Origin of the sequence: Bacillus sp. KS1 (assembly GCF_020075515.1) — a bacterium.
Classification (GTDB): Bacteria; Bacillota; Bacilli; order Bacillales; family Bacillaceae; genus Bacillus; species Bacillus velezensis.
The window spans coordinates 225,344-340,260 of record NZ_JACAWW010000017.1 but is presented as its reverse complement, the minus strand read 5'-3'; the positions used below and the strand labels follow the sequence as shown (position 1 = coordinate 340,260).

Genomic DNA, 114,917 nt, shown 5'->3' with positions numbered 1-114,917 from the left:
GCAACGCGTCTGCCGTATTCAGGATCAGCCTTGTAGAAGTGGCCGATCTGGCGCAGCTTAATTTCTTCTTTTTCCACAGGTTTCATCGCACTGACGATATTGGCGACAAGGCGCGCGCGCTCTTCCTCGCTCATCAGGCGGTACAGGTCGCCGGCTTGTGTGTAATGATCATGATGATTATAGCTTACACTGTCAGCGAAACCTGATACAGGGTATGCCGCCTGTTTATCTTCAGGTGACTCTTTCGGGCCGCCGAAGCTGTTAGGCTCGTAATAGACGGAGCGGCCGCCGTTATCATCAAAACGCATTTGTCCGTCACGCTGATAATTTTTCACTTCATTGCGGGAACGGTTGATCGGCAGCGCCTGATGGTTCGCGCCGACACGGTAGCGATGCGCGTCATGGTATGCGAACAATCGGCCTTGAAGCATTTTGTCAGGTGAGACGTCGACGCCGGGCACTAATGTGCCGGGAGAGAACGTCGCCTGTTCTACTTCCGCAAAGTAATTTTCCGGATTGCGGTTCAGAACCATGCGGCCGACTTCGATCAGCGGATAGTCTTTTTGAGACCATACTTTTGTGACGTCAAACGGATCAAAACGATATGTGTTTGCATCTTCTAACGGCATGATTTGAACATATAATTTCCATGCGGGGAAATCGCCGTTTTCAATCGCATTGAACAAATCTTCCGTATGGTAATCGGGATTTTCGCCGGCGATTTTTGCGGCTGTATTAACATCAAGGCTTTTCACGCCTTGCTCTGTTTTAAAGTGATATTTAATCCAGACGCCTTCGCCTTTATCATTTGTCCATTTAAATGTATGGCTTCCGAATCCGTGCATATGGCGAAGAGTCGCCGGAATGCCCCGGTCTGACATCAGAATGGTTACCTGGTGCAGGGATTCGGGTGACAAAGACCAGAAATCCCAAACGGCCGTCGGATTTTTCAGATGTGTTCTCGGATCTCTTTTTTGTGTATGGATAAAGTCAGGGAACTTGATGGCATCGCGGATGAAGAACACGGGTGTATTGTTTCCGACGATGTCGTAGTTTCCTTCTTCTGTATAAAATTTAACGGCAAATCCGCGCGGGTCGCGCACTGTGTCACTAGAGCCCAGTTCGCCCGCAACGGTTGAGAAACGGATGAAAAGCGGCGTGCGTTTACCGACTTCTGACAGAAATGCAGCTTTCGTATATTTTGTAACGTCATTTGTGACTTCAAAATAACCGTGTGCGCCCGCGCCTTTTGCGTGAACGACACGCTCCGGAACGCGTTCTCTGTTAAAGTGCGCCAATTTCTCAAGCAGATGGACGTCTTGTATTAAAGCAGGACCGCGATCGCCGGCCGTCATTGAGTTTTGGTTATCTCCGACAGGAGCGCCCCAGCTGGTTGTCAATTTATTTGAACTCATGTGATCACCTCTTTAAATTTATAAGAACATAATATCACCTATCAGTAAAAAGTCAATATTATTTTATAATGATTATAAAATAATTATTTTTATTATCGAAAAGAAGGTATGGGTTTAAAAACCCACTTAACTGACGGGAATAATGGGTTTAATATGAGAAAAAATAGAAACCGCTGACTTGGACACAAGAGGCTCTTATTCTTCACTGGATAAGGGTCTTTTTTTATTGTCAGGCGGTAAGGGAGGCGGCGATTGTATGCTTTTCAGGCAGCATTTTAAACCTGTCGATATTCACGGTCATCTGCCGTACAGCCTTAATTTCGGCAAAAACGATAAGACATTTTCCGATTATAACCGGGAGCGGTCGGAAAGAATGAATCTCACTTGGGATTTTCCTGATCCGCATGATGTTGATGGCGATGACGGCGAAATCGCTTTGATGACAAGATGGGAGAAAGAATTAGATAAGTACGGCATTGACGTGCTGAATTTTTTAACAGCAGAGAGCAATGACCGGATGGCGGCGTTTATTCAAGCCAATCCCGCGAGGTTTACCGGATTTGCATATCATACTTTGGAACAAAAGGATGCGTATGAGGAGCTGAAAAGAGCGGTTGAAGAGCTCGGTCTGAAAGGATATAAACTGTTCGGGCCGCTGACAGACATCGAGTTTCATGATCCGTCGCTGAAAAAGCTGTGGACGTATCTGGCTGACAAAAGACTGCCTGTATTAATTCACTTCGGACTTTTAGAGAGAGCGGGGGGCATTGTCAGCCATCGCAACATCAACCCGCTCTCCATCTATCGCGTCGCGAGAGAGTTTGCTGATATACCGTTCATCATTCCGCATTTCGGCGCCGGATATTATCAGGAACTGCTGCAGCTGTGCTGGAGCTGCCCGAATGTGTATATTGACACGTCCGGCTCAAATCAGTGGATGAGGTGGATGCCGTACCCGCTTGATTTGGAAATTCTGTTTCGAAAGACATCTGAATTAATCGGTGCTGAACGGATCATCTTCGGGACGGATTCGAACGGATTTCCGAGAGGATATGTATACAGATATCTTCAGGAGCAGGTGAGGACCTGCCGGGAAATCAATATGCGGGAAGAAGATATAGAAAACATTTTCGGCAACAACGCGCGGACATTATTGAAAATCGCCCGGAAAGAAAAGGAAGTAAATACGTGATACAGCCGATGCGCTCTTTGGCAGGTTTATGCCGGAAGGCGCATTTTTAATTCATACAAAAAACAGTTGACAAGTCGGAATAATTTGAATTAACATGATATTCAAATTTAAAAACAAACGGGTTGCCGATCGGACCGCCGAAGGCTCCCATCTCTGCAAGCAATCGGAGATGGGGGCCTTTTTGTTTTTCGATCGCATGCGGCAGAAAGAGAGGGGAAGACAGATGGCTGTAACCATCAGCATACAAGAAAAAGCTTTTGAGCATGAAGGCCGGAAAACGCCGGTGCTGAATGATATTGAGCTGTCAATTGCATCGGGAGAATTTTTGACTTTAATCGGACCGAGCGGATGCGGCAAAAGCACGCTTTTAAAATTGATTGCCGGTCTTGATACCGATTATAAAGGCTCTGTCGCAATAAACGGCCGCAATGTGTCGGGACCGGGCATCCGGCAGGGATTTATCTTTCAGGAGCACCGGCTGTTTCCCTGGCTGACGGTAAAACAAAACATCGCTGCCGATCTCAATATGAACGACCCGGCCGTTCGGAAAAAAGTGGATGATCTGATTGAGGTTGTCAGGCTGCAGGGAGCGGAGAACGCTTATCCGCGCGAATTATCCGGCGGCATGTCGCAGCGGGTTGCCATCGCCAGAGCCCTTTTGCGTGAGCCGGAGGTGCTGCTTTTAGATGAACCGTTCGGGGCGCTTGACGCTTTTACGAGAAAACATTTGCAGGATGTGCTGCTTGATATATGGCGCGAGAAAAAAACGACGATGATTCTTGTCACGCATGATATTGATGAATCCGTCTATTTAGGCGATAAGCTGGCGATCCTCAGGGCAAAGCCCGGCCGGCTGCACAGCCTGATGCCGATTCAGCTTCCGCATCCGCGCAATCGGACGTCAGCGGATTTTCAGGCCGTCCGGCAGAAGGTGCTTTCTGAATTTGAGAAAACGGAAGACCTCCGGTTTGCGGATGGGTCCGGAATATAGAAGGGACGAAGCGAAGTGAAAAAAATCATCATTCTTTTAGCCGCAGCAGTCATGATGTCAGCCGGATGCAGTGCCGACGGGACAGGAGGGAGCGGGGAAACGGTGAAAGAAATCCGGATCGGCATCCAGCAGAGTTTAAGCCCGCTTCTCATTGCCAAGGAAAAAGGCTGGTTTGAAGAGGCCTTCAAAAAAGACGGAATAAAAGTAAAATGGGTCGAATTCCAAAGCGGTCCTCCGCAATTTGAAGGTCTTGCCGCCGATAAGCTTGATTTTTCCCAGGTCGGCAATTCACCGGTCATTTCCGGTCAGGCGGCGGGAATTGATTTTAAAGAGATCGGGCTGTCTCAGGACGGGTTAAAGGCAAACGGCATTCTCGTAAACAAGGGCAGCGGGATTCAGAGCCTGAAAGAATTGAAAGGTAAAAAAATCGCCGTAGCCAAAGGCAGCAGCGGCTTTGATTTTCTCTATAAAGCTTTAGATAAAGCGGGGCTTTCCGCCGATGACGTCACCATCATCCAGCTTCAGCCCGATGAGGCGGTTTCCGCTTTTGAAAACAAATCAGTTGACGCATGGTCCATTTGGGAGCCGTATTTGTCGATTGAAACGCTGCAGCACGGGGCGGAAATATTGGCGAACGGAGAAAGCACAGATTTATATTCTCCCGGTTTCACATTAGTCAGAACGGGATTTTCCAAAGAACACCCGGATGAGGTTGTCCGTTTTCTGAAAGTGTTCAATAAAGCAGTTACATGGCAAAAGGAACACAAAGATAAAGCCGTCTCCTTATATGCGAAAATCAAACATCTTGATCCGAAAGTCGTCAGAAACGTGCTTAACAATACTGAGCCTCTCAATGAACCGATCGATGATGATATTGTCAAAGCCCAGCAGGAAACCGCTGATTTTCAATATCGAACAAAAGCGATTCATAAGAAAATTCATGTAAAAGACGTTGTCGACAATTCATTTATTAAAAAAGCGCTTGAAACGGGGGATGGCAAGTAATGAAAGCAGAAGCATCAACGGCTGCCGGCGCAATAAGCCAATCAGAAAAGAAAGCTCTGGCAAGATCCCGGAAGTATTCATACCAATGGGTGAAGGGGGTTGTACTCCCGACTGCGGTCATCGCAGTATGGCAGTTTATCGCAAGTCTGGGCATCGTCTCGGCCGCGGTGCTCCCGTCGCCTGTCGTCATCTTGCAGACGTTTCAGGAACTTCTTCTTTCAGGTGAGCTTTGGGGTCATTTAGAGATCAGTTTATACCGGGCGGCTGCCGGATTTCTGCTTGGCGCGGGCCTCGGACTTGTTTTCGGGCTGCTGGTCGGTTTTTCAAAGCGGACGGAAGCATACCTTGATCCGTCTCTGCAAATGCTCAGAACGGTTCCGCACTTGGCCGTGACTCCTCTGTTCATTTTGTGGTTCGGATTTGATGAGACATCCAAAATTCTGCTGATCGCATTGGGGGCTTTTTTTCCCGTATACATTAATACGTTTCTCGGAATCCGCAGTGTGGACGCGAAGCTGTTTGACGTCGCGCGGGTGCTGGAATTTAATTGGTATCAGCAGATGACGAAATTAATTCTTCCGGCATCTCTCCCGAATATCCTGCTCGGCATCAGGCTCTCCCTAGGCATTGCGTGGCTCGGTCTCGTGGTGGCGGAACTGATGGGATCGAGCGAGGGCGTCGGTTATATGATTATGGATGCCAGACAATTTTCACAGACAAATAAGGTGTTTGTCGGCATTATCATTTTTGCGGCTGTCGGCAAGCTGACAGATGCATTGGTCAGAATGCTCGAACGGAAACTATTAAAATGGCGGAACAGTTATGAAGGGTAACCTATTAAAAAAGGAGAGATTCATATGGAGATTCTTTGGTTTATTCCGACGCATGGTGACGGCCGGTATTTAGGGACGCAAACGGGAGGGAGAACGGCGGATCATCTTTATTTTAAGCAAGTGGCACAGGCGGCGGACAGACTCGGGTATACGGGGGTTCTGCTGCCGACGGGGAGATCATGCGAAGACCCGTGGCTGACGGCTGCCGCTTTAGCGGGGGAAACGAGTGACTTGAAATTTTTAGTGGCGGTCCGTCCGGGACTGATGCAGCCGTCTGTCGCCGCGAGAATGGCGTCGACAATGGACCGGCTGTCAGACGGCCGTTTGCTCGTAAATGTCGTAGCGGGCGGAGATCCTTATGAACTGGCGGGAGACGGTATGTTTATCAGCCACGATGAACGTTATAAGGCGACTGAAGAATTTTTAACCGTCTGGCGCGGACTCATGCGGGGCGAAACGGTAACATATGAAGGGGACCATATCAAGGTGGAAAACAGCAACCTCCTGTTTCCGCCAAAACAGTCTCCGCATCCGCCATTATATTTCGGCGGTTCATCACAGGCGGGAATTGAGGCTGCTGCGAAACATACAGATGTCTATTTAACATGGGGAGAGCCGCCGGAGCAGGTAAAAGAAAAGATTGAAACCGTTAAAAAACAGGCTGCGAAGGAAGGAAGGACGATGCGTTTTGGCATCAGACTTCACGTGATTGTCAGGGAGACTGAGGAAGAGGCATGGGAAGCGGCTGAACGATTAATCAGTCATTTAGACGAAGAGACAATTGCGAAAGCGCAGGCTGCGCTCCGGCGCGCTGATTCATCGGGACAAAAACGGATGGCCGATCTTCATAACGGTGACCGCTCGAAGCTTGAGATCAGCCCGAATCTCTGGGCCGGCATCGGACTGGTCAGAGGCGGAGCGGGCACGGCGCTTGTCGGTGATCCGCAGACTGTCGCTGATCGAATTTTAGAGTATCAGGCACTCGGCATTGAGTCGTTTATCTTTTCAGGCTATCCGCATCTGGAAGAAGCTTATTATCTGGCTGAACTCGTGTTTCCGCTTCTGCCGTTTCAGAATGAGCGGACTAAAAAGCTTGAGCGCAGATTGGGTGAAGCAATGGGAAACGACCATTTTGCAAGAGGAAATAAAGCGACAGTCTGATGACGTCGCAAGGCGGATAATTGACGGCGGGCGCTTTCTGCGGTTTCATTTCCGGGGAAATGCCGGCAGTGAAGGCGGGTATTCACCCGCCTTTTTAAGCGCTTAGCTTGCACGATACTCATATGGATGATATGATACAAAACGTAATTATTACGATTTGTTAGGAGTGCTGAAATGGCAAAAAAATCAAAAGTGATCAAAGAGCTCAAGCGGCAGAAGCTTGTTGAACGATATGCGGACATCCGAAGAGAATTAAAGGCAAAAGGAGACTGGGAAGCGTTGAGCAAACTGCCGCGTGATTCTGCTCCGGCCAGGCTTCATAACCGCTGTACGGTGACGGGGCGGCCCCGCGGATATATGAGAAAATTTAAACTGTCCAGAATCGCATTCAGGGAGCTGGCCCATAAAGGCCGGATTCCCGGGGTGAAAAAAGCGAGCTGGTAATGTAAAAAACTCCGGATCTGTCATGAACCGGAGTTTTTGCCGTGCTTATGAAAAGTGAAAACATAAGCCAAATGCTGAATCATCATCAGAATGAAAATCAAAAGAATCGGAAAAAAAGGTAGATGCGGCTGAATCAGCGGATAAAACAAAAGCAGAACGGCTGCGGCCGGCAATGAGAAGTAAACGGCGATATACGAGGAACGGCAAGCTTTAGCCGTCATCATTCGTTCTCTTTCATCCTGTTCCTCAAATTCATCGGGTACAAGCCTGTGCTTTTTGCCGTTTCGTTTTTTCTTTTCGGCATAGATATACAATGCGGCACAAACGGTAAACAGCAGAAACGGAGTGATATTCAGCTCAAATGAACCGCTCCCCTCCGTTTGGAAAAACTGAGCGATCCGCGGCGCCGCTTCCATAAAGGAAATAAGCGTCCAGCAGGCCAATCCGTAGAGTGCAAGGTGAAAACACGCTTTTCTTTTCAAACTCATTTTTTCTCCTCCTCCAGCCAGAAAACTTCCTCCATCGGCAGGGAGAAAGCCCGGCAGATGTTAAGCGCCAATAAAAGTGAAGGCACATAATCTCCTTTTTCAATCGCTGCAATCGTCTGTCTGGTGGCTCCAGCTTCTTTTCCGAGCGTTTCCTGAGAATAGCCGAATCTGGCTCTCAGCTCTTTTACTTTATTTTTCATCATCAGGCGTACCTCAAGTTTTCTTCTTTTTCATATTGTATGAGATTCTTAACAAAATGTAAACCCAACTTAACATATGGACAAAAAAAGAATTTTTTTCGACAAATTTTTTAACATTCCCTTGACGAAAAAAAAATAAACATGTAACATTAGAAACATCAAATCGCTACTAACAAAAAAGAACTTTGATGCGGGTGTAGTTTAGTGGTAAAACCTCAGCCTTCCAAGCTGATGTCGTGAGTTCGATTCTCATCACCCGCTCCATACATACGTTATTAACGCAGTGTTTCGTTTCTCTGATAAACGAAGTATTGCGTTTTTTTATGTGAAAAAAGACACGAAAGGCGTGTCTTTTTATGAAAGCCAAGAGACGGTATGCGTGCCTCCGTGAATTTGTTCAAACATTTTTGTTAAGGATGATAGCAGCTCATCCGCCGCGTCGGCATGAAATGAAGGCGGGAAAAAGATCAGCTGCAGCATTTTCTTTGTGCCGGTTGTTACAGGGCGGGTGTTGATATGTCCGGTGAAGTCGCCGAAAACGCCGTCCGGGCCGGAGAAGGACAGTACGCTTTCTTTTTCTCCGATCGTAATTGAAATCGGTTCATCTATTTCTGCGGAATCATACGCCATGATAGGCAATGAATATTTCAAGGAGAAAAAAAGTATGGTATCATGGGCTGAATTCACACTTTCAATGAATTGTTCCCGGGAAATATCGCCGAGCATAAGCTCCATCGGCGTTTTTTGTCCTGAAAAGGCGGGACTGAGCTGTTCCATCAAACGCGCCCACTCTCTTACAAAAGGCTGCTCATCTATACCGCCGTCAGCATAATCAAAGTAAAGAGATTCTTGAAATAAACGGAGGCGGCCTTTCAGCATTTGCGGAGCAGGCCCGACTTCGATCTGTTCATATAAGACGGCTGCCGCTTTGATCCCCGGCACCCGTTCAGCAATAAGTGGATCTAAACTGATGTTCAAGTGTGTTCACTCCATTTCGGGATGATAAAACTCTATTATACCTGTGCGGGAGCCTGATCACAAAGAAAGGAGGCTGTGCAAAAAATGAATATTCATAAACTGAAAGAGGAATTAATCGAATACGCCAAAAGCATCGGAGTCGACAAAATCGGGTTTACGACGGCTGATACGTTCGACAGTCTGCGGGACCGGCTGATTCTTCAGGAATCACTCGGCTATTTATCCGGTTTTGAAGAGCCGGATATTGAAAAACGGGTCACTCCGTCTTTGCTTCTCCCGAAAGCCAAATCGATTGTCGCCATCGCCCTTGCTTATCCTTCCAAAATGAAAGATGCGCCGAGGAGCACGAGGGACGGGCGGCGCGGCATTTTTTGCAGAGCTTCCTGGGGGAAGGATTATCATGACGTGCTGCGCGAAAAGCTTGATCTGCTGGAGAATTTTCTCCAAAGCAAACATGAGGATATCCGCACAAAGTCAATGGTGGATACAGGGGAATTGTCTGACAGGGCCGTGGCTGAACGGGCGGGAATCGGCTTCAGCGCCAAAAACTGCATGATCACCACGCCTGAATACGGTTCTTACGTCTATCTGGCTGAAATGATCACCAATCTGCCCTTTGAACCGGATGTGCCGATTGAAGATATGTGCGGTACGTGCACAAAATGTTTAGACGCGTGTCCGACCGGCGCACTCGTCAATCCCGGACAGCTTAACGCCCAGCGCTGTATTTCGTTCCTGACCCAGACAAAGGGATTTTTGCCGGATGAGTTCCGCACGAAAATCGGAAACCGTCTGTATGGCTGTGACACGTGCCAGACGGTCTGTCCGATTAATAAGGGGAAAGATTTTCATCTTCATCCGCAGATGGAGCCTGATCCGGAGATCGCAAAGCCGCTGTTAAAGCCGCTTTTGACCATAAGCAACCGTGAATTCAAAGAAAAATTCGGACATGTATCGGGATCATGGCGCGGCAAGAAGCCGATTCAGCGGAATGCCATTTTAGCATTGGCCCACTTCAAAGATGCCTCGTCTCTTCCGGAATTAACGGCCTTGATGCACCAAGATCCGCGTCCCGTCATCAGGGGTACGGCCGCCTGGGCCATCGGGAAAATCGGTGACCCTGATTATGCGGGGGAATTAGAAAAAGCGCTTCAAAAGGAGCAGGATGAGGAAGCCATACGGGAAATCGAAAAGGGACTGGAGCTGTTATCGGTTTCTGATAAGACTAAAACCGGCCGGTCCTGACATATGTATAGAGAAAAAGCACTTGGCCGGAGTTCAAGTGTTTTTTCTTTATAAAACAGTATGGTGGGTGGAGCGCTTGAAGCATATTATTGAAGATTTAGCGGAGGCCCGGCTTCATTATTTAATAAACGGAACCGAGATGAGGCACAATGGGCAGCCCGGCGATCTTGAGGTCCTGACGAGAAAAAAAGAGCTTTTTGAAAAACGGAAAGTTGACATCGTGAAAGCGAAGGCAAAAGCCGTCATTGTCAAAAGCAGCCTTGAGGACGACGGCACGTTATGCGTCATGTACACGATTCATTTCGAATATTTGTGCAAGGAGCATGACGGACACCTTTACTTAGAAGAGCAGATTGAGGAACGGACTGCATTTCTCTATGATCAGCTGTTGATTAAAGACCGGGAAGTAAAGAAAAAACCGGCGGGATTTTCTGACGGAAACAGCGTAATTGAATATGAGCGGAGTGAACGGGAAGATTTCGGGCGGGCGTTTCAATACGACCGTCTGGCTGCCGTGCAGTACGCGGAGAAGTTTTGGAATAAACGAAATCCCGCTTATAAAAATTTCAGCGATAATTGCACCAATTTTATTTCCCAATGTTTACATGCCGGAAAAGCACCGATGCGGGGGCATCCGAACAGAGGCTCAGGCTGGTGGATGAAGGCAAGCTCGTGGAGCTACAGCTGGACGGTCGCGCATTCGATGAAGATGTATCTGGCCCAATCCAAGGCCGGGCTTCGCGCGGTGCAGGTGTCAAGAGCTGAAGAACTGATGCCCGGAGATATCATTTGCTATGATTTTGAAGGAGACGGCCGTTTTAATCATACGACGATCGTGGTCGCGAAAGATAAAAGCAATATGCCGCTTGTCAATGCCCAAACGTATGACAGCAGAATGAGATATTGGTCATATGAGGATTCAACGGCGTATACTCCTTCCATCAGATATGCGTTTTTTCATATTACGGATGATACGACAAAAGAGTAATTAATGATATAATGGTGGGCGGAATAAAAAACAGAGGTGAACATCGTGGCATTACATGTCGTTTTATATCAACCCGAAATCCCGGCCAATACGGGAAATATCGCACGTACTTGTGCGGCAACAGACACAACGCTTCATTTGATCCGCCCGCTCGGATTCTCAACCGATGATAAAATGCTGAAGCGCGCCGGACTCGATTATTGGGAGTTCGTCAACGTCGTATATCATGATTCATTGGAAGAGTTATTTGAGGCATATGAGAACGGAAAGTTTTTCTTCATTACAAAATTCGGCCAAAAGCCGCACACATCATTTGATTACTCAAATACGGAGGAAGACTTTTTCTTCGTATTCGGCAGAGAAACGAGCGGACTTCCGAAAGAATTGATCGAAAACAATATGGACCGCTGCCTGCGTCTGCCGATGACCGAGCATGTGAGATCATTAAACCTGTCCAACACGGCCGCGATTCTTGTATATGAAGCGCTGCGCCAGCAAAATTACAGAGATTTGACGTGAGAAAAAACGCCCGCATCCGGGCGTTTTTTTTATTGAATAAAAAGGACGGACAGCAGCGGTTCACGGCATTTTTATATTTCCAGGCTTAACAACGTAACAGTGTTATGTTACAATACATTCATCGAAGGAGCTGGATTCATGGAGGAACAACTGATTTCTAAAAAAGAATTGCTGGAAGAAACATCAATTTCATACGGGCAGCTGTACCGCTGGAAACGGAAAAATTTAATCCCTGAAGAATGGTTTATCCGAAAATCAACATTTACAGGCCAGGAAACATTTTTTCCGAGAGCGGAAATATTAAAACGCATCTCAAAAATACAGAAAATGAAAGAAAATCTGTCTTTGGATGAAATGAGAGAAATGCTGTCTCCGCAAATGACTGATGTCAATATAACGTCTGCGGAACTGCTTCAAAAGGGACTGATTTCAAAAGCCGCGCTGCAAGTTTATGGCGAAGACGGCGTGACATTCACGTCCCGCGCGCTGCTGTCTTTATATGTGCTTGAAGGGCTTTTGCAATCGGGCAATATCAGCCTTGAGGAAGGAAAATTGGCGGCAGGGGTGCTGAAAACGTATGAGGCTTCCGAGCTGAAAGCAAATACGGAGCTTGTCATGCTCCGAAAGCTTGGCGTAACGACGTGCTTCATCGCAGACGCGGAATATATTTTATTTGAACCGACTGTCAAAGTGGTTGAACGGGTGGCGCTTGCTGCGGCATCGGAAGAATTAAAAACGAAATGGATGCAGGAGGACCATCAATGGAAGTAACAGATAAATTAATCATCAACGGTTCAGGAAGTTCAAAAGGAGGCCGTTTTCATACAGTGGAGATCAACGGAAGCGGCACGGTGTCAGGTGATGTGGAGTGCGCGAGCTTTTTGTTTAACGGCAGCGGAAAAACAGACGGACATGTCAAGACGCAAACGCTGACGATCAGCGGTTCGGGGAAAATTTCCGGCAGTGCCGAAGCTGAATCCATCCGTATCAACGGAACGGGTGTCATTAAAGGTGATGTCAAAACGGAGCGGCTGAACGTCGCGGGATTTTCATCTTTCGGCGGCGGTGTGAAAGCTGATGATATTTTCATATCCGGGAAAGCCGGGATTGAAGGCGATTGCGAGACAGAGACGTTCCGTTCGGAAGGCAAATGCAAGATCGGCGGCCTGCTGAATGCCGATGAAGTCAGTATTAAGCTGGCGGCGGGAGAAAGCCATGTGAAAGAGATCGGCTGCCGTCATTTGAAAGTGATGAGCAGAAAGAGCGTGCTCACGCGTTTTAAGCTGATGCCGGCCCCGGTGCTGACAGCGGAGCTGATTGAAGGTGACATCATTGAATTGGCGGACACGAACGCGAAGACAGTCCGCGGAAATCATGTGCAGATCGGCGCAGGCTGCACCATTGGGACTGTGGAATACAGCGGCGATTTTACATGTGATCCTTCCGCTTTGGTTAACAAAGTCGTGAAACGATAGGAGGAGCTGCGATGGAAACGACAAAAAAATTGAGTCATTTAAAAATGTACGGAGCCGGACACGCCTCCGGCGGGTCCTACCAAAATGTAAGCATTAAAGGGGAAGGAACTGTCGGCGAAGGACTTCAAAGCGAACGCTGCCGGATATTCGGTACGGGACTTTTTCTCGGAGATGCCGAGATCAACAGGCTGAAAATTTTCGGAGAGCATGAAGTTGCAGGAGATTTATCAGCACGTTCAGCAAATGTGATGGGCACATTGAAAGTCGGCGGCTCCATGCGTTTCGCCACGATGAGGCTGAAAGGACTTGCTGAAATTGGCGGCGGGGCCGCGGGAGAGCAGTGTCATATAAAAGGAAGTCTCACAGTCGGCGGCGATTGCGAGACGGAGCTGCTTCATGTAACAGGATGTATCAATGTGGCGGGGTTGTTAAACGCGGGGGACTTAAACATCCATTTGCGTTATGACCGAAGCAGCGTGAAAGAAATCGGCGGCACATCGATCACCGTCAGACGGAAACCCGGTTTTCTTAAACGGAAAGCCGGCGCGCTTTCTGCTGAATTGATCGAAGGAGACGCAATTTACCTCGAATACACGGAAGCGGACATCGTCAGAGGAAAGCATGTGGAAATCGGCCCGGGCTGCAAAATCGGAAAAATCGAGTATCAAACAAGCTGCAAATCTCATGAAAAATCAACTGTCCAAGAACATATTCAAATATGAAACATTGTTATGTTGTACAGGAAAGGGTGCTCTTTATGAAGAGCACCCTTTTGCCGTTATTTGTTTTCAGGTTTGCTGTCGTAACCCGCCGTAAAAATGGATACTAAAAAAGTGAGAATGACCCCAAGTAAAATGATCGTTTTCATCATTTCTCCTCCTCTTTGCTTTTCCATTTGATGTCCGAGTCTGGATGAAACTGTATTCTTTCATTATGAACGGTGCACCGGACCCTTGTCAATGACGGCCTTATAACGTCTTTATTTTTAAGAAACGAAAAGCATGTATTATCACGTCACCGCATAGATTGTAACAAAGTACCTTATTTCTAGTGCATTAACCATGATAGAGGAGGTTCTTATGGATATATTAAAGAAAATTGAAAAGTACAGAGAGGAAGAGCAGCGTCTCAAATGGGAAGGGACGTTCGCTGATTATTTGGAGATCATAAAAGAAAATCCATTGGTCGCGCAGTCTGCTCATTCTCGCGTTTTTAATATGATAAAAGACAGCGGAATCGAGGAGGATGACGGTAAAAAGACATACAGCTTTTTCTCGCGGGAGCTGTTCGGCCTTGAGGAATCTCTGGAACGGCTCGTGGAGGAATACTTTCACCCGGCTGCCAAGCGGCTCGATGTAAGAAAACGGATTTTACTATTGATGGGACCCGTCAGCGGCGGAAAGTCAACTCTTGTCACCATGCTGAAAAAAGGGCTTGAAGCCTACTCATTGACAGACAACGGCGCTGTTTACGCCATTAAAGGCTGCCCGATGCATGAAGATCCTCTCCATCTCATTCCCCATCATCTGCGCGACGACTTCTACAGAGAATACGGCATCAGAATTGAGGGCAGCCTTTCTCCGCTTAATGTCATGCGGCTTGAAGAAGAATACGGCGGCAGAATTGAGGATGTTAAAGTTGAACGTATATTCTTCTCGGAGGATAAACGTACCGGAATCGGAACCTTCAGCCCGTCTGATCCGAAATCACAGGATATCGCCGATTTGACGGGGAGCATTGATTTTTCGACGATTGCCGAATACGGTTCGGAATCAGATCCGCGCGCTTATCGGTTTGACGGTGAATTAAATAAAGCGAACCGCGGAATGATGGAATTTCAGGAAATGCTGAAATGCGATGAAAAATTTCTGTGGCACCTTCTGTCACTCACGCAGGAAGGGAATTTCAAAGCCGGACGGTTTGCGCTCATCTCAGCCGACGAATTGGTTGTTGCGCATACGAACGAAACGGAGTACCGCTCGTTTATTGCCAATAAGAAAAACGAAGCCCTTCACTCCAGGATCATCGTGATGCCTGTTCCTTATAATTTAAAGGTGTCAGAGGAAGAACGGATTTATGAAAAAATGATTTCTGAAAGTGATGTTTCTGACGTACACATCGCCCCCCATACATTAAAAGTGGCTGCGATGTTTTCTATTTTGACCCGGCTGAAGGAACCGAACCGCTCTGATATTGATCTCGTCAAAAAAATGAGGCTCTATGACGGAGAAAGCGTTGAAGGTTACAATTCCGTTGATCTGGAGGATATGAAGAAGGAATTCCATGATGAAGGAATGAGCGGAATCGACCCGCGCTATGTCATCAACCGCATTTCCTCAACGATTATCAGAAAAAATATGGAATCCATCAATTCGCTTGACGTGCTGCGTTCCTTAAAAGAAGGACTCGACCAGCATCCGTCCATCTCCGCCGAGGACAAAGAGCGGTATATGAATTTTATTTCCGCCGCCAGGAAAGAGTACGATGACATCGCCAAAAAGGAAGTGCAGAAGGCGTTCGTTTATTCATATGAAGAATCCGCGAAAACTCTCATGGACAATTATTTAGATAATGTGGAAGCGTACTGCAATAAAAATAAGCTTCGCGATCCGCTGACGGGTGAAGAAATGAATCCTGACGAAAAACTGATGAGATCCATTGAAGAGCAGATCGGCATTTCAGAAAACGCCAAAAAAGCGTTCCGCGAAGAAATCTTAATCCGCATATCCGCCTATGCAAGAAAAGGAAAACGCTTTGACTATAATTCGCACGAAAGACTCCGCGAAGCGATTCAGAAAAAGCTGTTCGCAGACTTAAAAGATGTAGTGAAAATTACGACCTCCACCAAAACGCCGGATGAACAGCAGCTTAAAAAGGTCAATGAGGTAGTGGCAAGGTTAATAGATGAACACGGCTATAATTCGACTAGCGCTAATGAACTGCTGAAGTATGTCGGAAGCTTGTTAAACCGCTGATATTTGATTTCATTGAGAGGCCCGTCTGTAAAAGGACGGGTTCTTTTGTCTGTTTTTCGCAATTGTTTGTCAATTGGAGAGTCCGGCCGGCATAAGATAAAAATAAATCTTTTCGCCGGACTTGTTTCATAAACAGGACCAAGCCGGAATACACATGTAAAACGACCATAACGGTTAAGGAGGGGAATTCATGTCCCGTAATGACAGCGGAAATTTTTTGATTTCAGAGGAAGACTGGTCCCTCCATCGCAAAGGCTTTGACGACCAGCAGCGCCACCAAAAGAAAGTGCAGGAAGCGATAAAAAACAACCTTCCGGACCTTGTCACTGAGGAAAGCATTATTATGTCCAACGGAAAAGATGTTGTGAAAATCCCGATTCGTTCGCTTGATGAATATAAAATCCGTTATAACTATGATAAAAATAAACATGTCGGCCAAGGCGACGGCGACAGCGAAGTCGGCGATATCGTCGCAAGAGACGGCGCAGATAAAAAGCAGGGTGCCGGAAAAGGCCAGGGAGCAGGCGATCAGGCAGGCGAGGATTATTATGAAGCGGAAGTTTCATTGATGGATCTGGAAGAAGCGCTGTTTCAGGAATTAGAACTGCCGAATCTGCAGCAAAAGGAAAGGGACAATATCGTCCATACCGATATCGAGTTCAATGATATCCGGAAAACCGGGCTGACAGGGAATATCGATAAGAAAAGGACGATGCTGTCGGCCTATAAACGAAACGCCATGACAGGCAAGCCGTCGTTTTACCCTATTTATCCGGAAGATCTGAAATACAAAACATGGAATGATGTGACGAAGCCGGAATCGAAAGCTGTCGTTTTAGCCATGATGGATACAAGCGGTTCGATGGGCGTATGGGAAAAGTATATGGCGAGGAGCTTCTTTTTTTGGATGACACGATTTTTACGGACAAAGTATGAAACGGTTGATATCGAATTTATCGCCCACCATACGGAAGCGAAGGTTGTGTCGGAAGAAGATTTTTTCTCGAAAGGCGAGAGCGGAGGCACCATCTGTTCCTCCGTTTACCGGAAGTCTCTTGAATTAATTGATGAAAAATATGACCCCGCCCGCTACAACATCTATCCGTTTCATTTTTCAGACGGAGATAACCTGACTTCGGATAACGCCCGGTGCGTAAAGCTCGTCAATGACATCATGAAAAAATCGAATCTGTTCTGTTACGGTGAGGTCAATCAATATAACAGGCATTCCACCCTCATGTCCGCCTATAAAAATGTCAAAGATGATAAATTTAAATACTACATCCTGAAACAGAAATCGGACGTATTTCAAGCGCTGAAAAGCTTTTTTAAAAATGAGGAAGCCGGTATAAGCAAAGCATCGTATTAAATATAAAGCCGAGTGAAGAATCGTGCGGCCGCGGTTCTTCACCCGGCTTTTTTAAATTAAAAATAAAGAGAAAAAACGGCATAAAAAAAATCCTTAAAAAATGAAACTTTTCTCTTTACAAATCTTCTTTCATTTATTAATATTTTATCTTGTGAACTATTATTAAGGGAATGAGGTGAAAATACGGTGATTGAATCAGAGCTCGCTTTGCTCAGTTTTGAACAACTGTTTGATACTTCCAGATCGATTTACAAAAAGCAGAAAATGATTCTGGAGACAGTGCTTGAACCATTTGATATTACAGTGCTGCAGTATCTGCTGATGTTCAAAATACATAAGAGCAAAAGCACGCAGCTTTCAAGGCTGGCTTTGTCGCTTGATCTGAAACCGGCGTCTGTCACGAGAATGACCGATATTCTGTATAAGCGCCGCCTAATGGTTCGGAGCGACTATCACGACGACCGGCGTGTTGTTATGATTCAGTTAACCGAAGAGGGGGAAGAACTTCTAAAGAAAGCTGCTGTTCAATATGCCGAAAAAGCGGCGGTCTTATACCGGCAGCTCAATACCGCTGAACTGCAGTACCTGCGCAAGCTTGCGGAAAGTTTAACGAAGCTTGCAAACGGCTGTGCAGTGAAAAACGGAAAATAAAAAAATCCCCACATATTTTTATCATCATTCCACAAAATGATAGAGGAAGAAACGAAAGGAGAAAACAAAATGAACAGAGGACGTTTAATTCTGACCAACATTATCGGTTTGATTGTTGTTCTTGCAATTATAGGCGGAGGTGCTTACTACTATTATCAAAGCACACACTATGTAAAAACCGATGAAGCAAAAGTTGCCGGCGACATGGCGGCTATCACAGCTCCTGCTGCGGGTAAAGTAACTGACTGGAATCTTGATGAGGGGAAAGAAGTAAGCAAAAACGACGTTGTTGCAAAAATCAAAGGACAGCAAAATGCTGACGTAAAAGCCATCATGGATGGAACAATCGTGAAAAACGAAGTGAAAAACGGCCAAATGGTGCAAGCCGGTACGACAATTGCCCAAGAAATTGACATGAAACACCTTTACATCACTGCAAACATTAAAGAAACAGACATTAGAGACATTGAAGTAGGAAACAAAGTAGACGTAATTGTTGACGGCGACCCTAATACAACATTTGACGGAACAGTAGAAGAAATCGGTTATGCGACAAATTCAACATTTGATATGCTGCCTTCTTCAAACTCAAGCGGCAACTACACAAAAGTAACGCAAAAAGTTCCTGTTAAAATTTCACTCAGCAACCCATCTGACAAGGTGCTTCCTGGTATGAACGCATCTGTAAAAATCTCTGAATAATACAGATCAGTCATCAAACCATGAAGGGAGGTTGTCTTAGGTGGCTAAATCAGATAATCAAGTAAAAAGTCCTAAAACATTGCTTATTGTGCTTATGGCCGGGTTATTCCTGGCGATCTTGAACCAAACGCTTCTTAACGTGGCGATGCCGCACTTAATGACCGAGTTCGGTGTGAGTGCGACGACGATTCAGTGGCTTACGACCGGATACATGCTGGTCAACGGTGTTTTGATTCCGTTATCTGCGTTCTTAATTACCCGGTTCGGACAGAGAAGCCTCTTTCTCGTAGCCATGTTCTGTTTTACAGCGGGAACGTTAGTCTGCGGAATTGCGCCTAACTTCTCAACCATGCTGATCGGCCGGTTAATTCAGGCGGTCGGCGGCGGTATCCTGCAGCCGCTGGTCATGACAACCATTCTGCTTATCTTCCCGCCTGAAAGCAGGGGGAAAGGAATGGGGATTTTCGGTCTTGCGATGATGTTTGCTCCGGCGGTCGGACCGACTCTTTCCGGCTGGATCATCGAGCATTACACATGGCGCATTATGTTCTACGGCCTTGTTCCGATCGGGGCAATCGTTATTATCATAGCGTTCTTCCTCTTTAAGAACTTGGTGGAACCGCAAAAAATCAAACTCGACAGCTTGGGTGCGATTCTATCCATTGTCGGATTTGCCTCATTGCTTTACGGAGTCAGTGAAGCGGGCAGCGACGGCTGGGGAGATCCGATCGTGCTGTCTACCGTCATCGTCGGTGTCATCGCGATTGCCGCGTTTGTCATTCAGCAATTGCGCTCTGAAAAACCGATGCTCGACTTCCGGGTATTTAAATATGATATTTTCTCACTTTCCAGTGTGATTAACATCATTATTACCGTTGCGCTTTACACAGGAATGTTCCTGCTTCCGATTTACCTGCAGAACTTAGTCGGCTTTACGGCGCTGCAATCGGGTCTCTTGCTATTGCCGGGCGCGATTGTCATGCTGATCATGTCGCCGATTTCCGGTATTCTGTTTGACAAAATCGGTCCGAGACCGCTTGCGATTATCGGGCTGGTCATCACGGTCGCAACGACATTTCAGTATACAAAATTGACAATTGACACACCTTACACGCACATTATGCTTGTCTATGCCATCCGCGCATTCGGTATGTCACTGTTAATGATGCCTGTTATGACAGCCGGAATGAACCAGCTTCCGGCACGATTGAACAGCCACGGCACGGCGATGAGCAACACGCTCCGCCAGATCAGCGGTTCAATCGGAACAAGTTTGATCACAACGATTTATACGAACCGTACGACAATGCACTATTCGCAGATTGCGGATAAAACGAGCACGGCTGATCCAAGCTTCATGCAGTCGTTCCAAAGCGCGGTTTCGAATTTAATGGTCAACATGAACATGTCGCTTGATGCGGCGAAACAAACCGTTTATTCTTATCTCTACAAAACAGCTTCACTTAATTCCAACGTTATGGGGATTAATGACGCGTTTATGTGGGCGACGATCTTTGCGGTTATCGGCGTAGTCCTGAGCCTGTTCTTGCGTGACGTACGGAAAGACAAACAGCGGGCGAAGAAAAAAGAGGAGCTGTCATTGCTTCCTGCCCCTAAAGAAGTGAAGGAATCTTAATCATCTGAATGGGAGGTTTCCTGAATGAAAATTTACGTAGTGTACGATAGTGAAGGCGAACATACAAAACACCTTGCTGAAGCCATTGCCGAAGGAGCACGAGAAAACGCTGAGGCTGAAGTCCTGATCGACCATGTCGATCAAGCAGACATCCGCAAGCTGAAAGACATGGATGCCATTATCTGGGGATGTCCGGGACACTTTGGCACCATCAGTTCAGGCTTAAAAGCGTGGATCGACAGACTCGGCTATCTGTGGGCTGAAGGCGAGCTGATTGATAAAGTCGGCGCCGTATTCTGTACGACGGCGACAACACATGGCGGATTAGAAATGACAATGCACAATCTGATCACTCCTATGTTTCACCAAGGCATGATTGTTGTCGGACTTCCCGGCAACGTTCCTGAAAACGCGCTGTACGGCTCTTACTACGGCGCGGGCGTCACATGCCCGGTTGACAGCGATGTGCTGATGACGGAAGAAGGCCTTCAATTAGGCCGTGCGCTTGGCAGACGTGTCAGCCAAGTCACAGGTAATCTAACTGCCGGACGACAGTAAGGAGAGGGTTATATGGCCATTATTATAGCGGTTATTGCTGCTGTCATTGTGATTGCACTTCTTATCACATTCAATGTCCGCAGCACTTCTGCAGGACAGGATGTCAAAGAAGAAAAGAGAGAAGCGATCGGCACTACAGCCGAACAGCCGGAAAAGCATGATCCGGCCGAGGAGCGCTCAGCCGAGCATGCTCCCGTCGTTGTAAAATCTGAATCTCCCCGTGAGAAAAAGAATACAATGGGCGATGATGTGTACCGTCAGGCGCTTCAGAAGTTTAAGACTTCTGAGACGGATCAGGAACCAAACGATCCTGATAGCGGCGGCAAAATGCAGGATAGCAGCTATCGTGATGCGCTGCTCTCCTTAAAAAACAAAAAGAAGTAATTGAAAAGGCAAATCTGCGTAATAGCGGATTTGTCTTTTTTTATTGAAGATATTGTAATACATGATGATCTAGTGTACTATGTTACTCATACACTTGATCCGAATGGAGAGAGCAAGAATGACATCGTTTTTAGGTTTGCTGAAAAAAGATGCGAAGGTTTCATGGATTTGGCTCGCGGTGTGGCTTTGCGGCATGATTTGCTGGGCGTTTGCAGCCCACGTCATCGCTGTCCGTCAGAAAGAACCGCTCGTCATTTTCGGCTTTTTTGCGGCAATGGGGTTTTTTCAATTTCTTGTAGCGCCGCTTTTTATGTATTATCACCTTCATAAAGAAGGAAAAAACCAGCTGTGGCTTTACAATCCGAATGGGGGATTTTATCTGCTGGCTTCCAAACTGACGGCCTCACTGCTGTATCAGTTGATCGGGCAGCTGGCGCTGACCGGCTACGGCATTTGGATGTACCGGATGCTTTCTGCAAAAGGAGCGCTGGAACACACCATTCCCCTGGCCGGCACATTAACCGGACTGAATGCTTACCTGCTGATCAGTTCAGCGTACTTATCTGTGATCGTGGCCGTATTTTGGACTGTTTTTCACTCATTAAAACATGTTCCCGTCCTCCGTTGGGTGATCTGCATCGTGCTTGCGTTTGTCTGGACCTATATTGACGATAAAATCATTACGCCTTTCACTTCATCTCAACATGATTTATGGCCGGTAAAAGTGTATGCGAATTTTGATTTTCATTATACAAAATTGACTGGATGGACGATGGAGCTGAAAGCCGTCCACATTTCGCTTTTCAGTTTCCTGGCAGTGATCGTGCTTGCGGCGCTCTGTCTCGCGCTGGCCTCTATGCTGCTGAATCGAAAGGTTGAGGTGTAATGATGGAGAATGAATTTCAGTCATCCAAGCCGATTTATCTGCAGATTGCCGATCGTGTATATTACCGGCTGATCCGAAGTGAGCTTTCACCGGGGGACAAACTGCCGTCCGTAAGGGAGATGGCCGTACAGATGAAAGTGAACCCGAACACGATACAAAGAACGTACAGTGAAATGGAAAGGCTGGGGATCGTGGAGACGAGAAGAGGACAGGGAACCTTTATAGCGGAAAGATCCGATCTGAAAGCGGAGCTGAAAGACAGGCTGACAAAAGACGTTTTCAAACGCTTTATTCAGGAAATGGCGGAGCTGGGGTTATCTCCTGAGGAAATGCTCGACGGGATCAAACGATATGCGGAGGAAGCAAACGATGAAGCTTGATTTTGAACGCGTAACAAAAAAATACGGCCGCAGGCTCGCGGTCAGCGATGTATCATTTTCATTGTCTCCGGGTAAAATCTACGGAATTTTAGGGCCGAACGGAAGCGGTAAATCAACAACGCTTAAAATGCTTGCCGGGCTTGCGTTCCCGACATCGGGCGCCGTCCGGATGGGAGGCTGCGCAGTAAGCAGGAACATGCTGTTTCGTACAGCATATTTAACCGAACATGATATGTTTTCCGCCCGGACGACCGTCGGTGATATGCTCACATTTTATCATTCGCAATTCCCGGATTTTCAGCTGGAAAAAGCACATAACCTATTAACGGAAATGAATCTTTCAGCGAAGCAGAAGATAAAAGAGCTGTCCAAAGGCAGCCGGGGCAGGCTGAAAATCGTTTTGGCCCTGTCGAGAAAAGCATCCGTCATTCTGCTGGATGAGCCGTTTTCAGGTCTTGATCCGGCGGTCAGAGAGTCGATTGTCAACAGTCTCGTATCTTATATTGATTTTGACAGTCAGATCGTCGTCATCGCCACACATGAGATCGGCGAGATTGAGACGCTGTTAGACGAAGTGATGGTTTTCATAAAAGGGGAAATCGCTGAACGGCGCGAGGTCGAAGAAATTCGGGAACAGGAAGGAATGTCCGTGCTGCAATGGTACAGAAGCGTCATGCAGGCGCACGAAATAGAAGGGGGATTCTAATTGGAAACGGTATTAGAACTGCAACAGGTAAAGAAAACGATAAAAGGACGAACGATTATTCATGATCTGAGCTTCTCCGTCCGGGCGGGCGAAGTGTTTGGATTTTTAGGGCCGAACGGAGCGGGGAAAACCACTACGATCAGAATGATGGTCGGATTAATGAAACTGTCTCAGGGAGACATCGTAATCTGCGGAGAATCCATTACGAAAAACTATGCAAAAGCGGTCAGGCACGTCGGAGCCATCGTGGAAAACCCGGAGCTGTACAAATTCCTGAGCGGCTATAAAAATTTACAGCAGTACGCAAGGATGGTAAAAGGCGTTACGAAAGAAAAAATAGATGAGGTCATCGAGCTCGTCGGGTTGCAGGATAGAATACATGACAAAGTAAAAACCTACTCTCTCGGAATGAGACAGCGTCTCGGCCTCGCCCAAAGCCTGCTGCATAATCCTAAAGTGCTGATTCTGGATGAACCGACAAACGGCCTTGATCCCGCGGGCATCAGGGAAATCAGGGACCATCTGAAAAAGCTGACACGTGAAAAAGGAATGGCTGTCATCGTCTCAAGCCACCTTCTGTCAGAAATGGAGCTAATGTGCGACCGAATCGGCATTTTGCAAAAAGGGGAGCTTGTCGATATTCAAAAAGTAAGGGATGAAGGAAAAGAGGATAAAGATACATACTTCTTCCATATTGAACAAAGAGAAGAGGCTCTTGCCGTTCTGAGTCAGTTTGACTGTGTGAAGAAGACAGACGGCATTGAAATCAAGCTGTCAAAACAGGAAGTGCCTGATGTGATATCACTGCTCGTCCGTGAAAACATCCGCTTATATGAAGTGAAAATCATGACAAAATCTTTGGAAGACCGTTTCTTGGAGATTACCGGCGGGACGAAAGAGGAGGTTCAATATGTTTAAGCTGATCTATAATGAATGGATAAAAATTTTCAGCCGCGTCGGCACGTGGGCTATGATTGTAATTTTAGGCGTTTCGATGATCGGTTTTGCGCTTCTGTCAAACCATTTCACCTCCAGCGAAGCCAATCCGAATTGGAAACAGGAGCTTCAGGCCGAAAACAAAGAAATGAAACAGCAGATGAAGGAAACCGGAAACCAGACGCTCATTGATAACCTGAAACAGAATGTCGCGATAAATCAATACCGTATGGATCATAACATCCCCGAGGATACAGGGTACACAGTGTGGTCATACGTAGCTGATTCTTCGATGATGACTGTTTTGACCGGGCTGTTTACGATTATCATTGCCGCAGGCATCGTGGCGAATGAGTTCAACTGGGGGACGATCAAGCTGCTGGCTATCCGTCCGCTCAGCCGTTTTCAGATTTTGCTATCTAAATATATGACGGTGCTGCTGTTCGGACTGCTGATGCTTGTGATTTTATTTGCCGGCTCCGCTCTGCTGGGATTGGTCTTTTTCGGTACAGGCGGAGATACTGCGGCTGATGTTCATCTCGTATACAAAGACGGCCATGTTTTTGAGCAAAATATCATCGCTTTCCTCGCTAAAACATATGTCTATGAATCTGTCTCCGCTTTTATGCTTGCGACGATGGCGTTTATGCTGTCTGCGGTATTCCGGAACAGCTCATTAGCGGTCGGATTTTCTATTTTTCTATTGGTTATGGGGAACACGGCGACGGTATTTCTTGCTGCGAAATTTGAATGGACCAAATATATTTTATTTGCGAACACGGATTTGTCGCAATATATGAACGGGACTCCTTTAGTTGAGGGGATGACGATGACATTTTCGGTTGTGATGCTTGTGATTTACTTCGTTATTTTTCTAGCGCTTGCATTCGGCGTCTTTTTAAAACGCGATATTGCCACCTGATATAAAAAAGCTGTTTTGCCTTTGCAAAACAGCTTTTCGTTTTAGATGAAAAAAACCTGCCGGCGTACACCGGCAGGTTTTTTAAACAATTTATGCTTTTGTTACGTTAGCAGCTTGTGGTCCGCGGTTTCCTTCAACGATTTCGAAAGAAACAGATTGGCCTTCTTCTAAAGTTTTGAAGCCTTCGCCTTGAATAGCAGAGAAGTGAACGAATACATCGTCTTGACCTTCTACTTCGATGAATCCGAATCCTTTTTCAGAGTTGAACCATTTTACTTTACCTTCTAACATGAAATTTCCTCCTAAAGCGACATAACGCTTAAATTCACTATTCTTGCTCTAAAACAAACTTCCAAGACGAAAACTCTTACAAAACTTTCTTCTTAAAGATAGTTCGAACAAAAATAATTACCTTTACTCTACCAGTAATTCGAAGAAAAAACAACTGCTAAATGTAACTTTTTTCGAAATAACATGTTTTAAGAGGAGAACGCTCTGATACGGAAATCTGATTTGAGACTAGAACAGCCCATTTTCAGCTGATAAAAACAGCTTTACAGCCTCTTAAGGAAGCAATTGACAACCCTTTTTTAAATCGGTATTGTATGTAATCATGAGCCCGAATATCATGGTGCAGCCTCTGTACATAAAAATAGATAGGGAGTAGGTCAACTTGAACCTGCGGCTTATAAACAGTCTGTTTCTTTTCATTTTGATCATATCACTTACTTCATGCCATTATCCTGACGGGAACCGGAGAATTACTATCGGAATCAATGAATCTGATCAATCGATCTGGGAGTTTGTCGCGAAAAAAGCCGGTGAGGAAGGATTGCAGCTTTCTTTGGTAACGTTTTCGGATTATGCCGAGGCCGATTTGGCGCTTGCCGGCGGGGATCTCGACGCCAATGCGTTTCAATCCGTTTCTTATTTTCAATCTTTGCCGCCTCATGTGAAAAAGAAGCTGGCTCCTTTAGGAACGACATATGCGGCATCGCTGGGGGTGTATTCCAAGCAACATAAACGGCTGAAGGATATACCGGACGGAGCGGTCATTGCCGTGCCTGGTGAAGCGGCGGACTTCGGAAGGGCGCTTTTTCTCATGCAGGAGGCCGGACTGATGACATTGAAAAAGGGATTCACCGGTACGGGTTCAACTGATATGATCAAGGACAACCCGAAGCATCTGACCTTAAAAACGGAAACAAAAAAGAACGCATATCAGGCGGCGGAACATGCTGACGCAGCAGTTCTCAGTCAAAGCGAGGCGAAAAAAGCAGGATTTCATGCGGAGAAGGACGCGCTGATCCGATCGGCGCAAATGAAGGAAGCGTATATTCATCTGATCGCCGTCAGGGCTGAGGATAAAGATGATGAACGGATGCAAAAACTCCTGTCTTTGTATCAATCAGATGATACCGCGGCGTTTATTGAAAAAGAATATGAGGGCAGCCTGATTCCTGTTTTCCTGAAAGGCGGCTTTCTCACTGAAAAGAAAGAATGATTTCCTCTTCGGGCGATCATTCTTTTTTTTCAGTGCTGCACACTTGATTGCGCCCTGATGTTTTCGCTTTGTACAGCATCCGGTCCGCGATCAGGGGCAATGTCTGAGGATCCGATGTATTTGTCGGATAATGCGCGATGCCGAGGGAAACGGTCACGGGAATTGTATCTCCGCTCGTCAGCAGAATCGGGTTCGCGTCAATCGTGTGCCTGATTTCTTCTGCGAGGTGAAGCCCTTTTGTATACGTGCAATTGGGCATAAGCACGGCAAATTCTTCGCCGCCGATGCGGGCTGACGGGTCAGAACTGCTGAGTAAGAACCTCAGACGCGTCCCCAGTTCTTTCAGTACTCGATCCCCTTCATAATGGCCGTATTGATCATTGATCTGCTTAAAGTGATCAATATCCAAATAAATAAGCGCGAGCTGAGACGAGGGGGATTGAGACGCCCGATCGTACAGAACGCGCGAGACTTCCTCGAATTTTCTCTTATTAAAAATCCCCGTCAGAAAATCATAATTCGCTTGAAACTTGTATTGCTTGAACAAAAGGCGGGCATCGGCTTCGTGTTTGATGATATACAGCGACAGCATTCCGCCCAAGGTGGAAATAAGCCAATAATAAACGAGGGCCCCGGCAGGCTGTTCAGGCATAAGAAACAGCAGCGTCAGGGTGAAAATAACATTTGAAAAAAGCAGCATAACGAACGCCATTTTGTGATCCGGCTTTTTTCCTCTGAGGACGGCCGCAGAAAGTATCGCAATAACCCCGACGGCGGCGATGGAAAAAATGGCGCTTGTATTGAAATTGATCAGGATACGGCCTGCGACGATAATCGCAAAGGCGGCTGCCGTAGACACCCAGCCTCCGTAAAGAGCGGCGATGATAATGGGGATATTTCTGAGATCAATGATGGAATCGGAGTAAGAAAAGCCGAAAGCAATCAGAAAAACCCCTAAAAGCCCGCAGACCGTCCCCTTCAGTAATTGAAAGATCAGACGGTCTTCTTTATACGAAAGCGACTCTTTAAAAAGAAGGGTGAAGAGATAATTAAATGTAATTAAAATCGTTAAATTAAGAAACAGTTCCTTCAGCATAACAATCACCCTTATATAAGTTACTAGAGAAAGGGTGGAAAGAAAAGAGAAAAGTCTATAAAAATACATATTTTGTCAATTCTTACTTGACCGATCGGAATTCATATAATATAGTGTTAAAGGATAATGAGCAAGGGAGTGTTTACCTGTTTTGGAGAATTTATTTATAGTCTTACATGTTTTCATTATGCTTTTGCTTATAGCAGGTCTGTTTGTCATGCAAAAGAAACACGTTTCCTTTTCTAAACGTGTCTTTACCGCGCTCGGACTAGGCATTGTATTCGGTTTTGCACTGCAATTGATTTACGGGCCGGCTTCACATATCGTGACACAAACGGCCGATTGGTTTAATATTGCCGGCGGCGGTTATGTCAAATTGCTTCAGATGATCGTCATGCCGCTAGTCTTTATTTCTATTCTCGGCGCATTTACGAAGCTGAAACTGACCCATAACATCGGGAAAATCAGCGGACTGATCATCGGAATTTTGATCGCTACGACAGCAATTGCTGCGGCAGTCGGAATTGCTTCGGCGCTATCCTTTGATCTGAAAGCCGTTCATATCGACCAGGGAAGCACCGAGTTATCAAGAGGCCAGGAGCTGCAGCAAAAATCTGAGGATATGACGGCCAAAACGCTGCCTCAGCAAATCGTTGAGCTTCTGCCGGGAAATCCGTTTCTTGATTTCACGGGGGCCAGACCGACTTCCACCATCGGAGTCGTTATTTTCGCCGCTTTCCTCGGCATCGCTTTTCTGGGCGTGAAACGGAAACAGCCGGAGCACGCTGCGACTTTCAGCGGAATTGTCGATGCGGTATACGCGATTATTATGCGCGTCGTGACATTAATTTTAAGACTGACGCCTTACGGGGTATTGGCGATTATGACAAAGACGATCGCGACAAGCGACATCGACAGCATTGCGAAACTGGGGATGTTTGTGATCGCTTCATACGCCGCGCTTATCGTCATGTTTATCATTCACTTGCTGCTGATTACGTTCAGCGGTTTAAATCCGATCACATACGTGAAAAAAGCATTTCCTGTCATGGTGTTTGCGTTTACGTCCCGCTCAAGCGCAGGGGCTTTGCCGCTCAATATTAAAACACAAAAAAGCATGGGCGTCCCGGAAGGAATTGCGAACTTCGCCGGTTCATTCGGCTTATCGATCGGTCAAAACGGCTGTGCCGGCATTTACCCCGCGATGCTCGCGATGATGATTGCGCCGACAGTAGGGCAAAACCCGTTTGAACCGGGATTTATCATCTCCGTCATCGCCATCGTGGCAATCAGTTCATTCGGTGTAGCAGGCGTGGGAGGCGGCGCGACATTTGCGGCTCTGCTCGTCCTATCCGCTTTGAACATGCCTGTCGCGCTTGCCGGGCTGCTCATTTCAATTGAGCCGTTAATTGACATGGGGCGCACCGCCTTAAATGTCAGCGGCAGTATGACCGCAGGGCTGTTAACAAGTAAAATGACGAAGGAAAACGATACCGCGGTGTACAATGATTCCTCAATCGTCATTGAAGCTGAAGAAGCTTAACAAAAAAGCAGATCAATGGTTCATTCTCTTACAGAAAAATATGAGATAGAGCGCTAAAACGAAAAAATCCTTCATCGTTGAACGAATGAAGGATTTTTTCGTTTCTAATGATTTCCGGGTTCAATTTCTTCCAGCATATTCATCACGGTGCTGTCATTTAAAACATTCACCGCGCTTTCTTCGAAGTGAATCGGCTCGGTATAGTGAGGCTTCTGCGAAGTTTCTTTACTTCGGCTGCGGTCTGCCTGTCCGTCCGTATGGGATGAGCCGGAGTGATTGCGGGAAGTCTGCTCATGCTGCCTTCCGCCGGATTCCCCGCCGAACGCCTGTTTGATCAGCTCGGCAGGCTGCGTGGAGCCGGTTTGTGAATGCCGGGCTTTGTCCGTGTGCTGCTGTCCGCCGGATTCCCCGCCGAAAGCCTGTTTGATCAGCTCGGCAGGCTGCAATGAGCCGGTTTGTGAATGCCGGGCTTTGTCTGTGTGCTGCTGTCCGCCGGATTCCCCGCCGAACGCCTGTTGAATCAGGTCAGCAGGCTGCATGGAGTGTGTACCATCTTTATGCTGCATTCGGCCTAAAACCATTCCGGAGATTTTCCGGCGGATTTCGGGTGATAAAGCTGCAATCAGAATCGATGATCCGATCAGCAGCGCTGTCGGGCTGACGCCGCTTTTTTTTCTGAACAAGTTAAATCCCTCCTCATTCAATTGATTACGCTTACCTTTCCCTTTCCTTCTGATATTTATCCAAACCGCTCAGAATGCAAACGGCGTGCATAAATCCCGCCGAATAGAAAAACCTATACGTAAAGTGAGAAAGGAGGAATTCACATGATAAAAAAGCAAGCAGTTATCTCTGCCCTTCTTCTGCCGATGCTGATTACCGCAGGGTGCAGTATGGGGAACCAGGGAGAAGGAAAACGAAATGACAACCGCACCCAGAATGTAAATTACCGCAACACGCCTAACGACGGTGCGACAAATATGAATACAGTGAACCGTCATAACCAAAACACCGATCACAATGACAATCGTAACCTGAGAGTGGCTGATAAAGCCGCTGACAAGGTGACTGATTTAAAAGAGGTTAAAAATGCGACTGTGATCGTTGCCGGAAACAGCGCTTATGTAGCCGTTGTTTTGACAAACGGACAAAAAGGCGCCATCGCCAACCATTTGAAAAATAAGATTACCGATAAGGTGAAATCAGCCGATAAACATGTCCGGACTGTATATGTATCAGCGAACCCGGACTTCGTTGAACGCATGCAAGGCTACGGAAAACGGATCCAAAACGGACATCCTGTATCCGGTCTGTTTGATGAATTCGGTCAAATGGTGCAGCGTGTATTCCCAAACCCCAATAAATAAATGAATGGAAAAGCCGCATTTGCTGCGGCTTTTTTATTTTATCTGTCGTCACGACCCAGCGCTCCTGAGCATAAAGTAAAGAATGAGATGAAAATTAAAGGATCGGGGAGGGGAGCTTGTTTGCGTGACGGCATGGGGAAACGGGCGGCATTCACTCTGATCCTGTGCGGAGTCCTTGTCATATTGGCTGTCAGTTCAGCCGTTTCAGTAAGTATGATGTACGTCCTGTCAGGCCAAAACAGCCGCTCTGTTCCGACGAAGGAACAAGTGACTGAACACATGAATAAAGAAATTTACAAACATACAGCGATTTACTATACGGCGGATGAAAAACCGCTCTTGGATCTGACCAAGCTTACGCTGGACCACGCAAAGCGTATCAATCAAATCATTGTCGGCTATAAAGGTGCAGCGCCACTTGAACTCATTTTCTTTTCGGATGAAGCTGAAATGGAGCAATATTCAGGATTGAAAAATGTAGTCGGTTTTTATTCAGAACAGGAGCAGATGATGGGGCTTTTGCCTGAAGAGAAAAAACAGCTTTTGAAAAAAGATGAGCTGGCCGTTTTCATGTATAAGCAATTGATTATACATGAATACACACACTACGCGTTTCATCAAAAAACGCGGCAATTGGGGACGGATACGTCTGTATTTCCGCTTTGGTTTCATGAGGGGCTGAGCGAGTGGGTCGCGCATTATGATGTAGTCATTGATCCGATTGCATTTTCCGTCGTGCCGTTTGATCAATTAACGACCGACCGAAAATGGCAGAAATCGCGTATGGAATATGAAACAGATGTCTATTTGCAAAGCTTCTATATGATAAAGGACTTAACCGAAACATTCGGAGAAGGCATTATCTTAACCATTATCAACAAAACCGCCGAAACACAGGATTTTGAAAAAGGCTTTGAAGCGGCTACGAAAGAAAGCCTGAAACGATTTGAACATGATTTCACAAAAGCATATGAAAAAAAGAAAACGGCATTGGAGAGTCAGGTTTCCAACGCCGTTTTTTAATCAATGGAGGTTTTGCTGCTGCTGTCCCATTTGTCCTTTAATCGGAGGCATTTGCGGCTGTCCCTGGGCCGGTGCAAATGAATTCAGCATGGTCTGCATATCTTGTGCATTGAGCTGAGGAACCTGATAATAACCGTGTTTATTTTGGTATAAGAAGATTTCAAACGCCATTTCGACATATTGCTGAATTTGGGCGGAGAGCACTCTTCTTGTGACGGGATTGGTCATTTCAAGCGAGCTCATCGTCAAGAGAGAAGCTTGAGCTTTAATCAGTCCGAGCATATGGCCGCTGATCCCGAGATCTTTGACATCATTTAATGATTGATTCGGTTTTTTCGGCTGAGTCGGTTTTATACCGTAGACGGCCTGGTTCTGTTCCTCCATCATATATGTCGACGTTTCCTGAGAAGGCTTTTGGCCGGTCTTAAAGCATTCTGCCGTCAGATTATAGAGTCCGAGAATGAATTGATACTGGCGGTCAAGGATGTCGGCCAGCTGCTGATCCTGTATAAACTGTCTGAGCATCATAAATTGATCCAAAACACCGACTGTTCCGGCCAGCACTTCATGCATATCGAAAAGCTCATGTCCTCCGTGATTCACTTGCGGTGAACCCGGGATCCCCTGATTTACTGGCGGCTGCTGCTGATTCTGCTGCTGTTCCACTGGTTGTTTTCCTCCTTCATGTCAAATCATCATTAAGATGTGAAAAAAGCCGATCCGTTATACATCAAGACCTGTTTCGTTATGTGGGGATTATTTACTATTTTGCGCCAGTGAAGACAATCTTTACAAAAAAGTGATGTGATTTTTAAGAAAATAAGCTAACGTATTTCTTAGAAGACAGGGGGGAAATGAATGAAGAAAATAAGGGGTATTCGTCTTTCGTGCTGTCTGCTGACGGTTTGTTTTATGATGTTCAGCGTGAAAGATGCGGAAGCAATCGGACAAGCAGGATCACTGAATGAAGCTGGAACGGATAAAGCGTATAAAGAACGGCAGACTGAAGACTCCGGCCGTGTCCCGCTCAGAATCATCAGCATGAATGATCTGCACGGAAAAATTGATCAGCAATATGAGCTTGACCTTAACGGAGACGGTAAACCGGATGGCACTTTCGGGCGAATGGACTACGCCGCAGCGTACATTAAAAAGGCGAAAGCCGAGAAAGAACACGCCCTCGTGGTACATGCGGGCGATATGATCGGGGGCAGCTCTCCCGTGTCAGCCCTTTTTCAGGATGAACCGACAGTAGAACTGATGGAAGACATCGGTTTTGATGTCGGAACTGTCGGCAATCACGAATTCGATGAAGGAACGAATGAGCTTAAACGGATCATCAATGGAGGAGATCATCCGGACGGTAAGGGGACAAGCGGTTATGACGGCCAAAATTTCCCGCTCGTCTGCGCCAACTGTAAACTGAAGTCAGGGGAGTCCTTTCTGCCGCCGTATGAAATTAAATACATTTCCGGAATTCCGGTCGCATTTATCGGGGTTGTAACCAGATCGGCGGCAGGCATGGTCATCCCGGACGGAATTAAAAATATTACGTTTACGGATGAGGTAAAGGCTGTCAATGACGCCGCCGCTGACCTGAAGAAAAAAGGAATTAAAGCAATCGCCGTGCTCGCCCATATGTCTGCTGAACAAAATGGCTCAGCCATCACGGGAGAATCCGCAAAGCTTGCAAGCGGAACAGACTCAGAGATTGATGTGATTTTCGCCGCGCACAATCATAAAGTCGTTAACGGAGAAATCGACGGCAAGCTGATCGTGCAGGCATTTGAATACGGAAAAGCAATCGGAATCGCCGATCTTGAACTTGATAAAGAGTCGAAGGATATCGTGAAAAAATCAGCGGAAATCCAATATATCGATCAAAGTAAAATCAAGCCTGACCCGGCTGCGGCAGGCATATTAAGCAAATATGAAGAGAAAGTGAAACCGATTATCAGCGAAACGATCGGGGAAGCGGCCCATGATATAACGGGCGGGTATTCAAATGACGGCGACACGGCGCTCGGAAATCTGATTGCTGACGGTATGAAAGCGAAGATGAAATCCGATTTTGCGCTTATGAATGGAGGAGGCATCCGGGACGGCTTAAAAAAAGGGCCGATCACATGGGGAGACCTTTATAATGTACAGCCGTTCGGCAATGTGCTGACGAAGCTTGAAATCAAAGGAAAAGATTTGCGGGAGATCATCAACGCGCAAATTTCTCCGGTGTACGGTCCGGATTACAGCATCAGCGGATTTACCTATACATGGAACCCGAAAACCGGACAAGCGGTTGATATGAAGATGGCGGACGGGACAGACATACAGCCCGAAAAAGGATATACAGTAACAGTCAATCAATTTATGGCGACGGCAGCGGGGGCAAAATACGGTCCGATCGGAAAACTCGGCAAGAACCCGGTGACGGGGCCTGAGGATTTGGAAGCGACAGCAGACTATGTCAAAAGCTTTTCCGCACCGATTTCTTATCAGACCGACGGCCGCATCCGCACGGCATCAGCCGCCGAAACACCTGATGATACCGGCAATCAGCCGGGAAGCGGGGAAACACCAGGCGGCACCAGGCCTGATAAAGGAGAAAAACCGCAAGCGGAAAAACCCGCTAAAAAACCGGATGCAGCAGAACAGCCTGATCAAACCAAAAAACCTAAACGTCCTGTCGCAGAAGAAACAGCATCTGATACAGTGCAGCCAATTCCCGAATCCCGTCCGGCGCCTGCCGCAAATTCGGAACAAAGCACAGAACAGACTGAAAGCGGCACACAAAAAGGCCGCCCATTGCCTGATACTTCAGCGGGCAGCCATCAGACGGCATTGGCCGGACTGGTGATCACGGGTGCCGGCGTATATTGGCTTTTCAGAAAGAAAAGGGGAACCCGCACACGATGAACAAACTGAAACATATTCCGCTTCTCGTCATCATCGTCGGTATCATCATCACATGTTACGGAAGCTGGAAGATCATTGATTCACATATGAAAACGAACCAATCGCTTGAAGAAGCAAAAAAAGCAACAGAACCTGTCTTGGAAAAGAAAAAAACAAAAAGCGCTGTGCTGACACAGCGCAAAAAAGAATTTCACCCCGAAACGGGTGAGGCAAGCGGCATTTTAGAAATCCCTGAAATCGACGCTGAGCTCCCGATCGTCGAAGGGACTGACGCAGATGATTTGGCAAAAGGCGTCGGACATTATAAGGACAGCTATTATCCGGGCGATCACGGCCAAATTGTGTTATCCGGCCACAGGGACACGGTGTTCCGCCGGACCGGCGAACTGAAAAAAGGAGACAGACTGAACGTGATTTTGTCTTACGGCACGTTTTCTTATAAAATCAGCCGTACAAAAATCGTCAGCCGGGATGATACATCTGTCATCACCCTTCAGCACAAGCGGGAGGAACTGATCCTGACCACTTGCTATCCGTTTTCTTACATTGGGAATGCGCCGAAACGATATATTATATATGCCGACCCGGTTTAAGAAAAATACGTTTCGGTAAAATGAGCCAGATCAGCCGGCATCGGCGCCTCGGCAACGATTTGTTCTCCTGAGATCGGATGGACGACACTGACTTTTTTGGCGTGAAGCGCCTGCCTGTGAAACAGCGTCCTGCTTCCGCCGTACAGGTCATCGCCCGCCAACGGATGGCCGATGCTTGCCATATGCACCCTGATTTGATGTGTTCTCCCGGTTTCCAGTTCAAGCTCTGCCAATGTAAGCTGCGCACCGGGATGATAGCCTTTCACTTTGTAATGGGTGACGGCGGCTTGTCCGCCGGGTGAGACGCGCCGTCTGACGGAATGTGACCTGTCGCGGCCGATCGGCGAGTCAACCGTGCCTTTTTTAGGCGTCACTTTTCCTTCCGCCGCGGCGATATAGGTGCGTTTTAACGTTTTGGTTTCGAGCTGACGGTCAAGGATTGCATGGGCCAGGCGGTGTTTCGCGAAAACGACCGCGCCTGACGTGTCACGGTCAAGACGGTGAACGTGGCGCACTTTCGCCTGCTCGCCGTTGATTTGAAAATGGTAAGCGATCAGGTTGCTGAGGGTGCCGGTCTGACCCTCTTCATTTGGATGAGTCGGCATTCCCGCCGGCTTATTTGCAATCAGCATATGATTGTCCTCAAATAAAATGTCCGGCTCTCCGTATTCCGGAGTCACCGAAGAACCCGTTTTTTCCTGAAGATCAATGAATAAGCGATCTCCGGTTTTCAGTATGATGTTGTTTTTCGGGGATGTCCGATTCACCTGAATGCTTTCTTGGTTCATCCATTCCGTAATTACGGGTTTTGACGCCTGGAATTCAGATTTCAGGACTGAAAACAGCCATTGTCCGGCGTGCTTTTCCGTAATCAGGAGTTCCAGACCGCGGTCATTTTGTTTCATTTCATAAAGCTCCTTTTCAAGCGGAAAGCGGCTGTTTCAATAGGAAACACTTACCTTAGCTTTCGCGTTTTTTTCTATGCTATTCTTGATAAAGATTAAGGATATTCACATGGCAAGAAAGGTGATTGATGTGAGAATTGTGAACGCAGCGACTGACGGACAAGAAAGCGCGATACAAGAGCTTTCCTCTGAATTGTTTCAAAATGTCTTTCCTCTTTATTTCTCCGAACTGGAAATTCAGCGCTTTAAAAAAAGGGGCGTATTATCATTACAAAACCAACGTTACCAAGGAACTTTAAAAGAAGCGTTTCAAATAATGGCTTGTCTGCAAACGGTACATATCATGCTGTCAAAGCCGCACCCGGTATATGACGTCAAAGAGCGGGCGCTGTTTGATAAAAATTGCGCTTTGCTGAACGAATGCGGAATGAATTTTCCGTTTACCTATGATGATTTCGAGACAGGTGCCGGATCAGAAGCCTGCGGTCGCAGAAGGCTGATCTGACGGGTGTAAAGAGCCTTTTTACAGGCTCTTTTTTGCTTCTTTGACATGATACCACAATTTCTTTCCTCTAACTCCCTTTATATTGAGACAAATCCCCGAGCATAATAAATGTCGAAAGGGGTGCTTTACAATGAGTTCAATCAAACAATCAATGACTACCCACGTGGCTACCGTTTCTCCCAATCAAACGATCCAGGAAGCGGCTGCGCTGATGCACCAGCATAATGTCGGAGCAATTCCCGTCGTTGACGGAGGGGAATTAAAAGGAATGCTGACAGACCGTGATATCGCATTGAGAACAACGGCTCAAGGCCGCGACGGCCAAACACCTGTTTCACACGTGATGTCTTCTGCAGTTGTATCCGGAAACCCGGAAATGAGTCTTGAAGAGGCGTCACATCTGATGGCCCAACACCAAATCCGCCGCCTTCCCATTGTCGATCAAAATCATCTGGTCGGGATCGTTGCGCTTGGAGACTTAGCGGTTGATCAGCGTTCAAATGAGTCTGCGGGAGCGGCTCTTTCCAATATTTCCAGTCAAAACACACAGTAACGGATGAAGAGAGCTTGCACTTATGCAGGCTCTTCTTTCCGTCAGAATGTTACATTTTGAACGCGAAAGAAATTCACGGTATAGTGTATACATAGGTCAGTACGTTTAGCTAAAGGAGCTGTAACCATTGATAAAAGCATTAATCTTTGATTTTGACGGGTTAATTTTAGATACAGAAACCCATGAATATGAAGTGCTGCAGGAAATGTTTGAAGAACACGGTTCAACATTGCCTTTATCCGTCTGGGGAAAGGTGATCGGAACGGCCGCGGGTTTTAAGCCGTTCGCATATTTAGAGGAGCAGCTGGGAAGAAAGCTCGATCATGATGAACTGACGGCGATCAGGCGCGGGCGCTTCGAACAGCGGATGAAGACGGAAACGGCGCGTCCCGGGGTGGAGGCTTATTTAGCCGCGGCAAAAGAATTAGGATTGAAGGTGGGGCTCGCTTCCAGCTCAGATTTTAAATGGGTGTCGGGTCATCTGAAGGAATTAGGGCTGTTTGATGAATTTGAAGTGATTCAGACGGCTGACGACGTAGAAGAAGTGAAGCCGAATCCGGAGCTCTATCTGAAAGCTGCGGAACATTTAGGCGTTGAACCATCTGAATGTCTGGCCTTTGAGGATTCGGTCAACGGCTCAATCGCAGCCAAACGGGCCGGCATGAAATGTGTCATCGTGCCGAATAAGGTAACAAGCGCCCTGTTGTTTGAAGAATACGATCACAGACTGGAATCGATGGCTGAAATGGAACTTGAATTACTCTTACAGCGATTGAACGATCAAAACGAACCGGCAGGGGGAAGCAGCATTGTCTGAGAAACTTGATCTGACCCGTTTTGAAAAGAAAATGGTCATACGGAATATGGAAGAGAAAGATATCAACAAAATTATTGAGCTGCAAAAGGATTGTTTTCCGGGGATGGAGCCGTGGGAGCCTGAGCATTTAATCAGCCATCTCGCGCACTTTCCGGAAGGTCAGTTTTGCGCCGAGTATGAAGGGGAAATTATCGGTTCATGCTCAAGCCTGATCATCAATTTCGATGAATATGATGACCGCCACACGTGGCAGGACATTACAGACGACGGTTATATCACGAACCACAACCCGGACGGATTGAATCTGTACGGGATTGAGGTAATGGTTCACCCGGAATACAGACGGATGAAAATCGGACACCGGCTGTATGAGGCGAGAAAAGACTTGGCGAGACGATTGAATCTGAAAAGCATCATTATCGGCGGGCGGATTCCGAATTATCATAAGTATGCGGAAGAAATGACGGCGAGAGCCTATGTCGAACAGGTGACGCGCCATCAGATTTATGACCCGGTGCTTTCTTTCCAGCTGATGAACGGATTTACGCTCATGCGGATCAATCCGAATTATCTCCCGGATGACACCGCGTCCATTAAATATGCGACATTAATGGAATGGAACAATGTCGATTACCTGCCGCAGTCAAAGCGCTATTACAAATCGGCATTTCCGGTGCGCATCTGCGTCATTCAATATGAAATGAAAAAGATTTACTCCTTCGAGGAATTTGCCAATCAGGTTGAATATTATGTCGATGTGGCTTCCGATGCGAGATCTGATTTCGCGGTATTTCCGGAGATTTTCACAACGCAGCTCATGTCATTTCTCGAGGAGCGTTCTCCGAGTCTGGCCATTCAGAGGATTACCGAATATACCGAGGACTATATCAGCCTCTTTACAGATCTCGCGGTGAAATATAATGTCAACATCATCGGCGGCTCCCACTTCGTTGAAGAAGAGGGGAAAATTTATAACATCGCCTACTTATTCAGACGTGACGGCACGATTGAAAAACAATATAAGCTTCACATTACGCCGAATGAGCGGAAATGGTGGGGCATCAGCGCCGGAGACAGGGTGCGCGTATTTGATACGGACTGCGGAAAGATCGCCATTCAGATCTGTTACGATATCGAATTTCCGGAGCTTGCGAGAATTGCCGCGGATCAAGGGGCGAAAATTATCTTTACGCCGTTCTGTACTGAAGACCGCCAAGGCTACTTGCGCGTAAGGTACTGCTCTCAGGCGAGAGCGGTTGAAAACCAAATTTACACCGTCATCTCAGGTACGGTCGGAAACCTGCCGCAAACAGAAAATATGGATATTCAATACGCGCAGTCAGCCATTTTTGCTCCGTCTGATTTTGAATTTGCCAGAGACGGAATCGTCGGTGAAACGAATCCGAATATCGAAATGGTCGTGATTGGGGACGTGGACCTTGAAATCTTAAGAAGGCAGCGTGAAAACGGAACCGTGCGCCAGCTGAAAGACCGGCGCAAAGATATTTACCGGATTACGCACCTGAAATAAAAAAACGCCCGCTCCGCTTAAGGGGCGGGTTTTTTTATAAAAACACTTGCACCGGCCCCGGTTTCGGGATATGCTCTTGTAGCCCTTTCGCTTTCTGGGAGAAAGCGTTTTTTTAATTGCCGCCGCTTTATTGACTCGCCCATGCCGCGCCTTTATATTCTTATTAAGAGGAAAACTTCACCAAGAGAATCGGCGTCAGAAGCCGGGCAGCTTTCGATACAGTGCAATGATATTGAAAGGGAGATGAGCGGTGTGGAACATGTACAAAAAAATCAGTCACTCAAACAAAAGGATAAAGAGCTGATTTGGCACGCGATGAAAGGGGCGGAGCCGGATGACAGCATAATCGTCCAAAAAGGGGAAGGCGCCTGGGTTACGGATATTGACGGCAGACGGTATTTGGACGGTATGTCAGGCCTGTGGTGCGTCAATATCGGATACGGGAGAAAGGAGCTTGCCGATGCGGCTTACAGCCAATTGAAGGAGCTTCCTTATTATCCGCTGACCCAAAGCCATCAACCTGCGATTGAGCTTGCGGAAAAATTGAATGAATGGCTCGGCGGCGATTATGTGATCTTCTTTTCCAACAGCGGATCGGAAGCAAATGAAACCGCGTTCAAAATTGCCCGCCAATACCACATTGAAAACGGCGATCACAGCCGCTTCAAATTCATCTCCCGGTACAGAAGCTATCACGGCAATACGATGGGGGCGCTCGCCGCTACCGGCCAGGCGCAGAGAAAATATAAATATGAGCCGCTCTCACAAGGTTTTTTGCACGCGGCGCCGCCTGATCTTTATCGGAATCCCGGCGATGCCGTCACATTGGAAAGCGCGCATGAAATCGACCGGATCATGACGTGGGAATTAAGCGAAACGATTGCCGGCGTGATTATGGAACCGATTATTACAGGCGGAGGGATACTGATGCCCCCGGACGGGTATATGGCAAAGGTAGAGGACATTTGCCGCCGCCACGGCGCGCTTCTGATCAGTGATGAAGTCATTTGCGGTTTCGGCCGCACGGGAGAGCCGTTCGGATTTCAGCATTACGGCGTTTCACCGGACATCGTCACAATGGCAAAAGGCATTACGAGCGCTTATCTGCCGCTGTCGGCAACGGCAGTAAAACGGGAGATTTTTGAGGCGTATTCGGGCGGTGAGCCGTACGGCCGCTTCCGGCACGTGAATACATTCGGAGGCAATCCGGCAGCCTGCGCCCTGGCTTTAAAAAACCTGCAATTGATGGAGGACGAAAATCTGATCGCCCGCTCCCGGGAGCTTGGAGAAAGGCTGCTCCGTGAGCTTGAGCCGCTCAGAGAACATCCGGCGGTCGGAGATGTACGGGGCAAGGGCCTTCTTGCCGGCATTGAGCTCGTCAAGGACAAAATCACGAAGGAACCCGCTGATGCCGCCCTTGTGCAGCACGTCATTACCGCGTGCAGAGAAAAAGGCCTGCTTGTCGGGAAAAATGGTGATACTGTAGCGGGATATAATAATGTCATTCAGCTGTCTCCGCCTTTTTGCCTGTCGGACGAGGAGCTCTCTTTTATCATTTCGACCGTCAAGGAAAGCGTGCTGAGCATTGATTTTTAATGTAAAGGAGTAAAACATGAGTTTTCACAACCAGCAGATTCTACCGGCAATCCGGAACATGAAGCAATTCGATGCATTTTTAGAGAGTCCGTTCTTATACGGCGTCATTTTAGATATCCACCTCGGTCAATTAAAAGGTGTCGTGAATGAAGCAAAAAAACACAGAAAACTTCTGATGGTTCACGTCGATTTAATTCACGGCATTAAGCATGACGAATACGGTGCGGAGTTCATTTGTCAGGACATCAGACCCGCGGGCATCATTTCGACGAGATCATCAGTCATCGTCAAAGCGAAACAAAAGAAAATATACGCGATCCAGCGTCTGTTTCTCTTGGATACGAGCGCCATGGAGAAAAGCATGGAATTCGTCGGAAAGCATAAGCCTGACTTTATCGAGGTTCTCCCGGGCATTGTTCCGACTTTAATCAGAGAAATTAAAGAAATGACGGGGATTCCTATTTTTGCCGGCGGCTTCATCCGCACGGAGCAGGACGTTGAAAACGCCTTGCAGGCAGGAGCCACGGCCGTGACGACTTCAGACACCGAACTATGGGCTAAATATGAACATTCTATGACAAAAAAAGATTGACACCGCTTACACCCGTTGTTACAATAGACCTAGGTTAATACTATGTGATGGAGATCCGGAGACCCACAACAGCTCTTTACGGAAGCAATAAAGCGTAAAGCGGTTTGTTGTGGGTTTTTATTCTCTATAACTCTGTCAAACCTGCTATTTTGTCATTTAGGAGGAATGATGATGACAGCATTTTGGGGAGAAGTAATCGGTACAATGCTGCTTGTTATTTTCGGCGGCGGCGTTTGTGCGGGAGTCAATTTAAAGAAATCGCTTTCATACCAATCCGGATGGATTGTTATTGTATTCGGCTGGGGATTGGGAGTAGCCATGGCGGCATATGCCGTCGGCAGCATCAGCGGCGCCCACTTGAATCCGGCTTTAACGATAGGCCTTGCGCTTGAAGGCAGCTTTCCTTGGAAAGAGGTCCCTGTTTATATTGCAGGACAGATGATCGGAGCAATGATCGGTGCGGTTGTTGTGTTCCTTCATTATCTGCCGCATTGGAAGGCGACGGATGATCCGGCCGCCAAACTGGGCGTTTTCTCGACCGGCCCGAGTATTCCTCATACATTTGGGAATATGATAAGTGAAGTCATTGGTACGTTTGTGCTTGTGCTCGGCATTTTGGCAATCGGAGCGAATGAATTTACAAAAGGGCTGAACCCGCTGATTGTCGGATTCCTCATCGTTGCCATCGGGATTTCTCTTGGAGGGACGACCGGATATGCGATCAACCCTGCGCGGGATTTGGGGCCGAGAATCGCTCACGCCTTTCTGCCGATTCCGAAAAAAGGGCCGTCAAATTGGAAATATGCCTGGATTCCCGTAGTCGGTCCGATCATGGGCGGTGCGTTCGGCGGCGTATTTTACAATGCTGCGTTTAAAGGAAATGTGACACCTAGCTTTTGGTTTGTAAGCGTTATAATGATTGTAGTGCTTTTCATACTCTATATTTATACCAAGAAATCTCAATCACAGAAAACATTATCAAATTCTGAATATATTTAAAAAGGAGAGCGGCATCATGGAGACCTATATTTTATCAATTGACCAAGGCACAACAAGTTCAAGAGCGATTCTTTTTAATAAAGAAGGAAAAATCGTGCATTCCGCTCAAAAGGAATTCACACAGCATTTCCCTCAGCCGGGCTGGGTGGAGCACAATGCGAACGAAATCTGGGGATCGGTGCTCGCCGTTATCGCGACTGTAATTTCCGAGTCCGGAATCAGCGCTGATCAAATTGCCGGCATCGGCATCACGAACCAAAGGGAAACGACGGTCGTATGGGATAAAGATACCGGAAAGCCGGTATACAATGCGATTGTGTGGCAATCGAGACAAACATCCGGCATTTGCGAAGAGCTTCGTGAAAAAGGATATAATGATACATTCAGAGAAAAAACGGGACTTTTGATCGACCCTTATTTCTCAGGAACGAAAGTCAAATGGATTCTTGACAATGTAGAAGGCGCGCGGGAAAAAGCGGAAAACGGAAATCTTCTGTTCGGAACGATTGATTCATGGCTCATCTGGAAAATGTCCGGAGGGGCGGCGCACGTAACGGATTATTCCAACGCTTCAAGAACGCTGATGTTTAATATACATGAATTAAAATGGGATGACGAGCTGCTTGATATTTTAGGCGTGCCGAAATCAATGCTGCCGGAAGTGAAACCGTCTTCTCATGTGTACGCGAAAACGGTTGATTATCATTTCTTCGGTAAAAACATTCCGATTGCGGGAGCGGCCGGAGACCAGCAGTCTGCGCTGTTCGGCCAGGCGTGCTTTGAAGAAGGCATGGGGAAAAACACATACGGCACAGGCTGCTTTATGCTGATGAATACCGGAGAAAAAGCCATCACTTCTGATCACGGCCTTCTGACGACAATCGCCTGGGGATTAGACGGAAAAGTCGAGTATGCACTGGAAGGAAGCATCTTTGTCGCAGGTTCTGCCATCCAATGGCTGAGAGACGGCATGCGGATGTTCCAGGATTCAAAAGAAAGCGAGACATACGCAGAGCGTGTGGATTCCGCTGACGGTGTTTATGTCGTGCCCGCTTTCGTCGGATTAGGCACACCGTACTGGGACAGCGACGTGCGCGGCTCAGTTTTCGGCCTGACACGCGGAACGACGAAGGAGCATTTTATCCGGGCTACGCTTGAATCTCTCGCTTATCAGGCGAAAGATGTGCTTGATGCCATGGAAGCTGATTCAGGCATCTCTTTAAAAACATTGCGTGTAGACGGCGGAGCGGTAAAAAATAATTTCCTCATGCAGTTCCAGAGCGACTTGCTTGATGTGCCGGTCGAACGTCCGGAAATTAATGAAACGACGGCGCTCGGTGCCGCGTATTTGGCCGGAATCGCTGTCGGCTACTGGAAGGACAGCACTGAAATCGCTGATCAATGGAACCTTGATAAGCAATTCAAACCGGATATGGAAGATGAAAAACGTGATGAATTGTACGGCGGATGGAAAAAAGCAGTAAATGCAGCTATGGCTTTTAAATAAGATAAAAATGTGGTATACTTAAAACAAGTTAATAGGAACGGTCCTGAGATGAGGAGAGACCACAGCACCAAAGTGATGACATGCGCTTTGGCTGTTGTGGTCTCTTTTTCTATACCGTGACAACAAGGAGGAAACGTAATGATGAATCACCAATTTTCAAGTTTGGAACGGGATCATATGCTGGAAGACATGACTAAAAAAACATACGATCTGTTTATTATAGGCGGAGGTATTACGGGTGCCGGTACGGCGCTTGACGCTGCTTCAAGGGGAATGAAAGTCGCTTTGAGCGAAATGCAGGATTTCGCGGCCGGCACATCAAGCCGATCTACAAAGCTTGTCCACGGCGGTTTGCGTTATCTGAAGCAATTTGAAGTCAAAATGGTTGCAGAAGTCGGTAAGGAACGTGCCATCGTGTACGAAAACGGCCCGCACGTCACGACGCCGGAATGGATGCTGCTGCCGTTTCATAAAGGCGGCACGTTCGGTTCATTCTCTACTTCCATCGGCCTGCGTGTGTACGACTATTTAGCAGGGGTGAAAAAATCAGAGCGCAGAAGCATGCTGTCTGCTAAAGAAACGCTGCAAAAAGAGCCGCTCGTCAAAAAAGACGGCTTAAAAGGCGGAGGCTATTATGTAGAGTACCGGACGGACGATGCGAGACTGACGATTGAAGTCATGAAAGAAGCCGTTAAATTCGGTGCGGAGCCTGTCAACTATTCTAAAGTGAAAGAACTGCTTTATGAAAAAGGAAAAGTTGTCGGCGTTTTAATTGAAGATCTGCTGTCAGGCAAGGAATACAAAGTTTACGCCAAAAAAATCGTTAATGCGACAGGTCCGTGGGTCGACGAGCTGAGAGAAAAAGACCACAGCAAAAGCGGAAAACATCTTCAGCACACAAAAGGGGTCCATCTCGTATTCGACCAATCCGTATTCCCGCTTAAACAGGCGGTGTACTTTGATACGCCGGACGGCCGGATGGTGTTCGCCATTCCGCGTGAAGGAAAAACATACGTGGGTACGACCGATACGGTTTACAAACAAAAACTTGAGCACCCGCGCATGACGGTGCAGGATCGCGATTATGTCGTCAGCTCCATCAATTATATGTTCCCGGAACTGAACATTACGGCGGACGATATTGAATCAAGCTGGGCCGGCCTCAGACCGCTTATTCACGAAGAAGGGAAAGACCCGTCTGAGATCTCCCGTAAAGATGAAATCTGGACATCTCAATCAGGCCTGATTACGATCGCCGGAGGAAAACTGACGGGCTACCGTAAAATGGCTGAGCACATTGTCGATCTTGTCCGCGACCGCTTGAAAGAAGAGGGCGGCCAGGACTTCGGCGGCTGCAAGACAAAGACGATGCCGATTTCCGGCGGACATGTCGGCGGCTCTAAAAACTTCGAGTCATTTGTGGAAGCAAAGACAAAAGATGGCTTGAAAATCGGTTTATCACAGGAAACCGCTAAGCAGTTAGCCATCAGATACGGCTCTAACGTTGAAAATGTATTCAGCCGGATTGAAGGTCTGAAAGACGAAGCGGAAAAACGCCAGATTCCGGTTCACATTTTGGCTGAAGCAGCTTACAGCATCGAAGAAGAAATGGCTGCGACACCTGCCGATTTCTTCGTCCGCAGAACGGGAAGACTGTTCTTCGACATCAAATGGGTGCAAACGTATAAAACGGCCGTGATTGATTACATGAGCGACCGATTCCAATGGAATGACGAAACGAAAGAAAAACACACTGAGTGGTTAAATACGCTGCTGCACGACGCGGTTGTTCCGCTCGAACAATAATAACCGGAGGGCTGTGCCGAAAAGGCATGAGCCCTTCTTTTATCTGTTTACATAAAGCATTTGGTTAAGTTATCAAGTGACACGGGCAGCCGCTTCATATTAAAATATGGTCATAAGCTGAAATTATAGGAGGACGAACATGAGTTGGAGTAAGAGTTACGAACGCTGGAATCAGGCCGAACAATTAGATTCAGAATTGAAAAAATTATTGGCGGACGCAGAAGGAAACGAGCAGCTGCTGGAAGATTTTTTCTACAAAAATCTTGAGTTCGGAACAGGAGGCATGAGAGGAGAAATCGGACCGGGTACGAACAGGATGAATATTTACACGGTCCGCAAAGCATCCGCCGGACTTGCGGCGTATATCGCGAAACAGGGGGAAGACGCGAAAAAAAGAGGGGTTGCGATCGCATACGACTCCCGTCATAAATCTCCTGAGTTTGCGATGGAAGCTGCAAAAACTCTTGCTTCCCAAGGCATTCAAACATACGTATTTGATGAGCTCCGCCCGACGCCTGAGCTGTCTTTTGCGGTGAGAAAGCTGAACGCTTATGCCGGTATCGTCGTGACGGCCAGCCATAACCCGCCTGAATATAACGGATATAAAGTGTATGGCGATGACGGCGCACAGCTGCCGCCGAAAGAAGCGGACATCGTCATTGCGGAAGTGAATGCCATAGAAAATGAATTAACGATTCAAGTTGAAGATGAACAGTCACTGAAAGAAAAAGGTTTGATTAAAATAATCGGTGAAGAAATTGATAAACCGTATACTGAAGAACTGACTTCCATCTCCGTACATCCCGAGCTTTCGGATGAAGTGGATGTCAGCGTCGTGTTCACTCCGCTGCACGGCACGGCAAATAAACCGGTGCGCCGCGGTCTTGAAGCACTCGGTTACAAAAACGTCACCGTCGTAAAGGAGCAAGAGCTGCCGGACCCGGATTTTTCAACCGTCAAATCGCCGAATCCGGAAGAGCACGCGGCATTCGAATATGCCATTAAGCTCGGAGAAGAACAAAACGCTGATATTCTTGTCGCTACGGACCCGGATGCCGACCGTCTCGGCATTGCCGTGAAAAACAGCGAAGGCAAGTACACAGTGCTGACGGGAAACCAGACAGGCGCGCTTTTATTGCATTACCTGCTTTCCGAGAAGAAAAAACAGGGCACCCTTCCTGAAAACGGTGTCGTCATGAAAACGATTGTCACGAGCGAATTGGGCCGCGCCGTCGCTTCATCGTTCGGATTAGATACGGTTGACACGCTGACAGGCTTCAAATTTATCGGTGAAAAGATCAAAGAATATGAAAAATCAGGCCAATACACGTTCCAGTTCGGGTATGAAGAAAGCTACGGCTACTTAATCGGCGATTTCGCGCGTGACAAAGACGCGATCCAGGCTGCGCTGTTAGCCGTCGAGGTATGCGCCTTTTATAAAAAGCAGGGCATGTCGCTTTATGACGCGCTGCTGTCCATTTTTAAAGAATACGGATATTACCGTGAAGGCTTGAAGTCATTGACGTTAAAAGGAAAACAGGGAGCCGAGCAGATTTCCGCTATCCTGACTTCCTTCCGAAACGATCCGCCGAAGCAGATGGCCGGAAAACAAATCACGCAGGCTGAAGACTATTCAACGGGAAAACGGACTGTATTTGCCGATCATCATGAAGAGGATATTGATCTGCCGAAGTCAAATGTCCTGAAATATTTCCTTGAAGACGGCTCTTGGTTCTGTCTTCGTCCATCGGGAACGGAGCCGAAAGTGAAGTTCTATTTCGCTGTGAAGGGAACTTCTTTACAAGACAGCGAACAGCGTCTTGCCGCATTATCTGAAGCCGTCATGAAAACAGTGGATGGCATAGTGGAAAAAACGAAATAAACAACAAACCGCCGGAAGCGACATCCGGCGGTTTTTTTATACGTCTCATCCGAAAGTATGAGGAAAATTCATGCTGGAAACAAAGGAATATACAGAAAAGAATTGATATAATATGGATAATTCTGATTGGCCGGAGTGAGGGAAATTGACGAAAACGACGGTAGAAACGTTAAAAACGTTAAAAGCGATTGCGGAAACCTTAAACCAAAGCCACGATTTAAAGGAAGCGCTTGATAAAGTGCTCCGCGAACTGCTCAGCCTGACCGGGCTGCAGACAGGGTGGATTTTTCTGATTGAGCCGGACGGATCTTATACGCTCGCCGCATCCGCTTATTTACCGCCGGCTCTCGGTCAGCGGGAAAATGCACTCATGTGCAGCGGGGAATGCTATTGTCTGACCAAATTCAGCAATGGCGGATTGACAAAGGCCGTAAACATAATGAATTGTAAACGGATTGAATTTGCCGAACAGACGACGAACTGCCGCGATACGGAGGGCATTACCCATCATGCGACCGTACCGCTTGAGGACGGCGGCCGGAAGTTCGGTTTATTAAACGTCGCCGCAAGCGAAAAGACATTTTTCAACGAAGAAGAACTGCATCTGCTTGAAGCGGTTGCATTTCAAATCGGAACGGCGATTCAGCGGATGAAATTGGCCGAATTTGAGCAGCAGAACGCCCTGTTGGTGGAACGAAGCAGACTTGCGCAAGAGCTGCATGATTCCGTCAATCAGATGCTGTTTTCTGTCAGCTTAACGGCAAAAGCCGCAAAGAGCTTTACAAATGATGATCGGCTCCGGCAGATGATTACGTTTATTCAAGAGCTGTCTCAGGATGCGCTAACAGAAATGAGGGCGCTTATTTGGCAGCTGAAGCCGGAAAGTTTGACGAAAGGGCTGTATGCGTCGATCAAAAGCTATGCCGCTCTTATCGGCCTGGAAGCCGTTTGTGAAATGGAGGATGAGCTGGAACTTACAGATGAACAGGAACACGCGCTTTGGCGGATCGCCCAGGAAGCCTTGAATAACTGTAAAAAGCATGCGGGAACGGACCGGGTTATCATTTCCGCCGTTAAAAAGCCGGATTGCGCTGAGCTTCACATTAGCGACCGTGGAGCGGGCTTTAGCGCTGATGCGCATGCTGTGCTCCCATCGCTCGGTGTGGCCGGCATGAAAGCGCGCGCCGAAGCAATCGGAGGCCGCTTTACATTGCAATCCGAGCTTGGCGCCGGAACGATTGTTTCCGTTCGGCTTCCGTTTCGGGACAGGAGGTCTGATTGATGAAAATTGTGATTGCTGATGATCATCACGTTGTCCGCAAAGGACTGCGCTATTTCTTCGCCACTCAGGAAGACATTGAAGTTGTCGGTGAGGCGTCCACCGGTGCTGAAGCGCTTCAGCAAGCTGAAAAGACGGAGCCGGACATCATTCTGATGGATTTATCAATGCCTGATATGGACGGCATAGAAGCGGCAAAAATTGCGGCTGAACGATTTCCGGACATCAGTATCGTCGTTTTGACGAGCTATTCTGATCAGGAGCATGTCATTCCCGCCCTTAAAGCCGGCGCAAAAGCGTATCAGCTGAAAGACGCCCAGCCCGATGATTTAGTAAAAACGCTCCGGGAAGTATATTCCGGACGTTACCGGCTGTCGGCGGATATTGTGCCTCACGTGCTGACCCATATGGTTCAGGATGATCAGGATAAGGAAAAATATTATCAGCTGACCCCCCGTGAAAAAGATGTTCTTCAAGAAATAGCCAAAGGAAAAAGCAATAAGGAAATTGCGGCGGCACTGTTTATTTCAGAAAAAACAGTGAAGACCCACGTGTCCAACCTGCTGTCAAAGCTGAATCTTTCCGATCGGACGCAGGCGGCATTGTATGCGGTAAAATATAATGTTTTTGGAAGGGCGGTAAAATCATGAGCATATTAGTGATCAGCGGAACACCGAGAAAAAACGGGCGGACGAGAATTGCCGCTTCTTATATCAGAGATCGGTTTCATACCGATTATGTTGATTTGAGCGAAAGTGATCTGCCGCTTTATAACGGTGAAGAAGAACAGAACGAGCTGCCTTCAGTGCAAGAGTTAAGGCGGCAGGTGAAAAAGTCGGCGGCCGTCGTCTTATTATCTCCCGAGTATCACAGCGGCATGAGCGGCGCTTTAAAAAACGCCATCGATTTTTTAAGCAGCGATCACTGGGCATACAAACCGGTGGCAATCATTGCCGCGGCGGGCGGAGGAAAAGGAGGCATGAACGCGCTGGCGAATATGCGGACGGTCATGCGGGGCGTTTATGCAAATGTCATCCCGAAACAGCTGGTCTTAGACCCGATTCACATTGACTTGGAGCGCCGGACCGTATCTGAGGATATGGCGGTCAGCCTGAAAGAGATGATCGAAGAGCTGAATATGTTCACAAACACAAGAAATCCCGGCGTCTGACGCCGGGATTGTTTTTATGTCAGCATGGCTAATTGATCTTCATAAGCGAGCTCTGTCGCATGATCAATATACCCGAGAAGAGAATACAGCTCTTTTTCAAGCACCGCATGATCATATTCGAAATGATACGCGTGCAGAAAGTGCTCAATACGCTTTGATAATAAATCATCTTTTGTACGAACCATCAATATTAACAAATTGTCCCATTGAGACCGGTGTGTGTAATACAAGGCTTTGTCATAATCGGCATGATCCATCTAACGCTTCTCCTTTCAATGAGAAGTTCTCCGTTAGTTTATGCCGCTGAAGCCCGGATGCAACGGGGGAAAAGTTGGTGTCCTTATCACTGCGGCATAGCAATATGAGGGAGACATAAAATAAAACCGCATATCCGTCTCTTCTTTGGACACGCTAAGATTGACAAAAAACGACTCAGGAGAACATAAAGATGAAATCCCTTCCATTTGCGCTTGCCCTCTTGTTTTGCGGCATTCTCATTGCCTCTATCGCTGAAAAAGGGCATACAGAACACCTTGATCCATCAGTTGAAAAATGGGAGCAGCTCGCATGGAACCAGCTTGAACGTGAATACAAGGGGGCCGAGCTTACCGATTATTCGTACATGGGCCGTACAAAAGTGAACCGGGAACAGACAAAAGATGTGTTTCGCGTAACGGTGCAAACAGCAAAAGAAACGTTTTCATCCCGTGCTGAAGTGTATTTCCATCCGGTGACAAAACATGTGATCAGCATTAATATTTTCAGACTGTAAAAAAAGCTGCACAGCCTAATTGAGGCCGTACAGCTTGTCAGATATCAGAAGAAACGTTTTGCGCCGAGGTAGCGCTGTTTCCAATAGGAATTGTTCATGCTGGAAATAACGACACCCGAATCGTTGGCATTAATAAACTGGCCGTTCCCGAGATAAATACCGACGTGGGAAGGTCCGGCTTTATAAGTTGAGAAAAAGACAAAGTCACCGACCGCCGGCTGGCTGACTGATGTCATCGTATTCCAGTAGCCTGCGGCTGAAAGTCTGGATACAGAAGTGACCTTATTGAGAACGTAATAAATGAAACCGCTGCAGTCAAAGCCTCTCGGCGTTGTCCCGCCCCATACATACGGTACGCCCAGTTGAGCTTTTGCGGCATCGATCATTACATTAATCTTCGCGCTTGTTGATCCTGTGCCGCCTGTGTTGCCGGACTGATTCGGTGTTGTGTTTGTCTGCTGCCCGGTAATCGTCAGCTTTTGTCCGATTTGAAGAACATCTGTTTTCAGATTGTTTTTCTCGCGGATCTGCTGGGCGGTCACATTGAACTTTTGGGCGATCACCCATAAAGAATCCCCGCTTTTCACGGTATATGTAGTGGTTTTCCCTGTATCTCCGGACTGGTTCGGAGTTGACGGTGAAGACGAAGAGCCGGAAGATGACGTTTTTGTCAGCTTAAGCACTTGTCCGACCCGCAGCATGTCTGACGTCAGTTTGTTGATGCTTCTGATTTGCTGAACCGTCATGTTGTATGCGTTTGCGATTTTCCAGAGTGAGTCTCCGCTTTTTACTGTATAAGATGACGTTTGTGTCTGGTTTTTATTTTGGTTTGAATTGTCTTTTGACGGCGTGTTTCCCGAAGAAGACGTTCCTTTTGTTTTCAGGACTTGGTTTACGTAGATCGTATCCGTTTTTAAGTTGTTTAATACTTTGAGTTCCGCAATGGTCATATTGACGCTGTTTGCGATCTTCCATAGTGAATCGCCGAGTTTGACTTTATACGTCCCGGAAGATGATGACTGCTTTTTGCTGCTGTTTGAGCTGCTGCCCGGTGTGGTTTTTTTCTGATCGGTGCTTGAGGAAACTTTCCCCGTCACTTGCAGCTTCTGTCCGGCGCGGATTAAGTCGCTTGTCAGACCGTTCAATTTTTTCAGTTCCTGTACGGACATTTTAAAATCAGATGCGATCAGCCACAGCGAGTCGCCGCTTTTCACTGTATAAACGCTTTTAGTCGTGCCGCTGTTCTTTGAAGATGGCTTTGAGCTGCCGGAATCTGATTTGCCGTTAGGAATGTTGAGCGTCTGCCCGATAGAAATAACGGTGGATTTTAGATGATTCGCTGATGTAATGGCATCCACGCTTGTATTGTAGTTTTGGGCAAGCTTCCATAATGAATCTCCGCTTTTAACCTTAATCGTTTGTGCTTCTGCCGGTGTTACAGCTAACGTAGACCCGACGATCGCAGATGCAGTCAAACCGACCGCTACCTTTTTTTTCATAATGAATCTCCCTTTTCCTGCGATGATTTTACTATCCCCATTCGTTGCAGCCGCAAGGTGAGGATATCAGTAATGATAATCTTTATATCGGCACTTGTCTGCAATCGTTTATCATATTAATAGAAATAGTCCTTTTTTCTTACGCCGGCATAAAAAAAGAAGGAATGCGGACATTCCTTCAGCTTCTGAGCAGTCTCATAATCTCCTCTTTGTTTTTGACCAGATCCCGTAACGTATATTTGTCTAAAACGGCCAAGTAAGCTTGCAGGGCTTCATTCAGAAGGTTCTTTAAGTTGCAGGCGGGAGATATGATACAGAGATTTTTTTTGGAGTCAAAGCATTCTACGATGTTAAAGTCGTCTTCTGTATTTCGAACGACTTCTCCAATGTTTATGTCTTCCGGTGTCATTCCTAATCGGATTCCGCCTCCCCGGCCCCGGATCGTTTCGACATACCCGAGCTGGCCGAGGCGGTAAATGACTTTCATGAGGTGGTTTTTAGAGATGGAATAAGTATCTGCGATTTCTTTTATGTTGGAAAGTTCGTCGGAATGTTTGGAAGCCAAAAAAATCAAAACGCGTAAAGAATAATCGGTATAGTTCGTTAATTTCATAGAATGACCTCGGAAAAAGAGATTTTGCTTCTGTTACAGTCTATCATATATGAATCTAAAATGAAAAAAAAGGAATTTGCCCCTTTAACTCAAAAAAAAACGTGCGCTCCTTCTGAGCACACGTTTTTTTGTTAAGACATCGGCGGCTTACGATCGTCAGCCGATTGATGTTTTTCAATTTTACGATCCAATTTTGCGAGATAACGGGAGGCAAATTCTTTTCCGCCAAGACCGAATGAAAGTCCGAAGGCAAGCGCGAAACCGCCCAGAATCAGAATAAACGCGGCATTTACGATCGTGTCGGCGACACCGAGCTGATCCAGCGCCATAAAGATTGAGAGAGTGATAATGGTATATTTCGCAAGCGGCGCCAGGAATCTGAATTCCTTTCCGCTCAGCATGCCGGCAAGCAGCCTGCTGACGAGCTGTCCGGCCAAAAGCCCGATTCCGAGAATAAATACAGCGGCCAGAACATTAGGCAGGTAAGCGATAATACCTGTTGCGATAACAACGAGAAATTCAAGATGGACAAGCTGCAGCGCCTCTGCCGTAAAGAGCAGGACGATGATGATCTGAACAATCATGCCGACCGTCTGAGAAAGCGTCAGCTTCGGGGTACCCGCCTGTTCAAAGCCCATTTTACCGAGAAGAGAGTCGAAACCGGCCCGGTGCAAGAGCCCGGATACAATGCTGTTGACCCATTTTCCGATCCAGATGCCGGCGATGATCAGCACGATACCGATGATGATATTAGGGAGCATTGTGAAGACCGTGTGCAGCATGGCTGACGCCGGTTCAGAAATACCCGCCACATCAAGCCGGTCAAGCGCAGAAATGATCACCGGAATGAAAATCAGCACGTAGACAATCGTTCCGATGATTGCCGACAGGCTTGTATCCTTCAGATAAATAGAAAGCCCCATACGTGCGGCGAGCCTTTCCGTGCCGATACTCGCCAGAAAGTTTGTGACGATATCGCGGACGAGACGGGCAACAAGCCAGCCGATTAAAACAATCAGCGCCGCGGCGAATACTTTCGGTATAAAGGACAAAACGCTTTGGATCATATTTGTAAACGGCCCTGATACTCCGCTGATTTGGAGAGCGGCCAAGACGCCGGGCAGGAACAAGAGCAAGACGAAGTAGAAAACGATTCGTGAAGCGGCCGTAGCGGATCTGCTCATCTCCGCTTCTTCAGACACCATTGTCCATTTTCTGAACCGGCCGTTTTCAGCGAGTTTCATGCCCGCTTTTTTGACGAGATAGCTGAAAAGCGAAGCGGCCGCCCAGCCCAACAGCAGAATCAGGCCGGCTTTTAAAATGCTCGGCACAGCCGCCGTTATCGCTGACAGCATGCTGACAAAAGGCGAAGCCACGGTTGTCAGATGCAGAATGTTAAAGAATAGAATAAAAACGATGATTAATGCGATAAAATAAATGACTTTACTGATGACTTTTTCTGAGGAATAGCGCGCCGGCTTTTTTTCGGCGAACAGCCTGTCGTCAATTTTTGTTTTTTGCAGGCCTTTGTAAACGGCTTTTTCAATGATTTTGGCAATGCCCCAGCCGATAAGCAGGACGAGCAGTGCAATGACCAGATTCGGGAGTTTGCTGAGATACGTCGTAAGCATGTCTGCTGTATTCAAGTAGAATCGCTCCTTTTCTTTTTGGGGTATGGTGTGTGTTTTACCCACTTACATATAAAGCAAACGGCGCGGATGTGCCGAAAGTTTTCAGCCGGAAACCGGTCTGTTATTTCATCTTTTGAGAGGAGGGGTCATACATTATAAATAAGTCCAAGTAGGGGGGATTCGGTTGAACGCGGAGGAGACAAAAGGTTTACAGCGGGCAATTGAGGAAATAACCGACATTGCGAAGGGTTTCGGCCTTGATTTCTACCCGATGAGATATGAAATTTGCCCGGCTGAAATTATTTATACATTCGGCGCGTACGGCATGCCGACGAGATTCAGCCACTGGAGTTTCGGCAAACAATTTCATAAGATGAAACTCCATTATGATCTCGGTTTGAGCAAAATTTATGAACTTGTCATTAATTCCAACCCTTGCTACGCTTTTTTGCTGGACAGCAATTCGCTGATCCAAAATAAATTAATTGTAGCCCATGTTCTTGCCCATTGTGATTTTTTCAAAAATAACTGCCGCTTTCAAAATACGAACCGGGACATGGTTGAGAGTATGGCGGCTGCGGCGGAGCGGATTAAGCATTATGAAAGAATTCACGGAATAAAAGAGGTGGAGTCCTTTTTAGATGCCATTCTGGCGGTTCAGGAGCATATCGATCCGTCGCTCGTCAGGCCGCAGCTGCTGTGGAGCGTCGATGACGAAGAGGAGGACGAAGAAGAAACCGCGCCATCGCCTTACGATGATTTATGGGGAATGGATAAGCCGAAGCAGGTGAAAAAGAAAAAAGGGAAAAAACCGTTTCCGCCCCGGCCGGAAAAAGATATTCTGCTGTTTATCGAAGAACATTCGCGGGAGCTTGAACCGTGGCAGCGTGACATTTTAACCATGATGAGAGAAGAAATGCTGTATTTCTGGCCGCAGCTGGAAACGAAAATCATGAACGAAGGCTGGGCATCCTATTGGCATCAGCGGATTATCCGCGAGCTTGACCTGACTTCAGATGAAGCCATCGAATTTGCGAAGCTGAACGCAGGCGTCGTTCAGCCGTCAAAAACGGGAATCAACCCGTATTATTTAGGGCTGAAAATTTTTGAAGACATCGAAGAGCGTTATGACAACCCGACAGATGAAATGAAAAAAACAGGAGTAAAGCCCGGTTCCGGACGCGAGAAAATGTTTGAGGTCAGGGAAATTGAATCGGATATATCATTTATCCGCAATTATTTGACGAAAGATCTCGTGATGCGTGAGGATTTGTATTTATTCCAAAAACAGGGCAGGGACTATAAAGTGATCGACAAAGAATGGAAGGCCGTGCGCGATCAGCTCGTGAACATGCGGGTCAACGGGGGATTTCCTTATCTGACCGTCAATGACGGGGATTACCTGAAGAATAATGAGCTTTATATTAAACATTGGTATGAGGGAATTGAGCTTGATCTGAAATATTTGGAGAAAGTGCTGCCGTATCTGTACCAGCTGTGGGGCAGGAGCGTGCACATCGAATCTGTTCTTGAAGACAGAGAAGTGATGTTTTCTTATGACGGCAAAGGAGTGCATCGGAGATATCTGTAAAAGAAGAAAGGATGCGGGGAAACCCCCGCATCCTTTTTTATTTTCCGTGTTTCAGGATGTGAAAGATCTTTTTGGCCTGGTCCGTGTTGTTTAAAAGCCCCGTAAATGACTCTCTTCCCGGACCGTATGCGTAAACGGGAACTTCTTCGCCCGTATGATCGCCGGTTGTCCAGCCGCTGTTGGTTTTCGCATTAAAGAGCTTAATGATCGCTTTGTAGACGCTCTTGTCAGCATCCTGTTTTGAGGCCGTTTCGATCTGTTTGATTTCCGCTTTTGACCATTTCAGGTCTGTATAACGCGCAAGCACGGAAGATACGGATTTGCCCGCTTTGATTTGGTCAGCCATAAATGCCGGGGTTTTTTTGGCGGCAAGAATTGGTTCAACATGCCAGTTTTTATCGTCATTCGCGCCGATCGTCAATCCCCCGGTGGTATGATCAGCCGTGGCAACGACAAGCGTATGTTTGTCCTTTTTGGCAAATGCGATCGCTGCTTTATACGCTTTTTCAAAATCCTTCATTTCACTCATTGCGCCGACTATATCATTGTCATGTCCCGCCCAGTCAATTTGGCTGCCTTCGACCATTAAGAAAAACCCTTTTTTATTCTTGTTCAGCCTGTCGATCGCTGCCGTTGTCATGTCTTCTAATGAAGGGACGGCGTTTGAGCGGTCGATTGCTTTGTCGAGTCCGCCATCGGCAAACAGGCCGAGAATCTTCTTGTTACGATCCTTTTTGAGCTCCTGTTTTGATGTCACGTAGCTGTATCCCGCTTTTTTGAAATCCTTTGTTACATTGCGGTCTTTACGGATAAAGTTTGACTTGCCGCCTCCGAGGAGCACATCGACTTTCTGTTTTCCGTTGATGCGGTCATCAAAGTAGCTGCTTGCGATGTCATCCATGTTCTTTCGGGATTTGTTATGGGCTCCGAATGCCGCAGGGGTGGCGTGCGCAATCTCCGAAGTTGCGACAAGTCCGGTGGATTTCCCTCTTTGTTTCGCTTCTTCGAGGACGGATTTTACCCGCTTTCCTTTTTTATCGACTCCGATCGCCGCGTTATACGTTTTCACGCCTGTGGCCATTGCCGTGCCAGCCGCCGCGGAATCGGTAATATTGGAATCAGGATCGTCAGGATAAGTCATCATCATACCGGTGAGATTGGGATCGAATGCCGTCAGTTTCATACCATCCGAAGGCTTTCCTTTGTTAATGACCGAACGGTAGGCGTTCATATAGGGAGCGCCCATTCCGTCGCCGACCATGAAGATGACGTTTCTGATCTCGTTTTTGTCAGGCTGTTTTTTTGCCGCAGCCTGTTCGGAGTGCTGAAGCCCCGCGCCCGCAATCAGACCGGCTGTCAGCACGGATACGGCTGCCGCCGGCAGAAGTTTTGATCGAACCTGTTTAAATAGACTCATTCTCACTCGTCCTCCTTTAATCGTGTCTGCATGTCTAATGGTAGGGGGTGTTTGTAAAGAGCGCCTGTTTCTCCTGTAAATTTCAGGTGAAACATTGTTAGAAATGTAAATTCCGGTGTAACTTATGTTTTCAAGAAAGAGTGAAAACCATTCACTTTTTTGAAAAAGATGAGGATTTTTTTAACAAGGATTTATTTGGAAAGCAAACTGCTTTGTTTTTCCAAAATACGATGATCACAGGAAAGAAACATGACAAATTGACTCGTTTTTCGTCACGTTTGAAATCAAATTGAAATATTTAATACCCTTAAAAACTTTTTTCTAAAACGAATTAGTAAGAAATTTGTCACGGGAAGTCAAGTCTATTTCTAGTGGAAATTGAACCTTATAATAGGAAACAGATAAAAACTTTAAAAAAGAGACACATAAAATAGATAGAATCATTCAGGGAGGAAAATATGAAAAAGCAACTTGTTACAGCAACAACGGCAGTGGTTTTGGGGACGACTTTGTTTGCGGGCGCGGCATCTGCGCAAACGATTAAGGTAAAAAAAGGCGATACATTATGGGGACTTTCAAATCGGTATGGAACGTCAATTAATTCCATTAAATCTGAGAACAAATTAAAATCGGATATCATTTACATCGGTCAGACGCTTTCGATTAACGGTAAATCATCCTCAGGTTCAAGCTCAAGCAGCAAGTCATCATCGTCTACATATAAAGTCGTAAAAGGCGACAGCCTTTGGAAAATTGCGAATAAATATAAAATGACGGTAAACCAATTAAAAAGTTTAAACGGTTTAAAAACGGACCTGATCCGCATCGGACAAGTTCTTAAAGTAAAGGGATCAACTTCCGGTTCAACGTCTTCAGGATCTTCGTCATCGTCATCAAAGCAGCCTTCATCCAGCCATAATGCTGCACAGACGAGCCTGAATGTAAACAAGCTGATTTCTGATGCGCAATCTTTAATCGGCACGCCGTATGTATGGGGCGGAACAACAACTTCCGGCTTTGACTGCAGCGGATTTATCTGGTACCTGTTAAACAAACAGACGAGTGTCGGCAGAACGAGCACTGCGGGATACTGGAGCTCAATGAAGAGCGTGTCGAGCCCGTCAAGAGGAGACTTCGTCTTCTTTACAACATATCAGGCCGGCCCTTCACACATGGGTGTGTACATCGGAAACAACAAGTTCATCCATGCCGGTTCTGACGGCGTCACAACAAGTGATCTGAATAACAGCTACTGGAAACCTCGCTACCTTGGCGCGAAAAGATTCTAGCAGCGATAGAAACCCGTTCATCCGAACGGGTTTTTTATTTAGACGGGGCAGAGCTCCATTTGTTTCACCTAAAAATGAAAATGGGATAAAAAATCTAAAAAGGTTTTCTTTTTTTCATTTTCATAGAGGGCGATGGCGTACGCGCCCGCGCTCGGCATCTGGGCGAATTCGCACGGAATTTCAATCATGCTGCCTGCGGCGAGTTCGGACCGTACCGCTGACAGCGGCAGAAATGAGACGCCCAGCCCCTCTTTAATAAATCGTTTCGTAATATGCGTCTGTGTCACCTTCATTGTCCTGACGAAAGGGAACTGTATTCTGACCTGGCGGAGCAAATCATCCCAATAGTCAGGATGGTTATGGGTCAAAAGCAGATATTGTCCGAACAGGTCTTTCACTTCATCCGCCTTCCCTGTCCCGGGTTTTCGGCCGGGCGGCGCGACGAGGACAACGGGGTCATTGTACAGGGGGAGGCAAGTGAGGGAAGATGATTGCACCTTTAAGCAGCTCAGTCCGATATCGGCTGAGCCGTTTCTGATTTGAGAGGCGATTTCTTCCGATTCGAAAATGGTGACCGTCATTTCGGTTTCTTTATTGTCCTCTGTATAACGCTTCATGACAGACGGGAGAACGGTGTCGGCGATAAGCGGCGAAACAGCGAGTGTCAGCGTGTGCGAGTAGCCCTGGCGCACCCTGTGCAGCTCCGCCATGCTGTTTTCATAGTCTTCCAAAAGTCTCATGGCAAACGGCACGTATGCTTTTCCTTCTTCCGTCAATTGTATTTTCCGGCCGCTCCGCTGAAACAGCTTGCAGCTGATTTCTTTCTCTAATAATTTTATATGAACGGTGACGGTCGGCTGAGATAAAAAAAGCGTTTCCGCCGTTTTTCTGAAATTCTCGTATTTTGCCGCGGTGACGAAGGTGTGAAGCCATTTAAAATCCATAGATGCACTCCTCTGATTAAAAGTTTTAATTAATTCCCTTAAAAATATTCATTATTTTTTAAATATTATATTTACTATAATAACAGAAAGAGGATAAGGGGGAATGAAATTGATTTATCGTGGATTGAAAGGGATTACTTGTGCAGAAACGGCGATCAGCCACATTGACGGAGAAAAGGGGCATTTAATATATCGCGGCTATGACGCGAAGGATATCGCATTGCAATTCAGTTTTGAAGAAGCGGCGTATCTCATTTTGAACGGGGCGCTTCCTGATGAGCGGCAATTGCTTGCGTTTCAGGAAGAACTTGCAGCCGAGCGCGGGCTTCCGAAACATTTGATCGGCTTACTGGAAACGCTTCCGGATGAAATGGACGACATGGCGGTGCTGAGAACGGCTGTTTCAGGTTTGGGCACAGATTCATTTACATATCCGCCCAAGCCGGAAGAAGCGATTAAACTGATTGCTGTCACACCGACGATTATTGCGTACAGATACCGCCGTAAACAAGGGCAGGAAGCGTTGTCACCTGAGGCGCGATACGGACACGTTGAAAACTATTTGTATATGCTGACAGGCAGGCAGCCGTCCGTAGCCCAAAAGAAAGCGCTTGAGACGTATATGATTCTGGCGATGGAGCACGGGATGAATGCATCGACTTTTTCAGCGAGAGTCACCGTTTCGACGGAATCAGACTTAGTGTCTGCCGTCACTGCCGCACTGGGTACGATGAAAGGGCCGCTGCACGGAGGCGCCCCTTCAGGCGTCACGAAAATGCTTGAAGACATCGGGGAAAAAGAAAATGCAGAAGCATATTTGGCAGCGAAGCTTATGAAGGGAGAACGCCTGATGGGCTTCGGACATAGGGTGTACAAAACAAAAGACCCGCGGGCGGAAGCGCTGCGCATAAAGGCTGAAGAAGTGGCGGGAAATGATCCGTCGCTTGACTTGGCGCTTTATGTGGAGAAGGAAGCCATCCGTTTGTTAGAGCAATATAAGCCCGGACGGAAGCTGTATACGAATGTGGAGTTTTACGCAGCGGCTGTGATGCAGGCCATTGATGTCGACAATGATTTGTTTACGCCGACCTTTTCAGCAAGCAGAATGGCAGGCTGGTGCGCACACGTGCTTGAACAGTCCGCTGACAACATGATTTACAGGCCGTCTGCGAAATACACCGGCGCTTTTCCCGAAACGGCTCAGCAGCTTTAATTACCGGCATATTTGTCCGTTTAACTCCCCGCACTGCGTGGTATCGTCTCAGTAATACCAATTGCAGGAGTGTGAGAATATGAATCCGATGGACAGACAGACGGAAGGACAAAAGCCGCAGGTGCAAAACCGACAGCCCGGCATTGAGTCAGACATGGAGCCGAAGCCGCTCTTGGAGGACCCGGATGTAAAAGGGGCGGGCAGATTAAAAGGAAAAGTCGCCGTCATCACGGGCGGAGACAGCGGCATCGGCGCATCGGCTGCGATCGCTTACGCGAAGGAAGGGGCGGATCTTGCCATCCTGTACCTAGACGAACATGCCGATGCCGAGAGAACGAAAAAGCGTGCGGAAGAATACCAGGCCGAATGCCTGTTAATTCCGGGAGACGTCGGTGATGAGGCGCATTGTCAGAAGGCCGTCCGCCAAGTCTTAGATCACTATGGAAAAATAGATATTCTCGTTAATAATGCGGCTGAGCAGCATCCGCAAAACGGGATTCTTGATATTACAGCTGAACAGCTGGAGAAGACATTCCGTACAAACATGTTTTCTATGTTTCATATGACAAAAGCCGTGCTGCCTCATCTCAAAAGAGGGAGCGCCATCATTAATACAACGTCGATTACCGCTTATCAGGGAGACACTTCATTGATCGACTATTCGTGCACGAAAGGCGGCATCGTTTCCTTTACGCGTTCAATGGCGATGTCATTGGCCGATCAGGGGATCAGAGTAAATGCGGTGGCCCCTGGACCGATCTGGACCGCTCTGATTCCGGCGACGTTTACTGAAGAAAAGGTAGAAAAGCACGGTCTGGACACTCCGATGGGAAGACCGGGACAGCCTGCGGAACACGCCGGAGCTTACGTGCTTCTGGCTTCAGACGAATCTTCCTATATGACGGGGCAGACCATTCACGTAAATGGCGGCAGATTTATTTCAACATAATACGCAAGTTTTATCCCGCGCTTTTAAAAAGTGCGGGATTTTTAATTTGAACGTACATATGAATACGATTTTTAAAAAATGGAAGTCGCCAGCTGAATCACTAATGTTAATATTTCGCAGAAGAGAATCCGCTGAGTTTTGCTTTATGAAAAATAATATATAGAATTTTCAAAAAAGTTATTTTCATTTTTATATTTTTCGCTATAATATGATGTAGGAGAAAGGGATGATGTGCTGAAACATTTCATGCGAAAAATAAGAATTTAGTCATTATCGTTATTGTTATCTGAATATTCTAACATATATTGATTTACAAGGAGTGAAGCAGATGAAGGGGAGCGTATTCAGAAAGAAAAGCATTCAGGACCTGCTTGCCGCAACGAGCGGGGAAAAGTCGCTGAAAAGAGAGTTAGGGGCCTTTGATTTGACCCTTCTGGGGATAGGGGCTATCATCGGAACGGGGATTTTTGTATTAACCGGAACAGGCGCTGTCACGGCGGGGCCGGGGCTGACCGTTTCATTTGTCATCGCCGCTCTTGCGTGTTTATTTGCGGCTCTGTCATATGCTGAATTTGCTTCAAGCGTCCCGGTTTCAGGTTCCGTCTACACGTTTACTTATGCGACACTGGGTGAACTTCTAGCGTTTATCATCGGATGGGATTTAATCTTGGAATATATGCTCGCCGTCAGCGCGGTTTCGGTCGGCTGGTCCGGCTATTTTCAATCATTCTTGGCGGGCTTCGGCATTCATCTTCCGACCGCATTAACGGCCGCGCCGGGATCCATTAAAGGCACGGTCACATTCTTTAATCTCCCCGCATTTGTTATCGTGCTTGCGATTACATTCCTCCTCTACTTAGGCATTAGGGAATCGAAGCGGGTCAATAATATTATGGTCATTTTGAAGGTTCTGGTTGTTCTATTGTTTATCGCCGTTGCGGCCGTATATGTCAAACCTCACAACTGGCAGCCGTTTATACCGATGGGTTTCGGCGGTGTTTTCAGTGCCGCGGCACTCGTTTTCTTCTCTTTTATCGGTTTTGACGCCGTCTCTTCCGCCGCTGAAGAAACGAAAAATCCGGCGAAGGATCTGCCGAAAGGAATTATCTTTTCATTAATCATCTGCACCGTTCTGTATGTGACCGTATCGGCGATTATGACGGGCGTCGTTCCGTTTGCCCGCTTTGAGGGCGTTGACCATCCCGTGTCTCTCGTCCTGCAGATGGCCGGACAGAATTGGGTGGCCGGGATTATTGATATCGGCGCAGTGTTGGGAATGACAACGGTGATGCTCGTCATGCTGTACGGCCAGACGAGGGTGATGTTTGCCATGTCCCGTGACGGTTTGGTGCCGGGGGCGCTTTCAAAAGTCCATCCGAAGCATAAAACGCCGCACGTGGTGACATGGGTATTCGGCATCCTGTCGGCATTACTCGGCTCGCTCGTCCCGCTTGATGAACTGGCGAAGCTGGTGAACATCGGCACGCTTGCCGCGTTTGTCCTGATTTCCGTGGCGGTTATCGTATTGAGAAAGAAACAGCCTGATCTGCCGAGGGCTTTTAAATGTCCGGGGGTTCCCTTTATTCCGATATTGTCCATTCTGTTCTGCGTGTTTTTGATTATTAACCTCGGCGCCACCACCATATTCCGTTTCTTTATCTGGCTGATCATCGGTCTGGTGATTTATTTCTTATATTCGAGAAAGCATTCGAAATTAAACAGGGATTTGTAAGGAGCGGCACCCGCCGCTTCTTTTTATTTTTCGGAATAATGAAACATATTGAAATGGGCTTAAGTTATCGCAGCGAATAAGGGATAATATAGGGCGGAAGGGAAGTGGAAAGTCGTGTCTGACCAAAAAAGGGTTCAATGGGCCTCAAAAATAGGATTTATTATGGCCGCTGCCGGTTCGGCGATCGGTCTGGGAGCCATTTGGAAGTTCCCTTACGTAGCGGGTACGAACGGAGGAGGCGCTTTTTTTCTTGTATTCGTCCTCTTTACCGTGCTTTTAGGCTATCCGCTTTTGCTCGGTGAATTTATTTTCGGAAGACGGAGCCAGACAAATGCGATTGATGCCTACAAACAAGCCGCGCCGAAGTCGGTATGGCACCTCACGGGTTATGTGGGTGTGGCGGCCTGTTTTTTAGTTTTGTCTTTTTACAGTGTTGTCGGCGGGTGGATTTTGCTTTATGTGTTAAAAGCCGTTACCGGTTCTTTATCCGGGCTCACTCAGGAGCAGTACGGCACGGTGTTCGGGACGGTCATTGAAAATCCGATCCAGACTCTCATTGCGCAGCTTGTATTTATGATCATGACGGTGGCGGTCGTCGCAAAAGGCGTGCAGAAAGGGATTGAACGTGTCAGTGCGGTGCTGATGCCGATTTTATTTGTGCTGTTTCTATTGCTTGTGCTGCGATCAGTCACGCTCGATCATGCCGTTGAGGGGATTAAATTTTTATTGGTTCCGCACTTTGAAGATTTGACGCCGGAATCCATCCTATATGCTTTAGGACAGGCGTTTTTTACATTAACGCTCGGTGTTTCGGTCATGGTGACATACAGTTCGTATCTGCCGAAAACCCAAAATCTTCCGGGTTCGGCGGGTTCCATTGTTATGATGAATGTGCTCGTCACGCTGTTTGCGGGACTGGCCATTTTCCCAGCGGTTTTTTCGTTCGGCTTTAAACCGGATGAAGGGCCTACACTGCTGTTTACCGTGCTGCCGGCTGTGTTTGACCGGCTGCCGTTCGGCTCGCTGTTTTTTATCAGCTTTCTGGCGGTCTTTTTCTTCGCCGCGCTGACTTCGGCCTTTTCGATGGTGGAAATTATCGTGGCGACTGTCGGGAAAGGTGATGAAACGAAAAGAAAGAAGCTGTCGTGGACAAGCGGTCTGCTCATTTTCTTAGTCGGAATTCCATCCTGTTTATCATACGGTGTTCTCGGTGATGTTCATTTGTTCGGAAAAACGTTTTTTGATCTTGCGGATTTCACCGTCAGCAATGTGCTGATTCCGCTCGGCGCTTTATTAATATCAATCTTCGTCCCGCTGAAAATACCGAAGCAGGAGCTGTTTGCCGAGATGAAAAGCGGTTCCGCCATCGGCTATCGTTTCTTTCAGGTGTGGTATTTCCTTCTGAAATATCTCGTGCCGCTGGCTATCATCGTCGTATTGCTGCATTTAATCGGCGTTCTTTCATTTTAAAAAAACAGGCCCCCGTAAAAGGGCCTGTTTTTATGTTTAAAAACCGAATTGCAGATTCGTATCAACCGCAACGATCGTATATACACAGACAATGACGAACAGATTGAGAATGACACCGAGCAGTCCCGGGCCCGTCCGTCCTTTTTTAATAAACAGCTCAATGATGCCGAACGGCACGGCGGCCATCGCAAACGGCAGCATCTGATAAGAATAGAAAGTCACATTGCTGATGATTGCCACGTTCAAAAGCAGCAGCGACAAAATCGCGGTACCGACTGATATCCAGCCGAAAACATTATGCTCTTTAAAAATTCTTACCAATTCCATAATTCCACCTCACCGATGTTTGCTGCTTTTACTGTTTTGTTTTTTAGCAGACGTTCGATTTCTTTTGTCGGCCCCGTCACGACAGAGCCGTATACGTTCATTCCATGATGTTCAACATAGTCGATTCGGCTGCCAAGATTCATGTCTTTGCGTTTCGATATTGCATGCGCCCATTTTTTATGGCGGGACATAAATTCAAGGGCATTGATAAATTGTTCACGGTCTGTCTGTCCTTGCGTTTCGAAAGAGGACACCATCTTTGAATCTTTCCCGGGAAATCCTAACGGCTCGGCATAAGGACTGTCTTTCAGATTTTTCTCCGTTTCGACCGCGTTCCATAAAAACTTCACATCGTATTTTTTAAAAGTCGAATATACTTGAGAAGAAGGGTAGGCCCGGTCATAAGAAAGATAGACCTCCGCCACGCTTCCTTCAGGCAATTTTTTTAAGGTCTGTCCGGCTTTGTCAATCGTGCGTTCCTTTAAGCCGGAAGGATGGGCGAAATAATGCTTTGCCTGTGCCGCGTCTAAATCATAGTAGTTAACGGCAGGCGATTTGACCGTATCTAAAAACATTTCAATCCGTTCTCCGCCGACGGATTTCGTTTTTGTGCCGATCTGCTTTTGCAGCGGAAATTCCGTATTCATTCCAAACAGCTTCACCTGGCTTTTCAGTCCGGAGGTATCGACGAGGACGTTCGGCATTGTTGTCGCCACCGTCACTGCCGCGGTCTCCATTAATTGATTGCCGGTGCTTTCTTTTCCTCCCAGACCGTAATAGAGGTAGCTTCCTAAAGTGCAAAGCGGCAAAATCATCAAAGTGGAGATGACGGCGAGAACTGAAATCCGCAAATAGGATTTGCGTTTTCCGTATGATAAAATGGCCTTCTGTTTTTCCGGGCTGATGCCGACGTCCCATTCCCGGTCGTCCTGCATTTCGCTTTCAATCAACTCCTGATAGACTTCCAGCTTTTCCAGCTCTTCTTCAAAGGCGGCCATTTCCCGGTCGCTCATTTCTCCATTTTTGTATTGGTAAAAACGCTTTTTAAATTCTTCATTCATCATTAACACCTCTATTATAAAGTGCTTTCAGCCGCTGTCTGGCACGAAATAAAACACTTTTAAAATTAGCCTCTGAAATATTCATAATATGGGATGCTTCTTTGTAATTCAGTTCTTTTAAATAATACAGTGTTAAGGCCTCCCGATAATTGTCGGGAAGTTCGGACATATACCCTGTCAGCACTTCCTTGATTTCAATCTGATGAGCCGGGCTTTGAACAGCCGTCTGAAAAAGGCTCCCAATTAAGTCATCGGAAATGGTCACTTCCTTTTTATGTTTTCTGACATAATCTATAAACGCATTTCTCGCCACTTGAAAAAGCCATGGCTTTACTTTGCTGTGGTCGTAGGAGTGAATGTGTATGTATGCCCTCATAAAGGTTTCCTGCAGCAAATCTTCAGCGAGATGCTTGTCTTTTGTCATGGAGAGCAGGAACCGGTAAACATCATTCATATACATTTGGTAAATTTCATCGATCGTCACTGCCTTTTCTCCCCTCTATGTTATACACGCATAAGAAAGGTTTAAAGTTGCACGTTCCATGCAAACGGCTTAAATTCATTTTCACCTCATCAAACACCATTTCTCTATAGTACCCAAAATCCGTCATAAAAGATAGAGATCGGCGGAGGAAAAATATAATTATTAGTACCAGGTAATAAAAAATATTGTTATAATAGAGAGAGAGAACACTTTTGATCATTACAACAAAGGAAGTGCGTTATGTATAAGTTTTGTGCAAATGCCATCAAATGCATTCTATCCCTGCGCGGAGGAGTGAAAGTGTACAATAAAGAGAATCTTCCGTCTGATAAAGGATTCGTTATCGCGTGCACGCATGCGGGCTGGGTGGACGTCCTCACGCTCGGTGTCGGGATATTGCCCCATCAGATTCATTATATGGCGAAAAAAGAGCTGTTTCAGAAAAAGTGGATCGGAAGTTTTTTGAAGAAGATTCACGCGTTCCCGGTTGACCGTGAAAATCCGGGCCCGAGCAGCATTAAAACGCCGATTAAGCTTCTGAAGGAAGGAAAGATTGTCGGGATTTTTCCGAGCGGTACGAGAACATCAGAAGACGTCCCGCTGAAAAGAGGGGCCGTGACCATCGCCCAAATGGGAAAAGCGCCGCTCGTTCCGGCCGCATATAAAGGGCCGTCTACGGGAAAAGCGCTGTTTAAAAAGGGAAAAATGCGGCTTATCATCGGCGAGCCGATTTTTTTGGAGGACTTTTCCGATCTTGCGCCGAAGGAGAGGCTTGCGGCCATGACAGAAGAGCTGAATGCCAGAATTAAAGAGCTTGAGAAAAAACTTGAACAATTGTAAATGAAAAAAAGCTTGCCGTCTGTATCAGACGCGCAAGCTTTTTTGTTATGCTTCTTTTTGTTCGGCGGTTTCCAGCAGTTCATCAAACGCCAGTTTTTTCACTTCGATATATGCGACGTGGTGGCCGTCAATTTCATTAATGATAAATTCACAGCCTTCTTCGATAATCGAGTCGTATTGTTCGACGTCGTATTTCTGGGTAAGGAACCAGCCGCCGATGGTGTCGACCTCGTCATTTTCTAAATGGATGCCGAGGAGTTCGTTCACTTGATCAATCAGGACCTTGCCGTCAAGCATGTAATGGCCGTCGCCGAGTTTGCGGATTTCGTTGATTTCATCGATATCAAATTCATCACGGATTTCCCCGACGATTTCTTCAATAATGTCTTCAACGGTGACAAGCCCCGCGGTTCCGCCGTATTCATCCGACAGAATCGCCATATGAACCCGTTCCTTCTGCATTTTTACAAGCAGATCGTGAATCGGTGCCGACTCAATCACATGGATGATCGGATTGACAAAATCGGTAATCGGCGAGTCGACTGATACTTCGCCGCTGATGCAGGCGGTCAGCACTTCTTTAATGTTAATAACGCCGATAATATTATCTTTGTCACCCTCTTCGACAGGGTACCGGGTATATTTTTCAATCTGAATGATGTCCATCATTTCAGAAATTTTGATATCATGCGGCAGACTGACGATTTCCGTACGCGGAATCATGATTTCTTTTGCAAGTCTGTCGTCAAATTCAAAGATTTTGTTCACATATTTAAATTCAGACTGGTTGATTTCACCGCTTTTATAGCTTTCCGATAAAATGATGCGCAGCTCTTCTTCAGAGTGGGCAAGTTCATTTTCAGACACCGTCTCCAGACCGAACGTCTTCGTTAAAAGACGGGCGGAGTTGTTCAGAAGCCAGATAAACGGGAACATGATGCGGTAAAACCAAATCAGCGGTTTCGAAAACAGCATTGAAACGGCTTCCGCTTTCTGGATGGCGACTGTTTTCGGCGCCAACTCTCCCACGACCACGTGTAAGAATGTAATGATCGCATAGGCGAGAATAAATGAAATAATATGTGATAATGAGCTTGGTACGTTTATCTTTGTGAAAAGCGGATGAAGCAAGCGTTCAATCGTTGATTCGCCTAAGACACCAAGACCGATGGAAGTCAATGTTATGCCGAGCTGGCACGCCGATAAATACTCATCTAAATGGGTGGTCACTTTTTTGACACCGATTGCGGCTTTATTTCCTTCTGCTATAAGCTGGTCAACCCGTGAGCCTCTGATTCTGATTATCGCAAACTCAGATGCTACGAAAAATGCCGTCAGCGCGATTAAAACCGCGACTAAAATCAAATTCACAATGTCCAATTAGAACCTTCACTTCTTTTGGGAAGATGAAGGTAACACCTCCTGTTAATAAGATAATGGTTTAACTTAACAGCAGCATAAATGATTGAAGCACTGCAAGCTTTTCAGGAGCCAGCCTTTTTTTCAGCTGGGCGCGCTCCTCTGGTTCAAGCTTTTCAAACCGATTCAAGATCACGGAGATGTTTTGATTCATGTGATCAATTTCCGATGCCAGATTTCCAATATCGTCAGGCAGGGCTGAAGAGGGAAACTGGTTCTCCAGTCGATCTTTTATATCAGACAGGGCCAATCGCTGCTTTTTACAAGCGACTATAAACTTTAACCGATTAAGTGCAAGTGTATCGTAGTAACGATAGTTCGAACAAGACCTGTCAGGCTTTAAAAGCCCGAGGTTTGTGTAGTAATCCACCGTGCGTTTCGTTACACCGGCAAGCTCTGCTAATTCACTGATGCGATAAGTCTCAGCCCCATCTAAATCCCTCCCCAACCATCACGTTATAGTTATGAGAATAGTTTAATATATGAAGGGGAGTTTGCACAAGTTTATTGTTTTCCGTCTTTCTCCTGAAACGGCGCGGCGGGCTGTCTGAAAAAGCGTTGACTGCGCCAGGTAAATCTTTCATAATCATTGTTAGAAACGGCAGAAAAGGACAGAAGGGACAGATGACAGTGGCCGGTTTATCACGGGAAGTGATACAGAATCTGGAGAAAGGTTCATGGATACGCAAACTATTTGATGAAGGCGCTCGGCTGAAAAAAGAGTTCGGCGCCGATAAGGTATTTGACTTTTCGATAGGAAATCCGGTTGCGGAGCCGCCTGAAACATTTAAAAAGGCGCTTTGCGAAGCGGCTGAAACAGGGCGGCACGGATACATACAAAACCAGGGGCTTCCGGAGGCGAGAGAAAAGGTTGCCCGCTTTTTGTCAGAGCGGTTTCAGACAGAAATTTCCGCCAGGCATACAGTCATGACGGTCGGAGCCGGCGGGGCGCTGAATGTCGCGCTGAAGAGCATTTTAAACCCGGAGGAAGAAGTCATCCTTCTTTCGCCTTATTTTGCGGAATATAAAGCGTATGTTGAAAATTACCGCGGCAGACCTGTCATCTGCCCGCTGACTAACTCATTTGAGATTGATATTGAAGCGGTTAAAGGTGCGATCACTCCCCGTACGAAAGGACTGATCGTTAATACGCCGCATAATCCGACGGGGACTGTGCTCAGCCAGAAAAACCTTAACGAATTAGGCGCCTTATTAAAAGAAGCCGAAGAGCGGAACGGCCAAAGCATATTTATTTTATTTGATGAACCGTACAGCCAGCTGATCTACGGAGAAGAGCAGGCGAATCCGTTTCAGGCGTATCACCGCGTGATTTTAGTCAGTTCGTTCAGTAAAGATCTCGGCATTGCGGGGGAAAGGCTCGGGTATATCGCGGCAGACGCCCAAATGCCTGAGGGCGATCTTCTGACGGATGCGTTCGTTTTCTGCAACCGGACGCTCGGCTTTGTGAACGCTCCGGTCATGATGCAGCGCGCCGTGGCGAAAATGGATGATCTTTCGATTGATGCTGAACCTTACAGAAAGCGGAGAGACCTTATGGTGGACATCCTCACAGAAGCCGGCTTCGAATTTGAAATGCCGAAAGGAGGCTTTTTCGTCTTTCCGAAATCACCGATTGAAGACGAGGTGGCGTTCTGCATGCATGCCGCACAGAAATACAAACTATTGATCGTACCCGGCAGCGGATTTGGAAAAAGCGGCTATTTCCGATTATCTTTCAGCGTGCCTTCAGAACAGATCAGACAGTCGCGCGATATTTTCAAAGCACTGTATCAAGATTTTTCTTCATAGCTTCCAATACATAAAGATGGGAGAACGGACAAATGTCGAGGAGAAATAATGGCACGTCAGACATCAGCATTACAGGAATCGGAGTCTTAACCGCGGTTGGACAAGGCAAGGAGGCGTTTCTCGATGCGCTCATGGAGGGGCAGCACGCCTTTGATGTGATGAAACGGCCCGGCCGGCAGAAAGGCAGTTCGTTTATCGGCGCGGAGCTTAGCGAATTAACGCCGCCGGACGCGCTGTCGAAGCGCTTGTACCGAAGGGCCGCATTATCAGGAAAGACGGCGCTTATCGCTTTATATGAAGCGTGGCATGACGCTCAATTAGACGGCGCTGACCACAGCCGCACCGGTCTGATCATCGGCGGCTCGAATATGACGCAGCGCGAATTGCTGCAGACCTTTGAGAAAAACGGTGAAACGCCGCAATTTGTAAATCCGACTTACGGGCTTTCTTTTATGGATAGTGATTTGTCGGGGCTTTGTACGGAGCAATTCGGGATAAAAGGGCCGGCCTTTACGGTCGGCGGCGCGTCGGCAAGCGGCCAGGCGGCGGTTATCCAGGCTGCTCAAGGAATCAAAGGAGGCCTGTTTGACCGATGTATCGTGATCGGGGCGCTGGCCGATCTGTCGTACATGGAGTGTCATGCTCTCCGTTCTTTGGGAGCGATGGGCACTGATACATACGCTGAACGGCCTGAAGCCGCCTGCCGCCCGTTTGACCGGCATACGGACGGGTTTATATTCGGAGAGGCGTGCGGAGCGATTGTGCTGGAACGCGCTGAATCTGCCGAAGAGAGGGGCGCACGTTCGTGGGCCGGCTTAAAGGGCTGGGGGATGGCTTCCGATGCGAACCGCAACCCGAATCCTTCAGCAGAGGGCGAAATGACGGTGATCCGCCAGGCGCTGGAGCGGGCCGGTCTTTCAGCAAAAGAGATCGATTACATCAACCCGCACGGCACCGGTTCACCGATCGGTGATAAGACTGAATGCCGGGCGCTTTCTGAAAGCGGCCTGTCGCACGCGCGGATTAATGCGACAAAATCGATTACCGGACACGGTCTGAGTGCGGCCGGAACGGTGGAAATCATTGCTGCTCTCTTGCAAATGCGGGAAAACAAGCTTCATCCGATCCGAAATTTAACGGAGCCGATTGACGATTCATTTCAGTGGGTGATCGACGGGCCGAGCGCCCATACCGTACACCATGCGTTAAGCTTAAGTATGGGATTCGGGGGGATTAATACGGCGCTTTGTTTAGAAAATCATTTCCGAAGCAGATAACGGCAGCCTTCTTTTTGAAGGCTGTTTTTTATATGATAAAAAAATCTGAAAATGATGAAAGAATGGAGTTGTGATACAATAAAATATACAAATTACAATCATGCTTTGACTTAGGAGGTGGCAGGATGGGGCCCTCTGTGTAGTCAATCACCCATTTCGTTCCTCTCGCTTAAGAAAAAACGATGAAATCAGGAGGTGACGTCCTTATCCTTCAATTCGGGATAAGGTGAAATGGACGATATTGACAGTTTGATTTTAATCGGTGTGCTCATTGCGTTAACGGCATTTTTCGTGGCGAGTGAATTTGCGATCGTCAGAGTGAGGAGATCCAGAATCGATCAGCTCATCTCAGAAGGGAACAGACGGGCGGTGCTCGCAAAGCGTATCATTACGGATCTTGATGAGTATTTATCCGCCTCGCAGCTTGGCATTACACTCACATCCATCGGGCTCGGCGTACTGGGAGAGCCTGCATTTGAACGGATGCTTCATCCTGTGTTTCAGGGCATGGGGCTGCCGGATTCTGCTGAGCATGTGATTGCTTTTGCTGCGGCGTACGGGCTGATTACGTTTTTACATGTCGTCGTCGGTGAGCTTGCGCCTAAAACGGTTGCGATTCAAAAAGCGGAAAAGCTGACGTTATGGATTGCCGGACCGCTTCGGTTATTTTACGTGTTCATGTTCCCGTTTATTTGGGTGCTGAACGGCTCCGCGAGAATTCTGACCGGTTTGGCCGGGTTAAAGCCGGCATCTGAGCATGAAGGCTCCCACTCTGAAGAAGAGTTGCGGATTCTGCTGTCAGAAAGTTTAAAAAACGGGGAAATCAATCCGTCTGAATATACATTTGTGAATAAAATTTTTGATTTTGATAATCGGATCGCCAAGGAAATCATGATCCCGAGAAAAGAAATCGCGGCTGTTTCCACTGATATGGACGTGCCGGAAATGCTTGATATGATGCTGAAAGACAAATATACGCGCTGGCCCGTAACGGACGGGGACAAAGACAGTGTCATCGGCATGATCAATACGAAGCATCTTTTTTCAGATCTGCTGTTTATGACAGAAGATGAAAAAGCGGAAGTATCCATCACGTCTTACGTCCGCCCGGTGATTGAAGTCATCGAGACGATCCCGATACACGACCTGCTGATAAAAATGCAGAGAGAACGGATTCATTTGGCGATATTGTCTGATGAATACGGCGGAACGTCCGGTCTTGTGACGACCGAAGACATCCTTGAAGAAATCGTCGGCGATATCAGAGACGAATTTGATGAGGACGAACAGCCGCAGATTCAAAAGCTGTCCGAACGCCATTATGTGCTGGACGGAAAGGTTCGGATTGATCAGGTGAATCATCTTCTCGGCGCAGGGATTGAAGAGGAAGTCGACACGATCGGCGGTCTTGTGCTGAAACGGAATATTGACATCCGTGCGGGTGAGTCGATACAAATCGGGGGATATACTGCCCTCATATTAGAAATGGACGGCCGGTTTATTAAACAGCTTGAACTCAAAGAAGAACAGGGCCGCCCGGGCGGTCAGGGAACAATAAACCGCCAGCTGCCCGTGCCTGAAACGGTCATGCTTCATAACGCAACCTTGAGCGAAAAATAAGCTCAAGGTTTTTTTAAATGGACATGATAATGAAGCCGCACCAGAACGCCAAAAGGCTTCCGGCTGCTGAAACAGCGATGTAGAGCAGGCTTTCCTTTATGCGGTTGTTCATCATCAGCTGCACGGCTTCAATACTGAACGTGGAAAAGGTCGTAAACGCACCGAAAAAGCCTGTCGCGATGATGATGCCGGGGGAAGGATTATCCAGGCCCAGTCCGGTGAACATGCCGAGGCCGAAGGAGCCGAGCAGGTTGACCGCAGCCATTCCAAGCGGAATCGGAAAACCTTTTGTTCTTTCTGAAATTGTTTTACCCAGCAGAGACCGTAATACCGCTCCGATACCCGCTGCGATAAGCATCAGGACAATCGTCATGGCGTATCATGCCCCCTTCCCGCTGCGTGAAGGGCAATCCGCCGTCCCCAAAAAATGCCGGCGTATGCAAGGGCAAGACCAGCGAATAAAGTCGCGGCAGCATAACAAAAAGCCGCTGCGGGAGACGATTGCAGCAGAAAAATGGTTTCTTTTGCGAAGGTTGACATCGTCGTGAAACCTCCGCAAAAACCGGTTCCTAAAAAGGCGGTCAAAAGAGGGCGTTTAGCCCGAATGATGAAATAACCCGTAATAAGACCGAGTAAAAGGCTTCCCGCCGCGTTTTCGAGGAAAGTGGCCGCCGGGAAAGAACCGCTGTGAATGTGCGCGTTCATTTCAAAGCGGAGCAAAGCGCCAAGCGCGCCTCCGATAAAAATTGCGATGTATTGTTTCATATCAGCCATCCTTAGAAATAAAATCCGGAAAATCAGTTACAATGCCGTCAACTGCCATCATTTGCAGCTTTTCGGCCGTCTTTTGATTTCTGACCGTCCAGGCAAATACTTTCAGGCCGTGTCTGTGAGCGGTGGAAATCAAGAACCGATTCAGACGGGTATATTTAATATTGACATAATTTACGGCTGATTTGTAGGCGTTCAGCTGGCTTTTGGAAAACATCCCAAAGCTGGGTCTTGCAATAATTGCAGTCGGAACGGACGGATACATGCCGTGAAAGGTCTGAATCGACTTGAGGCTGAATGATTGAACGATAGGGTGGATGGAAAAGGAAAACCTGCTTAACAGCTGGCCGACTGCTTTTTCAAGACCGACTTGAGAAACGTGCCCTTTCAGCTCAATTAAAAATCCGATTTCAGAATGATAACGCTTCAGAACCTCTTCGAGCAGGGGAATCCGCTCCCCTTTAAATTCAGCCCCATACCAGCTGCCGGCATCCAGAGACTGCAGCTTCTTCAGCGTAAAATCTTTTACAAAACCGGAGCCGTCCGTCGTCCGGTCGACTTTGTCATCATGGATGACGACAATCTGACCGTCTTTTGTAAGCTGGACGTCAAGCTCAATGAAATCAGCGTTCATTTCGGCAGCGATATCAAATGCCGCAAATGTATTTTCGGGCGCGTAACCGGATGCGCCGCGATGAGCGATGGTATACAAGCTTGTCAGCTCCCCTCATGGGCATTTCTGTTATTATATCAGATTCGTATATGCACAGCGATTCAAACTGGTGAATGTGCAAAACAGTATTTTTTTGGAATAAAGATAGTGCTTTTTTCGGTTTACAATCCGCAGTGATGATTTATAATGGCAAAAAGGAGGCGAGATCATGGGAAAAGGGAGATTGAAAGTGGAAGAAAGAATTAAGGCCGAAACCGATGCTGAAATCCAAAAAGCGACTCTCCTGAAACAGACACAATCAAAGAAGAAATAGTGCCTGACCCTGTTGTATCTGGCTGAAAGATGAACGAATGTGTGAAAACCCCGGCTGTGCTCTGATGCCGGGGTTTTTCAGGCTGCCTAAAGACATTAAAAGAAGATGATGTCCGAATGTTTTAGTATAATAGATTTTCGACAAGACAAAGGAGCATATGCCATGATGACACAATTTCAGAGCTTTTTTACGCTTGACCATATTTCGCAGATCAGTATCAGCATCGGAATTTTAGCGGCTTTTCTCGTTTTGAGAAAACTGTTTGTCAAATACTTTTTTCAGCTCATTTACAAATTGGCGAACAAGCCGAAAACCGACATATTCAAGCAGATTGCCGTAGCGTTTGACAAGCCGGCCAGATGGTTTTTCGCGGCGCTGGGTCTGTTTTTAGCGATTGAGTATTCACCGTTTTTAGACGGGCAGATGGACATTGTCAAAAAATTGTACCGCTCTCTGATCGTTGCGCTGATCGCCTGGGGGCTTTGCAATCTGACATCGGCGTCTTCGTTTTTATTTCATAAAGTCAATCAGCGCTTTGAGCTTGATATGGATGACATTTTGGCGCCGTTTTTATCCAAGGTGCTGCGCTTTGTCATTCTCGCGCTCAGCGTCAGTGTGATCGCGCAGGAATTCAATTATGATGTAAACGGGTTCGTGGCCGGACTCGGACTTGGCGGATTGGCCTTCGCGCTTGCGGCTAAAGATACGATCAGCAATTTTTTCGGCGGCATTATCATCATTACGGAAAAGCCGTTTACGATCGGCGACTGGGTCGAGACGTCATCTGTGACGGGGGGCGTTGAAGATATCACATTCCGAAGCACAAGGTTCCGGACGGCGCAGGGGGCGCTTGTTACCGTACCCAATTCAACGCTTTCCATGGAAGCCATCACAAACTGGACGAGGATGACGAAGCGCCAGGTCACGTTTTCCGTTCGTGTTTCTTATGCGACGCCGATTGATCGTTTAGAGCGGTGTATCACAAGGCTCAGAGAAATGCTTCGTGAACATGAAGGCGTGCATGATGATACGATTATGGTTAACTTTGACGTGTTTGCGGACAGCTATTATAATCTGTTTTTCAACTTTTACACAAAGACCATCGTCTGGGCGGAAAGCCTGGACGTGCGGCAGGATATCAACCGCCGGATTATTGATATTTTTGCTGAGGAAGGCGTGGAGTTCGCCTATCCGGGCCAGAATGTATTCGTAAAACAGAAAAGCCACGATGATCCGGTTCATGTGAAGGATCATTCCGGAGAAAAAGAACGGGCATAACAGGCGCCGTTCTTTTTTCATGATATGATAAAAAGAAAAGGCGGTGGAAGAGTGGAAGCGTTTATGACATTGATCAATCAGGCGGAACGTATCGTGGTGCTGACGGGGGCGGGAATGAGCACGGAATCCGGCATTCCTGATTTTCGTTCGGCGGGCGGTATATGGACCGAAGACACCTCCAGAATGGAAGTGATGAGCAGGGAATACTTTGAACGCCGTCCGCGTGAATTCTGGCCTAAATTCAAACAGCTCTTTCAGATGAAAATGAGCGGAAGTTATGAGCCGAATGCCGGCCATACGTATTTGGCGGATCTTGAAAAGCGGGGAAAGCAGGTAGACATTTTCACGCAGAATATTGACGGGCTGCATAAGAAAGCGGGAAGCAGCAGTGTCTATGAGCTTCACGGTTCAATTCAGACCGCCGCATGCCCCCGCTGCGGAGCGCGCTACGGGCTTTCTCATCTGCTGAAGGACGAAGTGCCGGAATGTACGGCGGAAATCGGTGATCATGCGGTATGCGGCACCGTATTAAAAACGGATGTCGTGCTGTTCGGCGATCTCGTTCAGCATTTTGAAACCCTTTATGAAAAGCTTGATAAAGCTGATCTTCTTCTTGTGATCGGCACTTCGCTTGAAGTGGCGCCGGCAAGGTTTGTCCCTGAGGATGCGGGCCGGATTCCCGGTTTGAAGCAGGTGATCATTAACCTTGAGCCGACATATTGCGACCATTTATTTGATCTTGTCATCCATGAGAAGATCGGTGAATTTGCAAAACGGATCAGCGCCGCGACATAAAAAAGCCGGATCTATACAGATCCGGCTTTTCTTATTCATGGACGGGAATCATTTGATCCGTCAGAACATCAAAGGAGTAGCCCTGGGCTTTCAGTTTTTGGATCAGGCTAGGCAAAGCGTGCACCGTCGCAGGCAGATCGTGCATTAAAATGACATGCGGCCTGCTCGTATGAACGCTTTCCAAATATGCGAGCTGATTCAATACTTCCGGCACGTACCGTGCGTTTTTGTACTTCCAGTCTTCACTGTCTATCGTCCAGTCCCAGTACACGAATCCGCCTTTTTCGAGATTCTTAATCTGGGCATCCGTCAATGACGGTTTACTGCCGTAAGGCGTGCGGACAAGATCCGTTTTTACTCCGGTGATTGCCTCGAGTGTATCGCGTCCCTGCTGCATTTCGTTCAGCGGTGATGTCGGTGTTTGATAAAACAGGTGATTATCGTGCGTCACGCCGTGCAGGCCGAGCGCGATTCCTTCCTGCTTCGCTCTTTGTACGGAATGCTGATAGGCTTTCATCCGCGGTTCAAGCATAAAAAAAGTGGCCTTTGCGCCATTTGCCTTCAATACATTCAACAGCTGTTCAGTATATGGAGACGGCCCGTCGTCGAAGGTTAAATATACCGTTTTTTTCCCTGGGTCACGCTCTCTCTGCAAATGTTTCATTAAGACGTCGGGAGAATCATTTTTCAGCCGCAGGCTTTCTGCTTCATCCCGAAGCTGCCCGTTTGCGGTCACGGTGACCTGTTTGTTTTTTGCGGCGGAAGCGGAATATCCCATTATGACGATTACCAGAAGCAGTCCGCACAAAACTGCTAAACTCGTAAGTTTAAAAGCCAATGAAAACAGAGAAGGGGAAGCACCTTCTTTTGTGTTGCGCATAACAATCTCTCCAGTAGCATAAGTTTCTGCATAATGCCGATAACAGCGGAGGCTTGCGAAGTGCCATAAGTTAACAGCATATGTATGTCGAATCAAGTATACAGGAACAAAACTGGAAAAGACATAGAAAAGATGTCGAATAATAAGATTTTAAGAAAAAAATAAACTCCGCAGCCGGCTCGTTCAGTATGATAGAATAGTTGACAATAACAGCTGAGAATGCACATCACGGCAGATAACGATGAGGAGGGTTTACATGAAGACATTAGTAAACGGCCAGTTGATTGATCGTGAAGAAGCGGCAGTTGATATTGAGGACCGCGGATATCAATTCGGTGACGGTGTGTATGAGGTCATCAGAGTGTATAACGGCGCCTTATTCGGTCTGCGCGAGCATATTGACCGTCTTTTCAGAAGCGCCGCAGAAATCGGCATCACCCTGCCTTTCTCCGCAGAGGACATAGAATGGGATCTGCAAAAGCTCGTACAGGAAAACAAACTCATTGACGGCGGGGTCTATATACAGACGACGAGAGGGAAGGCGCCGCGGAAGCACCAGTATGACGAAGGATTGGAACCGCAGACGACGGCATATACCTTTTCAGTGAAAAAACCGGAAAATGAACAAAAAGCCGGAGCGCAGGCCATAACGGCGGAAGACAAACGCTGGCTGAGGTGTGACATTAAGAGTCTGAATTTACTGTATAATGTGATGATTAAACAAAAAGCCTATGAAGCAGGCGCTTATGAAGCGGTGCTGATAAGGGACGGAGCGGTCACGGAAGGAACCTCTTCCAATGTATACGCCGTCATAAACGGCACTGTCCGGACGCATCCTGCAAATGAGCTGATTTTAAACGGCATTACGCGGATGAAACTGTTAGAGCTGATGAAAGAAAACGGGATTGAGGTGCGGGAGAAGGCTCTTACCGAAGACGAACTCAGGGATGCGGATGAAATTTTCATCTCGTCAACGACGGCTGAATTAATCCCGATCGTAACCCTTGACGGAAAACGGGTCGGAAGCGGAGTGCCGGGACCTGTAGCCAAAACGATTCAGGAGGCTTTTCAGTCGCACATTCAGCAGGAGCTCGGCGTTCAGTCATAAGCTGAAAAAAGGCCGGAACACATCCGGCCTTTTTGCTTCAGTCAGATAAAAAGAGATTCGATATGCTGAACGAGCACACGGGAGATCTTCTCTTTTGAAAGACGCTCAGGTTCAAGCATGGCATGCAGCGCCAATCCGTCGGCGATGGCGTACATTTTCTCCGCTTCGGTTTCTTTATCAAGATTTGGTTTCAGAAGCTTATTTTCATCCAGCCAGTCAATCAGGCCGCGGATATATGCCAAGATCCCGTCCTGCTGGGGTTGAAACTCTTCTCCCTTATGTCTGGCATAAGCTGTGAAAGCGAACCATACCTCCATTTCAGCCATCGTTTCTTCATCTGTCGGGATGATTTCAAGCATCAGACGCACCGCTTTTTCTTTCGGCGGCAGATCTTTCATGGCAACTTCGTTAATTCTGGCGGCCGCTTTTTCTTTTACGAGTGTCATCGCATACCCTAAAAGCTCATCCTGGGTGGTGAAATAGTGCCTCAGCGCGCCTAAAGAAAGACCCGCTTCCTGGGCGATGTTTCTCACTGTCGCTCCTTCCATTCCCCGCTCCAAAATCGTCCGCCAAGTGGCTTCGGCTATTTGTTTTCTTCTCTTTTCATGATCGATTATTTTAGGCATGGTTCCAGTGTAACAGGAAATATTTTTTCTTGCAATTTTGTAATACAGTTGTATTAAATAAAAAGCAGTGATACAATGCATTTTAGAAAACGATAAGGGGGAACCGGATTGAACGCGATTGCTTGGTTGATTGTCATTTGTGAGGCTGCTTTTTGGGCGGCTGTCATCTTCGGATTGGCGGCGCGCTATATATTCAGGCGGCAAAAGCTCGGAATGTTTTTTTTCGCTCTCATTCCTTTATTGGATGCCGTACTGTTTCTGGCGGCCGCAGCTGATTTATACAGAGGGGCGGCGGCGACTATGGCGCATGCGGTGGCGGCCATTTATATCGGAGTGTCTGTCGCCTTCGGAAAAAGCATGATTCAATGGGCGGATGAGCGATTCCGCTATTATGTGGTCAAGGAAGGGGCAAAACCGGTCAAACGGTACGGACTGGATTATGCCAAACATTATGCAAAAGGGTGGGGAAGACATGTATTAGCATTTGTCATCGGCGGCGTTCTTTTAGCCGGAACGGTATTTCTCATTCAGGACGCTTCCCGCACCGAAGCGCTCAGCGTACTGTTAAAGGGCTGGTCTGTTGTATTGTGCATCGATTTTTTGATCATGGCGAGTTTTTTTGTGATGCCGAAAAAAAGAAGAAACAGCCGGGAGCTGTAAAAAAAGCAGCTTTTGATTAAGCTGCTTTACAGAAAGAATTATTTTACGATCAGCACGGGAATATCGGATTTCGATGACAATTTTTCACTGACACTTCCGAATAAAAGTTTTTTCAGCCTGTTCTGGTCCCGGCTCCCCATGACGATCAAATCCGCCGATATACGGTCGGCATGCTCGATAATGGCATCAGCGGGATCACCTTCTAAAATGTCGATATCCCCGTCAATCTGGCTGTCGTTCATCAGCATTCTCGCTTCCGCAACGATTTCTTCCGTACGGTCTTCATAAATCATCGGATCAGGGGAGATTCTTTCCGCCTGGAGCGGGTCAGGAACGCTTGCAATCCCGCCGCCGATATACGTTGCCCCGGCTCCCGGCCTCGGGGGATCAACAATCGTCCGGGTATCTTTTGCATTGTGGGAATGTACGACCGTTAAATCCGCGTGAAACGTTTTTGAAAGGTCTATGGCTTTTTGGAGCGCTTTTTTACTATCATCACTTCCGTCAAAAGCTGCTATCAACCGGTCCGCGTGAAACATCGGCCTCATCCTTTCAGTAAAAAAGGTTTGTTTTACAATACCCGAATGGCAGAAATGTAAAACCTGCATTGACAAAAAAAGGATTTGTTTATATGATGAAGGAACAATATAGGGAAAAAGGAGGTATGGATCATGTCAAAACTAATGCTTGTCAACTCATCTTCAGTTGAATACCGGCGTGACTCCCATACGGCTTCCGTTTTCTGAACATTTGCTTAAAAACGGGGCAGTCGCGCATAAACGGCGGGTCTGTACCTTATTTATAATAATAAGAGGCATGGAGCTGAGGCTTCATGTCTTTTTTTATACAAAAAAATGAAAGAAAGACAGGTGTGATGCATGTGGCGGTATTAGCGAAAACAATGAAAAACAATCCGGAAAAGCTTGAGGGCGGCTGATTGATGAAAGGGGATGACGGTATTTGTTTACTGTATTAAAAAAGCTCGCGTGGTTTTTTAAAGCCTATTGGCTGCGCTATACGACAGCGATTGTTCTGTTATTGATTGTGAATGTCATTGAAATGTTTCCGCCTAAACTTCTCGGTAACGCGATAGACGATATGAAGGCGGGCGTGTTTACAAAAAGCGGGATGCTGTTTTACATATGTGTTTTTCTCGCATTAACGGCAGCCGTCTATTTACTGTCTTATTTTTGGATGTATCAGCTTTTCGGCGGGGCGAATGTCATGGAGAAGATTCTCCGTTCAAAGCTGATGGGAAGGCTTCTTCAAATGTCACCGCAGTTTTACGAGAAATACAGAACGGGCGATTTAATGGCGCGGGGGACAAATGACTTGCAGGCCGTCAGTATGACGACGGGCTTCGGGGTCTTAACGCTCGTTGATTCGACGATGTATATGCTGACAATATTTTTGACAATGGGGCTTCTCATCAGCTGGAAGCTGACATTTGCCGCGATTATTCCGCTGCCGATAATGGCGGCTGCGGTCAGCCTGTACGGAAAAAAGATCCATGAGCGGTTTACGGAAGCGCAGGATGCTTTCGGATCATTAAATGACAAGGTGCTGGAGTCGGTATCCGGCGTCCGGGTCATCCGGGCTTTCGTGCAGGAAAAAAATGATGTCAGCCGGTTCGGTGATATGACGGCGGATGTATATGAGAAAAATATGAAGGTGGCGTTTATCGATTCACTTTTTGAACCGACTGTGAAACTTCTCGTCGGCCTCAGCTATCTCATCGGTCTCGGCTACGGCGCTTATCTCGTTTTTCAAAACCGGCTGACGCTGGGAGAGCTGGTATCGTTTAACGTGTATCTCGGAATGATGATCTGGCCGATGTTTGCGATCGGAGAATTAATCAATATCATGCAGCGCGGAAATGCCTCCTTGGATCGTGTCAATGAGACGCTTTCCTATGAGCCTGACGTGACGGCACCAAAGCACCCCGCCGGCATCAAGGAGCCCGGGCGTCTTGTTTTTGAACAAGTGACTTTCACGTATCCGAGCGGAGCGGGCCCGGCGGTGTCCGATGTATCTTTTTCCGTTGAAAAAGGGCAGACGCTCGGCATCGTTGGGAAGACGGGAAGCGGAAAGACGACGATTATTAAGCAGCTGTTGCGTGAATATCCGCCCGGTGCGGGAGCAATCACGTTTACAGGCGTTCCGATTCAAGAGATTCCGCTCGAGGAGCTCCGCGGGTGGATCGGCTATGTGCCGCAGGATCATATTTTATTTTCAAAGACTGTAAAAGAGAATCTGCTTTACGGCCGGCAGGATGCAAACGAAGAGGAAATCGGCAGCGCGCTGAAAGATGCGCATTTTGAAAACGATATCGGTATGCTTTCCGACGGGCTTGAGACGCTTGTCGGCGAGAAGGGCGTAGCGCTCTCGGGCGGACAAAAGCAGCGCATCTCAATTGCGAGAGCGCTTTTGACCGATCCGGACATTCTCATATTAGATGATTCGCTTTCTGCCGTAGACGCGAAAACGGAAGCCGCCATCATTGACAGCATCCGTAAAAAACGGCGGCATAAAACAACGATTATCACCACCCATCGGCTCTCGGCAGTTGAACACGCAGATCTCATTCTCGTCATGGATGAAGGCCGGGTGTCTGAAAGAGGCACGCACCGGGAGCTATTGGCGCAGAACGGCTGGTATTGTAAACAATATGAGAGGCAGCAGCTGTCCTCTCTTGAAGAAGGGGGGACGGGCGCATGAAGACCGGGAGAAGATTATGGAATTACGCGCTTCAATATAAGAAGCTGCTGATATGGGCGGTCGTCCTGCTCATTATTGCGGTCGGCACTGAGCTGACCGGCCCGTTTATCGGAAAAAAAATGATTGACGACCACATTCTCGGCATTGAAAAAACATGGGTTAAAGCCTCTGCGGACGATCCGGGCGCCGTCAGGTTCCGGGGGCATGATTATGTCAGGGAGGACCGGCTCAAACCGGGGGCGGACAAAACCGGAGAGGCGCACATTTATCAAGTCGGTGCGGGCTACTATTTTGTTGACCGTCCCGTCAGTTTTGACGGAAACCGTTCAGTGTCTGACGGCCGGCTGACGATATCAAACGGTAAAGAAAGCAGGTCATATCCCGCCATTACGTTATCAAGACAGGAGATTTTTCAATTTTACCGTCCGGAAATAAAAGGATTGCTGACGCTGACCGCCATTTACGCGGGACTGCTCATGTTTTCCGTATGTTTTCATTACGGCCAGCATTATCTGCTGCAGATGGGAGCGAACCGGATCATACAGCGCATGAGGCAGGATGTATTTTCACACATTCAGAAAATGCCGATCCGCTACTTTGATAATCTGCCTGCCGGAAAAGTCGTGGCCCGCATTACGAATGACACAGAAGCGGTCAGGGATTTATATGTAACGGTGCTGTCGACATTTATCACAAGCGGCGTTTATATGCTCGGCATTTTTACGGCGCTGTTTATGCTTGACGTCAGGCTGGCCGCCGTTTGCCTGCTGATTATTCCGATTTTAATGATCTGGTCGGTTGTCTACCGCAAATACGCATCCGTCTTCAACCAAAAAATCCGTTCCATTAACAGTGACATCAATGCGAAAATGAACGAGTCCATTCAAGGGATGCCGATTATTCAGGCGTTCCGCCGAGAGAAGGAAACGATGAAGGAATTTGAAGAATTGAATGAAGCTCATTTCCGCTACAAAAACAAAATGCTGTCCTTAAATTCCCTCATGTCCCACAGTCTTGTCAATGTGTTGCGCAATCTGGCGTTTGTCGGGCTGATCTGGTATTTCGGAGGCGCGAGTCTGAGTGCGGCCGGAATTGTTTCAATCGGTGTTTTATACGCGTTTGTTGATTATTTAAACCGTTTGTTCCAGCCGGTTACGGGGATTGTCAACCAATTTTCAAAGCTTGAATTGGCCCGTGTCTCTGCCGCCAGGGTATTCGAGCTTTTACAGGAGGAGGAAACGGAAGAAGAAGGCGCTCCCGCAGACAGAAAGGCGAAAGGAACTGTGGAATTCCGCGATGTTTCTTTTGGATATCGAAAGGGAGAAGAGGTGCTGAAACACATCAGCTTTACAGCTGAAAAAGGGGAGACGGTCGCCCTCGTCGGCCATACGGGGTCCGGCAAAAGCTCCATCCTGAATCTTCTGTTCCGTTTTTATGATGCCCAAAAAGGGGATATTCTGCTGGATGGTCAGAGCATCTACGGCATGTCGAGGCAGGAGCTGAGGTCGCATATGGGCATTGTGCTGCAAGACCCGTATCTTTTCTCGGGCACGATCGGCTCCAATGTGACGCTCGATGATCAGCGTATTTCTCTGGAGCAGGCGGAAGAAGCGCTTCGCCAGGTCGGTGCGGCAAGCCTTCTGCAATCTTTGCCGAAGGGCATCAGAGAGCCCGTCACCGAAAAAGGCGGCACACTGTCCTCAGGCCAGCGTCAGCTGATTTCTTTTGCAAGAGCGCTTGTGTTCGATCCGGCCATTTTAATTTTGGATGAGGCGACGGCGCACATTGACACCGAAACAGAAGCAGTCATTCAAAAAGCGCTGCAAGTGGTTCATGAAGGGCGCACGACATTTATTATCGCCCATCGGCTTTCCACGATCAGACACGCAGACCAGATTCTCGTGCTGGAAAAGGGTCGTATTATTGAAAAGGGAAGCCATGACGAATTAATGGCGCAAAAGGGGCAGTACCGCCAAATGTATGAATTGCAGAAAGGAACGGCGAAGTCCGCGGTGTAATCGGTAAGGGTGAATCTAAAGATTCGCCCTTTTTTTCATTCAGTAAGCCAGTCCCACCCGTTTTCTGACAAACTGAGGGCTGATCAGCTCCCGGTACAGAAAATGCGCCGTGTCTCCGACGGTGATTTCAGAGCCGTCTTCAGGAAGGCGATCCTGTTCGAACCGGTAAACTCCGGCAGCATCTCCGTCAGGAAGGTAGGTGGGACAGATGATCGTCCAGTCAAGATCCTCTGCCAGCAGCATCTCGTATACGCGGGCGTGTTCCTTTGCGGCTCTTGTTGATTTTCGTTTTGATTCTGCCGATTCAAACCGGTATTGATCAGGCATAAGCCGTGATTGAAGGATACCCGCGGTGCCGATCGTAATCAGACGCTGAACACGATGCCGTTTCATACCGTCTATTATATGGGTCATAGCGGCTGAAAGGGTATCGTCACCGTCCGTGCCGAGACAGCTCACGACTGTGTCCGCTTTGGAAATCAATCGGCTTACATCTTCCCGCCGCCTCGCATTCCCTGTTATGATTTGTCTTTCAGGAATGGGAAGGACTGTTCCGGCTGATCTGACAAGAGCGAATATCTCCATGTGTCCATGTTTCTGCGCTTCTTTTATAAAAGCCTGTCCGACTCTTCCCGTTGCTCCGAGTAAAGCGATGTTCATGTAAAAAACCTCCTCGCCGCTCATTATATCATTCAAAGCAGCGGGGAAAAGAATACCTGTGAATAAACGGGAAATGGTGGGCAACATATTCATTGACCAAAGAGACACTTACGAACTGAATCAGCTCCCAATTGACTAAGGCAATGAATGACATGTTTTCCCTCCTTTTTTCCTAGGGTATGTGGAATAGGAAAAAAGGGTGACGGCATAAAAAGAAGACGCGGTATCCCGCGCCTTCTGTAAGCCATTTATTGAGTTATTGTACGCCTTGGCCGCCCATGTGCTGCTGTGCGAAAGATACTAAACGTTTCGTGATTTCTCCTCCGACAGAACCGTTTGCGCGAGAAGTTGTTTCTCCGCCAAGGTTTACGCCGAACTCAGAAGCAATTTCGTATTTCATTTGGTCGATTGCTTGAGCAGCGCCGGGTACTACTAGGTTGTTTGAAGAGTTGTTGTTTGCCATTTGTATGATCTCCTTTAAAAATTAGTATGGTTGGGTTTGCTGGAATTGCACCAGCCGATGGTTTTCGGAATGAAAACCATTGCCAGCTCGGCTTCACCCAATGCTTGTTTGCCGCTTTGTACTACGTATTATGGTAAAGCAAACGGCATCTCATTCGGAAAACGGTGTGGTAAATAGCGGAAGGAAAAAAGAAAAGCCCAGCCTGGTGCGGCTGAGCTTTTAGCTTTCAGTCATATATGTGATAAAGCATTAATTCATGCAGCTCTTTTACGAGAGCCGGCTCTTCTTTTCCCGGATGTGTGTGTCCCCATTCAATGTCTCCGGACTTATGGTAAATTCCTTCGTAATGCGTACCCTGCCAGTAAAATGAAATCCGCCATCCGGGCAGTTTCTCTTTTTTGAATAACGGTTTCCAGCTGAAGTGCGAAATCATGACGTTCACGCTCCTTATGGGAAATGTTGATCTTGTTCATTGTAGCTCATCGTTCATTGCCTGTCCCGGGTAAACCTAAAAAAAGACAGCCTCACCGCCAAAGTTTTTCCGGGGCGGTGATGGACCGTTCTGATAAATACGACGCGTATTCAAAATTTCTCCGTTTTGTCAGGTAATCGACCGATCTCAGCTTCGGATGGGAAAAAATGCTGCGCCCGGGGCGGGAATTGGCTTCAAACATCCAAACTTTCCCTGAATGATCAACGCCGAGGTCAAAACCGATTTCGCCGATAAAACCTTCAATGTGCTCATTTAACACGCGGCTGACCGCCAAGGCGGCTTTTGAAAGTTTCCGCATCATGCCGACTCTCTCGCGCGGATCGCCGTATAATTCAGCTAACGTCATGACTTCTCCGCCGGTTGCCAGATGCGTTGTGATGCTGTTTTCACCGGAAATTTTTGCCGCAATGGCCGTCACTGTCCATTTCCCCTCGGCGTTTTTATTCGTGTGCACCCTGAAATCGACGGGGCGCCCATCCAGTCGGATCAGGTCAATGCCTTGCTGAATTAAAAATGCGGACGGGTCATTGTTTTCTTTAAATGATGTCATGAAGGATGCCGCATCTGAATACTCTGCCGTCACCACCGTTTTTTCCTCATTCGTGTGTTTGACAGATAAGCCGGCATCTGTTTTTTCCACCTTGTAAATCCCCGTTCCGAGTGCGCCGTCTGCAGGTTTGATATAGACGGTGCCAAATGTGCTGCATAACGTCTCTAACGCTTCCGCATTCGGGTGCAGGACAGATTTTGGCAGAAGTGAAGCGGTGAGACTGTTTTTTTCCAGAAGCTTATGAATGTCCCATTTATTAAAGAATTGCGGATTAAACCACGGAATCTGATAGTCATTCATCAGCCTCTGTTTTGTCTGCTGTAAAAGCGGAACTTCTTCCGTTTTTCGGCTCGGAAGCCTGTCATATACGACATTCGGAAGCGGGACGGCCGTCCGTTTCCAGCTGTTTTCTTTATAAATCAGCGCTTGGACGGTGCCTTCTTCCCAGTTGATCTGATGGGCCCCGAAAACGAAACAATATCCGTTCGCCTGTTCATGAAGAGAGAGCATCTTGGAAAAGAAGGCTGTACGGTCTCTTAACGGGCGGGACGGCGATGATGTGAACCCGGCTGTGAAAACGCCGATCAGCGGTCCGATGTGCACCGTCTGGCCGTGTATGAGAAAGTCAGCCCGGCTTTTATGCGGTATCAACAGCTCCTCAAACAAATCTTCAGAAAGGAGCACGCTTTTTTCAAGTGATTGAGAAAAGGCTACACGGCATTTGACAACCTTGGTCCCGAAGGCAGCGGATAAAAGCCCTTCCCGTTTCATGGAGGAGGGGAGAAACAGCGTATTTTTGCTTTTTTTATCGATGCCGACAATCATCCCTTTATGATTCACGCGGTAATACTCCTTTCCGGCTTTCCTGTGACTGAAGCTCGCGGAAGCGTCTCAGCGGACCCGTATACAAATCCTCTTTCGCCTCCGGAGCCACGCTTAAAATAGCTTTCCGTCCCGGCTTTGAATTGACATCCAAAAGCCAGATGCGTCCGTCTTTGGCATAACAAATATCGAGCCCCAGCTCAAACAGCGGCCCGAACCGTTCGTCAAGGAAATAAGGGACGGATTGGGTGATCGAAAAGACATCATCCAATAAAACGGCCTGCTGCTTTCTCGGAATTTCCTCAAACCATGTGTCAAACTTAATCGGTTCGGATCCTCCGGGCAAATGAGATAAAAGACCGTTCTGATAACCCCTTCTGACCGCTTTTCCGACCGTTTCCCAAACGCCTGACTCCGTTTTACGCATGAAAATGCGGATGTCGCATGGATGCCGCTCTTTATCCTGGATATTTAAGTAGGATTGAAGCAAATAGCGGTGCTGCAACACTTTTTTGCACCAAGACTTAAAAGACACGTGATTGGAAAATGATTTTGTTTGTTTGTTTTTTCCGATATAGTAAGTGGCCGTAATTGCTTTTTTGCCTGTTTCAAGCAGGATGATGCCTCTGCCTCCCGCGCCGAAAGCGGGCTTAAGTATGCATGCTTTTTCCTTGGCTAAGTATGATTGCACCTGTTCATAGCGGCTGACTTCGGCCGTTTCAGGAATATAGGGACTGATCAGATGATGCTTTTGGAGCGCATCCGTGACCGTCCATTTATCAGGAAGCCCCCGGCCGATAAATTCCGTTTTCCGATATTTTTTCAGCCATTCGACGATCGGCTTGGCTTTTTGCGCTTCAGCGGATTTTCCGTAAAAACAGCGGTCGTAAATATATTCGGGAATATCGATTTCCGTTTCGTTCCACTTTCCGCTTTGCGGGTGATAGACGAGCGCTTTCACGCGCAAAGAATCCGGAAATATATCAAACGGTGTAAAGCGGGCTAAGCGCACATTATATTGAGGCGCTCTTTCAGCCAATTCCCCGGCGTAATCTTCTTCGTGCCGGCGGGATACAGACATAAAACCGAGTGTTGTCATATTATTACTCCCCCTTTATTCAAAAAGCCGCTGATGGAACGGCGCTTCCATCCAATAAATATGCTAAGCGCATCATAAAAGATGATCTACTGTAAAGAGTACGAAACAGCATCTTGCCTTATTCCTCACAAACAACAATTCAGGTTCTTCATTTGCCCGCATTCACGCCAGCCTCTATAATACGAATAGATATATCATCAAGAAAAAAGAACATAAGATGGAGGCAGAAGAGAAGGAATGGGCATAGCAGGAACGTTTCTATTTATGATTGTGATCGGAGCCGCGATCGGCGCGGTGACGAATCATTTTGCCATTCAGATGTTATTTCGTCCGTACCGGCCGTATTACCTGTTCGGAAAACGGGTTCCGTTTACACCGGGGCTGATCCCGAAAAGGCGGGATGAATTGGCAAAACAAATGGGGCTCATGGTGACGAACCACCTTTTAACCCCGGAAGGAATAAAAAAGCGGCTTTTATCAGATACCGTTAAAAACCAGGCGCTTCTTTTCGCCGAACAATTCACGCAAAAAATGGCCGCTTCCGAGATGACGGTGCACGAAGCTTTGGCCGCCGCGGGCATCCGGAATCCGCAGGAAAAGACGGATGCCTGGATTGACCGTTTTACCGATGAAAAGCTTTCGGAACTGTACCGGAAATATGAGCACCGCGCCATAAAAGACTGGCTTCCTGATGAGCTTCAGGAAAAGCTGGATGAAAAAGTCCCGCTGGCCGCAGATTATATTCTGAAGCGGAGCATTGATTATTTTGAGAGCGAAGAAGGGAAAGAAAGGCTCGGAAATATGATTGACGACTTTTTGAATTCCCGGGGGATGCTCGGCAGCATGGTGCAGATGTTCCTCGGCAATTCAAGCTTGGCAGACCGTGTGCTGCCTGAGCTGTTAAAGTTTTTGCGCAATGAGGAAACGAAAAAGCTTCTGGCTGATCTGCTTTCTCAAGAATGGGGCAAGCTCAAATCTTATACACTTTATGAGGCCGATGAAAAGTGGAATGCGAAAGATCTGCTGTTCAGCATGAAAAAGCGGGCTTTGGCCGCACTTCAAACTGCGCCCTTTTTTGAATGCCGGCTCGGTGACATCATTTCCCGTTATGAAGGGGAGATTACGGGGACGTACGCGCCGAAGCTGCTTGATGCGGCACTCGGCAGTATTGCCGCTCATTTGGAGGATGTGCTGAAACGGCTGCGTCTTGAGGAAGTGGTCAAAGAGCAGGTTGATCAGTTTCCCGTTGAACGGCTGGAGGAAATGGTGCTGTCGATTTCCAAGAGAGAATTTAAGATGATAACGTATTTAGGCGGTCTGCTCGGCGGGATAATCGGAGCAATTCAGGCTTTGTTTGTCATTCTTTTCTAAGGAAAACATACGCCGATGATGAAAGTCGCTCCGCAGTCTGTTATAGTGGAGTGGTATGTCCGAAAGGAAGAAAGGAGCGGTTACTATGGCAGTTCATTTTTATGATGCAGCATATGATCTTGAAAAAGCTTTGCGAAACAGTGATGAATACAGCCGTCTGAGAGGGCTTTATGATCAAGTAAACGCAGATGAATCCGCAAAACGCATGTTTGATAACTTCCGCAATGTACAGCTGCAGCTGCAGCAGAAACAGATGTCAGGTGAAGAAATCACTCAGGAAGAGGTAGAGCAGGCACAAAAAACGGTTGCTCTCGTACAGCAGCATGAATTGATTTCTCAGCTGATGGAAGCGGAACAGCGCATGAGCATGCTGATCGGCGAGTTAAACAAAATCATTATGAAACCTCTTGAAGAGCTTTACGGCAGCCCGGAATAAGCTCCACACCCCTCCATCTATGAAATGGAGGGGTTTTTTTATTCAACAGAAAAATCAAGCGAACCTTTTACCGTTCCGTTAATGATGACAGACAGAGTGTGAATTCCCCGATAATGCTTGCGGGTGGTTAAATCTTTAAGGGAATGATGTTTGCTGAAGGCTTTTACGTCTCCGTTATCCATGGCGGACTCCGACATCTTAAACACCTTGCGGCTGCGGTGCCCCCTTTTCTTTACAAAATCAATCGCGTATTCAACCCTGACTTTTTGCCGGGCGGATGAGCGGATCTGAAAAGAAAAATGTATGCTTGTTCCGATGGCGGCCGTTTCCGAATTCAATGTAAAACGTTCCAATGAAATCCGGGAGGCGTCTTCAAACCCGAAAACCGCAAGCGCCTGTTTGTCTCCTCTTTTTAACAGTGTCCTGCAGGCGTGCTTCAAAATCCAGTCCGTGTGCGGACAGCTTCCGAACCGCTCGGCTGCGATCTGTGCCAGAAGATCCGGATGTGTTTTGGAGATGTCATTCAGGTTATTCGCCACGCTTTTTCTGACATATAGCGAGTCATCCTGCATCAAGCGGTCCAGAACAGGGAGAATCGGGGAAGGATCGTCAAGAAGAGCCGGAATGGAGATTCCCCAAGGCAGGCGCGGTCTTGAGCCCTCGCTGGCAAGCCTTCTGACATGTTCGTCCGGATGCTCCGTCCAGGAAAGGAACTCTTTGAACATCCGCTCCCGGTCAAGCCTGATATACGGGCGGACCGCAAATTCGGAAGTGGAAAAACGAGTGAAATACTGAAGCGCCTTCATTGATTCGTCCCAGTGATCCGTTCCGTACTGTTGGACATAATCGGGAAAAATAATCCCGGCGAGCCCTGAGAAGCGGGGAGCTGTCTCATATAAGACGTCAAGCGCCCGTATGTAATCCTTCGGCAGTGTTTCATATAAAGAGTCTGTGATCCGGCGCATCCGCTGTTTTAACGTCAGTCCGGGCCAATCTTCCTGAAACATCAGCGCCCGGCACTTATCCCGCTCAAAAGCCGGATACGCCGATTTGATTCTGTTCAGAAGTGCTTCTGCAAATTCTTCGTTATAAATATCTTTTAATAGAGACATGACAGTCACCGCTTTTTTTCTTTTATTATATGAGAATGTATGTTCCCTTTCAACTTTATCATACATTCAGCACAGATATTTCCTCTGATTTTTTTAGTTAAAAAAACCCTTGTTTTTTAACAATATAATTGAGATAATAACTCTGAAAGCGCCTACACTTACAGATGATCTAAGGATACGGTCGCCTATACTGCCTGGTATGTTAAGGGGTAGCAACAGAGAGTAAGTGAAACGAGCGCATCAACGGTCAAATAAGGGGTTCCTGATATATTTCGTAAATAGAAATACACATTGGGGAGAAGGCAGCAAATCGATCGTATCCCAACAAAACGACAGTTCAAAGTCTGCTTGAGGCAGGCTTTTTTGCTGCGGAGAAAAGGTTGTTCTAAACAAAGAGACAGGGTCATATCCTAATGACAAGTACAGTCATCAAGGAGGGGGACTTCTCTGTGTCAAAACAAATGCTGGCGTTAAATATAGACGGAGCGCTTCTTCGCTCCAACGGCAAACTTCATCAGACGACAAAGGATGCCATCGAATACGTCAAGAAAAAAGGAATTTACGTCACACTGGTCACAAACCGCCATTTTCGCTCCGCTCAAAAAGTGGCGAAAATATTAAAGCTGAATGCGAAATTGATTACCCACAGCGGCGCATACATTTCTGAAAAAATAGATGAGCCGTTTTTTGAAAAGAAAATATCAGAAGATCACACGTTTAATATTGTTCAGGTGCTGGAAAGCTATCCATGCAATATCCGGCTTCTTCACGAAAAATATTCGATCGGAAACAAGAAGAAAGTGAACTCCAATCTGGTCGGGAAAACGATGATTCATCCGTCTGACCCGATTTTTTATCCGGTGCAGTTTGTCGAATCATTAAGTGACCTGCTCCTTGATGAGCCGGTTTCAGCGCCCGTCATTGAAGTGCATGCCGAAGATGGCCTGCAGGCTGATATAACGGATACGATAATGAAAGCATTCCCGGCCGTCGATGTGATCCGCGTCAACGGAGAAAAACTGAACATCGTGCCTAAAGGGGTTTCAAAAGAAAGCGGACTTTCGATGGTCGCCGCTGATCTCGGGCTTTCAATGGAAGAGGTTGTGGCTATCGGCCATCAGGAAGATGATCTGCCGATGATCGAGCTGGCCGGTCTCGGCGTCGCGATGGGGAATGCCTCAAATGAATTAAAAAGAAAAGCGGACTGGGTGACAAGGTCAAATGATGAACAGGGAGTCGCCTATATGATTAAGGAATATTTCCGCATGCAGCACCGCAAAGGCTTTCTCGATAAGTTCCATATGAAACGGCCGTAATCAAGAGCCGCAGACGCGAACCGCCGGTCTGCGGCTTTTTCGCGGATTGATTTTAGCCTGTTCTTTCTGTACACTAAAGAAAGTTTTGAATCTGAAAAATAAGGTGATCACATTGCAAATAAAAATAGACGGCATCACGGATGACAGGCTGCATCGTCCGCTGCAAAACATCGCGAATTTGTTTTTTGAAGAGTGTGTTCTTGCGTACGGCGAAACGGAGGAACCCTCTGATCTCGTTATCTCACTTGCCATTTCTCAAGATGCAGACAGCGTGTCGGTATCCGGAGAAATCAAAGGAACCGGCGAAAAGGAACATCATACGAAACCGCTTCTTGCCGGATGGAGCGAAAAAGAAGTATTTAAACAGGTGAAAAACACGCTGTCGTACGTCTACTTAAATCTTCTTCAATCGCATACGGGCATGACACAAAAATGGGGCATCTTAACCGGCATCAGGCCTACTAAACTTCTTCATAAAAAGCTGCAGAGCGGCCTTACAAAAGAAGAGGCGCACGCCGATCTGAAAAAAGATTATCTGATCCATGATGAAAAAATCAATCTGATGCAGGAGATCGTCGACCGCCAGCTCGCTGCGGTTCCCGATCTGTACCGCGTCAAAGATGAAGTCAGCATATATATCGGCATCCCGTTCTGCCCGACGAAATGCGCCTACTGTACGTTTCCGGCTTATGCCATTCAAGGACAGGCGGGAAGAGTCGGCTCCTTTTTATGGGGGCTTCACTATGAAATGCAGAAAATCGGAGAATGGCTGAAGCGGCATGATATCAAAGTGACGACCATTTATTTCGGCGGCGGCACGCCGACAAGCATTACCGCTGAAGAAATGGATCTTTTATATGAAGAAATGGTCCGCTCTTTCCCGGATGTCGCGAATATCAGGGAGATTACCGTTGAAGCGGGCCGTCCCGACACGATTACGGAGGAAAAGCTGGCCGTTTTAAATAAGTATAAGATTGACAGAATCAGCATCAACCCGCAATCTTATGAAAACGAAACGCTTAAGGCCATCGGCAGACACCATACAGTTGAAGAAACCATCGAAAAATATCATCTTTCCCGCAAACACGGCATGAATAACATCAACATGGACCTGATCATCGGCCTGCCGGGAGAAGGGACGGCTGAGTTCAGGCACAGTCTTGAGGAAACGGAAAAGCTGATGCCTGAATCTTTGACCGTTCATACGCTTTCTTTTAAACGGGCGTCAGAAATGACGAGAAACAAGCATAAGTATAAAGTTGCCGACAGACAGGAAGTGTCCCGCATGATGGATGACGCCGTCCGCTGGACAAAAGAGCACGGCTATACGCCATACTACTTGTACCGGCAGAAAAACATTCTCGGAAACCTTGAAAATGTCGGCTACTCCTTCCCTGGTCAGGAAAGCATCTACAACATTATGATTATGGAAGAAGTGCAGACGATTATCGGTATCGGCTGCGGCGCGGCAAGCAAATTCATTCATCCGGAAACCGGAAAAATCACGCACTTCGCCAATCCGAAAGATCCGAAATCATATAATGACCGATTCGAGCATTATACAGAAGAGAAAATCAAATACTTAGATGAGATGTTCGTCAAATCTGCATTATAATATCAAAAACGGCACGGAATCAGCGTGCCGTTTTTTTATGTTTAACCATCTGCAAAAACGGGAAAAGACCATCAGACTGTTATTCGTAAGAGGTGCATAATATGTATGATGTCATAGGAGCGGGAATCGGGCCGTTTAATTTAGGGCTTGCCGCATTGTTAGAGGATATACCCGGAACAGACGCTCTTTTTTTCGATAAAAAGAAAGAATTTGCGTGGCATCCCGGTCTATTAATTAAAGGGACGGATTTACAGGTGGCGTTTCTGGCGGACCTGGTCACGCTCGCCGATCCGAAAAGCCGCTACACGTTTTTAAACTTTCTCCATGAACATGACCGGCTGTACCGGTTTTATACGTTTAATGAATTTGATATTCCGAGACGGGAATTTAACGACTATTTGAGCTGGGCGGCTTCAGAAATCAAATCATGCCGTTTCGGCTCAGAGGTAATCGGTGTGAAAAATGCCGGCGACCATTATGACGTCAGCGTCAAGAACATTGAGGACGGAAGCATCAGTGTCTATCAAACGAAGCATTTCGTCATGGGGACGGGGTCTGAGCCGCTTATTCCCGCAGAGATTGCTGACGAAGCGCGTCAGGACACGATGGTCAGCACGGAATATTTGTTTCGGAAAGACGAGCTCGCCGGCGCCGAATCAATTACAGTGGTCGGCTCCGGACAGAGCGCCGCGGAGATCTTTTCTGACTTATTGCACGATGAACAATACCGCCGCAGCCGGCTGCAATGGGTGACACGCTCCGCCGGATTTCGAGAATTGGAAACCGCCAAGCTCGGGCAGGAAATGTTTACACCTGATTATGTGGAATATTTTAACCGCCTGCCTTTTAAAGAACGGCTGAACACACTCCCTGAGCTGGACGGACTGCGCCACGGCATTGATTCTGACACACTTGCCGCCATTTACGATGCCCTGTATCACAGATCGATCAGCGGAGGTTCGCCTGACGTGTATATTCAGCCGATGGCGGAGCTTGAAAAAATTGAAAAGCAAAACGGGCGCTGCGTACTGAGCTTTCATCAATGGCAGATGGATGAAACCTTTACGGCCGATTCAGAAAAAGTGATATTGGCGACCGGTTTTAAACCTCATATTCCGGAATGGTTTACGGCAATTGCCCCTGATATCGAATGGGAGGATGAGAAACGGTTTAAAGTGACGGCAGATTCCCGTCTTGTCTTTAAGGACGACAGGCGGCATCATTTTTTCACATTAACGAATCTTGATCATGCTCACGGAACGGGCGCTACGAATTTGAAGCTGTCTGTTTACAGAAATCAAAAAATCATTAATACCATTCTGGGAAAAGAGCATTTCTCCATTAATAAAAAAACGGCTTTTCAGCAATTTCTTCCCGCTCAAAAAAACTGACCTCTTATGAAGAGGTCAGTTTTTTTTTATGATTTCTGCGGCTTCTTTTCAGGCGTCTTCCATTTGAATACGCTGTTCAGCAGGAGATATATCCGCTTCGATTCTTTCGTGAGCAAAGGGCCGAAGATGGCCAGTATCAAAACATATAAGGCGGCGAAAGGTTTAAGTGAAGCGGACAGGCCGCCGGCGATGCCGAGATTTGCGACGATAATGGAGAATTCGCCGCGGGACACAATGGTCAGCCCGATATTGGACGATGCTTTATGAGAAAGCCCCGCCCGGCGCCCGGCGATCATGCCGGCGATAAAGTTTCCGGCAATCGTCAGCAGAACGGCGCCGAGGGCGAGCCATACCGCATCTCCGAGTGAAAACGGATCAATGCTGAGGCCGAAGCTGAAGAAAAACATGGCCCCGAAAAAGTCACGGAACGGCACGACAAGATGCTCAATCCTGTCAGAATGGGCCGTCTCCGAAAACACGAGCCCGAGCAAGAGCGCGCCGATCGCTTCAGCGACATGAATCGTTTCGGAAAAGCCGGCAATGAAAAAGAGCGCGGCGAAAATGACGATGACAAATACCTCGTTTGAACGGATATCAAGCAGCTTGTTCAGCAGAGGCGGCAATTTCCGGGCGGCAATGAAAAACAGCAGCATATAGCCGAAAGCGATCACGATTGACATCAGCGCGCCCCCGACAGATGTCGCGTCTCCCAGAACAAGCCCGGAGACGACGGACAAGTAAACCGCCAGAAAGATATCCTCAAACATAATGATGCCGAGAATCAGCTCCGTTTCCGGATTGGCCGTGCGCTTTAAGTCGACAAGCACCTTTGCGACAATGGCGCTTGATGATATCGTGATGACGCCCGCCAATACAAGCACTTCCAAAAAGGAAAAGCCCGTAATAAAGCCGTAGATCAGCCCTAAACTGAAATTAATCAGAATATAAATCGTTCCGCCGGCGGCGATTGAACGTCCGGATTTGACTAATTTTCCGACCGAGAATTCAAGCCCGAGGTAAAAGAGGAGGAACAGGACGCCCATCCGTCCGAAAAATTCAATCACTTCCCGGCTTTCGATAAACGTCAGGTCAATGATGCCCGCTTGGGGCGCGTGCGGCCCGACGAGCATTCCTAAAATGATCAGGAAGGGGATGATCGAGAATTTAATTTTATTGGCGATGACACTCGCAATGGCCACAAGAACTAATGCCGTACCGACTTCAAATACGAGATGGTCCATAAACAGATCACACTCCGTCTCTGGAGAGGAAGTCTTGGATCAGTTTTTTCAGATGCTTTCTTTCACCTGAGAGGACGAGTGTATCGTTTGTTTCAAGGAGCGAATCAGCGCCCGGGTTTAAAAACTTTTTCTGGTCATGCTTAATGATGGCGATAACCGTCACGTCATAGTTTTGGCGCACATCCAGTTCGCCGAGCGTACGCCCTGCCGCTTTTGCCCCTTTTTCAACTTTAAACCATTCGATAATCAGATCGCTGAACGCCATTTCAATCGATTCAAGCGCCTGCGGTTTGTACACCATCCCGCCGATAATCGCGGCAATCTGTCTTGCTTCCGCATCATCAAGTGAAATGCTTGCCAGAAGCTCATCAGGATCGCGGTCATCGAATCTGTAAATTTCCCGCCTGCCGTCATCATGAATGATGATCGTCATTTTTTCATGATTTCTCGTTTCGATTTCGAATTTTTTCCCGATGCCAGGCAGATCGTTTTCTTTAATATTCATAAAAAATCCCTCCGGAATATACTGTTTTTACACCGTAAATACAGATTGGCAATGAGAAATGGTCTGATGCCGGAGGTAATTTGACTGGTATTGTATCGGAATGGCGCATGTCCTTTCCATTGTGGAATCAATGAATTGATCAAGAGGTTTGACAGATAACAGGGAGATCATCCGGGATAACGCACCGTATTCTTTTGACAGGCCTTGCGGAGCGGTTTTGGTTTGAACCGGCGTCTTTGCCGATTCCGTTTCCTGCGGATAAACCGAAATTTGTACATGGCTGTCTGTTTCTGTCACCAATTGGGAAGGAAGAGCGACATCCGAAGGGGGGAACAGCACCATAAAAAAGCTCAGTAACAAGCTGAGTATCACATATTTCATTATCGGTGTTTTTCCCCCCTTTTGTTTTGTATATCAATTTCACTATATAAAAATGTATGTTCAGTTTCAAATGATATGCATTTTTCGGTATCTGTTGACCTTGAAAAATAAAGGAGTTTCGCTTCGGGGAAAGGAATATATCATTTGAACAAAATATGTAAGCGGATTCAAGGGGGATGTAAACATGCAGTATATTCGTTATGAAGAAAAGGGAAAGATCGCAGAGATTGTGCTGAACCGGCCTGACAGTTACAACGCGCTGAATGAACAAATGCTCCGGGAATTGGAAAATGCATGCGTGATGGCAGCCGACAGTGAGGCGCTTATCGTCCTTTTACGGGGGGAAGGCCGGGGATTTTCCGCGGGCGGTGATATTCAGATGATGACGTCGGATCATGATTCAGGAGAATATGAACGGCTCATGAAAATGATCGAATCCATTACGCTGACCCTCTATGATATGAAAAAAATTGTGATTGCCGCCATCCACGGAGCCGCGGCGGGGCTCGGGCTGAGTTTCGCGCTGTGCGCCGATGTGGTGCTCGCCGAAGAAAACGCCCGCCTCGCGATGAATTTCATCGGCATCGGATTGGTTCCCGACGGAGGAGGCCATTATTTATTAATGAGACGCGTCGGTGAGGTCGAAGCGAAAAAACTGATTTGGAGCGGTGAAAAATTGCCGGCTGAAAAAGCGGTGCGGCTCAAGCTGGCCGACGGGCTGTTCAGCGGCGGTCCTGCGGAGGGGGCACAACCGTATATCGACCGATTGCTGCATGCGCCGCTGTCAGCGATGATTGAAACGAAGGCTATTTATCAGAGCCTCCATATCAGCCGGTTAAAAGACGTTTTGTCTCTTGAACGAAAGGCCCAGGAAAATATGAGAAAAACGGATGATCATAAAGAGGGCATCCGCGCCTTTTTAGAAAAACGGACGCCGCAATTTAACCGGTAAAATACAGAAGCCGGAAAGCTTCTGTTATCTGTGGAATAAAATCAGCTTTCCGGCTTCATTTACCAAGCGATGAGTACTGTTCTCAAGCTTTTTTTCCTTTAATAAAGCCTCTCCGGCGGCCTTCGCCTCCGCCTCATTATCCGCTTCGATCCGTTCATTCAGCAGCGTTTCTCCCGACGCATGGAATGCGGTCAATACATATTGTCCCATCATGTCACCCCCTTTATAGAATGATATTCTGATAAAGAATTTAAAATCCTCCATTAATTTTTACCCATTATTAGTATATAATGGGTCAAGGAAGGAGTTGGATTCGTGCTTACAATTGAAAACGTAACGAAAACATTCGGCAGCTTTACCGCTGTTGACAATTTGAACCTGCAAATACCTGAAAGAGAAATGTTCGGGCTGCTCGGCGCAAACGGCGCGGGAAAAACGACGACCTTTCGGATGATTTTAGGTCTTTTAAGCCTGACTGACGGGCATATCACCTGGAAAGGGCAGCCGGTCAATTATTCCATCAGTGAAAAAATCGGCTATCTCCCGGAAGAGCGGGGGCTGTACCCGAAAGTGAAGGTGAGTGACCAGCTTGTCTATCTGGCGAGATTAAAAGGAATGGGCAAAAAAGAGGCGGAAAAAGAGCTCATGACATGGCTCGAGCGGTTCGGCATTACAGATTACAAGAATAAGAAAGTCGAAGAGCTGTCGAAAGGAAACCAGCAGAAAATCCAGTTCATTTCGGCCGTCCTGCATAAGCCTGAACTGCTGATTCTCGATGAACCTTTCAGCGGTCTTGATCCGGTGAATGTCGAGCTGCTGAAAGAAGCGGTCATTTCTTTGAAAAACAGCGGCGTTTCCATCGTTTTTTCAAGCCACCGAATGGAGCATGTGGAAGAGCTTTGCGAGAATTTATGCATTCTCCAGAAGGGAAAACCCGTCGTTCAAGGCAATCTGAAAGACATTAAGCGGTCTTTCGGCAAAAAAAATGTCACCGTTCATTCAGATGATGACCTCAGCTTTTTAAAAACGCATGAAGGCGTCGTGAAATGGAAGGAAACAAATGACGGGATCAGACTGCAGGTCGCGAATGAACCGGTTTCTCAGGATATTTTCCGGGCGCTGCAAGGGAAAGGTTTTATACGGAAGTTCGAATTGGAAGAGCCGTCACTGCATGATATTTTTATAGAAAAGGTGGGGGCCGTTTATGAGTAAATTTTGGATTATGCTGTTTCATACATATAAAAACAAAATCACGACAAAGTCATTCATTATTTCGACCGCCATTACCGTTTTATTAGTATTAGCGGTGACCAACCTGCAGTCGATTATATCCGTGTTTCAATCGGATGACGGCAAGCAGCAAATCGCGGTGATTGATGAAACGGGCGGGCTGTACCCGGCGTTTGCAAAACAGCTTAAAGCGGCGGATACAGACAATGATCTGCAGGCAATGGAGACGAAGGAGTCCGAAAAAGATGCCGTAAAGCGTGTCAAAGACGGTGAATGGGACGGACTGTTTATCATCAGACAAGATCAAAAAGGAACGATAACAGGAGCATACAAGGCGCTGACCATTTCCGATGAATCAGCGTATAAACTGCTCAAGCAGGCTTTAACCCAGACAAAAACCGCTGTCGAAACCGCCAAGCTCGGCATTTCGGCAGAAAAAGTCAGCAGCCTCTACACTCCGCCGGAAGTCAGCAAAGACGCGCTGGAAAAAGGGGCGAAGTCTGAGGAAGAGCTCGGTCAGGTAATGGGGCTTGTATACATCATGCTGTTTGTCATCTACTTCTCAGTTATCATGTACGCAAGCATGATTGCGATGGAAGTGGCGACGGAAAAATCGTCCCGCGTCATGGAAATTTTAATTTCAAGCATGCCGCCGATTCAGCAGATGTTTGCCAAACTGTTCGGTATCGCGCTCGTGGGGATCACACAGTTTGCGGTGCTGATTGCAGCGGGTTATCTCTCACTGAAGCTGAACCCTCAAAATGATGCGTCGTCGCCGATCAGTGCATTTCTCAATTTTACGGATGTTCCCGTCTCGACGATAGTCTATGCCGTCATTTTCTATTTGCTCGGCTATTTTCTTTACGCGACGCTTGCCGCGTTTCTAGGCAGTGTTGTCAGCCGGATAGAGGACGTACAGCAGACGATTCAGCCGATGGTTTTTTTAGTCGTGGCAGGTTTTATGATCGCCATGTTCGGCATCGGCAATCCTGACGCCGGTTTTATTACCGTTACATCTTACATTCCGTTTTTCACGCCGATGATTATGTTTTTACGCGTCGGGATGCTCGATATCCCGTTTTGGCAGGCTGCGGCCGGAATCGCCCTGACACTGCTCACTATCGTGATCTTTGCAGCGGTCGGCGCGAAAATTTACAAAGGCGGCGTTTTGATTTACGGAAACGCCAGCGGATTCAAAGCGATCAAACAAGCGCTGCGCATCTCCAAGAAATAAGTGAAACAGCCCGGAACAGCCGGGCTGTTTTTTTATTTTGCAGAACGTGCATTCGTATAAAAACGGTGCTAAAATAAGGGTAATTCAATTTGCAGAAAGGGGAGGGCGAGATGGCCGATCTGACGTTTATTCATGCCGCTGACCTGCATCTGGACAGCCCGTTTTACGGCATTTCGAATCTGCCTGAACCGGTATATGCGCGTATTAAAGAAAGCACATTTCACAGCGTCCGCCGACTGACGGACGGGGCACTCCGGGAGCAGGCAGATTTCGTGCTGCTTTCTGGGGATCTGTTTGACGAAGCCAACAGAAGTTTAAAAGCCCAGCTGTTTTTGAGAAAACAGTTTGCGAGATTACAGGAAGAGGATATCCAAGTGTTCGTCATATTCGGCAACCATGATCATTTGGGCGGTAAGTGGACGCCGATTGAATGGCCGGAAAATGTACATATCTTCACCTCGGATACACCGGAGGAAAAATCTTTCTTTAAAAACGGAGAGCTTGCGGCAAGCATATACGGATGCAGCTATCAGGAAAGAAGCGTAACGGTCAATCAGGCGGCCCGTTACCGGAAAATGACCGGCGCGCCTTATCATATCGGCATGCTCCACGGCATGTTATCAGGAGCGGAAGGGCATGACCCGTACTGCCCGTTTACGAAAGAAGACCTTGAAAAAAGCGGCATGGATTACTGGGCGCTCGGACACATTCATAAACGGCAGGTTCTGTCCGCCCAGCATCCCGCCGCCATTTACCCCGGGAATATTCAAGCCCGGCATTTAAAAGAAACCGGACCTAAGGGATATTATCTCGTCCGGGCGGCAAACGGTGAGATGTCTTGGGAATTCAAAGAAGCGCATGATGTGTTATGGGAGGAAATTGATCTTGATATCTCCGGAGCTGAACATATGACTTCACTTCTGAAAACCGCATCAGATACATTCTCCGGCTTGCGCGCGGCGGGCCGCCCGGCATGTGTCAGGCTGGTGCTTCGCGGCGCAGCGCCCCGCTTTTGGACGGAGGCGCCCGCAGGCATCGCGGAGGAGCTTCTTTCCGCTTTACAGGAGGAAGAGGCCGAAGAGGAATGTTTCGTCTGGCCGCTTGCGCTTGAGGATCGGACGGACGAAACAGACAGCGTGCCGCCCGATCCGTTTTTTAAAGGGCTGCTTCAGGACATAGAACAATGCGCGGACATGAGCGGTGTATTTGAAGCCCTGGAGCGTCATCCCGTATACCGGCGTCAGATGGCTTCATTTACAGATGAAGAGATACTGGATATTAAGCGGCAGGCTCAAGCCGTTTTAAGACGCCAAATGAAGGAGCTTCAGCGATGAAAATAACGGCGATGCATATTTACCAATATGGAAAATTTTCTGACCGAAGTTTTCAGCTGTCAGATTCTCCCGTGCAAGTGATCTACGGATTAAATGAAGCGGGTAAAACGACATTGATGTCCTTCATCAAAAGCGTGCTGTTCGGTTTTCCGAAATCAAAAAAATACGAACCGAAAAACGGCGGGGTTTACGGCGGCACTGTGGAATTGAAGCATGGCGATCACGGTGCTGTCAAAATCGAACGGACAAAAGGCGCCGCCGAAAAAGTCAGAGTGTATACGGCTTCAGGCGAAATCAAGGACGGAGAATGGCTCAAACAGCTTCTCTCCGATACAGACCGGGCGCTGTACGAAGCGATCTATTCGTTTGATGTATTCGGACTGCAAGAGATTCAAGCTTTTAACCGGGACAAAATCGGCGAGTTTCTCCTGTATTCGAGCTTATTCGGGTCGGAAGCGGCAGCAAAGCTTGACGGGCGACTGGCAAAAGAACTTGACAGGATGTATAAGCCGAACGGGCGGAACCCCCGCTTAAATCAGGAGTTGGATACATTAAAGCGGCTCAGCGCCCAGCTGAAACAGGCGGAAGCTGCGGAAGCGGGCTATCACAGCCTTCTGGAAGAGAAAAAAAGCGCCGGCGGCCGTTTGCAGGATGCCGAAGCACGATTGAAAGACATAACTGAAGAAATCAAAACATTAAAATCGGCGATAGAAGCAAAGCCGCTCGCAGACAAAAAAACAGCCTTGGAAAGCGAACTTTCTTCTTATCCGGAAGCATTGAAGCAATTCCCGAAGGACGGAATGCATCAGCTTGAAAAATACGAATCGCATCTCCATCCGAAAGCGGCCCGTCTTGAGGGGCTTCGGGCAAAAGCGGCTGAACTCAGGCGGCAGGCTGATCTGCTCGCTCCAAATGAGGACTTGCTGCAAAAAGAGCGGCAGCTGCAGGAGCTTTCCGGCGAGCAGCATATGTACGAATCGCGCGGCGAACAGCTTGCCGCCATCCAATCACAGATCCGGCAGACATCTGCCCGCGTTTCGTCAGGATTGCAGCAGCTCGGAAGACATGAGGAGGACGGCATTCTTTCACTGAACACCGATTATGAATATGAATGGCGGCTGCAGGAAGCTGTGCAGAGCGCCGGACAGGCTAGAGAAAGAAAGACACAGCTTGATGCGATTTTCGAACAAGCGCGGCTGGAGCTGGAAGAAGCCGAACGAAAACATGCCGTGACGGCGGAAAACATTTTGGACCCCGCTGTCAGGAAAGAAAAAGAAGCCGCTTTACAAGCATATAAGCAAACGGCTGATACAGAAGGAAACGAATGGCAGGCACATGTACAGCATCTGGAAAAACAGCGCGCCAAACAAAAAAAGCTCTTTCTCTGTGCGGGCATTCTGTTCATTGCGATTTTCGCTATGTTAAAGGAATGGCTGCCCGCCGCCCTTTTTACCGGTGCTCTGCTGCTGTATATGCTGTCAGGCATGCAAAAACCGCTGCCGTCAGAAAGAGGAAGGCCCGGACACAAGAAAAAGAAGCCCACGATCTCCAAAGAAGCGGCTGATCTTCTGCAGGAAGAGCTTTGGCGTGACGGCCGGCACCGGCAGCAGCTGATTGCGGATCAAGCCGTGCTTGAACAGAAAGAAGCGGCATATGAAAGAGTCATCCGCCAATATGAAGAATGGGAGGCCGAAATGGCGCCGTATGAAAAACAGGCGGAACTTTTTATGAATGAACTGGGGTTTTCAGGAAGTCCTTCCCATCTTCTTGACGCATATCATGTGATGAAAGATGTCAAAAAAGAAATCCTTAACAAGCATGAGCTGACCATTGAAGCGGGCAGGCTGCAAAAGCTGCAAAGAGCATTTGAGGACCGGGTCAAAAAGCTGAGTCCTTCAGACGGAAGGGAGCTGTCCGTAAAAGAAAGACTGCACGTTTTGCTGGCTCAGGCGGAACGGGCCCGTGAGGAAGCAAAACGAAAACAGGCGCTCGAAACGGATCTGCTGCATGCACAAGAGCAAATGCGTGAATTAAACGAAGAAGTTCATTACTACGAACAGCAGGTCAAACAGCTTTTCATGGCGGCAGGCGCAAAAAACCGCGAACACTTTTGTGAACTCGCCAGGCTGAATGAAAGCCGCCGGGAAACAGAGCGGCAGCTGCGCGAAATCAAAACGCACTTGTCCGGCATAGGCGGAAAACAGCTGGAGCCGTACATGAGCCGCACAGTGTCCGAACTTGAACATACAGTCGTTCAGAAGGAAACAGAGAAAAAAACGCTTGAGGAAAAAAGCGCGCAGCTCCGTGAGCAAACCGCTTTATTAACGGTGAAGCAAGAGCAGCTGGAGTCCTCGGGGCTTGTATCCGATTTAAAACAGCAGACAGAAATGCAGAAGGAGCGCGTGAAAAAAACCGCTAAAGAGTGGGCCGCATTACAGACGGTCAGACACATTATAAGGGAAAAAATGGAGCGGCATAAAAAAGTGACGCTTCCCCGTCTGTTAGAAACCGCCGGCGCATTATACGGACCGCTTACGGACGGACGCTATCACAAATTGTATTTCTCCGAGGCTGATGATTCCATTATGGTCATGCGGAAAGACGGAACGGTGTTTTCTGCAGGCGAACTCTCACAGGCGGCATGCGAGCAGCTTTATGCGGCGATTCGTTTTGCCCTTGCGTCAGAGAGGGAATCTGCGGTATCACTGCCGTTTTTACTTGATGACAGTTTTGTCCATTTTGACAGGCAGCGGCTGCAGCGGCTGTTTGATGTGCTGAATCAGCTTTCAGAAGGCGGGCGGCAGATACTTTATTTCACCTGCCATGAGCATGTCAGCCGGTCTTTTCACAGCGGACAAGTCATGCGGCTCCTGTCATAAAAGAGTTTATTTTCAAAAAAGAGGTATGTGCTATACTGGTATTATGTAAGATATGGAGGGAGCTTTTAATAGAATGGCAAAAGGTATTATGCTGCACGAGGTCGGCGAGCAGGTCGATCAATACTTTCTGATTAAATCTTCGACTAAGGGAATCGCAAGCAACGGAAAACCATTCCTGACGTTAATGCTGCAGGACCAATCGGGAGATATCGAAGCGAAGCTGTGGGATGCCAAGCCGACTGATGAAGTAACATACGCGGCGCAGACGATTGTGAAGGTGATCGGAGATGTCCATCACTATCGCGGACGAAACCAGCTTAAGCTGAGAAACATCCGGCCGGCCGGCGAGAACGAAAATGTCAGCATTGATGATTTTCTGGAAACGGCGCCGATTCCGAAAAATGAAATGATGGAAACCGTCACTCAATACATTTTTGAAATGAAAAACCCAAACATCCAGCGGATCACAAGACATCTGGTCAAAAAATATGCGGCTGAGTTTATGGATTACCCGGCTGCGGCTAAAAACCACCATGAGTTCGTCTCCGGGCTCGCGTATCATGTAGTGTCCATGCTGAACCTGGCAAAAGCGATTGCCGATCTGTATCCGTCTCTTGACCGGGATTTACTGTATGCCGGAGTCATTCTGCATGATCTCGGCAAAGTAAAAGAGCTTTCAGGCCCCGTCTCCACGACGTACACCGTGGAAGGGAATCTGCTCGGGCACATTTCGATCATGGTGACAGAGCTTTCAAAAGCAGCCGAAGAGCTTCAGATTGACGCTGAAGAAGTGCTGATTCTGAAGCATTTGATTTTAAGCCATCACGGAAAAGCGGAATGGGGAAGCCCGAAACCGCCGATGGTGAAAGAAGCGGAAATTCTGCACTACATTGACAATCTGGATGCAAAAATGATCATGATGGACAGAGCGCTGGAACGGGTGAAGCCGGGCGAATACACAGAGCGTGTATTTGCGCTTGAAAACCGTTCTTTCTACAAACCGACTTTCCATCAATAAGATAAAAAGGCCGATTCTCTATGATCGGTCTTTTTTACGTTCAGCTCTCATAACTTGTCTTTATCAAGCATAGCTTAGAATAAAGACTCTGGGTGAAAAAGGGAGGAAACCGACGTGCTATTTTTTCCTTGGTGGGTATACCTTTGCATTATCGGAATTATTTTCAGCGCTTATAAGCTTTTCACAACAGCTAAAGAAGAGGAAAAGCTTGACCAGTCGTTTATTGAAAAAGAAGGAAGGGTGTATATTGAACGGATGGAACAGGAACGCGAGCGCCGTATGGCGGCGCCCGCAAGTGAAAACGGGGATGCGGAAGAAAACTCCAATCATTCCATCGCATAAAAAAACTGTGCGGCTCGCCGAGAGCCCGCACAGTTTTTTTATTTAGATTGAGAAGATGATGATGTTGAAGTGTTAAACGTGTCTTTTAAGTCCTTGTCTTCAACTTTTACGTCAGCTTTTTTCATGACTTTTTGAATTGCCGCCTGTACAGCTGAGTTGTCGTTTAATTTCTGCTTAAGAACTTCTTCTTTCAGTTCTTTTTTCATGTCATCATATTTGCCGCGTTCTTCTGTCTTTTTGATGATATGATAACCGAATTTGGTTTTGACCGGATCGCTGACTTGTCCGACTTTCAGGCCGAATGCAGCTTTGCTGAATGTTTCATCCATTGACTTTTTATCGAACCAGCCAAGGTCGCCGCCGTTGTCTTTTGAGCTGTCAGTTGAATATTCTTTCGCAAGCGTTTCAAACTTCTCGCCTTTTTTCAGCTTTTTCTCCACTTCGTCAGCTGTCTTTTTGTCAGCGACAAGGATGTGGCTCGCGCGGATTTTACCTTTTAAGCCGTCGTAATATTCTTTCGTATCGGAGTCAGTCACTTTGATGTTGTCTTTCGCCGCTTTTTGCGCAAGCAGTTCGTACTTCACCTGATCTTTCAGGTAATCTTCGCCGTACTGCTGTTTAAGGGCGCTGTACTGATCGCCGAGCTGCGTTTTGTACTCTTTCAGCTTGTTATCGATTTCTTTATCCGATACTTTGTATTTTTTTGCTAATACTTTTTCTTGTACGAGCTGTGTCAGCACACTTGCGCCCGCGGTTTTTTTCATGTTCGTGTAGAGCTCGCCTTTTGTTACATTTCCGGCATCCGTCTTGGCAATCACGTCGTTGTCGCCGCTGCTGCAAGCGCTGAGAGCCAGGACGCTCGTTGCCGTAATAGCTGCTATCGCGATTTTCTTCATTCCATTAAACACTCCTAATCATCCAAATTAAATTGCATATGCGTATCATAACATATTGTGGCTTTCTGTAAAAAGATTTTAAATAAAGGGCATTCGTCTAGTCAAACTTTTTCCTGATACATACAAATATATTGATCATGAAAAGGAGGTAATGAACCATGGGCGGAGGATATTCAAACGGTTTCGCACTGCTCGTAGTACTGTTCATATTGCTTATCATCGTAGGTGCAGCTTACATTTGTTAAGCGAAACGGATCGCTTTTTCCAAAAGCGGTCCGTTTTCTTACCCGGGCGCCTAATCGTTTCAGAAGTAAATTGCATATGATGTAATTGGAAAAATAAAACGTTTTGTAGGAGGTGCTTTTGGAGATGGGTGAAGTATTTGCAGGCGGTTTTGCATTATTGGTTGTTCTGTTCATCTTATTGATCATCATCGGCGCTTCTTGGCTTTATTAAGAAAAAAATATGGCTGTCGGGGGTCAGACCTCCGTCAGCCATATTTTTTGCCTGTTTACACAGTAAAGGAGATCTCGACGAATGAAGAGATCAGTAAAATTAAAATAGATACATTAATAAAACGGAATACCTTATCCTGCCGGTCTTCAGGAATCTCTCTGACAAGGCATAATGTATTTGTGAGCCTGTTTATGAAATAAAGAATAAACAGGGCAGCCACGATAAAATAGAATAAAATGATGGGAGATTCCCCCTCTCTCTGAACTGCTCCCATATTACATTACCAAATATTTATTAAAAAAGATAGAATGTAACCTGAAAAATCAGCGGGACATCAAGACTCCGGCACTTTTTTTACTAAAATATCAAAACCGTCGGATTCCTGGTCAATCAGACATGATTTGGGCGCTTTGACCAGATGGAGCGCAAACAGAAGATCAGGCAGGCAATACCCCGCATGAATACTCGAAATCATATAAAAGTAATGAGCGTGTCTCGGAAATGCCAGTCCGGCATAAAACAATAACGGCGTAATGAATAAAAACGGGCTGATCGTTGAAATCAGCATCGTTGTTTTCGGTATGCCTTTCCATGTCGGCATCCGCAAGAAGTACATTTTCATTTCCTTTTTTCTTTTTTTACAGATCATCGGCAGGACATGTATGACTTTATGTACAAATAAAGTAACAACGAGCAGAACACAAAAAGCAAACACGTGCCCGTCACTTAAACTGATATTCGGACGCAGCAGCCCGAATGCCAAGAAGTTGCATATAAAAAACAGGATCATAAAACCTACAGCAGTCAATAATAAACGAACCGCACCATAATCTTTGATCAGATTAATGGTTTTCCAGCAATTCATCAGAGTCATCCTTCCGTACAAAGATGGAATACAATCTCAAAATAATTTACTCTCTTCAGGAGAAAAAATCAATCCTTTTTTAAAGAAAAAAATAAACCTGGAAAGAGAAGAACAGAAGAGCTCGATGAAACATGGAAATGTACGGTTTAACCTTTCTTCTCCATTCATTATCAGCTAAAATAAGATTAAAGATAGAAAGAAGTGAAACGGATGGATTCAATGGATCAGCGTATCGGGCGTTTAGAATATTACATACAATTGCTGGTGAAAACGGTGGATATGGATAAGTACCCTTTTTATGCGATGATGATTGAAAAAGGGCTGACCGAAGAAGAAGGAGAAGAGGTCGGGCGGATCTGCCGCGAATTGGAGGACGAGCTGGAGTCGCAAAAAGCGCAAGGCTTTGTGACGTTTGACAAGCTCCTTGCGCTTTTTGCGGGACAGCTGAACGAAAAATTAGATGTTCATGAAACGATTTTTGCTCTGTATGAGCAGGGGCTTTATACAGCGCTGATGGAAGAATTTATTGAGATTATGAAGCACTTTGATTAACTGTTGATCGGTTCCAGCTCTTCAGCCGTTTCATGGGCAGCCGATTCGTCTGCTTTTTTCTTCAGCCTTCCGTCTTCACTATCAAAATCATTGTTTATGTTTGTCAATGATTTCTCGAATATCTCCATAAAATCTTCTCCGTAAATGTGGCGGATGACACAGGTTAATTCTTCAACCTCAGGAAACTTCCCGAATAAGTGGTAGATCGGCTGTGAGCCTTTAAACACAGCGTTTCTCGACGGATCAAACTCCTCAAGCAGGCTTTCGAATACATTTTCCCCTTCTTCTGTTAACTGAATGTACGTGTTCCGTTTATCATTCAGCCGCTTGGAAAATTTCAGATATCCCCGTTCTTCAAGCTTTTTTGAAAAGTTAAATGCAGTTGATACGTGCATAACGCCGAATTTGGCGATTTCTGAAATAGAAGCTCCTTTAAGCTGATAGGCAATCCATAATATATGATGCTCATTAATATTAAGATCGTACGGCTTCAGCCAATTCTGCCAGTCTTTCTCGATAGATTTCCAGAGCGCTTTGGACAGCTGCGCCATTTTTTGGGTATAGATTAAAGCTTCTTTTAGATCGTAAGGCGGTTCAACACGATTCAATACAGATCACCTGCTTCACATTTTCTTTTCCTCTATTATGCCAATAAAATAAAGATTAATAAAGATGAAAATTTAAGAATTTTATAATAAATTCTTCATCCGTTGCTGGGAAAGGCTTTAAACCGCAAAAAAAAGTGCGGAACGCAATATGTCCGCACTTTTTTTGGTTGTATAGGATATTAGTTTTGTAAGGTTTTCTCCAGCTGTCTGATTTTCTCTTCGATATCAGCGATTTCCTTTTGGAGATCCTGCTGGTGCGGCTTGATTTCCTCCTGCCACCTTTTAATGCTGGTCTGAAGCTCTCCGCCTACGTCTTTAATGACTTCTGCGCTTTCTTTCGCCGTTTGGACAAGCTGGTCCTTAAGCGCCATTCCGTCTTTTTTTAACCGTTTGATTGTGTCCTCAATTGAATTGCAATTCGCTTTGATTTTGCCCCGCAGCTCTTTTCCGGATGAAGGAGCCGAGAGTAACACCGCTGCGCCTCCGATCAATCCGCCTACGAAAAGGCCTGTTAAAAGGGAACGTCCGTCAGCCATTTGAAATCACCCCGTTTTTTTTCTCATAACTTTTATCATTTTTGTTCAGAAGAATAAACTTCTATACATAGCTTGCTTTATTTTAGCATATTTTTTAAGGGAAAAGGAGGGAGAAGGTTGTCTGTCTTTATGATTGTTTTATCTTGTATGGCTCTTGTCTTTGCGGCGGGCGCCGTTTATTACCTGAAACTGCTCGGCCAGGCTGCTTCTTATCCGCCGAAGCGGGTCGTCCGCCAAAAGGCCATTGTCTGCTCAGCAGGAACCGCCCTCGCATTGTTCCTTATCTTTTTCACAAAACTTCTCGTATAAAACATGCTGAAACACATTAAAAAACCTCTTCCGGCCGGAAGAGGTTTCGGTATGCGGTTATTTCACCGTTTCAATCATATTGGACCGTTTTAAGATCGTCTGCACAATCGGATGCATAATGATAATGGCGATCGTATTCAGCGCAGCCGCCGGAAGGACGACCGCGAGCACCAATGCGGTGAATCCGCCCGGCAGGCCGACAATCAGAAGGGCCAGCGCCAAAAAGAGCAAACCGGAGATGAAGGTGCCGGCTATCGTAATGACGGCGGCGGCCGCTGTTTTCACGTTCTTCTTCACTAAAAGCGCCAGCGCGAGAAACAGAAACGCCGTTACCGGTTTTTCAATGATATTCGGAAGCTGTCCGCCCGGAAAAGATGTCGTGAGTGCGGAAATGATTCCCGTTACAATCCCAATCATCAGCACGTTCTGCACACGGGGGAATAACAGAATACCCATAAACATCATCACAAGCATCATATCGGGTTTCATTCCGAATAATACCGGCGGCATAATGGAATGAAGCACCGCTCCGATTGCCGCAAACAGGGCCATAATGACTAATTCTTTTGTTTTCATACTAAGCTCTCCTCTGCTAAGCTTTTTCGCCATCCAATAATATGCTCGTCATTTATTGCGATGGCCGGAAAAATTGATATGCAAACAGTATATCAAAGGAACCGTTATGTTAGAAGAAATTTATTCGTTTTCCTGCTGGAACTTTCTCATAAACTGAGCCAGTTTTTCACAATCAGCCAGGCTGACGGCGTTGTAGATAGACGCCCTGCAGCCTCCGACTGAGCGGTGGCCTCCGAGTCCGGTCATTTTAGCCGCTTTCGCTTCTTCAACGAATTTTTTCGTGAGACTGCTGTCGCGGAGGGTGAACGTGACGTTCATGTGAGAACGGCTGTCTTTTGCGGCATGCCCAGCGTAAAACCCGCCGCTTGCGTCGATTGTGCCGTACAGGACGTCGGCCTTTTCCTGATTGCGCCGTTCAGCCGCTTCGACACCGCCGTTTTCAGCCAGCCATTCAAGGACGAGGCTCAGCATATAAATCGCAAACGTAGGCGGCGTATTATACAGTGAATCGGCTTTTGTGTGAGTGGAGTATTTCAAAATTTTAGGGACGTTGGCGTTTTCGTTTTCAAGCCATGATTTTTTCATGATGACGACCGTGACGCCGGACGGCCCGAGGTTTTTTTGGGCTCCGCCATAGATGACATCAAACGTTTTGACATCAATTTTTCTGCTCAGGATGTCGCTTGACATGTCGGCTACGAGCGGGATCGGTGAATTCGGGAACTCTTTCCACTGCGTTCCGAAAATCGTGTTGTTTGATGTAATATGCAGGTAGGCGCCGTCTTTGATTCCTGAGAGGTCCGCTTCCGGTATGTGGTTGTGGTTTGAATCTGCGCTTGTTGCCGTGACGGATGTGTTTCCGAACAGTTTCGCCTCGGCGAGTGCTTTTTCAGACCATGCGCCCGTTACGATGAAGTGCGCCGTTTTTTCCGGTGTTAAAAAGTTCATCGGCAGCATGGAGAATTGAAGGCTTGCGCCGCCTTGAAGAAATAAAATATCATAATCGTCGGGAATATCCATCAGTTCTTTCAGAAGGCTTTTGGCTTTTTGGTGCACCGCGTCATATTCTTTGCTCCGGTGGGACAGCTCCATGACGGACATGCCGGTATCATTGAAGTTGACAAATTCTTTTTGTGCTTTTTGCAGCACATCCAGTGGAAGGGCTGCGGGTCCTGCATTGAAATTCGTTGTACGTTCCATGTTTACGATCTCTCCCTGTTTTCCGCTTTAGTGTAAGAAATAATACAATTATCCTATCACAATTTTTTGATTTTTTTGATATAAAAAAATATAATTTATGTTTTTTGTGTTTCCAGACGCAAAAAAACCTCATCTTTAAGATGAGGCAAGCCGTTTTCTGACGGTTGAAGCGATCTCCTGAAGATCGTCAGGCGTATAGTCTTCGGCGTGGGTCTTCCAGACAGCCCCGAAACCGTCGCCTTTTCCGTAACGCGGAATGATATGCATGTGAAAATGGAACACCGATTGGCCCGCTTTTTCACCGTTGTTATTGAGAATATTCAGCCCGATCGGCTCGAATTCATCGCGGATGGCCCGTGCGATTTTCGGCACCGCTTCAAAATATTCTTTAGAAAGCTCAGGCGTAAACTCGTACACGTTTTCGATATGTGTTTTCGGAATCACGAGCGTATGGCCT

Annotated in this window: 122 protein-coding genes and 1 tRNA gene (2 of these 123 running past the window's edge); 78 read left to right on the top strand and 45 right to left on the bottom strand. The window is 47.2% G+C overall.

What is annotated here, in order from left to right; genetic code table 11:
• A protein-coding gene (katA, locus tag HWY38_RS12320; RefSeq protein WP_088037039.1) for a catalase KatA crosses the window boundary here: on the bottom strand, positions 1-1,415 show its 5' portion. 31 nt of this gene lie to the left of the window's left edge; only the first 1,415 of its 1,446 coding nucleotides appear in the window; the start codon lies at positions 1,413-1,415; its stop codon lies beyond the left edge, outside the window.
• 256 nt (positions 1,416-1,671) lie between these two features.
• On the opposite strand from katA, the gene HWY38_RS12315 reads away from it, so the two are divergent.
• From HWY38_RS12315 to rpsN, 6 genes are all read left to right on the top strand, one after another.
• Positions 1,672-2,607 (top strand): amidohydrolase family protein, encoded by a 936-nt coding sequence (locus HWY38_RS12315; RefSeq protein ID WP_088037040.1) that lies wholly within the window; start codon positions 1,672-1,674, stop codon positions 2,605-2,607.
• A 223-nt stretch (positions 2,608-2,830) separates the two neighbouring features.
• Entirely contained in the window at positions 2,831-3,598 is a 768-nt protein-coding gene (locus HWY38_RS12310) for an ABC transporter ATP-binding protein (RefSeq protein ID WP_088037041.1), read from the top strand.
• Between the two features lie 15 nt (positions 3,599-3,613).
• Entirely contained in the window at positions 3,614-4,603 is a 990-nt protein-coding gene (locus HWY38_RS12305) for an aliphatic sulfonate ABC transporter substrate-binding protein (protein WP_088037042.1), read from the top strand.
• Positions 4,603-5,436: an ABC transporter permease gene (locus HWY38_RS12300; RefSeq protein ID WP_088037043.1), complete on the top strand. Its 834-nt coding sequence runs from the start codon at positions 4,603-4,605 to the stop codon at positions 5,434-5,436. The genes HWY38_RS12305 and HWY38_RS12300 overlap by 1 nt, the downstream gene beginning before the upstream one ends.
• A 24-nt stretch (positions 5,437-5,460) precedes the next feature.
• Positions 5,461-6,597, top strand: coding sequence for an FMNH2-dependent alkanesulfonate monooxygenase (ssuD, locus tag HWY38_RS12295; RefSeq protein WP_048368061.1), 1,137 nt, complete (start codon positions 5,461-5,463; stop codon positions 6,595-6,597).
• Between the two features lie 174 nt (positions 6,598-6,771).
• Positions 6,772-7,041, top strand: coding sequence for a 30S ribosomal protein S14 (rpsN, locus tag HWY38_RS12290; RefSeq protein WP_038457396.1), 270 nt, complete (start codon positions 6,772-6,774; stop codon positions 7,039-7,041).
• A 20-nt stretch (positions 7,042-7,061) separates the two neighbouring features.
• Here the strand turns inward: rpsN and HWY38_RS12285 are convergent, their stop codons facing one another.
• On the bottom strand, positions 7,062-7,529 hold the full coding sequence (locus HWY38_RS12285) for a hypothetical protein (protein ID WP_012117138.1): 468 nt from the start codon (positions 7,527-7,529) through the stop codon (positions 7,062-7,064).
• Positions 7,526-7,729 (bottom strand): helix-turn-helix transcriptional regulator, encoded by a 204-nt coding sequence (locus HWY38_RS12280; protein ID WP_003155407.1) that lies wholly within the window; start codon positions 7,727-7,729, stop codon positions 7,526-7,528. Before HWY38_RS12280 ends, HWY38_RS12285 begins: the two co-directional genes overlap by 4 nt.
• A gap of 190 nt (positions 7,730-7,919) precedes the next feature.
• Here HWY38_RS12280 and HWY38_RS12275 point away from each other — a divergent pair.
• A tRNA-Gly gene (locus HWY38_RS12275) sits at positions 7,920-7,993 on the top strand.
• Between the two features lie 90 nt (positions 7,994-8,083).
• On the opposite strand, the gene HWY38_RS12270 is transcribed toward HWY38_RS12275, so the two are convergent.
• Positions 8,084-8,707 (bottom strand): hypothetical protein, encoded by a 624-nt coding sequence (locus HWY38_RS12270; RefSeq protein ID WP_224181933.1) that lies wholly within the window; start codon positions 8,705-8,707, stop codon positions 8,084-8,086.
• Between the two features lie 84 nt (positions 8,708-8,791).
• Here HWY38_RS12270 and queG point away from each other — a divergent pair, with 84 nt between their 5' ends.
• From queG to HWY38_RS12180, 18 genes are all read left to right on the top strand, one after another.
• On the top strand, positions 8,792-9,952 hold the full coding sequence (gene queG / locus HWY38_RS12265) for a tRNA epoxyqueuosine(34) reductase QueG (protein WP_015239452.1): 1,161 nt from the start codon (positions 8,792-8,794) through the stop codon (positions 9,950-9,952).
• Between the two features lie 76 nt (positions 9,953-10,028).
• Positions 10,029-10,940, top strand: coding sequence for an amidase domain-containing protein (locus tag HWY38_RS12260; RefSeq protein ID WP_032875156.1), 912 nt, complete (start codon positions 10,029-10,031; stop codon positions 10,938-10,940).
• 36 nt (positions 10,941-10,976) lie between these two features.
• The gene (gene trmL / locus HWY38_RS12255) at positions 10,977-11,459 is read left to right on the top strand and encodes a tRNA (uridine(34)/cytosine(34)/5-carboxymethylaminomethyluridine(34)-2'-O)-methyltransferase TrmL (protein ID WP_007610253.1); all 483 of its coding nucleotides are present in this window, start codon (positions 10,977-10,979) and stop codon (positions 11,457-11,459) included.
• A 138-nt stretch (positions 11,460-11,597) separates the two neighbouring features.
• Positions 11,598-12,230, top strand: a complete 633-nt coding sequence (locus HWY38_RS12250; protein WP_224181932.1) for a YhbD family protein — start codon at positions 11,598-11,600, stop codon at positions 12,228-12,230.
• The gene (locus HWY38_RS12245; protein WP_263433323.1) at positions 12,221-12,934 is read left to right on the top strand and encodes a polymer-forming cytoskeletal protein; all 714 of its coding nucleotides are present in this window, start codon (positions 12,221-12,223) and stop codon (positions 12,932-12,934) included. The genes HWY38_RS12250 and HWY38_RS12245 overlap by 10 nt, the downstream gene beginning before the upstream one ends.
• 11 nt (positions 12,935-12,945) lie before the next feature.
• The gene (locus HWY38_RS12240; protein ID WP_224181930.1) at positions 12,946-13,656 is read left to right on the top strand and encodes a hypothetical protein; all 711 of its coding nucleotides are present in this window, start codon (positions 12,946-12,948) and stop codon (positions 13,654-13,656) included.
• Positions 13,657-14,013: 357 nt separating this feature from the next.
• Complete coding sequence (prkA, locus tag HWY38_RS12235; protein WP_003155391.1) at positions 14,014-15,909, top strand: serine/threonine protein kinase PrkA; 1,896 nt, start codon at positions 14,014-14,016, stop codon at positions 15,907-15,909.
• Positions 15,910-16,099: 190 nt separating this feature from the next.
• Positions 16,100-17,278 carry a sporulation protein YhbH gene (gene yhbH / locus HWY38_RS12230; RefSeq protein ID WP_003155390.1) on the top strand — a complete coding sequence of 393 codons (1,179 nt, stop codon included), beginning with the start codon at positions 16,100-16,102 and terminating at the stop codon, positions 17,276-17,278.
• A 186-nt stretch (positions 17,279-17,464) separates the two neighbouring features.
• Positions 17,465-17,929: a MarR family transcriptional regulator gene (locus HWY38_RS12225; protein ID WP_003155389.1), complete on the top strand. Its 465-nt coding sequence runs from the start codon at positions 17,465-17,467 to the stop codon at positions 17,927-17,929.
• A gap of 36 nt (positions 17,930-17,965) precedes the next feature.
• Entirely contained in the window at positions 17,966-18,631 is a 666-nt protein-coding gene (locus HWY38_RS12220; RefSeq protein ID WP_007610259.1) for an HlyD family secretion protein, read from the top strand.
• A gap of 40 nt (positions 18,632-18,671) precedes the next feature.
• Complete coding sequence (locus tag HWY38_RS12215) at positions 18,672-20,267, top strand: MFS transporter (protein ID WP_003155387.1); 1,596 nt, start codon at positions 18,672-18,674, stop codon at positions 20,265-20,267.
• A 24-nt stretch (positions 20,268-20,291) separates the two neighbouring features.
• Positions 20,292-20,825, top strand: a complete 534-nt coding sequence (locus tag HWY38_RS12210; protein ID WP_003155386.1) for an NAD(P)H-dependent oxidoreductase — start codon at positions 20,292-20,294, stop codon at positions 20,823-20,825.
• Positions 20,826-20,837: 12 nt separating this feature from the next.
• Positions 20,838-21,209, top strand: coding sequence for a hypothetical protein (locus HWY38_RS12205; RefSeq protein WP_003155385.1), 372 nt, complete (start codon positions 20,838-20,840; stop codon positions 21,207-21,209).
• Positions 21,210-21,327: 118 nt separating this feature from the next.
• Positions 21,328-22,095: a hypothetical protein gene (locus HWY38_RS12200; RefSeq protein WP_224181929.1), complete on the top strand. Its 768-nt coding sequence runs from the start codon at positions 21,328-21,330 to the stop codon at positions 22,093-22,095.
• A gap of 2 nt (positions 22,096-22,097) precedes the next feature.
• Positions 22,098-22,475 (top strand): GntR family transcriptional regulator, encoded by a 378-nt coding sequence (locus HWY38_RS12195; RefSeq protein ID WP_044801699.1) that lies wholly within the window; start codon positions 22,098-22,100, stop codon positions 22,473-22,475.
• Positions 22,465-23,181, top strand: coding sequence for an ATP-binding cassette domain-containing protein (locus HWY38_RS12190; protein WP_224181928.1), 717 nt, complete (start codon positions 22,465-22,467; stop codon positions 23,179-23,181). The genes HWY38_RS12195 and HWY38_RS12190 overlap by 11 nt, the downstream gene beginning before the upstream one ends.
• Positions 23,182-24,099 carry an ABC transporter ATP-binding protein gene (locus tag HWY38_RS12185; protein ID WP_007610267.1) on the top strand — a complete coding sequence of 306 codons (918 nt, stop codon included), beginning with the start codon at positions 23,182-23,184 and terminating at the stop codon, positions 24,097-24,099.
• Positions 24,092-25,039, top strand: coding sequence for an ABC transporter permease (locus tag HWY38_RS12180; protein WP_003155377.1), 948 nt, complete (start codon positions 24,092-24,094; stop codon positions 25,037-25,039). The genes HWY38_RS12185 and HWY38_RS12180 overlap by 8 nt, the downstream gene beginning before the upstream one ends.
• A 90-nt stretch (positions 25,040-25,129) precedes the next feature.
• On the opposite strand, the gene cspB is transcribed toward HWY38_RS12180, so the two are convergent.
• A complete protein-coding gene (gene cspB / locus HWY38_RS12175) occupies positions 25,130-25,330 on the bottom strand; it encodes a cold shock-like protein CspB (RefSeq protein ID WP_003155376.1) in 201 nt (66 codons plus the stop codon).
• A gap of 382 nt (positions 25,331-25,712) precedes the next feature.
• On the opposite strand from cspB, the gene HWY38_RS12170 reads away from it, so the two are divergent.
• Entirely contained in the window at positions 25,713-26,543 is an 831-nt protein-coding gene (locus tag HWY38_RS12170; protein ID WP_224181927.1) for a MetQ/NlpA family ABC transporter substrate-binding protein, read from the top strand.
• 16 nt (positions 26,544-26,559) lie between these two features.
• On the opposite strand, the gene HWY38_RS12165 is transcribed toward HWY38_RS12170, so the two are convergent.
• Positions 26,560-27,639 carry a GGDEF domain-containing protein gene (locus HWY38_RS12165; protein WP_038457408.1) on the bottom strand — a complete coding sequence of 360 codons (1,080 nt, stop codon included), beginning with the start codon at positions 27,637-27,639 and terminating at the stop codon, positions 26,560-26,562.
• A 151-nt stretch (positions 27,640-27,790) separates the two neighbouring features.
• Between HWY38_RS12165 and HWY38_RS12160 the strand changes: the two genes are divergently transcribed.
• On the top strand, positions 27,791-29,182 hold the full coding sequence (locus HWY38_RS12160; RefSeq protein ID WP_224181926.1) for an L-cystine transporter: 1,392 nt from the start codon (positions 27,791-27,793) through the stop codon (positions 29,180-29,182).
• Positions 29,183-29,286: 104 nt separating this feature from the next.
• On the opposite strand, the gene HWY38_RS12155 is transcribed toward HWY38_RS12160, so the two are convergent.
• Complete coding sequence (locus HWY38_RS12155) at positions 29,287-29,865, bottom strand: hypothetical protein (protein WP_224181925.1); 579 nt, start codon at positions 29,863-29,865, stop codon at positions 29,287-29,289.
• A gap of 144 nt (positions 29,866-30,009) precedes the next feature.
• Between HWY38_RS12155 and HWY38_RS12150 the strand changes: the two genes are divergently transcribed.
• Positions 30,010-30,549, top strand: coding sequence for a YhcN/YlaJ family sporulation lipoprotein (locus tag HWY38_RS12150; RefSeq protein WP_003155362.1), 540 nt, complete (start codon positions 30,010-30,012; stop codon positions 30,547-30,549).
• 120 nt (positions 30,550-30,669) lie between these two features.
• Positions 30,670-31,572 carry a hypothetical protein gene (locus HWY38_RS12145; protein ID WP_025649518.1) on the top strand — a complete coding sequence of 301 codons (903 nt, stop codon included), beginning with the start codon at positions 30,670-30,672 and terminating at the stop codon, positions 31,570-31,572.
• Here HWY38_RS12145 and HWY38_RS12140 read toward each other — a convergent pair whose 3' ends face one another.
• Complete coding sequence (locus tag HWY38_RS12140; RefSeq protein WP_224181924.1) at positions 31,573-32,238, bottom strand: spore coat protein; 666 nt, start codon at positions 32,236-32,238, stop codon at positions 31,573-31,575.
• A gap of 192 nt (positions 32,239-32,430) precedes the next feature.
• Here HWY38_RS12140 and HWY38_RS12135 point away from each other — a divergent pair, with 192 nt between their 5' ends.
• Together HWY38_RS12135 and HWY38_RS12130 are read left to right on the top strand one after the other, a co-directional pair.
• On the top strand, positions 32,431-34,485 hold the full coding sequence (locus tag HWY38_RS12135) for a bifunctional metallophosphatase/5'-nucleotidase (protein ID WP_224181923.1): 2,055 nt from the start codon (positions 32,431-32,433) through the stop codon (positions 34,483-34,485).
• Positions 34,482-35,078, top strand: coding sequence for a class D sortase (locus HWY38_RS12130; protein WP_032874231.1), 597 nt, complete (start codon positions 34,482-34,484; stop codon positions 35,076-35,078). The genes HWY38_RS12135 and HWY38_RS12130 overlap by 4 nt, the downstream gene beginning before the upstream one ends.
• Here HWY38_RS12130 and HWY38_RS12125 read toward each other — a convergent pair.
• Positions 35,075-35,983 carry an RluA family pseudouridine synthase gene (locus tag HWY38_RS12125; RefSeq protein WP_224181922.1) on the bottom strand — a complete coding sequence of 303 codons (909 nt, stop codon included), beginning with the start codon at positions 35,981-35,983 and terminating at the stop codon, positions 35,075-35,077. The two genes, HWY38_RS12130 and HWY38_RS12125, sit on opposite strands and share 4 nt — an antisense overlap.
• A 109-nt stretch (positions 35,984-36,092) precedes the next feature.
• Here HWY38_RS12125 and HWY38_RS12120 point away from each other — a divergent pair, with 109 nt between their 5' ends.
• From HWY38_RS12120 to HWY38_RS12060, 13 genes are all read left to right on the top strand, one after another.
• Entirely contained in the window at positions 36,093-36,488 is a 396-nt protein-coding gene (locus HWY38_RS12120) for a DUF5365 family protein (protein WP_029325982.1), read from the top strand.
• A 130-nt stretch (positions 36,489-36,618) separates the two neighbouring features.
• Positions 36,619-37,041 carry a CBS domain-containing protein gene (locus tag HWY38_RS12115; protein WP_007408449.1) on the top strand — a complete coding sequence of 141 codons (423 nt, stop codon included), beginning with the start codon at positions 36,619-36,621 and terminating at the stop codon, positions 37,039-37,041.
• Between the two features lie 127 nt (positions 37,042-37,168).
• Complete coding sequence (locus HWY38_RS12110) at positions 37,169-37,858, top strand: HAD family hydrolase (RefSeq protein ID WP_003155347.1); 690 nt, start codon at positions 37,169-37,171, stop codon at positions 37,856-37,858.
• Positions 37,851-39,389, top strand: coding sequence for a bifunctional GNAT family N-acetyltransferase/carbon-nitrogen hydrolase family protein (locus tag HWY38_RS12105; RefSeq protein ID WP_003155346.1), 1,539 nt, complete (start codon positions 37,851-37,853; stop codon positions 39,387-39,389). The genes HWY38_RS12110 and HWY38_RS12105 overlap by 8 nt, the downstream gene beginning before the upstream one ends.
• 243 nt (positions 39,390-39,632) lie before the next feature.
• The gene (locus HWY38_RS12100) at positions 39,633-40,985 is read left to right on the top strand and encodes an aspartate aminotransferase family protein (protein ID WP_224181921.1); all 1,353 of its coding nucleotides are present in this window, start codon (positions 39,633-39,635) and stop codon (positions 40,983-40,985) included.
• Positions 40,986-41,001: 16 nt separating this feature from the next.
• Entirely contained in the window at positions 41,002-41,577 is a 576-nt protein-coding gene (locus HWY38_RS12095; protein ID WP_224181920.1) for a glycerol-3-phosphate responsive antiterminator, read from the top strand.
• A gap of 171 nt (positions 41,578-41,748) precedes the next feature.
• Positions 41,749-42,576 carry an MIP/aquaporin family protein gene (locus HWY38_RS12090; protein ID WP_224181919.1) on the top strand — a complete coding sequence of 276 codons (828 nt, stop codon included), beginning with the start codon at positions 41,749-41,751 and terminating at the stop codon, positions 42,574-42,576.
• A gap of 16 nt (positions 42,577-42,592) precedes the next feature.
• Positions 42,593-44,083 (top strand): glycerol kinase GlpK, encoded by a 1,491-nt coding sequence (gene glpK, locus HWY38_RS12085; protein ID WP_129091279.1) that lies wholly within the window; start codon positions 42,593-42,595, stop codon positions 44,081-44,083.
• A 138-nt stretch (positions 44,084-44,221) separates the two neighbouring features.
• Entirely contained in the window at positions 44,222-45,889 is a 1,668-nt protein-coding gene (glpD, locus tag HWY38_RS12080) for a glycerol-3-phosphate dehydrogenase (RefSeq protein WP_003155341.1), read from the top strand.
• Between the two features lie 139 nt (positions 45,890-46,028).
• Positions 46,029-47,771: a phospho-sugar mutase gene (locus HWY38_RS12075; RefSeq protein ID WP_130571226.1), complete on the top strand. Its 1,743-nt coding sequence runs from the start codon at positions 46,029-46,031 to the stop codon at positions 47,769-47,771.
• Between the two features lie 145 nt (positions 47,772-47,916).
• Positions 47,917-49,053, top strand: a complete 1,137-nt coding sequence (locus tag HWY38_RS12070) for a GAF domain-containing sensor histidine kinase (protein WP_224181918.1) — start codon at positions 47,917-47,919, stop codon at positions 49,051-49,053.
• Positions 49,053-49,700, top strand: a complete 648-nt coding sequence (locus HWY38_RS12065) for a response regulator (RefSeq protein ID WP_224181917.1) — start codon at positions 49,053-49,055, stop codon at positions 49,698-49,700. The genes HWY38_RS12070 and HWY38_RS12065 overlap by 1 nt, the downstream gene beginning before the upstream one ends.
• Entirely contained in the window at positions 49,697-50,221 is a 525-nt protein-coding gene (locus HWY38_RS12060) for an NADPH-dependent FMN reductase (RefSeq protein WP_224181916.1), read from the top strand. The genes HWY38_RS12065 and HWY38_RS12060 overlap by 4 nt, the downstream gene beginning before the upstream one ends.
• Before the next feature lie 14 nt (positions 50,222-50,235).
• On the opposite strand, the gene HWY38_RS12055 is transcribed toward HWY38_RS12060, so the two are convergent.
• Positions 50,236-50,478, bottom strand: coding sequence for a YhdB family protein (locus HWY38_RS12055; protein ID WP_003155335.1), 243 nt, complete (start codon positions 50,476-50,478; stop codon positions 50,236-50,238).
• A gap of 191 nt (positions 50,479-50,669) precedes the next feature.
• Here HWY38_RS12055 and HWY38_RS12050 point away from each other — a divergent pair, with 191 nt between their 5' ends.
• Positions 50,670-50,993 carry a DUF3889 domain-containing protein gene (locus tag HWY38_RS12050; RefSeq protein WP_003155332.1) on the top strand — a complete coding sequence of 108 codons (324 nt, stop codon included), beginning with the start codon at positions 50,670-50,672 and terminating at the stop codon, positions 50,991-50,993.
• A gap of 44 nt (positions 50,994-51,037) precedes the next feature.
• Here HWY38_RS12050 and HWY38_RS12045 read toward each other — a convergent pair whose 3' ends face one another.
• From HWY38_RS12045 to HWY38_RS12035, 3 genes are all read right to left on the bottom strand, one after another.
• Complete coding sequence (locus HWY38_RS12045; protein WP_224181915.1) at positions 51,038-52,492, bottom strand: LysM peptidoglycan-binding domain-containing protein; 1,455 nt, start codon at positions 52,490-52,492, stop codon at positions 51,038-51,040.
• Positions 52,493-52,670: 178 nt separating this feature from the next.
• Complete coding sequence (gene nsrR, locus HWY38_RS12040; RefSeq protein WP_032874275.1) at positions 52,671-53,105, bottom strand: nitric oxide-sensing transcriptional repressor NsrR; 435 nt, start codon at positions 53,103-53,105, stop codon at positions 52,671-52,673.
• Between the two features lie 131 nt (positions 53,106-53,236).
• Positions 53,237-54,751 (bottom strand): mechanosensitive ion channel, encoded by a 1,515-nt coding sequence (locus HWY38_RS12035; RefSeq protein ID WP_411908473.1) that lies wholly within the window; start codon positions 54,749-54,751, stop codon positions 53,237-53,239.
• A gap of 169 nt (positions 54,752-54,920) precedes the next feature.
• Here HWY38_RS12035 and HWY38_RS12030 point away from each other — a divergent pair, with 169 nt between their 5' ends.
• On the top strand, positions 54,921-56,327 hold the full coding sequence (locus tag HWY38_RS12030; RefSeq protein WP_224181914.1) for a SpoVR family protein: 1,407 nt from the start codon (positions 54,921-54,923) through the stop codon (positions 56,325-56,327).
• A gap of 37 nt (positions 56,328-56,364) precedes the next feature.
• Here HWY38_RS12030 and HWY38_RS12025 read toward each other — a convergent pair whose 3' ends face one another.
• A complete protein-coding gene (locus HWY38_RS12025; protein ID WP_224181913.1) occupies positions 56,365-57,744 on the bottom strand; it encodes an alkaline phosphatase in 1,380 nt (459 codons plus the stop codon).
• 458 nt (positions 57,745-58,202) lie between these two features.
• Between HWY38_RS12025 and HWY38_RS12020 the strand changes: the two genes are divergently transcribed.
• Positions 58,203-59,033, top strand: coding sequence for a C40 family peptidase (locus tag HWY38_RS12020; protein ID WP_044801682.1), 831 nt, complete (start codon positions 58,203-58,205; stop codon positions 59,031-59,033).
• Positions 59,034-59,101: 68 nt separating this feature from the next.
• Here the strand turns inward: HWY38_RS12020 and HWY38_RS12015 are convergent, their stop codons facing one another.
• Complete coding sequence (locus HWY38_RS12015; RefSeq protein WP_003155320.1) at positions 59,102-59,977, bottom strand: LysR family transcriptional regulator; 876 nt, start codon at positions 59,975-59,977, stop codon at positions 59,102-59,104.
• Between the two features lie 109 nt (positions 59,978-60,086).
• On the opposite strand from HWY38_RS12015, the gene HWY38_RS12010 reads away from it, so the two are divergent.
• The 4 genes from HWY38_RS12010 (at position 60,087) to HWY38_RS11995 (ending at position 65,341) form a co-directional block, all read left to right on the top strand.
• Positions 60,087-61,190 (top strand): citrate synthase/methylcitrate synthase, encoded by a 1,104-nt coding sequence (locus HWY38_RS12010; RefSeq protein WP_224181912.1) that lies wholly within the window; start codon positions 60,087-60,089, stop codon positions 61,188-61,190.
• A gap of 79 nt (positions 61,191-61,269) precedes the next feature.
• A complete protein-coding gene (locus tag HWY38_RS12005; protein ID WP_224181911.1) occupies positions 61,270-62,139 on the top strand; it encodes an SDR family oxidoreductase in 870 nt (289 codons plus the stop codon).
• Between the two features lie 328 nt (positions 62,140-62,467).
• Complete coding sequence (locus HWY38_RS12000) at positions 62,468-63,871, top strand: amino acid permease (protein WP_224181910.1); 1,404 nt, start codon at positions 62,468-62,470, stop codon at positions 63,869-63,871.
• 114 nt (positions 63,872-63,985) lie between these two features.
• Entirely contained in the window at positions 63,986-65,341 is a 1,356-nt protein-coding gene (locus tag HWY38_RS11995; protein WP_038457445.1) for a sodium-dependent transporter, read from the top strand.
• Positions 65,342-65,377: 36 nt separating this feature from the next.
• On the opposite strand, the gene HWY38_RS11990 is transcribed toward HWY38_RS11995, so the two are convergent.
• Genes HWY38_RS11990 through sigM form a run of 3 tightly spaced genes read right to left on the bottom strand, consistent with a single transcriptional unit; the run spans position 65,378 to position 67,213 of the window.
• The gene (locus HWY38_RS11990; protein ID WP_003155315.1) at positions 65,378-65,668 is read right to left on the bottom strand and encodes an anti-sigma-M factor; all 291 of its coding nucleotides are present in this window, start codon (positions 65,666-65,668) and stop codon (positions 65,378-65,380) included.
• Positions 65,656-66,732 carry an anti-sigma factor gene (locus HWY38_RS11985; protein ID WP_088005355.1) on the bottom strand — a complete coding sequence of 359 codons (1,077 nt, stop codon included), beginning with the start codon at positions 66,730-66,732 and terminating at the stop codon, positions 65,656-65,658. Before HWY38_RS11985 ends, HWY38_RS11990 begins: the two co-directional genes overlap by 13 nt.
• Positions 66,722-67,213 (bottom strand): RNA polymerase sigma factor SigM, encoded by a 492-nt coding sequence (gene sigM / locus HWY38_RS11980; RefSeq protein WP_003155312.1) that lies wholly within the window; start codon positions 67,211-67,213, stop codon positions 66,722-66,724. Before sigM ends, HWY38_RS11985 begins: the two co-directional genes overlap by 11 nt.
• A 240-nt stretch (positions 67,214-67,453) precedes the next feature.
• On the opposite strand from sigM, the gene HWY38_RS11975 reads away from it, so the two are divergent.
• Positions 67,454-68,053 carry a lysophospholipid acyltransferase family protein gene (locus HWY38_RS11975; protein WP_007610331.1) on the top strand — a complete coding sequence of 200 codons (600 nt, stop codon included), beginning with the start codon at positions 67,454-67,456 and terminating at the stop codon, positions 68,051-68,053.
• 45 nt (positions 68,054-68,098) lie between these two features.
• On the opposite strand, the gene HWY38_RS11970 is transcribed toward HWY38_RS11975, so the two are convergent.
• Positions 68,099-69,433, bottom strand: coding sequence for a hemolysin family protein (locus tag HWY38_RS11970; RefSeq protein WP_003155308.1), 1,335 nt, complete (start codon positions 69,431-69,433; stop codon positions 68,099-68,101).
• Positions 69,434-69,494: 61 nt separating this feature from the next.
• Positions 69,495-69,920 carry a MerR family transcriptional regulator gene (locus tag HWY38_RS11965; protein WP_007409263.1) on the bottom strand — a complete coding sequence of 142 codons (426 nt, stop codon included), beginning with the start codon at positions 69,918-69,920 and terminating at the stop codon, positions 69,495-69,497.
• A 176-nt stretch (positions 69,921-70,096) separates the two neighbouring features.
• Here HWY38_RS11965 and HWY38_RS11960 point away from each other — a divergent pair, with 176 nt between their 5' ends.
• The 3 genes from HWY38_RS11960 (at position 70,097) to HWY38_RS11950 (ending at position 74,178) form a co-directional block, all read left to right on the top strand.
• Positions 70,097-71,281 (top strand): pyridoxal phosphate-dependent aminotransferase, encoded by a 1,185-nt coding sequence (locus HWY38_RS11960; protein WP_224181909.1) that lies wholly within the window; start codon positions 70,097-70,099, stop codon positions 71,279-71,281.
• Positions 71,282-71,313: 32 nt separating this feature from the next.
• Positions 71,314-72,558 carry a beta-ketoacyl synthase N-terminal-like domain-containing protein gene (locus HWY38_RS11955; protein WP_224181908.1) on the top strand — a complete coding sequence of 415 codons (1,245 nt, stop codon included), beginning with the start codon at positions 71,314-71,316 and terminating at the stop codon, positions 72,556-72,558.
• A gap of 231 nt (positions 72,559-72,789) precedes the next feature.
• Entirely contained in the window at positions 72,790-74,178 is a 1,389-nt protein-coding gene (locus HWY38_RS11950) for a hemolysin family protein (RefSeq protein WP_098081235.1), read from the top strand.
• A 13-nt stretch (positions 74,179-74,191) separates the two neighbouring features.
• Here HWY38_RS11950 and crcB read toward each other — a convergent pair whose 3' ends face one another.
• The 3 genes from crcB to HWY38_RS11935 are packed head-to-tail and all read right to left on the bottom strand — an operon-like array spanning position 74,192 to position 75,661.
• Positions 74,192-74,551 (bottom strand): fluoride efflux transporter CrcB, encoded by a 360-nt coding sequence (gene crcB, locus HWY38_RS11945; RefSeq protein ID WP_224181907.1) that lies wholly within the window; start codon positions 74,549-74,551, stop codon positions 74,192-74,194.
• Positions 74,548-74,943, bottom strand: coding sequence for a fluoride efflux transporter FluC (locus tag HWY38_RS11940; RefSeq protein WP_038457450.1), 396 nt, complete (start codon positions 74,941-74,943; stop codon positions 74,548-74,550). The genes crcB and HWY38_RS11940 overlap by 4 nt, the downstream gene beginning before the upstream one ends.
• Before the next feature lies 1 nt (position 74,944).
• The gene (locus HWY38_RS11935) at positions 74,945-75,661 is read right to left on the bottom strand and encodes a glycerophosphodiester phosphodiesterase (protein WP_038457452.1); all 717 of its coding nucleotides are present in this window, start codon (positions 75,659-75,661) and stop codon (positions 74,945-74,947) included.
• A 169-nt stretch (positions 75,662-75,830) separates the two neighbouring features.
• On the opposite strand from HWY38_RS11935, the gene HWY38_RS11930 reads away from it, so the two are divergent.
• From HWY38_RS11930 to HWY38_RS11920, 3 genes are all read left to right on the top strand, one after another.
• Positions 75,831-75,935, top strand: a complete 105-nt coding sequence (locus HWY38_RS11930; protein ID WP_003155299.1) for a YhdX family protein — start codon at positions 75,831-75,833, stop codon at positions 75,933-75,935.
• 162 nt (positions 75,936-76,097) lie between these two features.
• Positions 76,098-77,213, top strand: coding sequence for a mechanosensitive ion channel family protein (locus HWY38_RS11925; RefSeq protein WP_032874303.1), 1,116 nt, complete (start codon positions 76,098-76,100; stop codon positions 77,211-77,213).
• 63 nt (positions 77,214-77,276) lie between these two features.
• On the top strand, positions 77,277-78,008 hold the full coding sequence (locus HWY38_RS11920; RefSeq protein WP_411908474.1) for an NAD-dependent protein deacylase: 732 nt from the start codon (positions 77,277-77,279) through the stop codon (positions 78,006-78,008).
• A 31-nt stretch (positions 78,009-78,039) separates the two neighbouring features.
• Here the strand turns inward: HWY38_RS11920 and HWY38_RS11915 are convergent, their stop codons facing one another.
• Complete coding sequence (locus tag HWY38_RS11915) at positions 78,040-78,888, bottom strand: polysaccharide deacetylase family protein (RefSeq protein ID WP_025284491.1); 849 nt, start codon at positions 78,886-78,888, stop codon at positions 78,040-78,042.
• Positions 78,889-79,144: 256 nt separating this feature from the next.
• On the opposite strand from HWY38_RS11915, the gene dat reads away from it, so the two are divergent.
• On the top strand, positions 79,145-79,996 hold the full coding sequence (gene dat, locus HWY38_RS11910; protein ID WP_088462349.1) for a D-amino-acid transaminase: 852 nt from the start codon (positions 79,145-79,147) through the stop codon (positions 79,994-79,996).
• Between the two features lie 41 nt (positions 79,997-80,037).
• Here dat and HWY38_RS11905 read toward each other — a convergent pair whose 3' ends face one another.
• Positions 80,038-80,622 (bottom strand): TetR/AcrR family transcriptional regulator, encoded by a 585-nt coding sequence (locus HWY38_RS11905; protein ID WP_224181905.1) that lies wholly within the window; start codon positions 80,620-80,622, stop codon positions 80,038-80,040.
• Between the two features lie 108 nt (positions 80,623-80,730).
• Here HWY38_RS11905 and HWY38_RS11900 point away from each other — a divergent pair, with 108 nt between their 5' ends.
• Complete coding sequence (locus HWY38_RS11900; protein ID WP_014417310.1) at positions 80,731-81,282, top strand: hypothetical protein; 552 nt, start codon at positions 80,731-80,733, stop codon at positions 81,280-81,282.
• A 38-nt stretch (positions 81,283-81,320) separates the two neighbouring features.
• Here the strand turns inward: HWY38_RS11900 and HWY38_RS11895 are convergent, their stop codons facing one another.
• Positions 81,321-81,821 (bottom strand): universal stress protein, encoded by a 501-nt coding sequence (locus tag HWY38_RS11895; RefSeq protein WP_007409250.1) that lies wholly within the window; start codon positions 81,819-81,821, stop codon positions 81,321-81,323.
• Between the two features lie 421 nt (positions 81,822-82,242).
• Between HWY38_RS11895 and HWY38_RS11890 the strand changes: the two genes are divergently transcribed.
• On the top strand, positions 82,243-84,000 hold the full coding sequence (locus HWY38_RS11890) for an ABC transporter ATP-binding protein (RefSeq protein WP_224181904.1): 1,758 nt from the start codon (positions 82,243-82,245) through the stop codon (positions 83,998-84,000).
• Positions 83,997-86,018: an ABC transporter ATP-binding protein gene (locus tag HWY38_RS11885; protein ID WP_224181903.1), complete on the top strand. Its 2,022-nt coding sequence runs from the start codon at positions 83,997-83,999 to the stop codon at positions 86,016-86,018. Before HWY38_RS11890 ends, HWY38_RS11885 begins: the two co-directional genes overlap by 4 nt.
• A 39-nt stretch (positions 86,019-86,057) precedes the next feature.
• Here the strand turns inward: HWY38_RS11885 and HWY38_RS11880 are convergent, their stop codons facing one another.
• The 6 genes from HWY38_RS11880 to HWY38_RS11855 form a co-directional block, all read right to left on the bottom strand.
• Entirely contained in the window at positions 86,058-86,678 is a 621-nt protein-coding gene (locus HWY38_RS11880; RefSeq protein WP_224181902.1) for an NAD(P)-dependent oxidoreductase, read from the bottom strand.
• Positions 86,679-86,706: 28 nt separating this feature from the next.
• Positions 86,707-86,832 (bottom strand): hypothetical protein, encoded by a 126-nt coding sequence (locus tag HWY38_RS11875; protein ID WP_224181901.1) that lies wholly within the window; start codon positions 86,830-86,832, stop codon positions 86,707-86,709.
• A gap of 102 nt (positions 86,833-86,934) precedes the next feature.
• Positions 86,935-87,141 (bottom strand): alpha/beta-type small acid-soluble spore protein, encoded by a 207-nt coding sequence (locus HWY38_RS11870; protein WP_045207058.1) that lies wholly within the window; start codon positions 87,139-87,141, stop codon positions 86,935-86,937.
• Positions 87,142-87,367: 226 nt separating this feature from the next.
• Positions 87,368-87,583, bottom strand: a complete 216-nt coding sequence (locus HWY38_RS11865; RefSeq protein WP_012117190.1) for a YheE family protein — start codon at positions 87,581-87,583, stop codon at positions 87,368-87,370.
• Positions 87,584-87,665: 82 nt separating this feature from the next.
• On the bottom strand, positions 87,666-89,024 hold the full coding sequence (locus tag HWY38_RS11860; RefSeq protein ID WP_224181900.1) for a YheC/YheD family protein: 1,359 nt from the start codon (positions 89,022-89,024) through the stop codon (positions 87,666-87,668).
• Positions 89,014-90,105: a YheC/YheD family protein gene (locus HWY38_RS11855; RefSeq protein ID WP_224181899.1), complete on the bottom strand. Its 1,092-nt coding sequence runs from the start codon at positions 90,103-90,105 to the stop codon at positions 89,014-89,016. The genes HWY38_RS11860 and HWY38_RS11855 overlap by 11 nt, the downstream gene beginning before the upstream one ends.
• A 237-nt stretch (positions 90,106-90,342) precedes the next feature.
• On the opposite strand from HWY38_RS11855, the gene HWY38_RS11850 reads away from it, so the two are divergent.
• Positions 90,343-91,476, top strand: coding sequence for a DUF445 domain-containing protein (locus HWY38_RS11850; protein WP_224181898.1), 1,134 nt, complete (start codon positions 90,343-90,345; stop codon positions 91,474-91,476).
• 85 nt (positions 91,477-91,561) lie between these two features.
• Positions 91,562-91,912, top strand: coding sequence for a YlbF family regulator (locus tag HWY38_RS11845; RefSeq protein ID WP_014720937.1), 351 nt, complete (start codon positions 91,562-91,564; stop codon positions 91,910-91,912).
• A gap of 38 nt (positions 91,913-91,950) precedes the next feature.
• On the opposite strand, the gene HWY38_RS11840 is transcribed toward HWY38_RS11845, so the two are convergent.
• A complete protein-coding gene (locus HWY38_RS11840) occupies positions 91,951-93,090 on the bottom strand; it encodes a DNA alkylation repair protein (protein ID WP_224181897.1) in 1,140 nt (379 codons plus the stop codon).
• Positions 93,091-93,473: 383 nt separating this feature from the next.
• On the opposite strand from HWY38_RS11840, the gene HWY38_RS11835 reads away from it, so the two are divergent.
• The 3 genes from HWY38_RS11835 to HWY38_RS11825 all read left to right on the top strand — a co-directional run bounded on the left by HWY38_RS11835 (position 93,474) and on the right by HWY38_RS11825 (position 97,346).
• Positions 93,474-94,340: a Cof-type HAD-IIB family hydrolase gene (locus HWY38_RS11835; protein WP_007409237.1), complete on the top strand. Its 867-nt coding sequence runs from the start codon at positions 93,474-93,476 to the stop codon at positions 94,338-94,340.
• Between the two features lie 112 nt (positions 94,341-94,452).
• Complete coding sequence (locus HWY38_RS11830; RefSeq protein ID WP_007409236.1) at positions 94,453-95,955, top strand: coproporphyrinogen III oxidase; 1,503 nt, start codon at positions 94,453-94,455, stop codon at positions 95,953-95,955.
• Positions 95,956-96,056: 101 nt separating this feature from the next.
• Positions 96,057-97,346, top strand: coding sequence for a lysine N(6)-hydroxylase/L-ornithine N(5)-oxygenase family protein (locus HWY38_RS11825; RefSeq protein WP_038457471.1), 1,290 nt, complete (start codon positions 96,057-96,059; stop codon positions 97,344-97,346).
• A gap of 26 nt (positions 97,347-97,372) precedes the next feature.
• Here HWY38_RS11825 and HWY38_RS11820 read toward each other — a convergent pair whose 3' ends face one another.
• Genes HWY38_RS11820 through HWY38_RS11810 form a run of 3 tightly spaced genes read right to left on the bottom strand, consistent with a single transcriptional unit; the run spans position 97,373 to position 99,473 of the window.
• Positions 97,373-98,587 (bottom strand): cation:proton antiporter, encoded by a 1,215-nt coding sequence (locus HWY38_RS11820; protein WP_003155266.1) that lies wholly within the window; start codon positions 98,585-98,587, stop codon positions 97,373-97,375.
• A 7-nt stretch (positions 98,588-98,594) separates the two neighbouring features.
• Complete coding sequence (locus HWY38_RS11815) at positions 98,595-99,092, bottom strand: cation:proton antiporter regulatory subunit (protein ID WP_032874321.1); 498 nt, start codon at positions 99,090-99,092, stop codon at positions 98,595-98,597.
• Between the two features lie 27 nt (positions 99,093-99,119).
• Positions 99,120-99,473 (bottom strand): hypothetical protein, encoded by a 354-nt coding sequence (locus HWY38_RS11810; RefSeq protein WP_224181896.1) that lies wholly within the window; start codon positions 99,471-99,473, stop codon positions 99,120-99,122.
• Between the two features lie 184 nt (positions 99,474-99,657).
• Between HWY38_RS11810 and HWY38_RS11805 the strand changes: the two genes are divergently transcribed.
• Positions 99,658-100,425 carry an enoyl-CoA hydratase gene (locus HWY38_RS11805; RefSeq protein ID WP_038457476.1) on the top strand — a complete coding sequence of 256 codons (768 nt, stop codon included), beginning with the start codon at positions 99,658-99,660 and terminating at the stop codon, positions 100,423-100,425.
• 24 nt (positions 100,426-100,449) lie between these two features.
• Here the strand turns inward: HWY38_RS11805 and HWY38_RS11800 are convergent, their stop codons facing one another.
• A complete protein-coding gene (locus tag HWY38_RS11800) occupies positions 100,450-100,635 on the bottom strand; it encodes a YhzD family protein (protein WP_015239502.1) in 186 nt (61 codons plus the stop codon).
• A gap of 105 nt (positions 100,636-100,740) precedes the next feature.
• Between HWY38_RS11800 and HWY38_RS11795 the strand changes: the two genes are divergently transcribed.
• The 6 genes from HWY38_RS11795 (at position 100,741) to HWY38_RS11770 (ending at position 108,462) form a co-directional block, all read left to right on the top strand.
• Positions 100,741-101,637 carry an ABC transporter ATP-binding protein gene (locus HWY38_RS11795; protein WP_007409231.1) on the top strand — a complete coding sequence of 299 codons (897 nt, stop codon included), beginning with the start codon at positions 100,741-100,743 and terminating at the stop codon, positions 101,635-101,637.
• Complete coding sequence (locus HWY38_RS11790; RefSeq protein ID WP_007610385.1) at positions 101,630-102,889, top strand: ABC transporter permease; 1,260 nt, start codon at positions 101,630-101,632, stop codon at positions 102,887-102,889. The genes HWY38_RS11795 and HWY38_RS11790 overlap by 8 nt, the downstream gene beginning before the upstream one ends.
• 110 nt (positions 102,890-102,999) lie before the next feature.
• Positions 103,000-104,223 carry an exonuclease SbcCD subunit D gene (locus tag HWY38_RS11785; RefSeq protein WP_224181895.1) on the top strand — a complete coding sequence of 408 codons (1,224 nt, stop codon included), beginning with the start codon at positions 103,000-103,002 and terminating at the stop codon, positions 104,221-104,223.
• Positions 104,220-107,102, top strand: a complete 2,883-nt coding sequence (locus tag HWY38_RS11780) for an ATP-binding protein (RefSeq protein WP_224181894.1) — start codon at positions 104,220-104,222, stop codon at positions 107,100-107,102. The genes HWY38_RS11785 and HWY38_RS11780 overlap by 4 nt, the downstream gene beginning before the upstream one ends.
• A 73-nt stretch (positions 107,103-107,175) precedes the next feature.
• Complete coding sequence (gene yhaM, locus HWY38_RS11775; protein ID WP_003155251.1) at positions 107,176-108,120, top strand: 3'-5' exoribonuclease YhaM; 945 nt, start codon at positions 107,176-107,178, stop codon at positions 108,118-108,120.
• A 114-nt stretch (positions 108,121-108,234) separates the two neighbouring features.
• Entirely contained in the window at positions 108,235-108,462 is a 228-nt protein-coding gene (locus HWY38_RS11770; RefSeq protein ID WP_012117207.1) for a sporulation YhaL family protein, read from the top strand.
• Positions 108,463-108,500: 38 nt separating this feature from the next.
• Here the strand turns inward: HWY38_RS11770 and HWY38_RS11765 are convergent, their stop codons facing one another.
• Positions 108,501-109,358, bottom strand: coding sequence for a peptidylprolyl isomerase (locus tag HWY38_RS11765; RefSeq protein ID WP_032874331.1), 858 nt, complete (start codon positions 109,356-109,358; stop codon positions 108,501-108,503).
• 158 nt (positions 109,359-109,516) lie between these two features.
• On the opposite strand from HWY38_RS11765, the gene yhzE1 reads away from it, so the two are divergent.
• Positions 109,517-109,603 carry a sporulation protein YhzE1 gene (gene yhzE1, locus HWY38_RS11760; protein WP_017417375.1) on the top strand — a complete coding sequence of 29 codons (87 nt, stop codon included), beginning with the start codon at positions 109,517-109,519 and terminating at the stop codon, positions 109,601-109,603.
• Between the two features lie 124 nt (positions 109,604-109,727).
• Entirely contained in the window at positions 109,728-109,814 is an 87-nt protein-coding gene (gene yhzE2 / locus HWY38_RS11755; protein WP_003155248.1) for a sporulation protein YhzE2, read from the top strand.
• A 55-nt stretch (positions 109,815-109,869) separates the two neighbouring features.
• Here yhzE2 and HWY38_RS11750 read toward each other — a convergent pair whose 3' ends face one another.
• Both HWY38_RS11750 and HWY38_RS11745 read right to left on the bottom strand, forming a co-directional pair.
• Complete coding sequence (locus HWY38_RS11750; RefSeq protein WP_003155245.1) at positions 109,870-110,088, bottom strand: hypothetical protein; 219 nt, start codon at positions 110,086-110,088, stop codon at positions 109,870-109,872.
• A 60-nt stretch (positions 110,089-110,148) separates the two neighbouring features.
• The gene (locus tag HWY38_RS11745; protein ID WP_007409225.1) at positions 110,149-110,679 is read right to left on the bottom strand and encodes a DUF3267 domain-containing protein; all 531 of its coding nucleotides are present in this window, start codon (positions 110,677-110,679) and stop codon (positions 110,149-110,151) included.
• A 210-nt stretch (positions 110,680-110,889) separates the two neighbouring features.
• On the opposite strand from HWY38_RS11745, the gene HWY38_RS11740 reads away from it, so the two are divergent.
• The gene (locus HWY38_RS11740) at positions 110,890-111,231 is read left to right on the top strand and encodes a YhaI family protein (protein WP_003155243.1); all 342 of its coding nucleotides are present in this window, start codon (positions 110,890-110,892) and stop codon (positions 111,229-111,231) included.
• On the opposite strand, the gene HWY38_RS11735 is transcribed toward HWY38_RS11740, so the two are convergent.
• A complete protein-coding gene (locus HWY38_RS11735; RefSeq protein ID WP_224181893.1) occupies positions 111,228-111,839 on the bottom strand; it encodes an HTH-type transcriptional regulator Hpr in 612 nt (203 codons plus the stop codon). The genes HWY38_RS11740 and HWY38_RS11735 overlap by 4 nt on opposite strands.
• 179 nt (positions 111,840-112,018) lie before the next feature.
• Complete coding sequence (locus HWY38_RS11730; RefSeq protein WP_007409224.1) at positions 112,019-112,375, bottom strand: YtxH domain-containing protein; 357 nt, start codon at positions 112,373-112,375, stop codon at positions 112,019-112,021.
• Positions 112,376-112,492: 117 nt separating this feature from the next.
• Here HWY38_RS11730 and HWY38_RS11725 point away from each other — a divergent pair, with 117 nt between their 5' ends.
• On the top strand, positions 112,493-112,684 hold the full coding sequence (locus tag HWY38_RS11725) for a hypothetical protein (protein WP_007409223.1): 192 nt from the start codon (positions 112,493-112,495) through the stop codon (positions 112,682-112,684).
• 57 nt (positions 112,685-112,741) lie between these two features.
• Here HWY38_RS11725 and HWY38_RS11720 read toward each other — a convergent pair whose 3' ends face one another.
• From HWY38_RS11720 to HWY38_RS11710, 3 genes are all read right to left on the bottom strand, one after another.
• On the bottom strand, positions 112,742-113,260 hold the full coding sequence (locus tag HWY38_RS11720) for a tryptophan transporter (RefSeq protein WP_224181892.1): 519 nt from the start codon (positions 113,258-113,260) through the stop codon (positions 112,742-112,744).
• 120 nt (positions 113,261-113,380) lie between these two features.
• Positions 113,381-114,460, bottom strand: a complete 1,080-nt coding sequence (gene serC, locus HWY38_RS11715; RefSeq protein ID WP_044802753.1) for a 3-phosphoserine/phosphohydroxythreonine transaminase — start codon at positions 114,458-114,460, stop codon at positions 113,381-113,383.
• A gap of 135 nt (positions 114,461-114,595) precedes the next feature.
• Positions 114,596-114,917: the 3' portion of an HIT family protein gene (locus tag HWY38_RS11710; RefSeq protein WP_007409220.1), read on the bottom strand. Its footprint extends 116 nt past the window's final position; only the last 322 of its 438 coding nucleotides appear in the window; the start codon falls outside the window, past its right edge — the gene reads right to left on this strand; the stop codon is at positions 114,596-114,598.

Coding starts and splice junctions, on each gene's coding strand:
- HWY38_RS12045 (WP_224181915.1), bottom strand. CDS start 52,492: ATGAAAAAAAAGGTAGCGGTCGGTTTGACTGCATCTGCGATCGTCGGG.
- HWY38_RS12200 (WP_224181929.1), top strand. CDS start 21,328: ATGACATCGTTTTTAGGTTTGCTGAAAAAAGATGCGAAGGTTTCATGG.
- queG (WP_015239452.1), top strand. CDS start 8,792: ATGAATATTCATAAACTGAAAGAGGAATTAATCGAATACGCCAAAAGC.
- yhaM (WP_003155251.1), top strand. CDS start 107,176: ATGGCAAAAGGTATTATGCTGCACGAGGTCGGCGAGCAGGTCGATCAA.
- nsrR (WP_032874275.1), bottom strand. CDS start 53,105: ATGAAATTAACGAACTATACCGATTATTCTTTACGCGTTTTGATTTTT.
- cspB (WP_003155376.1), bottom strand. CDS start 25,330: ATGTTAGAAGGTAAAGTAAAATGGTTCAACTCTGAAAAAGGATTCGGA.
- HWY38_RS11920 (WP_411908474.1), top strand. CDS start 77,277: ATGACATTGATCAATCAGGCGGAACGTATCGTGGTGCTGACGGGGGCG.
- yhzE1 (WP_017417375.1), top strand. CDS start 109,517: ATGGGCGGAGGATATTCAAACGGTTTCGCACTGCTCGTAGTACTGTTC.
- HWY38_RS12315 (WP_088037040.1), top strand. CDS start 1,672: ATGCTTTTCAGGCAGCATTTTAAACCTGTCGATATTCACGGTCATCTG.
- HWY38_RS12060 (WP_224181916.1), top strand. CDS start 49,697: ATGAGCATATTAGTGATCAGCGGAACACCGAGAAAAAACGGGCGGACG.
- HWY38_RS11960 (WP_224181909.1), top strand. CDS start 70,097: ATGACAGTGGCCGGTTTATCACGGGAAGTGATACAGAATCTGGAGAAA.
- HWY38_RS11750 (WP_003155245.1), bottom strand. CDS start 110,088: ATGGGAGCAGTTCAGAGAGAGGGGGAATCTCCCATCATTTTATTCTAT.
- HWY38_RS11870 (WP_045207058.1), bottom strand. CDS start 87,141: ATGGCAAACAACAACTCTTCAAACAACCTAGTAGTACCCGGCGCTGCT.
- HWY38_RS11780 (WP_224181894.1), top strand. CDS start 104,220: ATGAAAATAACGGCGATGCATATTTACCAATATGGAAAATTTTCTGAC.
- HWY38_RS11800 (WP_015239502.1), bottom strand. CDS start 100,635: ATGGGACAATATGTATTGACCGCATTCCATGCGTCGGGAGAAACGCTG.
- HWY38_RS12130 (WP_032874231.1), top strand. CDS start 34,482: ATGAACAAACTGAAACATATTCCGCTTCTCGTCATCATCGTCGGTATC.
- HWY38_RS12025 (WP_224181913.1), bottom strand. CDS start 57,744: ATGAGTCTATTTAAACAGGTTCGATCAAAACTTCTGCCGGCGGCAGCC.
- HWY38_RS12075 (WP_130571226.1), top strand. CDS start 46,029: ATGAGTTGGAGTAAGAGTTACGAACGCTGGAATCAGGCCGAACAATTA.
- HWY38_RS11990 (WP_003155315.1), bottom strand. CDS start 65,668: ATGGAATTGGTAAGAATTTTTAAAGAGCATAATGTTTTCGGCTGGATA.
- HWY38_RS12015 (WP_003155320.1), bottom strand. CDS start 59,977: ATGGATTTTAAATGGCTTCACACCTTCGTCACCGCGGCAAAATACGAG.
- HWY38_RS12205 (WP_003155385.1), top strand. CDS start 20,838: ATGGCCATTATTATAGCGGTTATTGCTGCTGTCATTGTGATTGCACTT.
- HWY38_RS12005 (WP_224181911.1), top strand. CDS start 61,270: ATGAATCCGATGGACAGACAGACGGAAGGACAAAAGCCGCAGGTGCAA.
- HWY38_RS12285 (WP_012117138.1), bottom strand. CDS start 7,529: ATGAGTTTGAAAAGAAAAGCGTGTTTTCACCTTGCACTCTACGGATTG.
- HWY38_RS12190 (WP_224181928.1), top strand. CDS start 22,465: ATGAAGCTTGATTTTGAACGCGTAACAAAAAAATACGGCCGCAGGCTC.
- HWY38_RS11855 (WP_224181899.1), bottom strand. CDS start 90,105: ATGACAACACTCGGTTTTATGTCTGTATCCCGCCGGCACGAAGAAGAT.
- HWY38_RS12095 (WP_224181920.1), top strand. CDS start 41,002: ATGAGTTTTCACAACCAGCAGATTCTACCGGCAATCCGGAACATGAAG.
- HWY38_RS12220 (WP_007610259.1), top strand. CDS start 17,966: ATGATAGAGGAAGAAACGAAAGGAGAAAACAAAATGAACAGAGGACGT.
- HWY38_RS12000 (WP_224181910.1), top strand. CDS start 62,468: ATGAAGGGGAGCGTATTCAGAAAGAAAAGCATTCAGGACCTGCTTGCC.
- HWY38_RS12165 (WP_038457408.1), bottom strand. CDS start 27,639: ATGCTGAAGGAACTGTTTCTTAATTTAACGATTTTAATTACATTTAAT.
- HWY38_RS12210 (WP_003155386.1), top strand. CDS start 20,292: ATGAAAATTTACGTAGTGTACGATAGTGAAGGCGAACATACAAAACAC.
- HWY38_RS12115 (WP_007408449.1), top strand. CDS start 36,619: ATGAGTTCAATCAAACAATCAATGACTACCCACGTGGCTACCGTTTCT.
- HWY38_RS11745 (WP_007409225.1), bottom strand. CDS start 110,679: ATGAATTGCTGGAAAACCATTAATCTGATCAAAGATTATGGTGCGGTT.
- HWY38_RS12120 (WP_029325982.1), top strand. CDS start 36,093: ATGGCAAGAAAGGTGATTGATGTGAGAATTGTGAACGCAGCGACTGAC.
- HWY38_RS12100 (WP_224181921.1), top strand. CDS start 39,633: ATGAGCGGTGTGGAACATGTACAAAAAAATCAGTCACTCAAACAAAAG.
- HWY38_RS11880 (WP_224181902.1), bottom strand. CDS start 86,678: ATGAACATCGCTTTACTCGGAGCAACGGGAAGAGTCGGACAGGCTTTT.
- HWY38_RS12050 (WP_003155332.1), top strand. CDS start 50,670: ATGAAATCCCTTCCATTTGCGCTTGCCCTCTTGTTTTGCGGCATTCTC.
- glpD (WP_003155341.1), top strand. CDS start 44,222: ATGATGAATCACCAATTTTCAAGTTTGGAACGGGATCATATGCTGGAA.
- HWY38_RS11885 (WP_224181903.1), top strand. CDS start 83,997: ATGAAGACCGGGAGAAGATTATGGAATTACGCGCTTCAATATAAGAAG.
- dat (WP_088462349.1), top strand. CDS start 79,145: ATGAAGACATTAGTAAACGGCCAGTTGATTGATCGTGAAGAAGCGGCA.
- HWY38_RS12125 (WP_224181922.1), bottom strand. CDS start 35,983: ATGAAACAAAATGACCGCGGTCTGGAACTCCTGATTACGGAAAAGCAC.
- yhbH (WP_003155390.1), top strand. CDS start 16,100: ATGTCCCGTAATGACAGCGGAAATTTTTTGATTTCAGAGGAAGACTGG.
- HWY38_RS12310 (WP_088037041.1), top strand. CDS start 2,831: ATGGCTGTAACCATCAGCATACAAGAAAAAGCTTTTGAGCATGAAGGC.
- rpsN (WP_038457396.1), top strand. CDS start 6,772: ATGGCAAAAAAATCAAAAGTGATCAAAGAGCTCAAGCGGCAGAAGCTT.
- prkA (WP_003155391.1), top strand. CDS start 14,014: ATGGATATATTAAAGAAAATTGAAAAGTACAGAGAGGAAGAGCAGCGT.
- HWY38_RS11875 (WP_224181901.1), bottom strand. CDS start 86,832: ATGTCATTCATTGCCTTAGTCAATTGGGAGCTGATTCAGTTCGTAAGT.
- HWY38_RS11925 (WP_032874303.1), top strand. CDS start 76,098: ATGATGACACAATTTCAGAGCTTTTTTACGCTTGACCATATTTCGCAG.
- HWY38_RS11845 (WP_014720937.1), top strand. CDS start 91,562: ATGGCAGTTCATTTTTATGATGCAGCATATGATCTTGAAAAAGCTTTG.
- HWY38_RS12065 (WP_224181917.1), top strand. CDS start 49,053: ATGAAAATTGTGATTGCTGATGATCATCACGTTGTCCGCAAAGGACTG.
- ssuD (WP_048368061.1), top strand. CDS start 5,461: ATGGAGATTCTTTGGTTTATTCCGACGCATGGTGACGGCCGGTATTTA.
- HWY38_RS11790 (WP_007610385.1), top strand. CDS start 101,630: ATGAGTAAATTTTGGATTATGCTGTTTCATACATATAAAAACAAAATC.
- HWY38_RS11805 (WP_038457476.1), top strand. CDS start 99,658: ATGCAGTATATTCGTTATGAAGAAAAGGGAAAGATCGCAGAGATTGTG.
- HWY38_RS12180 (WP_003155377.1), top strand. CDS start 24,092: ATGTTTAAGCTGATCTATAATGAATGGATAAAAATTTTCAGCCGCGTC.
- HWY38_RS11730 (WP_007409224.1), bottom strand. CDS start 112,375: ATGGCTGACGGACGTTCCCTTTTAACAGGCCTTTTCGTAGGCGGATTG.
- glpK (WP_129091279.1), top strand. CDS start 42,593: ATGGAGACCTATATTTTATCAATTGACCAAGGCACAACAAGTTCAAGA.
- HWY38_RS11985 (WP_088005355.1), bottom strand. CDS start 66,732: ATGATGAATGAAGAATTTAAAAAGCGTTTTTACCAATACAAAAATGGA.
- HWY38_RS12195 (WP_044801699.1), top strand. CDS start 22,098: ATGGAGAATGAATTTCAGTCATCCAAGCCGATTTATCTGCAGATTGCC.
- HWY38_RS12020 (WP_044801682.1), top strand. CDS start 58,203: ATGAAAAAGCAACTTGTTACAGCAACAACGGCAGTGGTTTTGGGGACG.
- HWY38_RS11840 (WP_224181897.1), bottom strand. CDS start 93,090: ATGTATGATAAAGTTGAAAGGGAACATACATTCTCATATAATAAAAGA.
- HWY38_RS12135 (WP_224181923.1), top strand. CDS start 32,431: ATGAAGAAAATAAGGGGTATTCGTCTTTCGTGCTGTCTGCTGACGGTT.
- HWY38_RS11915 (WP_025284491.1), bottom strand. CDS start 78,888: ATGCGCAACACAAAAGAAGGTGCTTCCCCTTCTCTGTTTTCATTGGCT.
- HWY38_RS11810 (WP_224181896.1), bottom strand. CDS start 99,473: ATGAAATATGTGATACTCAGCTTGTTACTGAGCTTTTTTATGGTGCTG.
- HWY38_RS11850 (WP_224181898.1), top strand. CDS start 90,343: ATGGGCATAGCAGGAACGTTTCTATTTATGATTGTGATCGGAGCCGCG.
- serC (WP_044802753.1), bottom strand. CDS start 114,460: ATGGAACGTACAACGAATTTCAATGCAGGACCCGCAGCCCTTCCACTG.
- HWY38_RS11930 (WP_003155299.1), top strand. CDS start 75,831: ATGGGAAAAGGGAGATTGAAAGTGGAAGAAAGAATTAAGGCCGAAACC.
- HWY38_RS12280 (WP_003155407.1), bottom strand. CDS start 7,729: ATGAAAAATAAAGTAAAAGAGCTGAGAGCCAGATTCGGCTATTCTCAG.
- yhzE2 (WP_003155248.1), top strand. CDS start 109,728: ATGGGTGAAGTATTTGCAGGCGGTTTTGCATTATTGGTTGTTCTGTTC.
- HWY38_RS11950 (WP_098081235.1), top strand. CDS start 72,790: ATGGACGATATTGACAGTTTGATTTTAATCGGTGTGCTCATTGCGTTA.
- HWY38_RS11975 (WP_007610331.1), top strand. CDS start 67,454: ATGTATAAGTTTTGTGCAAATGCCATCAAATGCATTCTATCCCTGCGC.
- HWY38_RS11825 (WP_038457471.1), top strand. CDS start 96,057: ATGTATGATGTCATAGGAGCGGGAATCGGGCCGTTTAATTTAGGGCTT.
- HWY38_RS11895 (WP_007409250.1), bottom strand. CDS start 81,821: ATGTTTCACGCGGACCGGTTGATAGCAGCTTTTGACGGAAGTGATGAT.
- HWY38_RS12240 (WP_224181930.1), top strand. CDS start 12,946: ATGGAAACGACAAAAAAATTGAGTCATTTAAAAATGTACGGAGCCGGA.
- HWY38_RS11740 (WP_003155243.1), top strand. CDS start 110,890: ATGGATTCAATGGATCAGCGTATCGGGCGTTTAGAATATTACATACAA.
- HWY38_RS12245 (WP_263433323.1), top strand. CDS start 12,221: ATGGAAGTAACAGATAAATTAATCATCAACGGTTCAGGAAGTTCAAAA.
- HWY38_RS11815 (WP_032874321.1), bottom strand. CDS start 99,092: ATGAATATTAAAGAAAACGATCTGCCTGGCATCGGGAAAAAATTCGAA.
- crcB (WP_224181907.1), bottom strand. CDS start 74,551: ATGACGATTGTCCTGATGCTTATCGCAGCGGGTATCGGAGCGGTATTA.
- HWY38_RS11720 (WP_224181892.1), bottom strand. CDS start 113,260: ATGAAAACAAAAGAATTAGTCATTATGGCCCTGTTTGCGGCAATCGGA.
- HWY38_RS11785 (WP_224181895.1), top strand. CDS start 103,000: ATGGCCGATCTGACGTTTATTCATGCCGCTGACCTGCATCTGGACAGC.
- HWY38_RS12055 (WP_003155335.1), bottom strand. CDS start 50,478: ATGGATCATGCCGATTATGACAAAGCCTTGTATTACACACACCGGTCT.
- HWY38_RS11955 (WP_224181908.1), top strand. CDS start 71,314: ATGTCGAGGAGAAATAATGGCACGTCAGACATCAGCATTACAGGAATC.
- HWY38_RS12300 (WP_088037043.1), top strand. CDS start 4,603: ATGAAAGCAGAAGCATCAACGGCTGCCGGCGCAATAAGCCAATCAGAA.
- HWY38_RS12150 (WP_003155362.1), top strand. CDS start 30,010: ATGATAAAAAAGCAAGCAGTTATCTCTGCCCTTCTTCTGCCGATGCTG.
- HWY38_RS11940 (WP_038457450.1), bottom strand. CDS start 74,943: ATGAAACAATACATCGCAATTTTTATCGGAGGCGCGCTTGGCGCTTTG.
- HWY38_RS11820 (WP_003155266.1), bottom strand. CDS start 98,587: ATGGACCATCTCGTATTTGAAGTCGGTACGGCATTAGTTCTTGTGGCC.
- HWY38_RS12090 (WP_224181919.1), top strand. CDS start 41,749: ATGACAGCATTTTGGGGAGAAGTAATCGGTACAATGCTGCTTGTTATT.
- HWY38_RS12250 (WP_224181932.1), top strand. CDS start 11,598: ATGGAGGAACAACTGATTTCTAAAAAAGAATTGCTGGAAGAAACATCA.
- HWY38_RS11905 (WP_224181905.1), bottom strand. CDS start 80,622: ATGCCTAAAATAATCGATCATGAAAAGAGAAGAAAACAAATAGCCGAA.
- HWY38_RS11765 (WP_032874331.1), bottom strand. CDS start 109,358: ATGAAGAAAATCGCGATAGCAGCTATTACGGCAACGAGCGTCCTGGCT.